Origin of the sequence: Limnohabitans sp. WS1 (genome assembly GCF_003063265.1) — a bacterium.
Taxonomy (GTDB): domain Bacteria; phylum Pseudomonadota; class Gammaproteobacteria; order Burkholderiales; family Burkholderiaceae_C; genus Limnohabitans_A.
Genome location: NZ_NERU01000005.1, coordinates 113,518 through 228,860, shown reverse-complemented (window position 1 = coordinate 228,860; position 115,343 = coordinate 113,518). Strand labels below are relative to the sequence as shown.

Below are 115,343 nucleotides of genomic sequence, written 5' to 3'. Positions count from 1 at the left end.
CTGCTTTGCGCCAAAACACGCGCTCTGGCGGCCAGCATGGCTTGGGCCACATCGCTGGGCGCAGCTGCCGCGCTGGCATTGAGCTGCTGCCGCGCTTGCATGTCAGCCAAGCGCTCCGTCGTCAACGGGTGGCTGCGCAAATAAGGAAAGGCACCGCTGTCGTTCAAACCGGAGGCTTGTTGCAACTTGGCAAACATGCCAACAAAGCCTTTGGGGTCATAGCCTGCATCCACCAAAATGCCATAGCCCACCCGGTCGGCTTCGCGCTCCATGTCGCGTGAGTAGCTCAGCTGAGACTGCGCGGCTGCGGCCTGTCCCCCCACAATCAAGGCTTGAGCGCCTTGGGCACTTTTGCTGGCGGCCAGAGCCCCCAAAATCATGGAGCCAATGACCCAAGGGGTCATTTTGGCTTGGTCGTCCATGCTCCGCGCAATGTGGCGCTGGGTCACATGGCTCAACTCATGCGCCAAGACCGAGGCCAGTTCGTCATGCGAACTGACCACGGCAATCAAACCCAAGTGGACACCCAAATACCCGCCCGGCAGAGCAAAGGCGTTCACGGTTCTGTCGCGGCCCAGCAAAATGCGCCAGGCAAACCGTTCTTGCAATTCGGGTGACAAGTCGCCTCGGGCCGCTGCCGATTTGATCAAAGGCGCCCACAATTGCTGGATGTACTCGTCCAGGACGGCATCTTCCAGAAAATCGGGGTCCCGGTACAACTCACGGGCGATCCGGTCACCCAACTGCCTCTCGGCGCTCAAGGAGATGCTTTCCCCGTCACCCAGGGCAGGCAGGCCCAGTGTTTGTGCCCGGACAGGCGCAAAAGTCACGGCACAAGCCAGTGAAGCCAGCAACAAATGGAGACGCAATTTGTTTTTCAAGGTCGGTCGTGTCTTGTTCAATCCCCGTATGATGCGCCATTGTTGTGAACCACTTGTAAACGGGTGTTACCCCTATGGCCATGAGCGAGAATTCCGGTGTTCTGACCCATTTTGATGCCCAAGGGCAAGCCCACATGGTCGATGTGGGCAGCAAAGCCCTGACCCGACGGGTGGCGGTGGCCACTGGCCGCATCGACATGCTGCCCAGCACCTTGGCCTTGGTCACGTCCGGCACCGCCAAAAAGGGCGATGTCCTGGGCATTGCCCGCATTGCCGGCATCCAAGGGGCCAAGAAAACCAGCGACTTGATTCCGCTGTGCCACCCGATTGGGTTGACCCGCGTGGCTGTTGAGTTCGAGATCCCCCCCGACGCGGCTTGTGTGGTCTGCACCGCGACAGCCGAAGTCACCGGGCAAACCGGCGTGGAGATGGAAGCCTTGACGGCTGTTCAGGTCGCCTTGCTCACCATTTACGACATGTGCAAGGCCGTGGACCGGGGCATGACCATCAACGGCGTCAAGCTGCTTGAAAAACACGGTGGCAAGTCCGGCAGTTTTGTAGCCCCGCAGTGAGCCTGCCGCCCGCTCTTGAACATCCAAACTGATGGTGTTGCAACTGCCCACAGCGCTGCTTCTGGCAGGAGGGGCATGCATGGCGCTGTCGGGTGTGGTGAAGTACTTGCTGAAATCCACAAGGTCCCGTGCCACCGCCTTGTGGTGCAGCGGCACCACGGCATTGGGCGCGGGGCTGTGCATGGCGGGCTTGTGGTGGAACAGCGTTCACGGCTGGCTGAATTTGGGGATCGCTGGCATGTGCCTGTGGGGGGTGTGGACCCAAGCGCTGGCCTTGCGCCACGTCTTGAACCGCCCGCTCAAAATGGCACAAGCCTGGCTCGCTTGCGCGGTGTTGAGCAGCCTTGCCGCCGCACTCGCACAGGGTTTGCCCAACCAGGCATTGGGGCCATCGGGGCTGTTGATCGCCATGGCTGGCAGCTGCCTTTGGGCAGGGCTGTTGGCCCGTGACATTCGGCGACGCCAAGACAGTGCAGCAGCAACTTGCATGGCCTTGGCGTTCTTGACGGCGGCCTTGGCGCTGGTCCTTGTGTCGGTGTTGCTGGCCTCCGGGCACTCGCCTTGGCCAAACGGGCACGCCCCCCACACCTGGCTGTGGGTCGCTGCGGTGGTGCTTGTGACGATGTTGGCGCATCTGGGGTTTTTGGGCTTGAAGCTCGAAGACTTGAACCGCCAAATTCATGCACTGCGAACCGACCAAGCACATCAAACGCGGGTGATCCGTCTGAATGAGCAAATGGCACACATCGACCGCCACCATGGCTTGGGCGGCATGGCTGCATCACTGGCCCACGAACTGAGCCAACCCCTGACCAACCTGTACCTGATCACCGATCGGCTGGAGATGGAAGTTCAGGACAAAGGCCCCGACACCCTGACCCCCTACATTCAGGATCTGCAGCGCAACGCCCAAAAGGCGGGCGACTTGGTGGGCCGCATTCGGACTTTTGTCAGCTCAGAAAACGGCCCTCACCCCCGTGTCCAAATCCAGCAAGTGATGCTGGACGCACAACAACTGGCCAGCAGCTGGACATGGGCCGAGGGGGTGCAAATGCACGTCAGCTGGCCTGAAGACACGTTGTTCGTGCACGCTGATGCCGCCCAATTGGTGCAAATTCTGGCCCATGTGCTGCGCAATGCCCTGCAAGCAACCTTGCCGCAAAGCACGCGCCGTGTCGAGTTTCGAGCCTGGCGATCGGGCGCAACGGTGCACTTGGCCATCACCGACAACGGCCCCGGCATGACGGCCGAGGTTTATCGGCAAGTGAGCTCGGCATTTTTCAGCGCCCCATCGCAAGGCGTCGGCCTGGGCCTGTCGCTGGCGCAATCCTTGGCCAAACGCAACGGCGGGCGCTTGGTCTTGGCTGAGCATGCCGGCAGCGGTGCCTGCATCGAGCTGCAATTGCCTGCAGCCGATTGACGCAGGACCGGGTCCTGTACACAGTGGCCCTTGCAGCCATTTGACCCAGAAATGGCCAGGTCAAATTTTTGCAAGATTCAGCGTTTGGCTTGTCGACCCTGATCAGCGGGGAAACAAATTTCCATGGCCGAATCCACGACTCGCTCACAAATGCAGTCTTCCAGTTTTTGGGGCGTGCACGCCTGAGCTGGCTGGGTGCGAATGCTGTAGTTGACTTGTCCCATGGCCGCACCCACACCACCCAAGCCCCCAAAACCTTGAAAGTAAAGTCGGCTGAATGTCGGCTTGGCGGCCTGGCTGTCCATCACCACCAAGTTCGACACGGTGGGTGCCGTGATGTTGGCTTTGAGCACCACCGGTGACCAGTCGTAATTGCTGGCACGACCTCCGTGATCGCCATTGCTCAGGCCGTAAACCACTTCAACCGCTTTGTCTGTGCCTGGCGCAGCATCGGCAAAACGGCCTGTCACTGCGCTGATGTTGAGCGACTCCGCCCCCATCAAACCGGTGATGCGCCCCGCCTTGACCTGCGCGACGGTGTTGCCATCGGCCAACTTGTCAGACACCGTGGTGCCCACAAAACCCAGCATCGCTTTTTGAATGCGCAAATCAGCTTGCTGCAAACGGACCGTGTAATTTTTGACATCGGCTCCGCTGACCGACAAATTGGAGGCATAGCTGCCCGCGTCACGCCCCTGTGCCGCACCCGTCACCACAACGTCATCACCGGCTATGAAGCCCTCTTGACGTGGGGCGCTTTGCATTTGTGTGCTGCCGTTGTAAATGACGCTTTGAGCCTGCGCCGAGACCCAGGCATCTTTGGGCGTGATCGTCAATTTTCCATGGCCATAGGTGATGTCGTAGTTGCCCGCATCGGCGCCGGAAACCATCAGGGCTGAGGTGTATTGACCCACTTGACGCGCACTGGGCAAACCGCCAAAGATCAAATCGTCACCCACGACAAAACCGCTGCCCTGAGTGCCCACCAGACTCTGCGTCTGACCGTTGTAAACCACACTTTGGTCCAGTGAGGACAAACTCGCGGCTTTTTTGCCAATCTGCAGGGCCGCATTGTTGAAGGTGATGGTGTAGTTGCCCACATCGCGCCCTGTGGCTGTCAGCGCAGAGGCATAACTGCCCACCTGACGACCACTGGCCAAACCACCGGCTTGCACGTCATCGCCCGACACAAAACCGCTGAGCACCGCTGCACTTTGAGATTGGGTTTGGCCGTTGTAGGTCACCGACATGGCGGAGGCACTGATGCTGGCTTGCGCCCGGTCAATCACCCCCTCCACACTGTCGATGTACTCGATGCTGTAGTTGCCCGTGACATCGGCCAAGGTGCCGTCGATCAGGCGAACGCCCTTGACGGTCACGGTTTTGCCTGTGCCCGCATTTTTATCCGTGAAGCTCAAAACGCCCGCTTGATCGATTTTGTCGCCTGCCTCAGCTCCGGCCAACACGCCCACCAACACGCCCGTGCCATTGGCCAAAGGGGTGCCATCGTAGGTTTTGCGAACGGCGGTGGCCTTGATTTTCAAGGGTGCCGGGGTGATGTTGGCCGTCGTCAGGGACTGCGAAGTGATGTTGTAGTTGCCAACATCCTGGCCATCCAAAGTCGTGCTGATGACGACCGGTTTGGACTGGCCCACATGGCGCGTATCAAAACTGCCCGTGGCAGAAAGGGTCACCACATCATCCTGAACCAAACCGTCAAAGATGGCTGCGCCGGTGACCACTTTGGCTTGGGTGTTGCCGTCATAGACCTTGTTGGCCGCCGTCAGGCCGCTGATGTGGAGGTCTTTCTTGGAGATGTTGGCGGTGGTGGTGGATTGATCGGTGATGGTGTAGTTGCCCAGATCGGCACCCGTTAAGGTGTTGCTGAGCGTGACTGTTTTGCTTTCGCCAACATTCTTGTCGCTGAACGTGCCGATGGAGGCGACAGACAAATCGTCACCAACAACCATGTCCTTGAAAACAGCACCAACGACAGAAACAACCGCAACGTTGTTGCCGTCGTAAGTCTTGTTGGCCGCAGTGATGCCGCTCAGTGTGATGGCTTTCTTGCTGATGTCGGCCGTGGTGTTGGCTTGATCGGCGATGCTGTAGTTGCCCAGATCGGCACCGCCCAAGGTATTCACCAGGGTCACCGTTTTGCCCGTGGCCACATTCTTGTCGTCGAACTTGCCAGTGGAGGCCACTGTCAGTTCATCACCTGCGACCATGTCCTTGAACACGGCCCCATTCACCGAAACAGAAGCGACCTTGTTGCCGTCATACGTCTTATTGGCCGCAGTGATGCCACTCAGTGTGATGGCTTTCTTGCTGATGTCAGCCGTGGTCGTAGCCTGGTCTGTGATCGCGTAGTTGCCCAGATCAGCACCGCCCAAGGTATTCACCAAGGTCACCGTTTTGCCGGTGGCCGCATTCTTGTCGCTGAACGTGCCAGTCGAGGTCACTTTCAGCTCATCACCCACAACCATGTTGTTGAACACGGCATCAAAAACTGAAACAGTCGCAGCTTTGCTGCCGTCATAGGTCTTGCTTGCTGCGGTGATGCCGCTCAGTGTGATCGCCCTCTTGTTGATGTCGGCCGTGGTACTGACTTGATCGGTGATAGCGTAGTTGCCCAGATCGACACCGCCTAAGGTATTCACCAAAGTGACCGTTTTACCTGTGGCCACATTTTTGTCGCTGAATGTGCCCGTCGAGGTCACTTTCAGATCATCACCTGCGACCATATCCTTGAACACGGCCTCATCCACCGAAACAGACGCGATGTTGTTGCCGTCATACGTCTTGCTGGCCGCAGTGATGCCATTCAAGCTGATCGCCTTTTTGTTGATGTCGGCCGTGGTCGTGGCCTGATCAGTGATGGCGTAGTTGCCCAGATCAGCACCTCCCAAGGTATTCACCAAAGTGACCGTTTTACCTGTAGCCGCATTCTTGTCGCTGAACGTGCCCGTGGAAGCAACGGACAAATCATCGCCACTGACCTTACCTCCGAAGTTGGCGCTGGTGACAGAAGCAGTAGCAACGTTGCTGCCGTCATACGTCTTGTTAGAGGCGGTGATACCACTCAGTGTGATGGCCTTCTTGCTGATGTCGGCCGTGGTCGTGGCCTGGTCGGTGATGGTGTAGTTGCCCAGATCGCCACCACTTAAGGTGTTGGCCAAAGTGACCGTTTTACCTGTGGCCGCATTCTTGTCGCTGAACGTGCCTGTGGAGGCAACGGACAAATCGTCACCACTGACCTTACCCCCGAAGTTGGCGCTGGTGACAGAAACAGTAGCAACGTTGTTGCCGTCGTACGTCTTGTTAGAGGCAGTGATGCCACTCAGTGTGATGGACTTCTTGCTGATGTCGGCCGTTGTAGTGACTTGATCGGTGATGGTGTAGTTGCCCAGGTCGGCACCGCCCAAGGTATTCACCAAGGTCACCGTTTTGCCAGTAGCCGCATTCTTGTCGCTGAATGTGCCAGTCGAGGTCACAGACAACTCATCGCTGCTGATCTGGCCATTGAAGTGAGCTCCAGACACCGAAACAGTCGCAGCATTGCTGGCGTCGTACACCTTGCTGGCAGCAGTGATGCCACTCAAGCTGATGGATTTTTTATCAACCACGTAGTTGTTGTCAGCGGTCGTGATGCCACCAAAGCTGTAGTTGGCAGCATCGTCACCGTTGATGGCGGTGGCTGTTTGTTGATAGCTGCCTGCTTTAAGGTTGCCACTGGTGCTGTTGGAACCACCCACGATGGAAGCAGATGCCGTCACTTGGTCGGCACCTTTGACGTTGGTAAAGCTCACGGCGCCTGTGTTGGCCGCTGTGGCGTAGGTGGTGCTCACGCCTGCGATGGCCGCGCCAGTCAAGGCCAATTTGTTGACCACGTAGTTGTTGTCCGTGGTGGTGAGGCCTCCAAAGCTGTAATTGGCAGCATCTTCACCGCTGACCGAAGTGGCTGTTTGCTGGTAGCTACCAGCTTTGAGGTTTCCACTGGTGCTGTTGGAGCCACCCACAATGGAAGCCGAAGCCGTCACTTGGTCGGCACCTTTGACGTTGCCAAAACTCACTGCGCCCGCATCGGCCGCCGTCGCGTAAGTGGTGGTCACACCTGCAATGGCCGCGCCGGTCAAGGCCAGCTTGTTGACCACGTAGTTGTTGTCAGCGGTCGTGATGCCACCAAAGCTGTAGTTGGCCGCATCGTCACCGTTGATGGCGGTGGCTGTTTGTTGATAGCTGCCTGCTTTGAGGTGGCCGCTGGTGCTGTTGGAGCCACCCACGATGGAAGCCGAAGCCGTGACTTTGTCAGTACCCTGGACGTTGGTAAAGCTCACAGCACCCGCATCGGCCGCCGTGGCGTAAGTCGTGGTTACACCTGCAATGGCCGCGCCTGACAAGGCCAGCTTGTTGACCACGTAGTTGTTGTCAGTGGTGGTGACGCCAGCAAAGCTGTAGTTGGCCGAATCGTCACCGCTGATCGCAGTGGCGGTCTGGTTGTAGCTGCCTGCTTTGAGGTGGCCACTGGTGCTGTTGGATCCGCTCACAATGGAAGCCGAAGCCGTGACTTTGTCAGTACCCTGGACGTTGGTAAAGCTCACAGCACCCGCATCGGCCGCCGTGGCGTAAGTCGTGGTTACACCTGCAATGGCTGCGCCAGTCAGAGCCAGCTTGTTAACCACATAGTTGTTGTCAGTGGTCGTGATGCCAGCAAAGCTGTAGTTGGTCGCGTCATCGCCGCTGATCGAAGTGGCTGTTTGCTGGTAGCTACCCGCTTTGAGGTTTCCACTGGTGCTGTTGGAGCCACCCACAATGGAAGCCGAAGCCGTCACTTGGTCGGCACCTTTCACGTTGCCAAAACTCACTGCGCCCGCATCGGCCGCCGTCGCGTAAGTGGTGGTCACACCTGCAATGGCCGCGTCGGTCAAGGCCAGCTTGTTGACCACGTAGTTGTTCTCAGCGGTCGTGATGCCACCAAAGCTGTAGTTGGCCGCATCGTCACCGCTGATCGCAGTGGCGGTCTGCTTGTAGCTGCCTGCTTTGAGGTGGCCACTGGTGCTGGTGGCGGTATCAACAATCGAAGCCGAAGCAGTGACTTTGTCAGTACCTTGGACGTTGGTAAAGCTCACGGCGCCTGTGTTGGCCGCTGTGGCGTAGGTGGTTGTCACACCTGCAATGGCTGCGCCGTACAAGGCCAGCTTGTTGACCACGTAGTTGTTGTCAGTGGTGGTGACGCCAGCAAAGCTGTAGTTGGCTGAATCGTCACCGGTGATCGCAGTGGCTGTTTGCTTGTAACTGCCTGCTTTGAGTTTGCCACTGGTGCTGGTAACGGCGTCGACGATCGAAGCCGAAGCATTGACATTGTCAGTACCCTGGACGTTGGTAAAGCTCACAGCACCTGCGTTGGCCGCCGTAGCGTAGGTCGTGGTCACACCTGCAATGGCTGCGCCAGACAAGGCCAGCTTGTTGACCGCATAGTTGTTGTCAGTCGTGGTGACTCCACCAAAGCTGTAGTTGGCCGCATCGTCACCGTTGATGGCGGTGGCTGTTTGTTGATAGCTGCCTGCTTTGAGGTGGCCACTGGTGCTGTTGGAGCCGCCCACGATGGAAGCAGATGCCGTCACTTTGTCGGCACCCTGGACGTTGGTAAAGCTCACGGCGCCTGTGTTGGCCGCTGTGGCGTAGGTGGTGCTCACGCCTGCAATGGCTGCGCCAGTCAGAGCCAGCTTGTTGACCACGTAGTTGTTGTCAGTGGTCGTGACGCCAGCAAAGCTGTAGTTGGCCGCATCGTCACCGCTGATGGCGGTGGCGGTTTGTTGGTAGCTGCCTGCTTTGAGGTGGCCACTGGTGCTGGTGGCGGTTTCAACAATCGAAGCGGAAGCAGTGACTTTGTCAGTACCCTGGATGTTGGTAAAGCTCACGGTGCCTGCGTTGGCCGCCGTAGCGTAAGTGGTGGTCACGCCTGCAATGGCTGCGCCGGTCAAGGCCAGCTTGTTGACGACATAGTTGTTGTCAGTGGTGGTGAAGCCTGCAAAGCTGTAGTTGGCTGAATCGTCACCACCGATGGTGGTGGCGGTTTGCTGGTAGCTGCCTGCTTGGAGATGGCCGCTTGAACTGTTTTCACCGCCAACGATCGAAGCCGAAGCAGTGACTTTGTCACCACCTTGGACGTTGGCAAAGCTCACGGCACCTGTATTGGCCGCGGTGGCGTAAGTGGTGCTCACGCCTGCAATGGCCGCGCCGGTCAAGACCAGTTTGTTGACCACGTAGTTGTTTTCAGTGGTCGTGAAACTTTCAAAACTGTAGTTGCCCGCATCGTCACCGCTGATGGCGGTGACGGTTTGCTTGTAGCTGCTTGCTTTGAGGTGGCCGCTGGTGCTGTTGGTGCCGCCCACGATGGAAGCAGATGCGGTGACTTTGTCAGCACCTTGCTTGTTGCCAAAGCTCACAACACCTGCATCAGCTGCCGTGGCGTAAGTCGTCGACACGTCTGCGATGGAAGCGACGGTCAAGGCCAGCTTGTTGACTTTGTAATCGCCTTTGATGCCGGCAAAGGTGTAGTTGTCCGTATCCGCACCCGTGAGGCCCGTGAGGGTCTGGATGCCTGTGTGCACGCCCGCCTTGAGGTGGCCGCTGGTGCTTGTCTTGTCTGTGGTGGCGATGCTCACGCCACTGGCGTCCACCACGTCGGTGCCGACTTTGTTGCTCAGCGTCACCGTGCCGGCCACCAAAGCGTCGCCGTAAGTGGTCAAGCCTTGTGCAATCGAACCCGTCAAGGCCAGTTTGTTGACGGTGTAATCGCCTTTGACATCAGCGAAGGTGTAGTTGTCCATGTCGGCACCCGTGAGGCCCGTGAGGGTCTGGATGCCCGTGTGTTCACCGGCCTTGAGCTTGCCGCTGGTGCTGGTCTTGCCTCTGGTGTCGACGATCACGCCACTGGCGTCCACCATGTCGGTGCCGACTTTGTTGGTCAAATTGACGGCACCGGTCAGCAAGTTGGCACCGTAAACAGTCTCACCCTTGGCGATGGTGCCAGACAAGGCCAGCTTATTGACGGTGTAATCGCCTTTAACGTCGGCGAAGGTGTAGTTGTCCATGTCAACACCCGTGAGGCCTGTGAGGGTCTGGATGCCCGTGTGTTCACCGGCCTTGAGCTTGCCACTGGTGCTGGTCTTGCCTGTCGTGTCGATGGTCACGCCACTGGCATTCACCATGTCGGTGCCGACCTTGTTGCTCAGCGTCACCGTGCCGGCCACCAAGGCGTCGCCGTAAGTGGTCAAGCCTTGTGCAATCGAACCCGTCAAGGCCAGTTTGTTGACTTTGTAATCGCCTTTGATATCGGCAAAGGTGTAGTTGTCCATGTCAGCGCCCGTGATGCCCGTGAGGGTCTGAACGCCGGTGTGCATGCCTGCTTTGAGCTTGCCGCTGGTGCTGGTCTTGTCTGTGGTGTCGACGATCACGCCACTGGCATCCACCACGTCGGTGCCGACCTTGTTGGTCAGCGTCACCGCACCTGTTTGCAAGGTCGATCCGTAAATGCTCTCGCCCTGAGCAATGCCGCCAGTCAAGGCCAGTTTGTTGACTTTGTAGTCGCCTTTGACATCGGCGAATGTGTAGTTGTCTTTGTCAGTGCCCGTCAAACCGCTGAGGGTCTGGATGCCCGTGTGTTCTCCGGCCTTGAGCTTGCCACTGGTGCTGGTCTTGCCTGTGGTGTCAATGCTCACGCCACTGGCGTCCACCATGTCGGTGCCGACTTTGTTGGTCAAATTGACGGCACCGGTCAGCAAGCTGGCACCGTAAACGGTCTCACCCTTGGCGATGGTGCCAGTCAAGGCGAGCTGGTTGACTTTGTAATCACCTTTGATATCGGCAAAACTGTAGTTGTCCTTGTCAGCACCCGTCAGGCCCGTGAGTGTTTGAATGCCCGTGTGCACACCGGCTTTGAGGTGGCCGCTGGTGCTGGTCTTGCCGGTGGTGTCGATGTTCACACCGCTGGCCAAAACATCGTCACCGCTCACGGTGTTGGTCAGGCTCACAGCACCGGCCACCAGCGTGTTGCTGTAAGTGCTCAAGCCTTGTGCAATCGCGCCGGTCAAGGCCAACTTGTTGACCACGTAGTTGGCCGTGGGGGTCGTGGAACCTGCAAAGCTGTAGTTGCCCGCATCGGCGCCGGTCAAGCCAGCGCTGACCGTTTGCACATAGCTGCCTGCACGGATTTGACCGCTGGTGCTGGTGTCGGCGCTCACCAGGGTTGCTGCGCTGGATGCCAACACGTCGTCTGTGCCCACTTTTCCGCTCAGGCTGACAGCACCGGTGGCTGTGGCCGTGCCGTACGTGGTGGTGACATCGGCAATGGCACCGGTCAAGGCTTTGGCAGTCAAAACAACCGAGTTGTTGACGCTTGCGGACAAGGCAGGCAATTTGTAGTTGCTGGCCAGACCACCGTTGCTGCCGTTGCTCAAGCTCACGGCATCCACAAAGTTGCTGCTGTTGTCACCCACGTTTTTGCTGTGGATCGTGGCCAAGGTGTAGCCCAGCGTTTCACTGCCCACGCCCGTGGTGATGCTCAGCTGTGTACCGGTCAGTGTTTTGCTGCCGTCATAGGTTTTGGCGGCAGCCAGGCTGACTTCTTTTTGGTCAATGAACAGCGTACCGTTGACTTTGGTGATGGCGTAGTTGCCGTTGGTGTAAGCACTGTCGTTGACTGTGCTGGTGTGTGTGCCAGCGTGGGTGGCTTGGGCACCTGCCGTGATGCTGGCCAGGTCCACCGCCAAGCTGTCTGTTCCCTGCAGGCTGCCACTGGTGATGGCAAAGCCGCTCACACTTTGTTCACTGCCGTTGTAGACCTTGCTGGTGTCGCTGTTGGCCGTCAGGGTCAGCGCGGCCTGGGTGATGGTGCTGGTGATGTTGCTGACCGTGGTGGGCAGGTTGTAATTGCCCAGATCTGCTGTGCCTGCGGTGAACTGACCCGCTGCCAAATGGGCGGTCACGGTGTTGGCGCTGGCGACATTCTTGCTGTTGTAGCTGCCCACAGTTTGGGTGACGGTGGCTGTTTCGGTCACGCCGCCCACCGTCACGCCTGTGGCCGTGATGGCACCGGCGGCCAAGGTGGCGTTGGCGTTGCCGTCGTACACCTTGGTCTGGTTGGCCAGGGTCACGGCAAGATTGGCTTTGGTGATGGTGCTGCTGGTGTTGCTGACCGAAGCGGGCAAGTTGTAGTTGCTCACATCGGCCGTGCCCGAGCTGAAATCGGCACCGGACAAGGTGGCGATGACCGTGTGGGCCGAGGCCACGTTTTTGTCGTTGTAAGTGCCCGTTGTTGACTTGATCGTGGCGCTTTCGGTGACACCGCCGACCGTCACGCCTGTGACCGTGAAGGCACTGGAGGCCAAGGTCACGGTGGTGGTGCCGTCGTACACCTTGGTCTGATCGGCCAAGCTCACCACCAGATCGGCCTTGTGAATGGTGCTGCTGGTGTTGTCGATGTAGCTGATGTCGTAGTTGCTGGTGACATCGGCGTTGGCACTGTCTTTGATGGTCACGCCCGATGCCCGAACGTATTTGTTGGCCTGGCCTGCGTTCTTGCTCAAGAAAGCTTGCGAGCCTGCCGCGTTGACGCTTTCTCCAGCGGCTTGTCCTGCCAATGTGCCCACGGTGCCCGAGCCCGTGGCCGTGGTGGTGCCGTCGTAGGTTTTTTCAAGCTGCGTGGCCGTGACGGTCAAGTTGGCTTTTTGGATGGTGCCCGAGGCCGTGTTTTGGCTGACCACGTAGTTGTTGCCGTTGTTGCCATCCTCGATGGTGAAGCTGCCCACTTTCAAAACAGAGTTGTTTGCACCCAAAGCATGCTTGCTGGCAAACACCTGGTTGGCAGAAATGGTGTCACCGGTTTGCGCCCCGGTGATGAGCACCGCAGCCGAGGAGCTGGTGGTGCCATCGTAGGTTTTGCTGTCGGTGGCTGCTGCCAGGATCAAGGTCCGGGCCGAAATATTGGCCGTGGTGGTGAGTGCGCCTGTGGTGGTCAGGTTGTAGTTGGCCCAACTGCCTGTGCCATCGGTCTTGGACAATGTCGCCACATCGGACACGGTGACCGTCTTGCCACTGGCGACATGCTTGTCTGCAAACGTGCCCAAGCCACTGACGCTCAAAGTCTCGGAACCCACGCCTGTGCTGATGGCCCCCGAGGTGATGCTGGCTTGGTCGCTGCCGTCGTAGGTTTTGTGGTCTGCGCTGATGCTGTCCAGGGTGACGTTCTTCTTGTCGATGGTGCCTGCGGCGGTGGTCGTGCTGATGTTGTAGTTGCCGCTCATGTCGGCACCACCCGTGTCTTTGACCGTGTAACCCGACTTCACCTGCAATGTGCTGCCGCTGGTGCCCAAAGCGTTTTTGCTCGCAAATTCCTGCGAAGCCGTCACCACGTCGGTGCTGCCACTGGCGTTGTTCACTTCAAGCACTTTGCCCGACACAACCGTGCCATCATAGGTCTTGGTGTCGGTGACTGCTTGGATCGCCAAGTCGGCTTTGTGGATGGTGCTGGTCGTGTTGTTGACATATTCGACGATGTAGTTGCCGCCGCCGTTGCCATCGTTGAGGGTGACGCCAGACACTTGCACCACTTTGTTGCCGGTGCCTGCATTTTTGTCGGTGAAAGCAAACGTGCCACCGCTGACCGTGTCCGAGCCAAACAGTTGCGTGCTTTGTGTGGCCACCGCTGAGCCCATGGCACTGGTGGTGCCGTCGTAGGTTTTGCTCACGTTGCTGGTGGTCAGCTTCAACGTAGCCGGGGTGATGATGCCGTCTGTGCCCGAAAGGCTGGAGGTGTTGCCGCTCAGGTAGTAATTGGCAGCATCGGCACCACTCAAGGCCATGTTGGCAATCGTGTAACCCAGGCCCGTGCCCGCGTTTTTGTTGGTGAACGACCCTGTGCCACTGATGGTCAGGCCATCACCTGTCACTTGCCCCGTCAAGCCCAACACCACGTTGTTCATGGCCGTGGTGCCGTCGTAGACTTTGCTCACGCCAGTGGCATTGGGCGTGACGGCCTTGGCCAGCACATTCAACTGACCCGCAAACACGGGGGCCCCCACAAAGTTGCCACCCACCACCGTGGGGCTGATGTCTTTGATGCTGTAGTTGCCAACCACCGTGTGGCCAGAGCTGCTCAGCCCCGCCAGGTTGGTGCCCGCATAAGCCTTGAGCGTGGCGTTGACCGATGTGCCCAGGCCATCGCTGAACGTGAAGTTGTTGCCTGTTCCAGTGCGACTCAGGGTGATGATGGCGTCGTTGTTGCCGTCCAGGTACTGGGCTGTGGGGTCATACGTCCAGCTGCTGCCGTAGGTGGCATCGATGTTTGCGTTGCGAATCAGCAATTGATTGGCAGGTACGATGGTGTAAGTGCCCGTGGCAAAAGCAATGTTGTAGTTGCCCGATGTCAAACCCGATGGCGACAAAACACCTGTGTAAACACCGGCAGTGCCCGTCGAGTCGTTGCTGCGTGTGATGGCCAAGGTGCCCCCCAGCACGCTGCTGGTTTCGCCATTGACCAATCCGGTGTAGTGCACACCCGCAAAACCGGCGGCATCGGTGCGGCCCACAAAACGTGCATCGTCGTTCGCCGTGACCGTCAGGTTGGCCTTGTTGATCAGGCTGCTGGTGTTGTCGGTGTAGGTGATGTTGTAGTTGCCGGTCATGTCGGCATTGGCCGCATCTTTGATCGTCACACCAGAGGCACGCACGGTTTTGTTGGACCCTGCATTGGCATCCAAAAAGGCTTGCTTGCCCGCGTTGTTGACCACATCGCCGCCTGCCACACCCGCCAGGGCCGCAACGGTGCCTGTGCCCGTGGCGTTGACGGTGCCGTCATAGGTTTTGGTGACCGGGTTGGCGGTGATCGTGAGGTTGGCCTTGTTGATGGTCAAGCTGCCGGCGTTGTACGTCAGCCCATAGCCCAACGCATTTTTGCCACCCGTGTCGGTGACAGAAATTGAATAAGGCGTGGTCGATGCATTTTTGCTGCCTTGCGAAGTCCCGCCGAACGAGGCGTTGGCGGTCAGCGCTGAGAAGGTGTCGCCATTGCGCAATGCGCCAGACGTCAAGGTGGTGTTGAGCGTGCCTCCAGAGAAAACGAGGCCGTCATAGGTTTTGGTGACACTGTTGACTTGCACCGAGACCAAGGGTTTTTCGCGGTAAATGGCATAAGCGCCAGAGCCCAGGGCGGCGGTGTAGTTGGTGGTGGTCTCATCGCTGTTGTAGCGGTTGTTGCCGGCCAAGACGCCCATGCCGGTGCTGCCTGCAATGGAGCCTGTCATGTAGGTGGCGCGTCCACCGCTGCCCACGGTGACCGCACCGCTGCCCGAAATCTGAATGTCGCCGCCTGTGGCTGTGCCCGCTGCCGTGGATTTGCCGGATTCGAGAAACACGGCTGACGCCGTGGCGTTTGTCGTGCTGATGGCTTGCTTCACCAACAGGTTGCCATCCGTGACCAAGTTCGCCTTACCGCCCGTCAGGTTGATGCTGCTGTTGACCGTCAGGTCACTGGTTGCACCCGTGATGTTGGCCGACACGTTGCCTGCGCCAGAAATGGTGTTGGCGATGGTGGTGCTGGCGGAGCGCACATAGCTCAAAGTGGCGTTGTTGCTGAGCGTGACATCGCCTGCGCCCAAGGTGCCTGTGCTGCCACCGTTGCCCACATGCAAGGTGCCACCACTGACGGTGGTGGTGCCTGCATACGTGTTGTCTGCCGCCAAGGTGCTTGTGCCCGAACCCATTTGGGTCAACGTGCCTGTACCGCTGATGGCGCCGCTCACCAGCAAGGCGTTGGAACGGTTGAACACCAGATGGGTGTTGTTCACCACTGCGCCGGTGCCCAAGGTGCCAGAGGTGCCACCGTTGCCCACTTGCAAAATGCCTGTGCTGAGGGTGGTGGTGCCCGAATAAGTGTTCGTGCCTGTCAGGATGGTGGTGCCTGTCCCGGATTGCGTCAGCGTGCCCGTGCCGCTGATGGCGTTGCCCACGGTCAGCGCATTGCTGCGGTTAAAGACCAAAGCGGCGTTGTCGATGACCGCGCCTGTGCCCAAATTGCCGGTGGTGCCACCATTGCCGACCTGCAAGACACCCGCACTGATGGTGGTGGTGCCGGTGTAGGTGTTGTTGCCCGTCAGGATCTGTGTGCCTGTGCCTAGTTTGGTCAGTTTGGCTGCTTGTCCGTTGGCATCCTGGATGGCCCCTGAAAATGTGCCTGAGCCACCGTTGACACCAACGGTGAAGCCATACGCAAGTCCGCCCCATCCAGAGCTGACCGCTCCACCGCCGGTCAAGGCATCCACGATGATGTTGCCTTCCACGCCCTGAAACGTGGCGCCGGTTGCAACATTCAGTGAAGCTTTGTTGTTGGTCCAAATCTCATTGTTACCGCTCGCTCCAGTAAATATACCGGCTTGCACATCGATCAAACCGCCGGTCATGCCAAAAACAGCAGAAGCACTGCTCCAAGTTAAACCACCTGCACCCGTTTTTTGCAGCGTGCCTGTTCCTGTGAACGTATTACTTGATAAATAGTTGGCCGTCGTTCCCGTCTTGACGTTGAAATTCAGGGTAGCACCCGAAGCGATGTTGGTCGTACCAGATCCAATCTGTCCGTTGTTGGTTCCATCACCAATTTGCAGCATGCTCGACACCACATCGGTGCCGCCTGTGTAGGTGTTGACACCGGTCAAGGTGGTGACGCCTGTCCCTGACTGCGTCAATTTTCCTGATCCACTGATGATCTGGTTGATCGTGACCGCATCGGAATGTTTGATCACCAGTTTGCCGTTGTTCACAATGTTGCCGGTGCCCAAATGGCCCGAGGTGCCACCATCGCCCACTTGCAAAGTGCCAGCACTGATGGTGGTCACACCGCTGTAGTTGTTGGCACCGTTGAGGCTGGCCGAGTCCATCAATGTCAGCGTGCCAGTGCCAGCCTTGGTCAACCCACCCGTGCCGGTGATTTGCTGGTCCACCGTGATGTTGTCGCTGCGATTGAACGCCAGTGTGCCGTTGTTGTTGACGGTGGGCGATGTTCCGAGTGTGCCTGTGGTGCCGCCATTGCCAATTTGCAAAGTGCCTGCGCTGATGGTGGTAGAGCCGCTCCAGTCGTTGTTGGCTGTGAGCGTGGTGGTGCCTGTGCCCGCCTGGGTCACAGTGCCCGTGCCAGAAATTTTGGCACTGACCACCAAAGCGTTATCGCTGCGGTTAAAAACCAGGGCACCGTTGTCGGTGATGGCACCTGTACCAATGGTGCCCGACGTACCACCGTTGCCAATTTGCAAGGTGCCTGCATTGATGGTGGTGGTGCCGGCGTAATTGTTGTTGCCCGCCAGAACTTGTGTGCCCGTGCCGTTTTTGACCAAGTTCAAGGGTGATGAAGTCCCGACGATGGTGCCGGTGTACGTTGCACTGCTGTTGTTGTTGCCCACGCTGAAGGTGGTCAGCAAGCCGCCTGAAGTGCTTGTGGTTTCGACTTTGCCCGAACCCGAAAGCCCATCGATCGATTGGTGTTTGCCATCCAGCATGCGCAGTGTGCCGTTGTTGATCACATTCGTCGTGGTGGGCAGGTTGTACTTGGCGCTGGCTTGAAGCACCGTACCCGAGGAAATGGTGACATTGCCCACAAAATCATTGGCCGAAATTCCTGTCCCGCTGACGGCACCCATCGTGATGCGGGAGCCGGTCAAGCTGATGTTGCCCGTGCCTGTGATTTGACCGTCCAGTGTCAATCGGTCGTTGGTGGCATCGTTCATGACCACATCGCGATTCAACGTGATTTTGCTGTTGACCGTCGACCAGCCTCGCCCCGTCTCTCCCGCAGGTCCATAGGTGGTGCCCAAGGTGGCTGTGCCTGTGCCATTGTTGGTGAAAGTGATGTCTCTGGTCAGGTAACCCCATTCATTGCCAGGCGTGCCTTTTTCGACCAGCAAACTCACGTTGTTGTTGCCGGTATTGAGATCGCCCACAACGATCGCGCCGGTGCCTGCCGTTTTGTTGTAGTTGCCACCACCATGCCCGATCACCAGTGCGCCTTGACTGATGGTGGTGCCCCCCGAAAATGTGTTGGTCTCGTAGTTCGCTGTGGTGGCGTTATAGGCTGACAAGGTCAGTTGACCTGCGCCTGATTTCAGCAATGAGCCGGTGCCGCTGATCGTGCCCGAAATGGAGCCCGCCGCAGGGTTGGTGACTGTGAGTTGGGTGCCGACAGAGATGTTGCCAGCAGCCACCAAAGAAGTGCCGGAGCCCACCCCGCCAGAAGTCAATGTGGTGGCTTGTGTGGATGTCAACCTGGCAGCCCCATTGCTGATGTTGATGGCCGCGCCAGATGCGCCGGTGTTTTCGCCGTTGATGGTGATGTTCGCGGCCGTCAAAGCGGCGGAACTTCTGATTTCAACACCGCTGCCCAGAGTGCTTGCCTTCTTGCCGCTCAAAACGATCTGCCCCCCGTCAGTCGCAGTGATGGTGCGCAGCATTGGGTTGCTGGCCAGATTCGGGTCGTTGACTCGCACGCTGTCAGCGATTTGAACGCCTGAGCGGCCAGCGGCTGTGGACACACCACTGCCTGCCGTGAAAACGCCCCCAGCGAACGTGCCGCCCGTGTTGTCGATGATCACGTTCTTGCCGGTGATGGCCGTTGAGGTCACCGAGTTGGGTACCCCGTCTTGAATCAAGATCGAACCTTGATTGCTCTTGAGGGTGGTGTTGCCACCTGTCGAGACAAATGAAGATGCGCCGCCTATATAGCCTGGAGCAGGGACACCTGAAAAGTAAGCGGACGAATTGATGAAAATCGCGTCTGTGGCGGCGTTGTTGGTGGTGGCACTGACGGTCAGGTCCCCGCCGGCCCTGGCCTGAACACCCACCATGCTGATGGTGGGACTGGTGTTGGCCGCAGAGGCGTTGGTGCCGGTGATGCTGAGGGTGCCACCCGCTGTGTAAGCGTTGACCAGGTTTTGCCAGCTGGTCGTGCCGTGATCAATGGCTTTGCCGGAGCCTTCGCCATTCACGATGCCGGTGATCGACAGATTCTCGGCTGCTGTAACGATGTTGCCCGCGAATGCACCGATGTAGCTGAGAAAGCCCGATGAACCCGTACCCGATGTGCTGCCATGGATGGAGACATTTTTGCCCAGCAACTTCATGTTGTAGGCGTTGCTGTATGTCAAATTGTTGAAAACGCCGTGATTGCCTGTGGACGTCCCCGTGATCGAAATGTCACCTGTGGTGCCTGCATCGATGAGCGTGTTGTTCAAGACAACACCGTAGCCTGTTCCCGAAGTCGATGTGCCCGTGACCGTGACAGCGCCTGGGGTGGTGATGCTGGCACCGGAACCGAATTGGACGCCAGCCCCTGCACCCGTATTTTTGTTAGTGCCCGTCAAGGTGACCGCGCCATTGGTGTTGATGGTGCTGCTCAGCACAATGCCTTGGCTGCTGGCGTGTTCGGCTGTGTTGCCCTGGTAGTTGCCGTTGGCCGTCAAGTTGACGTTGACCCGTTGGGCGCTTGCGGCGTTGGTGGTGATCGATGCGCCCGCGTTTTGCGTGATGCCGTTGTCGGCCACCAGGTTCAAGCTGGCGTCTGTGGCCCCTTGGTTGTTGAAGACCAAGGCGTTGGCGAGGGTGATGTTGCCAGCGCCCGTGGTGTTGCTGTCATTGGTGGTTTTGATGGTGACGCTGGTGCCCGCGTTGATGGCCGTTTGAATGGTGTTGACGCTGACCACACTGCTGGTGCCCGTCGCCCCGTTGGGCGTGGTGTCGGCAGGGCTGGTGCCCGTCACATTGCTGTCGGCGGCGCTCGATATGGTGATGTCGGACGGGTCCAGCAACCACTCTGCTGCTTTGACAGAGACCTCGCGTGTGACCAGGTGGTCGCCCGAAGTCTCGACAAAGCCGCGCTGGCTTTCCAACTTGGCACCGCTCACGTCGGTGGCCTTGGCCAACACACCCGTGTCTTCGTCGCGCCCGATGACGATGTCGCCGCCTTTGCGGGTGTGGCCCTGGTCATCTTGCCCCGAGCTGTTGGCCGTGATGCGCCCGTCCACCTTGATCTGGCCGCCGTCGGCCAACAAATGCACCGCACCGGCTTGTCCACCGCTGGTGTCGATGCTGCCAGAGTTCAGCACGCTGGCCACGGCTTGACCCAGTGCAGCGGCCTGCAGGTAAACCTGACCGCCTTCGGCCACAATCACGCCGTCTTTTTGGTTGGCCACTGCAGCGTTGATGCTGGCGGGGCTCAGCGCCAATTTGATCTTGCCGGTGCGTCCCAGCGGCACCGTCACGGTGTCGGCGGCACCCAAAGCCACGCCGCCTTGGGGCGCGATGATCTGGCCTTCGTTGCTGACACCGGCGCCCAACAAGGCCACATAGCCGCCGGGGGCCACTTCGATGCGGCCTTTGTTGATGACTTGGCCCGTGCTGCCGTCGCGGGTGTATCGCATGTTGCCGGCCATGAAGTCGGCGTCGCTGATGTTGAGGGTGGAGGCCGTGAAGGCGCTGGCACTCACACTGCCATCGCTGCCCACCACGATGCCTTTGGGGTTGACCAGGACCACCTGACCGTTGGCTTGCAACTGGCCCAGAATTTGGGTGGGGTTGTCTGACAGCACGCGGTTGAGCAGCACCGACTGGCTGCTGGGCTGCAGCACGTTGACCTTGGCGTTTTGGCCGATATCGAAGCTTTGCCAATTGACCACCGCTTTGGGCGTGCTTTGGGTGATGGCCATTTGGTGACCCGACTGGCTGACACTGACCACCCCTTGCACCACTTGCGCCCCTTGGGGCAGGGTTTGACTCCAGCCCAGACTCACCGAAGCAAAGCCCAGCGCCAGCGTGCCCACAAAGCGTGCATCGAAGAAACCCGCTGCCCCCGAGGCTGCGCTGGCACCTTGTCCTTTGGACTGGCTGCAAGCATGTTCACCCACGGCCACCAAGGTGCCCAAGCGCTTAGAGAAGATGGTTTTGTAGCAAAGATGGTTCACGGCAGGAATTCGTCAAGTGACGCACCCACACGCGAAAAGCCAAAAACGCTTCTCTATCAGTTATGAGTGCTTATTTGTCAATTTTCGATTTCCTTGGAACTTCTATCATTGTCCAATTGGGGTATTCAGGCAGTTTTAACGAAACTTTTTTGCTTTTATTGCCGAAATTATTAAATACATAGATTTATATTTAAATTCACCAAAAGCTTGACTTCTTGTTCAAAACGCATAGCTCACAGACAGATTGACGCGTTGGTTGTTGGGCTCAGACTCGATGTTGCTGGGCACCCAGCCCTTGTAGCCACGGTGCCCTTTGGCCCAAGTCAGGGCGTAATGCACCTGAAAATAACGCCCTTGCACTTGCAAGCCCGAGCCCTGCAGCGCATAACGCTGCACAGTGGCACTGGCCAAAGGATGGACTTGGGGCACGACTTGACCCACGTCATAAAAGACCGACACCGTTGTATTGAAGGGCAAGGACTGGCTCAGCTCCAAGGTGCCCAGCACACCCCGGTCACCTGTGCCGTCGGCGCTGGTGTAGGCCCGCACGCCGTTGACACCCCCCAAAGTGATTTGGTTGTAACCGTCCAGGTTGCGGTTGGCCCATTGGCCCCGCACACGGGCATTCAGGCGCAAAGAGCCACTGGCATTGATGTGTGTCTGGCTTTTGAGCGCAAGGTCCACGCGGGCATAGCTGCCAGCGGGCACGGCCAAGCTGACCGCATCGGGGTACTGGCCCAGGGTCAAGCCCATCTCGGCCCGCACAGGTTGATTGGACAAGCGCTCGTTGTCCGCACTCAAGCGCCAGCGCCATTGATGGTCTTTGGTGTTGGAGATGGGCGCGTCTGTGGCCTGTAAGCGGCTCTCGCTTTGGCGCGTGACAACGTCCATCTGACCTTTGAACACGACATCACGAGACCCCCCGAGAATGCGTGTCAGCCCCAAGCCCAGCTCGGTGGACTGGCCCTTCGTGCTGGCCGATCCGCCCAACACCGAGCGGCTGCGCGAATAAGAACCAAACACCTGGCCACGGCCACCGACAGCAGGCAGCAAAAATTCGACATCCGCCCGCCCATAGGCAATGCCCTCAGAGGCTTGGGCCAACAAAGACAGCTGTGATTTGATGCCGGGCATGCCCACGGTGCTGGCAGCCATCAGCTGAGCGCGACCATATTGCCGAAGACCGTGGTTGTTGAGCTGCGCCACACCCGACAACCAGTGTCCAGGCTGGGCCTGCGCCGGGGCCACCGTGATCACCAAGTCCAGCAACTCGGGGCCCACCGCTCGCAAGGTGGCCTCGAGCTCGACCGGCAGGTCAAAGCTGGCCGAATCGAGCAACTGGTCCAGCGCCAAGGTGTCCAGCGCCACACCCGCTTGAAACTTGTCGGCAAAACGCGCTTGAATCCGCTTCAAATGGGCCGCATCGGGCTGGCCATTGAGGGACAGCACGCGCACCACATTGATCTTGGGCTGCATCACCTGAACTTGCAACTGCTCGCCCGCAGGGGTCATGACCACCTCGGTCTTGGCATAAGCCATGAAGCCCTCGCGGGCCGCTTTGTCGTAAAACCAAGCATGAAATGCCTGGATTTGCTCAATCGACACGGGCTGGCCGATGCGCGGCTGCCAATAGCGCTCAATGGCCTGCGCCAAGATGGCACTTTGCACCTTGAGTGATGCCAAGCGCGTCATCGGGGTGCTGGCCTCCAAGCCCAGGGTGTCCACATGCACCAAAGGCTTGGGTTGTGAGCGCTCGCGCAGCTGTTGGCCCAGCTGTTCAATGTTTCTTTGGGCGGCGGCAGGATCGGCCTGCGCCAACGTGGCGCTGGGGCTCAAAGCCCAGCTCAACAACAACAGGGTGGCCAGGGTGGACTCACGCAGGGATGGGGACGGTGTGTGCATAAGACGTGGGTCACATTCATCGGCAAATGACCAACTGCAGCGACATATTTAGAAAATACGAAGCATAACGGTTTATACACAATTAACAATTAGAACCTTTGTGAATGCTGTATTCGCTGGTTTTATGGTTCAGGCCACCACCCATGGCCCCCATGGCTGGGTCTCGTTCAAAACGTGTCAGCGCAGGCTCAGTGCAGCGAAGACAAAAACTGCTGCAGTTCAGGCGTCTTCGGCCGGGCAAACACATCGGCGGGGGCACCTTGCTCATGCACCAAGCCCTGGTGCATGAAGATCACGCGGTCACTCACCTTGCGGGCAAAGTTCATCTCGTGTGTGACCATCAAAAGCGTCATGCCTTCTTGCGCGAGCGACTCCACCACGGCCAGCACTTCGCCCACCAGCTCGGGGTCGAGCGCCGAGGTGATTTCGTCGCACAGCAAGATGCCCGGCGACATGGCCAGGGCGCGGGCAATGGCCACGCGCTGCTGTTGCCCGCCCGACAACTGGTCTGGGAAAGCGTCAAACTTTTCGGCCAAACCCACACGGGCCAGCAGGCGGCGTGCTGTGACTTCGGTCTCGGCAGCGGGCAGCTGCTTGACCAAGCCCGGGGCCAGCTGGATGTTTTTGCCCACCGTGAGGTGCGGGAACAGGTTGAAGGACTGGAAGATCATGCCCACTTGCTGACGCAAGCTGCGCATGGCGGCGGGGTCGGTGTAGACCAAGGGCTGGCCTTGCACGGTCAAGCTGCCGTGCTGAAAGGTTTCCAACCCGTTGATGCAACGCAGCAGCGTGCTTTTGCCCGAGCCGCTTTTGCCGATGATGGCGATCACTTCGCCCAGCTGCACCTGCAGGTCAATGCCCTTGAGGACTTCGTTGTTGCCGTAGGACTTGCGCAGGCCTGCAATGGCAACGGCAGCAGAGGGGTTAGCGTTGGACATGGAATTTGCCTTCGAGAGAGCGTGCATACAGGCTGATCGGGTAGCAGATCAAGAAATACAACACAGCGACACAGCTGTAGACCACAAAGGGTTTGAAAGTGGCATTGGTGATCATGGTGCCGGCCTTGGTCAGCTCGACAAAACCAATGACCGACGCCAGTGCGGTGCCCTTGACCACTTGCACCAAAAAGCCCACGGTGGGCGCGACGGCAATGCGTGCCGCTTGCGGAAATATCACGTAGCGCAACTGTTCGCCAAAATTGAGCGCCAGGCTTTGCGCCGCTTCCCACTGGCCTTTGCCAATCGACTTGACGCAGCCGTGCCAAATTTCGGCAAGAAAGGCGCTGCTGTACAGCGTCAAGGCCACGGCTGCAGCCGTCCAGGCCGAGGTTTCTACGCCCAGCATGGCCATGCCAAAGTACGCCAGGAACAGCTGCATCAGCAAAGGCGTACCCTGAAACACCTGCACATACACGGCCACCGCTTGTTGCAAGCTGCGGTTGGGTGTGGTGCGGGCCACCAGCAGGGCCAGGCCCACCAAGCCGCCGCCCACAAAAGCGATCAGTGACAAAACGATGGTCCAGCGTGCGGCCAGCAACAAGTTGCTGACGATGTCCCAAAGAGAAAATTCAACCACCGCGGCCTCCGAACAAGAAGCGTTGGCCGAACCAGTTCAGCGTGGCGCGGGTGGCGATCGACAACAGCAGGTAAATGGCGGTGGCGACGATGAAGGCTTCAAAGGCGCGGAAGTTGCGGCTCTGGATCAGGTTGGCGGCAAAGCTCAGTTCCTCGGTCGAGATTTGTCCACACACCGCCGAGCCCAGCATCACGATGATGATTTGGCTGACCAGCGCAGGCCAAACCCGTTGCAAGGCCGGTGGCAGCACCACATGGATGAAGGTTTGCATGCGCGAGAGCGCCAGGCTCATGGCCGCTTCGATTTGCCCTGCCGGCGTGGTCTGGATGCCGGCCCGCACGATCTCGGCCGAATAGGCCCCCAGGTTGATCACCATGGCGATCACCGAAGACCACTCGGGGCTCAGGCGCACGCCCATGGCGGGCAGGCCAAAGAAGATGAAAAAGAGCTGGACGATGAAGGGCGTGTTGCGGATCAGCTCCACATAAGCGGCCACGCCGGGTCGGCTCCAGCTCGGCCCCTGGGTGCGCACCCAGGCGCAGCCAATGCCCAACAGCACGCCCAGCACAGCCGACACGGCCGTGAGGCCGAGCGTCCACGCCACGCCCTTGACCAGCAAGGGCCACTCGGTCAAAACCGCCGCAAAGTCCAGCTCAATGGCCATGGTGTCAGCCCTTCAAGGGTTTATTCAGGCAACTGGCCAGCAGGGCGGCCCAGCCACTTTTGCGCCATCTTGTCGATGTCGCCGGACTTTTTGCCTTCGGCAATGATGGCGTTGACCTTGGTGCGCAATGCGTCTTCACCCTTGCCCACGCCAATGAAGTTGGGGCTGTCTTTGAGCAGCAACTTGTATTCGGTGTTGAGCTGGGGGTTCTTTTGCATCATCACGCCCGCGACCGACACGCCCGTGGCCAGCAGTTGGGTTTGGCCTGCAACGAAAGCCGAGACGGTGGCGTTGTTGTCTTCAAAGCGTTTGATCTCGGTGCCTGCAGGGGCCACCTTGGTCAATTCCTGGTCTTCCAAAGCGCCACGGGTGGCTGCCACGGTTTTGCCGGCCAGATCGGCCATCGATTTGATGCTGATGGTTTTGGGGCCATAAATGCCTTGGAAGAAAGGCGAGTAAGCCGAGGTGAAGTCGATCACTTTTTCGCGCTCGGCGTTCTTGCCCAAGGTGGAGATGACCAGGTCGGCCTTTTTGGTTTGCAGGTAGGCGATGCGGTTGGCGCTGGTCACGGGCATCAGCTCGATCTTCACGCCCATCTTGGCGGCAATGAAATTGGCCATGTCAATGTCCAGACCCTGGGGTTTGAGGTCAATGCCCACAAAGCCGTAGGGTGGAAAGTCGGTGGGGATGGCGATCTTGATCAGCTTGGCTTTCTGGATGTTGTCCAAGGCGGCCTGGGCGTGGCTGGTACCGGCCAGAGTCAACAGGCTGGCGGCCACGGCAGCGGACAAGGCAAGGCGTTTCGAGAGTTTCATAACAAGGCTCCTAGGTAAGTGGAAGGTGAGTTGGAAGACGAGGCGTCAAGTGAAGCTGTACGTGGTGACCGCGAGCGGGTTTTCTTGACCGCCATCGGCGTGCTCATGGGGGCCAGAGCCAGCCGCAATTCGGCCAGCGGGTCTGCGGGGGAGGCGTTGATTTGCAGCGCCGATTGCACCTGACCAATGTGTTCGGCCATGAGCCGCTCGGCGCTTTCCTTGTCGCCGCGCTCCAGCGCCTGCACGATCTCAATGTGTTCCTGGCAGGACTTCACCGCGTCGTGGCTGGACTGGTAAAGCATGGCGATCAGGGTGGTGCGGGCCGTGAAGTCGCGCAGCGTGTCGGCCAGCAATTGGTTGCCCAGACACTCGGCCAGGCACACATGAAAATCGCCCAACAAAAAGCTGCGACGGCCCACATCGTCTTGTTGGAGCGCGGTTTTTTCTTGCTGGATGTGTTGCTTCAGGCGCTTGAGCGTGGTCTTGTCCATCGCGCCTGCGCTGCGGATCAGACCGGTTTCGATCACCCTGCGGGCTTCAAAGGCCTCGCGGGCTTCGCTTTTGGACGGTTGCACCACAAACCAGCCCCGGCGCGAGCTGACCTGCACAATGCCACGCGCGGCCAGTTGCATCAACGCTTCGCGCACCAAGGTGCGGCTGCAGTCAAACAGCATGGACAAAGCCTGCTCGCCCAGGCGTGTGCCGGGCATCAGCTTTTGGGCCAGGATCGCTTGCACGATCCGGTCGGCAATGTCTTTGGAGTTCACAGGTGGGGGATTCCTTTGACTGAATCTCTAGCGAATACCGTGCCACTTGTTTTGACATCTTGTATGCAAGATTTGTGCATCATAGGTGTGCACAAATCACTTGTGGCTCATGGATTTCCCTTGCTTGGTGCGTCGGTGCGCACCAATTTGAGGGGTGCGGAGGTCCTGCGCCCATGCAAAAGGGCCTGACGGGAACGTCCCGTCAGGCCCTTGTTTAAAGCTTTGAACTTTTAGCCTGCCAAGCCGACAAACACGTTTTGCACGTCGTCGTTGTTGTCGATCGCGCCCAAAAAGGCTTCGACTTCTTCCAGTTGCTCGGCGCTCAGGTTGGCGGGGTCCACCGGGTTTTTGGGCTTGTAACCCAGCTTGGCCGACACCACGGTGAAGCCGTGTTCGGGCAGGGCGCGGCTGACCAGGTCCAGGTCGGTGGCTTCGGTGATGAACACCGTCACGCCGTCTTCGTCGGCCGGCTCAAAGTCTTGTGCACCGGCTTCAATGGCGGCCAGTTCAGCATCGGCACCGGCTTGGGCAGGTTCGGCTTCGATGAAACCGACATGGTCAAAGTCCCACGAGACAGAGCCCGAGGTGCCTTGTTGGCCCTTGCGGAACAGCACGCGCATTTCTGACGCGCTGCGGTTCACGTTGTCGGTCAGCACCTCGATCATGACGGGCACCTGGTGTGGGGCAAAACCTTCGTAAATCACGCGGTCAAAGCTCACGGCATCGCCCAGCAGGCCTGCGCCCTTTTTGATGGCGCGTTCCAGCGTTTCCTTGGGCATGGAGACTTTGCGGGCTTGCTCCACCACCAGGCGCAGGCGCGAGTTGGCCGCCGGGTCGGCGCCGTTGCGGGCCGCAATCATGATGTCCTTGGCCAAACGGCCAAACAATTTGCCTCTGGCATCAGCTGCCTGTGCCTTGCCTTTTGCTTTCCACTGCGCGCCCATAGGGTCTTCCTTGTCTTGGGATGAAAGCGGGGAGTTTAAGCGCTGGCCTGCCTGATTCACTGACCGGCGGCGGGTCTCGCAGGTCACAGGCACTGGCGCGCTGCGGCCCAATAATGGCCAGTCTGACACTCCGCTGGTCGAGCGCGCCATTCGGCAGGGCTTCAGCATGGCGGTGTCCGAAGCCCCGATTTGCCCATGAACCACCCTGCCTTGCCTTTGTTTCCCGGTTTTGCCCACCACCTGCTGGAGGTCAGCCCCGGCATCTCGATTTCGGCCATGGTGGGCGGACAAGGTCCCGGCTTGTTGCTTTTGCACGGCCACCCCCAAACCCTGGCCATCTGGCACAAAGTCGCCCCCACGCTGGCCCAGCATTTCACGGTGGTGGCCGCCGACTTGCGCGGCTATGGCGATTCGTCCAAGCCCAAAGGCGGGCCGGACCACGCGGCTTACGCCAAACGCAGCATGGCGCAAGACCAAGTGCGCTTGATGCAGCAGCTGGGTTTTGCGCGCTTTGTGGTGCTGGCCCACGACCGGGGGGCTCGCGTGGCGCACCGCCTGGCCATGGACCATGGGGATGCAGTCAGCCGCATGGCCCTGCTCGACATCGCCCCCACCCTGGCCATGTACGCGCAAACCACCGAGGCCTTTGCCCGTGCCTATTGGCACTGGTTCTTTTTGATCCAGCCACAACCCCTGCCCGAACGCCTGATCCAGGCCAACCCGGCCGCCTATGTGACCGATGTCATGGGCAACCGCAGCGCCGGACTGGCCCCGTTTGACCCTCGGGCGCTGGCCGAATACCAGCGCTGCCTGGCTCTGCCGGGCGCAGCGCATGGCCTGTGTGAAGACTACCGGGCCTCGGCAGGCATTGACCTAGAGCACGACCGGGAGGACATCGCCCAAGGCAGGAAGCTGGAGATGCCGTTGCAAGTGCTGTGGGGCGCTCAAGGCGTGGTGCAGCGCTGTTTTGAGCCGCTCAAGGAATGGCAAAAAGTGGCCACCCAGGTCACGGGCCAGGCGCTGCCCTGCGGTCATTACATCGCCGAAGAAGCGCCTGACGCCCTGCTGGCCCAAGCTTTGCCATTTTTGCAAGGGTTGCCAGCATGAGCCAACACAACCGCCGTGGCATCGTCACCATGACCGGGGCGATGGTGTTTTTTGTGGTCAACGACGCCTTGGTCAAATGGGTCAGCGCCGACCTGTCCACGCCGCAGCTGATTTTTGTACGCGGCGTGATGACCACGGCACTGCTGCTGGCACTGGCAGGTGGGATGGGTCAGCTGCGGCAGTGGCGCACAGTGCTCACGCGCTCGGTGCCTGCCCGCGCCGTGCTCGACAGCCTGGCGTCCTTCACTTACCTTACGGCGGTGTTTCACTTGCCGCTGGGCAACGCCACCGCGATCAACCTGGCAGGCCCCTTGTTCCTGACCCTGATGGCGGTGTTCTTTTTGCATGAACGGGTGAGCCTGGGCCGCTGGGGCTTGATCGTGCTGGGTTTTGCCGGTGTGTTGTTGGTGGTGCAGCCACGCGTGGGCGACTTCAATGCCTATGCCTTGTTGTGCCTGTTTGCGGCGGTGCTGCATGCGGGGCGAGATTTCATGACGCGTTTGGTGCCTGCCCAAGTGCCTTCGCTGCTGATCACCTTGTCTACCTCCACCATGGTGATGCTGCTGTCGGGCATGTGGAGCCTGTTTGAGCCCTGGAAACCCATGGCCACGCAGCACCTGTGGCTGCTGTTCGGCGCGTCGCTGTGCCTGGCGGCGGGTTACCACCTGCTCACACTCAGCATGCGGCTGGGCGACATGAGCGTGATCGGGCCTTTCCGCTACAGCGGCTTGCTGATGGCCTTGGTGCTGGGATATTGGATGTGGGGCGATGTGCCCAACCCGCTGGCCTGGTGCGGCATTGCGCTGGTGGTGGCCGCTGGCTTGGGGCTGCTGCAGGCCGAGCGCAGGCGCAAACAAGCCTTGCTGGCGCGTTGATGACCGCCCCCATCAGGCCTTTGCTGGCCGATATCCCCGTAGGTCGGGCCTTTATGGTCCGACAGCTATTTTTTCGCGAAGCGACATTGCAAACGGCAACGGTGCACCACGCGTCATGTCGGACCTGAAGGTGCCGACCTACAAGAAGACTCCTGTGTTTTCATCGGCTGGCCTTGTCCAGCGCCTGGTCGATGTCCCACAGGATGTCGTCCAGATTTTCCAGGCCCACCGAGATGCGCACCATGTCGGGCGGCACGCCCGCGGCCAGTTGCTGGGCGTCGTCGAGCTGGCGGTGCGTGGTGCTGGCCGGGTGGCTGATCAGGGTGCGGGTGTCACCGATATTCACCAGGTGGCTCATGAATTGGGCCGACTCGATGAAGGTCACGCCCTGGGCCAGGCCGCCTTTCACGCCAAAAGACAGCAAGCCTGACGCGCCACGCATCTGGCGCTGCATCAGGGCGTGTTGCGGGTGGTCGGGCAGGCCGGGATAGTTGACCCAAGCCACACGCGCATCGGCCTGCAAAAACTTCGCCACACCCAGCGCGTTGTCACAGTGCTTTTGCATGCGCAACGGCAGGGTTTCGACGCCTTGCAGAATTTGCCAGGCGCTCGTGGGGCTGAGCGATGCGCCAAACACGCGCAGGCTTTCCATGCGGCAGCGCATGGAAAAGCCAAAGTCGCCAAAGGTCTCGTAAAACTTCACGCCGTGGTAGCCCTGGGACGGCTCGGTCATGCCGGGGAACTTGCCGTTGTCCCAAGGAAATTTGCCGCCCTCCACCACCACGCCACCCAAGGTGGTGCCGTGCCCCGCCAGGTATTTGGTGGCCGAATGCACCACGATGTCGGCCCCCAGCGCCAGCGGGTTGCACAGCAGCGGGCTGGGCACGGTGTTGTCGATGATGAGCGGCACGCCGTGCGCATGGGCCACCTCGGCCACGGCGGCGATGTCAAGCACCACCATGCTCGGGTTGCCCAAGCTTTCGGCATACACCGCCCGGGTGTTGGGGCGCATGGCAGCGGCAAAAGCCTCAGGCTTTGTCGCATCGACAAAAGTGGTCTCGATACCGAACTTGGCCAGACTCACGGCCAGCAGCGTGACCGAGCCGCCATACAAAGCCCCGGCCGCCACCACATGGTCGCCCGACTGCAAGATGGTCATGAGCGCCATGGTTTCGGCCGCCATGCCCGAGGCACTGGCCACGGCAGCACGCCCGCCTTCGAGCGCGGCCACACGCTCTTCGAGGACCGCCACCGTGGGGTTGCTCAGGCGCGAATACACATTGCCAAAGGTCTGCAAGTTAAAGAGCGAGGCCGCATGTTCGGCGCTGTCAAACACAAAGCTGCTGGTTTGGTAGATGGGCAAGGCGCGTGCGCCGGTGGCTGCATCGGGGATTTGCCCGGCGTGGATGGCCAGGGTTTCGGGGTGAAATTGGCGGTCGGTCATGGTGTTCGGGTGGAAAAAGAGGGTTCAAAAATGGCAAGAGCAGAACTATTGATCCGGCCCTGTCAAGAGTTCAATGGTCAATGATTTTGTAGGTCGGCGGCTTTAGCCCCGACAAGTGCCCGCGACCAACCAGCACTGTCGGAGCTAAAGCTACCGACCTACGGGGTCGCGGTGCAAAAGATGCAAACATCTGGCCTGATCAATGAGAAGCCCTCACACCAGCCGCCGCGCCGAAATGATGCCGGTGTTCACGCCCACCCAGTTCAGGCCGCCGAACAGCCGGGCGTGTTCGATCTTCACGCAGCGGTTGCTCACCGAATCCAAACCCGCCTGCCGGGCCAGGGCATCGGCCTCAGGGTTGGCCACGCCCAGCTGCTGCCACAGGCAGCGTGCGCCGATCTGCACCGCCTGCTCGGCAATCGGCAGCACGTCTTCGGCGCGGCGAAACACATCGACCATGTCCACTTGAAAAGGGATGTCGTTCAGGCTGGCGTAACAGGTTTCACCGAGGATCTCGCCGCCCGCATAGCGCGGGTTGACCGGCACGATCTTGAAGCCGTGCGACTGCATGTACTTGGCCGCGAAATAGCTGGGCCGGTGCCATTCAGCCGACAAGCCCACCACGGCGATGGTGGGATAACTTTTAAGGATGCGCCGCAGCGCGTGCAAATCGTTGTGCATGGGGCCCTTGTTTTCTTCAGCGTTTTTCTGTTGAAGCCTCAAGCTTAAGTGTTGCAGGGTGTTTTTTATGGATCAAACCCTGTGAAGTTTGAAGTGAAGGGTGATCTGCGAAGCTTTTCGCGATGGGGTGGTGTGCGAGGGTGATCGCGACGAGGGCGTCGCTCCTACAGGGGGATGCCCTGCATTTTGTGGGAGCCCCGCCCTCGGGGCGATTGTTGGGGGTCTGCACGGCTTTTCGCGACGAGGGCGTCGCTCCTACAGGGGGATGCCCTGCATTTTGTGGGAGCCCCGCCCTCGGGGCGCATCTGCTTCATAGGGCTCACACCGTCAATACTGCGCCCGCCCGCTGAGCTTCATTTGCCGCGAGGCCCAAGTGGCGCTCAGAGACAGCACGCCGCACACCGCCATCACGCCCAGATAATGCCCGCTGTGGTCAAACACCGCCCCGGCCAGCACCGGGCCCAGCAAGTTGCCCAAGGCCGCGCCGCTGTAGAGCGTGCCCACGACACTGGCCACCGACCGACCCCCAAAATAATCCATGCAAATGGCGGGCAAGAGCGACACGATGGAGCCATAACTCAGGCCGAACCACAGCGCAAACAGCACCAGCATGGCCTGCCCACCCGCCGCGCCCCACAGCACATACGACGCACCCATGGACAGTTGCATCAACACCAGCGTCTGCGCCCGGCCCAGCCGGTCGGCCAGGAGGCCAATGGCAAAGCGCCCGACCAGACTGCCCACGCCAATCAGGCCCACCAGTCCCACGGCAAAGGCTTCGCCCAAACCCAGGTCACGCGCCGAGGCCGACACATGGGCAAAGGGAATGAACATCACCGGCGAGGCCAGCACCGTGGCCAAATACAACCAGCGAAAAGTGGGGCTGCGCAAGGTCTCGCGCAAAGTCAGCCCGGAGGCCGAGCCCCCCGCACGGGACACACCGGGGGCCGTCTGTGCGGCAGGAGCGCGGCGCAGCAAACCCGCCGCCAACAAACCCAGCACCAAGACCGCCAAGGCCAGCAGCTGCATGGCCTCGCGCCAGGGCATAGGGCCAATGGCCATGGCCACCAGCACCGGCACCAGCAAAGTGCCCGCGCCCACCCCCGAACTGGCAATGCCCCCGGCCAAGCCGCGCCGGGTGGTGAACCAGGGCTGCACGCTGGCAATGGACGGGGTGTAAACCAAGGCGATGCCCAGGCCCACCAACAAGCCGTAGCTCACATACACCGCCAACAAGGACGTGGCCCAGCTGGTGGCCAGCAAGCCCAGCGCAATGAGGGCCATGCCCGCCGAGCACACGATGCGCGGTCCAAAGCGGTCGGCCAGCATGCCGCCGCCCGCGCCCAGCACAAAGTAAACAAAGCCCGAGAGGCCAAAGATCCAGGACACATCGGCGCGCTGCGCCGAGAACTCGGCCGCAAACGACTCAAAAAACGCCGCAAACGAATACGACACCCCGAAAATCAGCGCCAGGCAAGCAAATGTGGCCCAAACCACCACCCAGGCATAGGGGGTCTCTTTCATGGTGTCTCCGCTTCATTTTTTCAGTTGATGGTCATTGTGCCTTTGAAGCTGCGCACCGGATAATCCGGCCCGATGATGTTTGCATGAACAGTTTTTGTAGGATTGGCACCCTCGCCGCGATGAAGCCTCGCAGACCACCACCCATCGCCCCGAGGGCGGGGCTCCCACAGAAATTGTAGGAGCGGCGCCCTCGCCGCGATGAAGCCTTGCGGACCACCACCCATCGCCCCGGGGGCGGGGCCCACAACGCCTGTCAGGAGAGTCATTTTCAATCTGCGGCTTTGAGCCCAGCGCTCAACTCACTGGCCGTGTGTTTGCCCATAATGAGCCCTTCATTGCCTGAAAGGTTCCCTGATGAACGCCGCAGAACGTGACCAGTTGCAGCAGTTTTTGAGCGCTTTGCGCCAGACCCGTGCCGACCCCAAAGACCCCACGGCCGACGGCCTGATCCGCGAAGCGATCGCTGCACAAGCGGACGCCCCTTATTTGCTGGTGCAGCGGGCCATGGGTTTGGGCATGGCGTTGGATGCGGCACAGACCCGCATGGCGCAATTGGAAGCGCAATGCGCCCAGCAGTTGAACGAGTTGACCCAGCTGCAAAAAAACCAGGCAACAGCCGCTACTGCCAGCTCGAATGGGTCGTGGATGTCGAGCGCCCAAGCTTGGGGGCGTGGACCAGAAACACCGGTGCAGCCCTTCCCAGCCAACGCCGCCACGTCCCGTTTTGCCACCCACGCACCCACGGCGGTACGCCCAGCGGCCATGCCCGCTCCGGCCTCCACCAGCGCCTGGGGCGGCGGCATGATGGCCCAAGTGGCCACCACCGCAGCGGGCGTGGTGGCGGGTGGCTTGTTGTTTCAAGGGGTGCAAAGCCTCATGGGGCACCAAAAGCCCTCGCCCGAGTCCAACACCGCATCACCACTGAGCAACGCCCAAGAGGAATCTTTGCCGGGCTTGGTGTCGCCACAGGCTTCGGCAGACGATGCATTGGATGCAGGTGATGCCTCTTGGGACGCGGGCGAAGACTGGGCTTGAAGCCCATTGGGTCGCCCACTTCGAAAGCGCTCAACGGCTGTAGGCCAAGCCCAGCGCCACACCGCCAAACAAATCACCTTCGACCAGCGGCACGCCCACAAATTCGCGCTGCAAGGCTTGCTGAAATGAGCTCAAGGCCGAAGAGCCGCCCGTGAGGTAAATCGCGTCCAACGAAGCATCGGTCAAACCCGCACGCTGCACACACTCTCGGGCACAAGCCACGGTGCGGGCCAGCAAATCGTGCAAACGGGCTTGCATGTCTGCCACCCCCAGGCGGGCATGCAGGTCTCGCTCCATCACTGACAGGTCAATGTCCGTGTCGGCCCGCTTGACCGAGCACCGGATTTTGGCCTGTTCGACCTCGTGCGCCATGAGGTGGCCATGGCGTTCGGTCAGCACGCGCATCAGGCGTTCGTGCAGGCGAGGGTCACTGTAGTTGCTGCGCAGCGTTTTGGCATGGGCCATGGCCTTGGGCTGGTATTGCCAATGGATCAGGTGCCAGGTGGCCAAGTCAAAAAACACGCCGCTGGGCACCTCGCGGTGTTCCGGGCCCATGTGTTTGTAGCCCAACAGTGGCATGACCTGCGCCAAGTTGAGCTGTCGGTCGTAGTCGGTGCCACCCACATGCACACCCGTGGTGGCCAAAATGTCGCGGCTTCGGTCGGTGCGTGCCATGCGGTCTGGCCCCAGGCGCACCACGGTAAAGTCCGAGGTGCCGCCCCCCAAGTCGACCACCAGCACGGTGCTTTCTTGGGTCAAGCGCTGCTCATAGTCCAGCGCAGCGGCAATGGGCTCGAGCTGAAACGACACCTCTTCAAAGCCCAAGGCCTCGACGGCCTGGCGCAACGAGGCTTCGGCTTGGCCATCGCGCTCAGGGTCATCGTCGACAAAGTGCACCGGGCGGCCCATCACCACACGGCGGGGGGCGCTGCCCAGGCTTTGGGTGGCACGCTCGCGCAGCTTCGCCAAAAAGGTGCCGATGATGTCCTGAAAACTGATTTGCTGGTGGCCAATCTGCGTTGTCTCCAACAGGAGTGGGCTGCCCAGCAGGCTTTTGAGCGAGCGCATCAAGCGGCCCTCGGTGCCCTCCAGGTAATGCCCGATGGCGTCGCGCCCAAAGTGGGTGCTGCCGTCTTCGGCGTTGTAGAACACGGCCGTGGGCATGGCCAGGGCCTCCCCTTCGAGTGGGATCAGGCGTGCGCGGCCCTCTGGGCCGAGCCAGGCCATGGCTGAATTGGAAGTGCCAAAGTCAATGCCGAGCGTGCCGGCGGAGGAAGACATCATGAATGGGGAGGGATTGCAGACAGGGGTCGAGGATGGCGGTCTGGTGATTGGGGACACGCCGAGAAGACCGGGCATTCTGCCACCAAGCTTGGCGTTTGACTGGCCACAAGAACTTTCTCAGTATTGCGGTGCCTCAAAGGGTCTTGTAGACACCCGCCCAAATCGAAAAAGTCATAATTTTGGTGAATTTAACGAATCAATGTCACTGCATATGAGATCATAAAAGGCCAAACAAAAAGACTCGGCCCCCTTCAAAGGAATCGTCAAGTGAAAAAAAATCGAGTCTTTCTGACTCTGACAGCCACTGGTTTGATCTCTTGCCCAGCGGCGGCCATCGACTTCAGCGATGGTCAGGGTCTGGAAGGCAAATTCAATGGCACCTTCACCTGGGGTACCCAAATCCGCAGCGAATCAGCCAACCCGCTGGTTTATTCGGACTGGCCATCTCGTGCTGTGCCAGGAACGACCCGAGGCCTTTTACAGGGCCAATCGGGTGGGTCAAATTTGAATTTTGCCAAAGGCGAGCCGATTTCGACGGTGCTCAAGGCGGTGCTGGACCTTGACGTCAAAAAAGACGGTGTGGGCCTGTTCTTGCGTGGCAGGGCTTGGCAAGACTTTGTTTTGGGTGAAAAAAGTGTGCCCTATGGGCATTACCCCAATGGCTTTCAGCCTGACCAACCCTTGGACGACCGAGGCTTCTCGCCCAGCGCTCAATTCAGCCGGATGGCGTTTCACGAGGCCTTCTTGTATGGTCAATTTTCTGGCGGGCAAGGCAAAACACTGGACCTTCGTTGGGGGCGTCAGGTATTGCAGTGGGGTGCTTCGGCCTTGCACGCGGGTGGCATCCAGGCGGGGATTCATCCGAACGATGCGGCATCCGCTCAGCGCCCCGGGGCATTGCCCGCCGAGAGCAAACTGCCCTTGGGCATGTTGAGTGGGAAGTGGGCCGCCGGAAATCGGTGGAGTCTGGAGGCATTCGCTGCCTATGAGGCTCGCAGCCATGTTTTTCCCGGCTGTGGCACTTATTTCGATATCGCCTCCTTGGCGCCCAAGGGTTGCGATTTTGCGCCTCTGGCGGGCGCGTCAGAACAAGCTTTGCTCTCGAGCGGCGATTACGTGCACCGCAACGCCAATGTCATGCCCAGGAATTCGGGCCAATATGGCGTGTCTTTCGGCTACAAACTCGAGCCTTGGAATGCCGATGTCAAAGTGTTCGCCATGAACACGCACAGCAATATGCCCAGCCTGCGCATGACGGTCAACGCCAAGACACCCGGTGCTCGTTCGGTCAATTACGCCATGGTTTATCCGGAAGATGTGGCGTTGACGGGTTTGAGTTTGCACAAACAACTGACACCCACGGTGCGTTTGTTGGGTGAAGTGGCTTATCGCCGGCATCAGCCGGTTTCCTTGAATGCCTACGACGTTCTTTACGGATTTGTGTCGCGCCAGCCCACGGCGGTGCTGGCCCTGAACAAGGGCATTGGCGCAATCCCTGTCGGTGGCACCTTTGATGCGTATGACCGTTTTGATGTGGGCACGGGCAGCTTGGGGGTGGACTCGATTTTTCCCAAAGCCTTGGGCGCAGACCGGGTGGTGCTGCTGGCCGAGTTGGGCATCAACCAGATCAAGGGATTGCCCGACACCTCGGTCTTGCGTTATGGACGGCCGCAGCCCTACAACGCAGCGGCCTACACCGGTGGTCCCGCTTGTGTGGACGCCGTGCCCGGAAAAACATGCACCAGCGATGGCTATGTCACAGCCCGCGCTTGGGGTCTGAAAATGTTGGCATCGGCCACTTACGCCAACGCAGCAGGTGGCATCACTTGGACCCCTTCGGTGCTGGTGTCCAAGGACGTCAAGGGCTATTCCCATGATGGTGCTTATTCACAAGGGCGCATGCTGTTTCGGCCTGCCCTTCGCGCCCAAATGGGGCAAAACTATTTCGCCGAGCTCCAGTACCACCGCTACAGCGGTGGTCAATACAACCTGATGCTGGACAGAGATTTTGTGAGTGTGGTGGCTGGGGCCAGTTTTTGAATCCGATGTGAACCCTGCATCACCGCTTTTTTAAACCCTCGCAGACCACCACCCAATCGCCCCGGGGGCGGGGCTCCCACAAAATGCAGGCATTCCCTTGTAGGAGCGACGCCCCCGTCGCGATCAAGCCCCGCAGACCACCTCGCATCGCCCCGAGGGCGGGGCTCCTACAAAATGCAGGCATCCCCTTGTAGGAGCGACGCCCCCGTCGCGATCAAGCCCCGCAGACCACCACACATCGCCCCGAGGGCGGGGCTCCCACAAAATGCAAGCATTCCCTTGCAGGAGCGACGCCCCCGTCGAGATCAAGCCTCGCAGACCACCCCATCGCCCCGAGGGCGGGGCTCCTACAAAATGCAGGCATCCCCTTGTAGGAGCGACGCCCCCGTCGCGATCAAGCCCCGCAGACCACCACGCATCGCCCCGAGGGCGGGGCTCCTACAAAATGCAGGCATTCCCTTGTAGGAGCGACGCCCCCGTCGCGATCAAGCCTCGCAGACCACCCCCCATCGCCCCGAGGGCGGGGCTCCCACAAAATGCAAGCATTCCCTTGTAGGAGCGACGCCCCCGTCGCGATCAAGCCTCGCAGACCACACCCCCATCGCCCCGAGGGCGGGGCTCCTACAAAATGCAGGCATCCCCTTGTAGGAGCGACGCCCCCGTCGCGATCAAGCCCCGCAGACCACCCCCATCGCCCCGAGGGCGGGGCTCCTACAAAATGCAGGCATTCCCACGAGGGCGGGGCTGTCACACGGACCACCGTGCTGATCGGTGTGCCCAATACAGGCCTTTTACTTCAAACTTCACAGCACCGGATCAATAATGCCCACCATCCCCACTGAGTCTTGAGGTGCCCCATGCAAACCAATGAAACCTTTGAAACCATTTTGCCGCTGCGCGCAGATTTGGCTCTGGCCTTGCGGGCGGCCGCCACTCAGGGACTGAGTGAGGGCGTGTGCAACCACTTCAGCGTGGCGGTGCCCGGACGGGATGACTGGTTTTTGCTCAACCCGCGTGGCCTGCATTGGAGTGAGGTGCAAGCTGCGGACATCGTGATGTGCAACTCGGCGGGCGAGCAACTGGCGGGACGGCATCCGGTGGAGCCCACAGCCATGTTTATCCATGCTGCGGTGCACCGCATTGCCCGCAAATCGGTCGTGCTGCACACCCACATGCCTTACGCCACAGCGCTGACCCTGACGGCGGCGCGTGCTTTGGACACCACCCTGTCGCAGACGGCCATGCGCTTTCATGGCCGGGTGGCGGTGGACGCGCACTACAACGGCCTGGCCTTGGACATGAGCGAGGGTGAACGCATTGCCCATGCCATGCAAGGCGCCGATGTGGTGTTCTTGGGCAACCACGGTGTGATCGTCTGCGGTGAACGCGTGGACTACGCTTACGACGACCTGTACTACCTGGAGCGTGCTTGCCAAGCGCAGGTGCTGGCGGCTTCAACAGGCGTGCCGCTGACGCCCGTGGACTCAGCACTGGCAGCGCGTGTGGCGGAACAGAGCAACGGTGAACGGCTTCAGTCAGAGCTCTTTTTCGCGAGCCTGCGGCGGATGCTCGGTTGAGCTTGGGTTTTGGTATAGATTCGGTGGCTTTCCAACCTGTTCAATCCCATGACCGACATCTCCACTGACACATCGTCTCGCCCCGCACTGCCCGACCGCCTCTCGATCGATGCCCGAAGCCCGCACCATGTGCGTGCCGTGTTCGAGCACGACATTGGCATTCGTTTCAATGGCAAAGACCGTACCGATGTCGAGGAGTACTGCATCAGCGAAGGCTGGGTCCGAGTGCCCGCAGGCAAAACGCTGGACCGCAAAGGCCAGCCCTTGCTCATCAAACTCAAGGGCCAGGTCGAAGCGTTTTACCGCTGAGCCCTTCAGCGGGTGTGGCCTGCCCGCTTTCACCCTTGTGCACGCGCCGCTGCAAGCGCTCAAACGACAGCAACTCTCCAGCCAAGGCGCTGGCCATCACGGTCAGTGGGCTGGCCAGCCAGACCTGACCGGGGCCTGAGCGGCCTGGAAAGTTGCGGTTGATGGCGCTCACCGTGACCTGCGATGGATCGGTAGATGCGCCCGGTCCGCAGTTGGCACAAGCCCCGCAAGACGGTTGCAAAATGCGCACCCCCATGGACGCAAAAGTTTTGTCATAACCGCGTGCTGTGCAGTAATCGCGCACAGCCGTGGTGCCGTACTGCAAAAACACCTGCACCCCTTCGGGCACCTTCAGGCCGTGTTTTTGGCCCCAAGCCAGCACCGCGTGGTAGTGGTCAAAGTCTTCACGTTTGCCAGCGGTGCATGAGCCGCCATAGGCGATGTCGATGCGCACGCGCTCTTGCATGTCCGCCAAAACCAAGCCTTGACCCGGATCACCCGGTTTGGCCACCATGGGACTCAAGCTTGAGAGTTCGATGTCGATCTGATGCTCAAAGTGGGCATCGGGGTCGCTGTGCATCCAGTCTTCCATCAAAAAGTCCACACCCCGGCGTTCTTTCAAAAAGCGCACAGTCTCCCAGTCCGGGGCCACGATGCCCGTAAGCCCACCCAGCTCGGCGCACATATTGGTCAGCGTGGCACGTTCGTCCGTGCTCAGTTGGGCGATGCCATCGCCCGCGAATTCGAACACCTTGCCCACACCGTGCCCTTGGCGAATCCAAGGGGTGGCCAGCAGGTGCAGCATCAGGTCTTTGGCGGTCACGCCTGTGGGCAGTTGGCCCTGCAACTGGACCTTGACAGATTCGGGCCAGATCATGCGCACCGCGCCAGTCACAAAGGCATTGGCCATGTCGCTGGAGCCCACACCAAAGGCCACACAGCCCAAAGCGCCAATGTGCGGCGTGTGCGAGTCGGTGCCCACCACCACCTGGCCGGGCAGTGCGTCATGCTCGGTCATCATGGCGTGCGAGATGCCCGCCACATGGCTGCCGTCGTCTTGCAGCACTTGGGCATCGGTCAGGGTGCGGTGCATGCGCAGACCGTGACGCGACACAAAATCGCGCTGCGCCTGGCACATGGCGTGCATGTTGGCGATCAAACCGGCCTGCACATGGGCTGGACTTTCTTCGACGTACGAGGTGTGGTCTTCAAACACGACGATCTGCTCTGGGCGTTGCAACTTGAAGTGTTCGCCCAGTGCACCACGCATCAAGGTGTCGGCCATGCCGGTGTAGTACTCGTGAATGAAGCGCCAGTCGGCCCGCACGAAGAGACCATCGCCCGCTTGCGGCTGTTCTGGCGTGTGGGGTGCAGACAGACGGTGACGGTGCAGGATTTTTTGGAACAGGGTTTGCGGGGCGACATTCGCCAGCGGTGGCTCGCGCCTTTCCCTGTTGGTACCCACCCCCGTGGGCGATGGAGGGTTGGATAAAAACCGCTGCCCCCAATGCAACAAGCCCCCTGCACCCAGAATCGAAGCCGCCAGGGCCTCGCGCCCCTGCACCAGATCGGCCAGCGTGATGTGTTCGCCCCGTTCGATGCGCTCCAGCAAACCGAAATCGGTCGAGGTGAACAGGCCGATGTTGTCGGCGTTTTGGCGGTAAATGCGCTCAAAACTTTCAGCAAACACCAGCTTCACACCGGCCAGTTTTTCGGCAGCAGGGCTGTGTTCACGCGATGAACCTTTGCCATAGCGACGGCCCGCCACCAGCACCGCAAAGCCAGCCTTGCGCAGCACCCCCCGCCCAATGGGGTTGAGCCCTTCGCAGCGCAGCCCGGTGTGGGCAAAGTCGCCCAGCGTGTCGTCGTAATGGCTCAAGATGTGCACGGGGGTGATTTCATCGGTCGAGACATCGTCGCGCAACGACCCGGCCTGCTCGCGGCTCAGGGTTTCACCGGCCAGTTGGCGGCGGATCCGCATCGGGGCCTGCGTGAGGTAAAGAATCTTCCAGTCGGTGGTGTTCATGGTGTGTGGGCGGCTGACAAAAATTCGAGCAACTTCAAGGCCGCAGGCGTGAGGGCATCCGATCCTCGGTGACACAGGACAAAGCGACGGCGCGACCAGCGCTCATGCAGCGGCAGCACCGCCAGCCCGTAGGCGTCGGCATACAGGCGGGTGACTTCGCGTGGCACCAGCGCAATGGCCAAACCCGCCCGCACCACGCGCAGCGCGGCTTCAAAGTTGGTGACGATCACGCGGTGATGCAGCCGCTTGCCCAGCAGACCCGCTTCTCGTTGCAACATCACCTCAACCGCCGAATTGATGGGCATGATCACCTGCTCAAAATCCAGCGTGTCGGCATAACGCAGCTCTGGCAGATCGCACAGCGGGTGGCCTCGGGGCACCACCACGCTCAGGTGGTCATGCCGGTAGGTGCGGGTGTGCAGCAGGCCGGTTTCGGCCGCGTCCCAGCAAATGCCGATGGACGCCACACCTTCGCGGATGCCGCGCACCACCTCGGGGCTGATGCGTTCTTCCAGATCGATTTGGATGTTCTGGTGTTCGGCTTTTTTCAAGAACTCGGCGATCTCGTCGACCAGCGACTCGGCCATGACCGAGGCGGTGGCCAGCACATTCACTCGGCCCTGAATACCCGCCGCGTGGCTGGCCATGTCGCGCTCGATGCGGCCAGCGCTCAGCAACATGCTGCGGGCGTGTTCGAGCAAGGTCTCGCCTGCGGCGGTCGGCACCACACCTTGCTTGCGGCGCACCAGCAGGCTGGTGCCCACGGTGGTTTCGAGCTGGGCCAGCCGTTTGCTCACGGCCGAGGCGACCATATGGGCCTGTTCGGCGGCGCGGCTCATGTTGCCCGTGTCGCAAACGGTCACAAACAGTCGCAGCGTTGTCAGGTCGAGGTCGCGCATTTGAATATTCCCATTGGGAACAAATAGTCTTCCAAAATTGAATTGTATGATCGATTGGAAACATTAAACTCGCAGCACACGCACCCCAAGGACATTCCTCATGCATCCATTTCATTGGCCCCAGCGCGTGACGATCCGCGAAGTCGGTCTGCGCGACGGCTTGCAAAGCATCGCCCGCACGCTGCCCACTGCGCACAAACTGCAATGGATTCAAGCCGCTTACGAGGCGGGCATCCGCGAGATCGAAGTCGGCTCTTTCGTGCCCCCCAAACTGCTGCCCCAGCTGGCCGACACGGCCGAGCTGGTGGCCTTTGCCAAAACCCTGCCGGACCTGGTGGTGTCGGTGCTGGTGCCCAACCTCAAAGGGGCCGAACGTGCCATGGACAGCGGTGCCGACTGGATGCTGTTGCCGCTGTCGGCCAGCCACGCGCACAGCCTGGCCAACCTGCGCAAAACGCCCGACGAGGTGCTGGCCGAGATCGCCGCCATGGTGGAAGCGCGCCGCGCACGCGGATCGAACATCCACATCGAAGTGGGCATGAGCACCGCGTTCGGTTGCACGCTTCAGGGCCGGGTCGAGGTCGCTGAAGTGCTGCGCCTTTTGAAGGTCGTGCTGGCCTTGGGGGTGGACCGCGTGGGCCTGGCCGACACGGTGGGCTATGCCGACCCACGCCAGGTGGGCGAGCTGTTTGCCCAAGCCCGCGAAGTGGCGGGTGACACACTGGCCTGTGGGCATTTTCACGACACGCGGGGTTTGGGTGTGGCCAATGTGATGGCTGCACTGCAAGCAGGCGAGACCCGTTTTGACGCCTGCATGGCCGGCATCGGTGGCTGCCCACATGCCCCCGGGGCCAGCGGCAATGTGGCGACCGAAGACCTGGCCTATCTGATGGCGAGCATGGGCATCGACACCGGCATCGACTTCGGTAAGCTCATGGCTTTGCGCGCCCAAGTGGCGCAGTGGCTCGCGGGCGAATGCCTGCATGGTTCGATCGCGCAGGCGGGTTTGCCCAAGACCCTGCGCACCCCCGAAGTGATGGCATGAACAACTCCGACAAAAAACTCCCCCTCGAAGGCCTGCGCGTCGTCGAGTTCACCCACATGGTCATGGGGCCGACTTGCGGCATGGTGCTGGCCGACATGGGTGCCGAGGTCATCAAGGTCGAGCCCATCGAGGGCGACCGCACCCGGCATTTGTTGGGCTCGGGCGCGGGCTTTTTCCCCATGTTCAACCGCAACAAAAAGAGCATCCAGATCAATCTGCAAAGCCCCGAAGGAGCCGAGGTGGCGCGACGCCTGTGTGCCACAGCCGATGTGGTGGCCGAGAACTTCAAGCCCGGCTCCATGGCCAAGTACGGCCTGGACTACGCCAGCCTGTCGGCCGCTAACCCCAAGATCATTTACGCCAGCCTCAAGGGCTTTTTGCCCGGCCCTTATGACCACCGCACCGCGCTCGACGAGGTGGTGCAAATGATGGGCGGCCTGGCCTACATGACGGGCCGCCCGGGCGACCCACTGCGGGCAGGCACCAGCGTGAACGACATCATGGGCGGCATGTTCGGCGCGATTGGTGTGTTGGGTGCGCTGATCCAGCGCGGCATCACCGGGCGCGGGCAAGAAATTCAGTCCGCTCTGTTTGAGAACAACGTGTTTTTGGTGGGCCAGCACATGCTGCAGTACGCCATCACCGGCAAAGCGGCCGAGCCCATGCCCAACCGCATCTCGGCCTGGGCGGTGTACGACGTGTTCACCGTCAAAAACGGCGAGCAAATCTTTTTGGCAGCGGTGAGCGATGCGCAGTGGGCCACCTTTTGCGATGTGCTGGGCTTTGCCGACCTCAAGGCCGACCCCCGTTACAGCAACAACAACGCCCGCGTGTCATTGCGCGATGTGATGATGCCCGAGCTGCGCCGCCGTCTGGAGGCCTACACCGCCGCCGAGCTCACCGCGATTTTTGAAAAAGCAGGCCTGCCCTTTGCGCCCATCGTCAAACCCGAAGAGCTGTTCGACGATCCGCACCTTCAGGCGACCGGTGGCTTGGCCGATGTACGCCTGACCGACGGCCCCAAAGCCGGTCAGACTGCCCGCGCCGCGTTGCTGCCCTTCACCATGGACGGACAGCGCCTGGGTGTGCGCCAGCAGCCGCCGCAACAAGGTGAAAATACCGATGCCCTGCTGCAAAGCTTGGGGCTGAGTGACGCCGAAATAGACCAGTTGCGCCAACGCCAAGCCGTGGCCTGACCCCATGACGGACAGCGCTCAACCCATGCCCAATTCACTCATTGACACATCGATCCATTGATTCAACCGAAGAAAGAGACACCATGACACAACTCACCCTCAACCGCCGCACCGTTTTGGCGGCTTTGGCTTCCTCTGCAGTGGCGTGGCCAGGCTTGTCACTGGCGCAAGCCGATCGCCCGGTCAAGTTCATCTTGCCCAACGCCACCGGCTCTGGGGTCGACGCCATCACACGCGCTGCCGCACCGGCCTTGGGCAAGGCCCTGGGCACCAGCGTCGTGGTCGAAAACCAAGCCGGTGCCAGCGGCGTGATCGGCTTGCAGGCCCTGGCCAAGAACCCGCCCGATGGTTACACCCTGTCGGTGGTGTCCAACAACGTGGTCATTTTTCCGAGCGTCATCAAGAACCTGCCCTTTGACATGCCCGGTGATTTCACACCCATTGCCGTCTTGGGTGCTACGCCCTTGGTCTTGGTGGCCAACCCACAGCGCGTGCCCTCTGGCAACGCGCGTGATTTCATCGCAGCACTGAAGGCCAAGCCTGACGGCTTCAATTTTGGCTCGGGTGGCACCGGCACCATCTTGCATTTGGCCGCAGAAATGTTCGTGGACGAGGCGGGTGTCAAAGCCCGTCACATCCCCTACAAAGGCGTGGGCCCCATGGTCACCGATTTGCTGGGCGGACAGATTGACTTTGCCGTTTTGGCCTTGCCCAGCGTTCAACAGCACATCAAGAGTGGCGCACTCAAGGCGGTGGGCATGTGTGGCGACAAGCGCAATGCCGCTGCAGCGGACATTCCGACATTTGTCGAACAAGGTTTGCCAGGGTATGTGATCGATGCCTGGTTTGGTGTTTTGGGACCAAAAGGCATGAGCCCTGCAGCGGTCAAAAAGGTGCATGACGCCTTGCAGGCAGCCTTCAACGATCCGGCCGTCAAGGAAACCATGGCCAAACAAGGCAACACCATCGCCATCAGCTCTGTCGAGCAGGCGCAAAAATCTTTCCGCAGTGAAAAAGAGCGCTTTGCGACATTGGTCAAGAAAGTGGGCATCGAGCCGCAATAAGGCACACGGGTTCGTCGCTTGACATTTGATGCGCAGGCGACGACCATCGGTTCATGTCCATCCAGGTTTTGATTTTCGGCATCCACCTCGCGCGCAGCACGCGGGGCAAGCCTTGCGCACCGCCGCAGGCTTGAACCTCTGCTTGTAGGTCGGCGGCTTCAGCCCCGACATGAATTTTTGGTCAACAACCGTCCTGTCGGGGCTGAAGCCACCGACCTACAAATCCCCCCTTGTTTCGTTTGCCGATTTCAATTCGGGTCGCGCTCAACCAGCAGCGCGGCCCTGCTTTTCACTGGAGATTTTCATGGCCGATCTGTTTGACAACCCCATGGGCCTGTGTGGCTTCGAGTTCGTCGAGTTTGCCTCCCCTGTTGCCGACACCCTGGAGCCCTTGTTTGAAAAAATGGGCTTTTCCCTGGTGGCCAAGCACCGGTCCAAAGATGTGGTGCTGTACCGCCAAGGCGACATCAACTTCATCGTCAACCGCGAACCCAAAAGTCTGGCCGGGTATTTCGCATCCGAGCACGGACCTTGCGCTTGTGCGCTGGCGTTTCGGGTGAAGGATTCGCACAAGGCTTACGCGCGAGCGCTGGAACTCGGTGCCCAACCCGTGGATGTGCCCACCGGCCCCATGGAGTTGCGCCTCCCCGCCATCAAGGGCATTGGCGGTGCGCCGCTGTACCTGATTGACCGCTTTGAAGACGGCAAGAGCATTTACGACATCGACTTTGAATTCATCGACGGCGTGGACCGCCACCCGCCTGGCCATGGCCTCAAGCTCATCGACCACATGACACACAACGTCTACAAAGGGCGCATGGCGTACTGGAGTGGTTTTTACGAAAAGCTGTTCAACTTCCAGGAAATCCGTTATTTCGACATCAAGGGCGAGTACACGGGCCTGACCAGCCAGGCCATGATGGCCCCCGACGGCATGATCCGCATCCCGCTGAACGAAGAGTCGGGCAAGACGGGCGGCCAGATCGAAGAGTTTCTGATGCAGTTCAACGGTGAAGGCATCCAGCACATCGCGCTGTTGACCGACGATATTTTGAAAAGCGTGGACGCCCTGCAGATGGCGGGCATTCCGCTGATGAGCGCACCCAATGACATCTATTACGAGATGCTCGAAGAGCGCCTGCCCGGCCACGGCGAACCCGTGCCCGAGCTGCAGTCGCGCGGCATTTTGATGGATGGATCGACTGCCAACGGCGAAAAGCGCTTGCTGCTGCAAATCTTCAGCCAAACCCTGCTCGGCCCGGTGTTCTTTGAGTTCATTCAGCGCAAGGCTGACGAAGGCTTTGGCGAAGGCAACTTCAAGGCCTTGTTTGAAAGTCTGGAGCGCGACCAGATCCGGCGTGGGGCGATTACGGTGGAGTGAGTGGGCCTTTTTCTGCACCGTAGAGCCGCAGCATAGGCAAGGGCCCCCCAATACATTGCCATTTCTGGATCGTCAAAGTGCTCTATGGGCGCTGAGGCTGTTGACGCCCAGCCCGCTGATGCTTTGCAGTTGCGCCAGGCCTTGCCTAAGGCCTTTGATTAGGGTTTGTACGGGGATTATTTGCACTTCGTATGTTGTCCGGGAGAATCGCGCGCCATGCAACATCAACCAGGAGAGTGAAGTGCCAAGAGCTGCCAAGACGTGGGCCGAAAAAAAGCGTGCGAAGCCCCCGCACACCGTGTCGCTGGATAAGGATTTTGCGGGTGTACCGGCCGGATCGCGACTGCTCATTTCGTGTCCGATGGAACTTGAGGATTACTTGAAAACACATGTTCCTTACGGCACTACGAAAGAAATCCAGCAGGTACGACGTGAACTTGCTTTGCTTCATGGTGCGGACGCCACTTGCCCGGTTTCCACTGCAATCTTTTTGCGAACAGTGGCTGAGGCTGCTTGGGACGAGATTTGCGGTGGCAAGGCCACGACCGACGTGGCACCGTTTTGGCGGGTGATTGATCCGAAGTCACCGCTGGCAAAGAAGCTTCGTGCTGACGTTCAGTGGATTGAGCAGCAACGGCTTGCGGAGCAGGCGTAGTTTGGCGGGTATCTGCGTGTGGGAGAGCCTGTCAGAAATTTGGTGTGTAAGGCATGGCATGTCGATAAGGAGCATGAATGCCGCGCAAGACACAGAGTACCGCTGCGGCGCCCACCTGACGGCCGTGCGCTTTTTTAACCGCCCTTGATTTTAGTAACACCTTGTGTGATACTTGGATAAAAAAAAGGGCGGCACAAATGGATATCTTTAAAAGTGCGTGGTTCACGCGGTTTGATCGATGCCGATTTAGGCGCAGGTGTGATCAAGCAACGAATTGCTCGCCCAGGTGAGGGGCGTTCAAAGGGTTATCGAACGATTCTGTTGTTTCGTCAGCAGCATCGGTGTTTCTTTGTTTATGGCTTTGCCAAGAGCGAATTGGAAAACATCAGCGCGATTGAAGAGGCCCAATTCAAGAAGATGGCTCGTCACGTATTGGATTTAACAGATGCCCAACTCATGGCGTTGGTGACTCAAGGACATTTTGAAAAGGTGGTGCAAGATGCCTAAAAAATACCGCAGTGATGCATTGGCTGCTATTCACGAAACGATGGAGGCTTTGCATGAAGTGGGCGCTGTGGATCGCCAGACCATGCGGGAGTTTGACGAGACTTGCCTCACGCCCATTGAGGTGATGCTGCCCGAACAAATCAAGGCACTCAGGATTCGCGAGCACATTTCGCAGCCGGTGTTTGCGCGATACCTGAATGTGTCAAAGAACCTTGTTTCTGATTGGGAGCGCGGTGTCAAAAAGCCCGGCGGCCCAGCGCTCAGATTGCTCACGGTGATTCAACACAAGGGCTTGATGTCGATCGCTTGACTCAATGCAGCTGTCACCAACAATTCACTGGTCACCCCGGATATGACGCAAATGGGTTTGAGCTTGCCGAAAAAAATGGCACAGGAGTCGGCAAATGCGCTGGCCGACATGAAAGCCACGGGCACAGGCCATGTGTTGGACGATGTTCGGGGTTTTTTCTCAACTGGAAAAGCATCGCCAAGGGCAATGTGAGCGGCCAGCAATCCTGCAACCGAAAACAATGCGCTGAGCCAACGGTCATGGTGGCCCGCATTCGCCACCAGCGCGAAGTCGGGTATGAATACGGAGGGAGAGGTTTGAAGCAGCGCCACTGGCTTTCAGACGTACGCGAAGCAAAAGTCTCGGATGTGACTTGCTGACGCCTGTTTTGCAAGTTTTGAGTTCTTTCACCGTTGCACAACGGGCGTCTTCTTGCCACAGTTCAAAGCTGTTGCTGCGCACACAAGGAGTCCCCCGTCATGAAACTGAACGTCAACGGTAAAAACCACAGCCTCGATGTCGAGCCGGAAATGCCCCTGTTGTGGGCCTTGCGCGATGAGCTGGACATCAAAGGTCCCAAGTTCGGTTGCGGCATCGCCCAGTGTGGGTCGTGCACGGTGCTGCTCAATGGTGAACCGGTGCGCTCTTGTACATACCCCGTATCGGGCGCTTCGGGGCAAAAGGTCGTCACCATCGAAGGCTTGGCCGACAAGGGCCGCTTGCACGCCGTGCAGCAAGCCTGGATTGACCACCAAGTGCCTCAGTGCGGTTACTGCCAGGGCGGCCAGATGCTCGCGGCCGTGGCCTTGCTCAAGAAAAAGCCCAAACCCACCGATGAAGACATCGACGCCGCCATGACCAACATTTGCCGTTGCGGCACCTACGCCCGCATGCGCACCGCCATCCACGCCGCTGCCAAGAAAGGGACCCGCGCATGAGCACCCCAGAGATGACCATCGGCATGGACCGTCGCCACTTTTTGAAGATTTCCAGCACTGCCGCCGCAGGTTTGTCGGTGGGATTTTTTGTGCCGCAATCGGCGCAGGCCGCCAACACGCCACAGCTGAACGTGTGGGTCGAAATCGAGCCCAACGACACGATTGTCATCCGCTACGCCCGTGCAGAAATGGGCCAGGGCAGCATGACTTCTGCGCCCATGATGATTGCCGAAGAGTTGGAGGCCGACTGGAAAAAAGTGCGCGTCGAGTACGCCACAGCCCATGAAAACCTGCGCACCAAACGCGCCTATGGCGACATGGCTTCGGTGGGCAGTCGCACCATCCGCAATTCGCAGGAATACCTGCGCAAAGCGGGTGCCACCGGGCGCGAGATGCTGATTGCCGCCGCTGCCCAGCAGTGGGGCGTGCCAGCCAGCGAGTGCAAAGCGGCCCTCAGCAAAGTCACCCACATGCCCAGCAAGCGGACGCTCAGCTACGGCAAACTGGCCGCAGCGGCTGCCAAGTTGGAAGCCCCCAAAGACGTCAAACTCAAAGACCCCAAAGACTGGACATTGATCGGCAAGTCCATCCCGCGTGTGGACATTCCCGACATCGTGACCGGTCGTGTGAAGTACGGCATCGACGCCCAAGTGCCTGGCATGCTGCACGCGGCCATTGCGGCTTGCCCGGTGTTCAACGGCACCGTCAAAAGCATGGATGCCTCCAAGGTGGAAAACCGCAGGGGCATCGTGAAGGTGCTGAATCTGGGCACCTTTGTGGCCGTGGTGGCCGACAACTGGTGGCGTGCCAAAGAAGCGCTGCGCGACGTGGCCGTGGACTGGGATGTGGGCGAGCACGGCACCTTGAGCAGCGCCGCGATCATGGCCCACTTCAAAGCCGGTATGGATCAGCCAGAACTGGCGGTGGCCCGAAACGATGGCAACACGGTAGACGCCCTGAGCAAGTCGGCCAAGGTCATCGAGGCCGAGTACTTCACGCCCTATTTGGCGCACGCCACCATGGAGCCCATGGTGTGTACCGCGTGGTTGCAGGGCGACCAACTCGATGTGTGGTGCTCAACGCAAAACCCGGAATCGACTTTGGCGGTGGCGGCGGCGACTGCGGGTGTGCCACAGGCCAATGTGAAAGTGCACCCGATGCAATTGGGTGGGGGTCTCGGGCGAAAAAGCCCGCAAGACTTCACGCGCCAAGCCGTCAGCATTGCCAAGGCCATGCCCGGCAAGCCCATCAAAATGTTGTGGTCTCGCGAAGAGGAAATCCAGCACGGCTTGTACCGTCCGGCCAGCCTGATGCGTTTCAAGGCGGGCTTGAGCGCCACGGGCAAAGCCGAGGCGCTGCACATCCGTGTCAGCGCCCCTTCCATCTTGGCGACCTTGCTGAAACTGCCCTTGCCCAAAGGGGTGGATGGCCAGGCTGTGGCCTCTTTCAACGACCACCCCTACGACATTCCCAACACCTTGGTGGACTATGCCCAGCGCAACACCAATGTGCCCGTGGGTTTTTGGCGCACGGTGGGGCATTCACAAAACCCGTTTGGGCGAGAGTGTTTCATCGACGAGATGGCTCAGGCGGCATCCAAAGACCCGGTGGAATACCGCTTGGCCATGCTGCCCAACAACGAAAAGGCCAACCGCGACCGTGCCATTTTGCTGGCTGTGACAAAAGCAGCCGGTTGGGACAAAAAACCTGCGCCGGGTGTGTTCCGGGGCGTGGCCGCCACCGACGGTTATGGCAGCTGGACGGCTTGTATGTGCGATGTCTCCATCAACGCCAAAAACGAGGTCAAGATCCACCGCATCGTGATTGGCATTGACCCCGGTTATGCCGTCAACCCCGACAACATCGTGGCCCAGTTCCAGGGCAGCGTGGTGCACGGTTTGACCGCCATTTTCTGGGGTGAAAACACCATCAAGGACGGGCGAGTGGAGCAATCCAACTTCCACGATTACCGCATGATGCGATTGAACGAAATGCCCAAGGTGGACGTGGTGATTGCCCCCACAGGCGGGTTTTGGGGCGGGGTGGGCGAGCCGGCCCAAGCGCCTTTGGCACCCGCTGTGGCCAACGCCATCTCGGCCGCTTTGGGCAAACGCATCCGCAGCTTGCCCTTGAAGAACCACGGTTTGACTTTGGCTCGCGCATGACAGTGCTGGGCTTGGCGCGGGTGGGGGCCTTGGTGTTCAGCACTGGCTGGGGCTGGACCGCTGCGCAAACGCCTGATGCCCTTCAAGCCGGCTCGCCAGAACGTGGCAAAGCCTTGCTCTTGCAAAGACAAGACAGCGGCTGTGTACTGTGCCACCAAGTGCAGGGTTTGCCTGCGGGTGGCGCACTCGGCCCGTCTTTGGTTGGTTTGGCTGAGCGCAGCACAAAGGCCCAAGCCCGAGAGCGCATCGCCGATCCCCGTCGTTTTAACCCGCAAACCATCATGCCCGCCTATTTCAGCACCGATGGTTTGAACAAAGTGGCCAGTCCTTATCAGGGGCAAACCATTTTGACGGCGCAAGGGCTTGAAGACATCTTGAGTTTCTTGTTCTTGCCCAGCAAGGCCACGCCATGAAGTTGCCTACCTTGACCCGTCGCGAAGGCTTGCGGCACGTGCTGCGGGCCGGAATTTATGGGGCTGCTGTTCAGCTGTGGCCCAGCCAGGCCCAAGACATGGCATCGGGCCAGTTGTTGAGCGTGGCGAAAATGATCGAACCCCTGACCCAAGGCGCTCGTGTGTTGGAGCAAGACGTGAAATGGGTGGCCCCCGTGTTGGCCGACAACGGCACTTTGGTGCCTGTCACGGTGCAAGTGCAAAGCCCCATGACGCCCCAAGACCATGTGACGCATGTGTACCTGTTGTCTCAACGCAATCCGGTGACCCGCATGGCGGTTTTTCACTTGGGCCCGTGGAACGGCCGGGCCGAAGTCAGCACGCGCCTGCGCTTGGCGGGCACCCAGCAAGTGGTCGCCTTGGCGCGTTTGTCCAATGGCGAGTTTCGTTATGGCCAGATGGAAATCATCGTCACCGAGTCGGCTTGCGTCGACGCTTCCTGAACATGGCATTTGCACGCATCCAATGGCCTGAACGCGTCCTTGCGGGGGATGTGGTCAAAGTTCGTCTGCTGGTGCAACACCCCATGGACACGGGTTATCTGCAAGACCTGTTGGGCAAGTTGGTGCCGCGCAACGTGATCCAGTCACTGACCTGCACCTGGGGCCAGCAAGAGGTGTTCCGTGTGGAGCCTTCTTCAGGGATCTCGGCCAATCCCTTGTTTGAATTTTTTGTGCGTGCGGACCAAACGGCTGAAATGGTCGTCGAATGGACTGATGACCGGGGCGTCAAAGGCAGCTTGCGGCAGACATTGCAGGTCTTGCCCAAGAGCAGCACCTGAGCGCATGAGCAGCAGAGCGTTCGCGTCGATGCCCGTGGCGTGGTGTGTGCGCACCGTGATCAAGGTGTGTTGGCTGGTTTTTAAGCTGCTCGCGTTGTGGTTTTTGAGTGGGTACGCGGCTGCGCAAACGGCAGCGTCACCCGCACGCAGCTTGCCTTTGTCGCAGCTCAAATCGGGTCTGCATTATTCGGGCAAGGATGTGCAAGCCTTGCAAGCCGACGAATTTGCCAACCCCGCCCAGCTGTGGCTAAGCCAAGGGGCTCAAGCCTGGGGCCAACCCAATGCCGCTAATGGCAAATCGTGCGTGAGTTGTCACGGTGCAGTGGCCACCAGCATGAAAGGCGTTGCCACGCGTTACCCCGCCATCGATGCCGCCAGTGGGCAACTGTTCAACCTGGAAGACCGCATCAACCAATGCACCACGCGCCATCAGCAAGCGGCGGCCATGGCCCCTGAATCTGATGCCCTGCTGGGCTTGAGTTTGCTGGTGACGCAGGCATCCAAAGGCATGCCCTTGCGGGTGGACATTGGCGGTGCGGCGCGCGGCCACTGGCAAGCAGGGGCCCACTTATATACACAACGCCAAGGCCAAATGAATTTGTCGTGCGCCCAGTGCCATGACCAGAATTTTGGACAACGCCTGTACACCGACCCGCTGAGTCAAGGTCAGCCCAATGGCTACCCGGTGTACCGTCTGGAATGGCAAAAGCCGGGATCACTGGAGCGGCGTTTACGCAGTTGCTATGCCGGTGTTCGTGCCGAGATACCCCCTTGGGGTGCAGTAGAAATGCGGCAGTTGGCTTTGTATTTGATGTGGCGCGGTGAAGGGCTGCCCATCGAGGTTCCCGCTGTGCGCAAGTGATCAAGCCGCGCCGTTGCAAACTTTCAGCACCTGCTGCCCATAAGCTTCGAGCTTTTTCACGCCCAGCCCACTGATGCCTTGCAGGTCAGACAGACTTTGCGGCGCAGCTTGGGCAATGGCGGCCAGCGTGGCGTCGTGAAAAATCACATACGCGGGCAGGTTGTGCTCTTTGGCCACCTCGGCCCGCCAGGCCTTGAGGTGGATGTAGCGCACCATGGCGTCTTGCCCCAGATTGGCGGCTGCCGGCGCGGGGGCGTTGCGCGTGCGGGGGCGTTTGTCACCGCGCTGGCTCGTGCTTTCGCGCAGCTGCACCGGCACATCGCCTTTGAGCACGGCACGCGAGGCTTCGGTCAGGTGCAGGGTGCTGAAACCGTCTTCGGTGTGCACATGCAAAGCGCCAATGGCGATCAGCTGGCGCATCACGGCGCGCAGTTGCTGTTCGCTGTAATCGGCACCCAGGCCAAAGGTGCTGATGCTTTCGTGCCCGCGCTGCGCCACTTTTTCGGTTTTTTTGCCGCGCACGATGTCCATGGTGTGACCCGCACCAAAGCTGTGACCGCTGCTTTGCTGCGTGCGGTAGACGGTGGACAGCAGCTTGCGCGCCGCATCGGTGCCGTCCCACACCTGCGGCGGGTGCAGGCAGTTGTCGCAGTTGCCGCAGGGCGTGCTGGGCTCGCCAAAGTAGCCCAAAAGCCGCACGCGTCGGCAATCGGTCGCTTCGGCCAGGGCCAGCAAGGCGTCGAGCTTGCCGCGCATGACTTGCTTGAACTCTTCACCTGCCGGGCTCTCGTCGATCATGCGGCGCTGGTTCACCACGTCTTGCAGGCCATAGGCCATCCAAGCGTCAGACGCCAGGCCGTCGCGCCCGGCGCGGCCGGTCTCCTGGTAGTAGCCTTCGATGTTTTTGGGCATGTCCAGGTGCGCCACAAAACGCACATCGGGCTTGTCGATGCCCATGCCAAAGGCCACCGTGGCCACCATCACCACACCCTCTTCGCGCAAAAACTCGTTTTGGTGGCGCTGGCGCACGGCGGTGTCCAGCCCCGCGTGGTACGGCAGCGCGTGAATACCCGCTTCGCACAACATGACCGCGATTTCTTCGACCCGCTTGCGCGACTGGCAATAGACCACGCCCGCTTCTTCGGGGTGTTCCCGCTCGATGAAGCGCAGCAGCTGGGTGCTGGCGTCTTTTTTCTCGACGATGGTGTAGCGGATGTTGGGCCGGTCAAAGCTGCTGATGAACAGCTCGGCGCTTTCCAGTTGCAGGCGTTCGACGATGTCGGCACGCGTGAGCGCATCGGCCGTGGCGGTGAGCGCCACACGCGGCACGCTGGGGTAGCGCTCGTGCAGCACCGACAGGCCCCGGTATTCGGGCCGGAAGTCGTGGCCCCATTGGCTCACGCAATGCGCTTCGTCGATCGCAAACAGGCTGAGCAGCCCTCGCTCTTGCAGCGAGTCCATCTGTGCCAGAAAGCGGGCGTTGGTGACGCGCTCGGGCGCGGCATACAGCAGGGTGATCTCACCGCGCAGCAAACGCCGTTCGATGTCGCTGGCTTCTTCGCTGGTGAGGGTGGAGTTGAGGAAGGCGGCGCTGACGCCTGCTTCGTGCAGGGCACCCACTTGGTCGTGCATCAGCGCGATCAGGGGTGAAACAACGACCGTGATGCCGTGGCCTGCACGTTGGCGCGCAATGGCCGGAATTTGGTAGCACAGCGATTTACCCCCGCCCGTGGGCATGAGCACCAGCGCATCGCCCCCAGCGGCCACATGGTCAATGATGGCTTGCTGTGGGCCGCGAAAGGCGTCGTAGCCAAAAACTTCGCGCAGGATGGGGAGGTGGGGGGACACTGGGGTTTGGTGGCTTTTAGAAGGCTTGATTGTCCTCTATCGATGGCTTGGGTTTTGCGTGTGCCACTTGAGTTTTTGCGGGTGTGGTGTGGGTGGGTGTCGTCTTGGTTTAGCGGGTGTGGTGTGGGTGGGTGAGGGCGGGCACAGGGTTCCTCATGCGGCGGGGGTACGCCAAAATCGTCACCCTCTGCCCGCCCTCACCCACCCACGCAAGACCATGGGCTGCGCGACCAGCAACCCCCAAGGCCAGCATTTATTGATTCGGCCCTGTGAAGTTTGAAGTCAACGGCTTTTCTTGGGCACAGCGATCAGTGTGGGAGCCCCGCCCTCGGGGCGATGGGTGGTGGTCTGCGAGGCTCTATCGCGGCGAGGGCGCCGCTCCCACAAAAATGCGTTTTTGCAAACTTCATCGGGCCGGATCTATATCGCCAGTAGGGACATCTGTCACCGCCAGCAAAACTGACGACCACCACCAGCGTTTGGAAGGGGCCGGCGGCGGGCGACGATTTTGGCGTACCCCCGCCTCATGAGGAGCCCGCCGCCGGCCCCTTCCAAACGCGCTCCGCCGCAACCAGACTCTGACAACACTCTGCCAATCCATAGCGTTACCATCCCAGCCCATGCACACCTCCGCCCTTGTCCTGTTTTCTGGTGGTCAGGACTCCACCACCTGCCTGGCCCATGCTTTGAGCCGTTACGAACGCGTCGAAACCTTGGCGTTTGACTACGGACAGCGCCACAAAGTCGAGCTGGACGCCCGGCTGAACGTGCTGGCCGCCATCAAGGCGGAATTCCCGCAATGGACCTCCAAAATGGGCGAAGACCACCTGCTGGACGCGGGCATCCTGGGCCAGATCAGCGAAACCTCTTTGACCCGCGACACGGCCATTGAAATGGAAAGCTCCGGCCTGCCCAACACCTTTGTGCCCGGACGCAACTTGCTGTTCCTCACGCTCGCCGCCGCTTTGGCCTATCGCCGAGGTTTGCAAGTCATCGTCACAGGCGTGTGTGAGACCGATTTTTCGGGCTACCCCGACTGCCGCGACGACACCATGAAGGCCATGCAGGTGGCCCTGTCGCTGGGCATGGACCGCAAGCTGTTGATCGAAACGCCACTGATGTGGATCGACAAGGCGCAGACTTGGCAATTGGCACACGACCTGGGACAACAGGCTCAGCCCCAAGGGGGCGGCCAAGCGCTGGTGGACTTGATCGTGGAACACACCCACACCTGTTACCTGGGCGAGCGCACGCAACACCACGACTGGGGCTATGGCTGCGGCCAATGCCCGGCATGTCAGCTCAGGGCAGCAGGATTTTCTCGCTGGGCATCCACCACCGCTTGAAGTCGTCCAGTGCTTCCCAAGTGTTCCTGTTGATGCAGGAACACCCTCATCCACGGTGACCATGTGTCGCTGCCTGAAACGGCATCACCCCACAGTACAAGGTCACAAATTTTGGCAACAGCCTTCGGAGGCTTCTGCCGCTTGGCGCTGCGGTTTTACAGATTCGGTGCCAGCAAACGCTGCAGGGCTTTGACCTCCACGCCGCTGCGCTGGGCCAAGTCTTGCACCTGGTCGTCACCCACTTTGCCCACGCTGAAGTACTGCGCCTCGGGGTGGGCGATGTAGAAGCCGCTCACGCTGGCCGCAGGCGTCATGGCCAGGCTCTCGGTCAGGCCCATGCCAATGTCCTGACATTGCAGCACGTCGAACATGGCTTGTTTAGCGCTGTGGTCGGGGCAGGCGGGGTAGCCGGGTGCGGGGCGGATGCCTTGGTATTTTTCAGCGATCAGGTCTTCGTTGCTCAGCGCCTCGTCAGCGGCATAACCCCACAGGTCGGTGCGCACTTTTTTGTGCAGGCACTCGGCCAGTGCTTCGGCCAGGCGGTCGGCCAGTGACTTGAGCATGATGGCGCTGTAGTCGTCGTGTGCGGCTTCAAAAGCGGCAGCACGTTTGTCGGCCCCGATGCCTGCGGTGACGGCGAACACGCCGACATGGTCTGGCGCTGTGCCTTGCGGGGCGACGAAGTCTGCGAGGCAACGGCTGGGGCGCATGACGCCTTCAATGCGTTGCTTTTCTGTTTGTTGACGCAGGCCGCGCCAGGTCATGGCGACTTGGCTGCGCGATGCATCGGTGTAAAGCGCGATGTCGTCATCGTTCACCGTATTGGCGGGGTACAGGCCCAGCACGGCGTTGGCCGTGACCCAGCGGCCGTCGATGATTTTTTGCAACATGGCTTGGCCATCTGCATACACCTTGCGCGCCTGCTCGCCCACGACTTCGTCATCCAGGATGGCGGGGAATGGTCCGGCCAAGTCCCAAGTCTGGAAGAACGGGCCCCAGTCGATGTATTGCGCGATCTCGGCCAGGTCGTAGTTTTTGAACACCCGTCGACCGATGAACTTGGGCGCGGCGGGCACACCTTGTGACCAGTCGACGGGCGTCTTGTTGGCGCGGGCCTGCGCCAGCGTCCACATGGGGGTTTGTTTTTTGTTGGCGTGTTGCTCGCGCACCTTGTCGTAGTCGGTGTTCAAGTCGGCAATGAACTTGGCCGCTTGCTCGGACAACAAGCCCTGGGCCACGCCCACGCTGCGCGATGCATCGGGCACATAGACCACGGGGCCTGAGTAGTTGGGCGCGATTTTCACAGCCGTGTGCACGCGGCTGCAGGTGGCGCCGCCAATGAGCAAAGGCATCTGGCGCTCGCGGAAGTACGGGTCTTTTTCCATCTCAGATGCCACGTACTGCATCTCTTCGAGGCTGGGCGTGATCAGGCCCGACAGGCCGATGATGTCGGCGTTTTCTTCTTTGGCCTTGGCCAGGATCTCGTGGCAGGGCACCATCACGCCCATGTTGACCACTTCAAAGTTGTTGCACTGCAAGACCACCGTGACGATGTTTTTGCCGATGTCGTGCACATCACCTTTGACGGTGGCGATCACGATCTTTCCCTTGGCTTTCACGTCTTCGCCTGCGGCTTCTTGTGCGAGTTTTTCGGCTTCGATGTAGGGCAGCAAATGCGCCACGGCCTGCTTCATCACGCGGGCGCTTTTCACCACCTGTGGCAAGAACATCTTGCCCTGGCCGAAGAGGTCACCGACCACGTTCATGCCATCCATCAACGGGCCTTCGATGACATGCAAGGGGCGACCGCCCTTGGCCAGAATCTCTTGGTAGGCCTCTTCGGTGTCGTCGCTGATGAAGTCGGTGATGCCATGCACCAGCGAATGGCTCAAGCGCTGCGCCACGTTCACGGGCGCATCGGGCGTGCCGCGCCAGGCCAGCTTGGTGGTCTCATCTTTGGCCGCGCCTTTGGCGCTGTCGGCCACCTCCACCAAACGCTCGCCTGCGTCCGGGCGGCGGTTCAGCACCACATCTTCCACCCGCTCGCGCAGCGTGGGCTCCAGGTCGTCGTACACGCCGACCATGCCCGCGTTGACGATGCCCATGTCCATGCCCGCCTGGATGGCGTGGTACAGGAACACGGTGTGAATCGCCTCGCGCACCGGGTCGTTGCCCCGGAATGAAAAGCTCACGTTGGACACGCCACCCGACACCTTGGCGCCCGGCAGGTTTTGCTTGATCCAGCGCGTGGCTTCGATGAAGTCCACCGCGTAGTTGTTGTGCTCTTCGATGCCGGTGGCAATCGCAAAAATGTTGGGATCAAAAATGATGTCTTCGGGCGGAAAGCCCACCTCGTCCACCAGCACGCGGTAAGCGCGTTCGCAAATCTCGATCTTGCGTTCGTAGGTGTCGGCCTGGCCTTTTTCATCAAACGCCATCACCACGGCTGCAGCACCGTAGCGCTTGACCAGCTTGGCCTGGCGCTTGAACTCGTCGAGGCCTTCTTTCATGCTGATCGAATTGACGATGCCTTTGCCCTGGATGCAGCGCAAACCGGCTTCGATCACCGTCCATTTGCTCGAATCCACCATCACCGGCACGCGGGCGATGTCGGGCTCTCCGGCCATCAGGTTCAAAAACCGCACCATGGCCGCTTGGCTGTCGAGCATGGCTTCGTCCATGTTCACGTCGATGACCTGCGCACCGTTTTCGACCTGTTGGCGCGCCACGGCCAAAGCCTGCTCGTACTCCCCGTTCAAGATCATGCGGGCAAAGGCCTTGGAGCCGGTCACGTTGGTGCGCTCACCCACGTTGACAAACAGCGAACCGGTGCCGATGGAGACAGGCTCCAGACCGGACAACTTCATGGGAGGAACAGACAGGATTTCAGACGCGACAACAGACACAGGCTCACCTTAGGCATTCAGGTGAGCGTCGTTGTGCAAGATCATTCAGACATTGAACGGCCCCAAGCCTGACCTGCTGCGCCTTGACGGCGGCGGGCTGCAACGCTCCTTGGGAAGCTGGGATTTTAAGGCTTGTTGATTCTTAAGCCCTTGATGAATAGAGCAATCCGTCAGGATGCGGGATTGAATATCGTTGACGTCAAGACACACCTGGCAGCGCCGAGAGCCTTAATCCTTGTCTAAATACATCCATATTCGGACATCTAGACATCAATTAAATCAACAACTTAGTCTCGAAAAACGAATTTTCTTAGCTAAAGGCTAATCTAATTTTTCAACTTTTAGACAAGAACCAGACCGCCGCAGATCGAGGGCCTTCACAATCAATGATCTGGGCTCGCTTCATGGCTTGGAGTAAATTTTTCACCTTGTTGGCTTTTTGCTCCGGGGTCAACACAGCCGCCAATTTGTTCGTCAACAGTTCGTCAAAATCAGTCCGTTTGGCCTGTTTATATTTGCGCAAGTACCCAACCACCAACTGCTGGTAATGCTGGTCGTCAAGCCCACGGTTGTGGATGTAACGTGCTTTTTGACCCGCAGCATCGGCCACCTTGGCAGAAATAAACAACTTCGGCGCACGGCCTTCGACCAAGCCCAATTCGCGCAACAGCTTGATTTCTCTGGTCGCCAAGGCATGTCCCTTTTGGACTTTGTCCAGCAACAACACATGCTGCAAGCTCAAATCGGTTCGTGCCATCAAGGCTCGCGCAAACTTGGCATCCATCATGCGCCCAGCCAGCGTCAACTCTACACGGGGATGACCTTGGGGGCTGGTGTCAAACGCGTAATCCGGCAGGGGGAAAAACCGCTCACGTTGGGTCACGAACATGCGGCGAATGCCACTGCCAGCTTGTTCGATCATGCGCAAGCGGATCATGCCGTCAATCAACCATTGGTTGCGGTAATGCTCTGGCGGTGACTGATGCTCCAGCATCCATTCCACACTCTGTGGAATGAACTACCCCAAATTAGTCAGCACCAAACGGTCCGCGTGTTCCACGACATTGATCTTGCCACCCAACAAATAGTCTTGATGGGCCACGCAGTTATGAAGCGCTTCCCGGACCACCCACGCATCGTATTGCTGCACGGGTGTGGGAAAAAGTGTTCCGTCCGGCAGGTGATCCACAGTTTCATTGCGAATACGCCCAAAGACCCGGTCCGTCGCCAGCAAAAATGGAATCCCAAAAGGGTAAGACGGTGACGAAGTGCTGTTGGCATCACGCGAGATCCAGTGAATCTTCGCATCCACCGGCGACAGAAAATGCGCAGCCTCGTCTTTGCCCAACAGCAACAAAGCCGACCGCGTGATCCGCCCCTGCTTGGTGATGCGCGCTTTGTTCAGCAGGGTCACATCACTCAAGCCAGCCACCTCGGCGCGGATGGCCTCGTTCCTGCGTGCATCGGGCTCACCACGAATACAAAATTCTGTGTAACGCTGACGGGCGGCGATCACCGCCTCAGGGTCCAGATCACTCCAGGTAGCCCCCGGCACCACCTCGCCAGTCCAATCCTCTTTCAAGCCCAGTTGAGCCCACAACCTGGCCTCTTTGTCAGGCTGCTCTGCCAACTTGACCTTGTGGCTGTCGATGCGGATGTACCGGACATTCTTGAATGCAACAGGCGCACTGCGGGCGGGGTGAATCTCCAGCAAAACGACACGACCATTGGGGTGTGATAGTTCGTGGAAATGGAAGTCGGCACGGGGTTGCGTCAAATACTGCAGCCACATGACCAAGGCCTGATTGCCACTGCCTTTGTCCGATCTGACTTTCTGACTGAAGGGATCAAATGTGGTGCCCTTCACCTCACGGGTGGTGTCATCAACGCCCCAAATCAGCCAGGCACGCTCATGCCCCTCCAAGGCTGCCGCGTTGGCAAGGGCAGAGATGTATTCACCAATGACCTCCGCATGATCCCAGTTGGACTTGAATTCAAGGGTCGCCCGCTCACGCGATTGGGTGAGTAAGTTCTGAAGCACAACAAGCATGGTGGTGTCACGCATGTCGCTCTCGGTGAGTTGTTTTTTGTCCAAGCTGGGGCTCGTGGTGGGGAGTTGGTGGCTTTTATGGCGAAAAGCTATTTTTAATCAATTTGTGTGCTTTTTGGCCTCACCTGTTCAATTGCCAGATCGAAAGAAGCAAAAAAGCCGTGGTGAAACGGGTTCACCACGGCTTTTATTGGCGCCCTTGACGGGCACGCCCGATCAGTACTGCTTGTAAGGCAAGAACTTGCCCGACAGCACCACGTTCACGCGGTCGCCCTTGGGGTCGGGCTGGCGCACGATGTCCATGCTGAAGTCGATGGCGCTCATGATGCCGTCGCCAAACTCTTCGTGGATCAGTTCCTTGATGGTGGTGCCGTAGACGCTGACGATTTCGTACCAGCGGTAGATCAGCGGGTCGGTAGGCACCTGGCTGGGCAGTGAGCCTTTGTAGGGCACGACTTGCAGCCACTTGATCTCGTCGGCCGTCAGACCAAAGATCTTGCCGATGATTTTGGCTTGCTTGGCGTCAAAGGTCATTTGGCCCAGGCACCCGGCGGTGACCCACTCCTTGGACAAGCCGACTTTTTCGGCGACGTCGCTCCACTTGATGCCTTTGGCCACTTTGGTGGAGATGATTTTTTCGGTGACTTCTAAACGGTTCATGAAAGACCTCTTGAGGGGGGGGTTGATGAAAATTTGGGGGGAACAATTCAATGGGCTTTGGCGCGTGACACCAAAAAGTCGACGATGTGGTTGCGCATGTCGTAGTAGCCCGGCAGGTGGTGCAGCTGGGCGCGGGTCCGTTCGCGTGGCAGCGGGTTGACCACCACTTCGGCGAGGCCACCGGGCACATAACTGCCACCCGACTCGTTGCCGTTGCTCATGAGCAAGATGCGGTCCGACAGCAAAATCGCTTCGTCCACGTCGTGTGTGATCATGAACACCGTCTGTTGCGTCTGGCGCACGATGGTCATCAGTTCGTCTTGAATCGTGCCGCGCGTCAATGCGTCCAGCGCGCCAAAGGGCTCGTCGAGCAGCAGCATCTTGGGCTGAATGGCAAAGGCTCTGGCAATGCCCACGCGCTGCTTCATACCGCCCGACAGTTGGCTGGGTTTTTTGTCGATGGCGTGCAGCAGGCCCACCATGCCCACATGCTTTTCCACATGCACATTGACCTGAGGTGTTTTCCATTCAGGCCACTTGGACTTGACGGCGAACGCGATGTTTTGCCGCACGGTGAGCCAAGGCATGAGGGCGTGGCTTTGGAACACCACGCCGCGCTCCAGGCTGGGGCCCGCGATCTCGCGGCCGTCCATGAAGGCATGGCCTTCAGTGGCCGTGTCCAGGCCTGCCAACACGTTCAAGATGGTGGTCTTGCCGCAGCCCGAGTGGCCGATGATGCAAACGAACTCGCCTTTGTCGATGGTGAAGGACACGTCCGAAAACACCGGCTTGTCACTTTGGTAGGCCTTGCCCAGTTTTTCAATTTTGAGGAAAGCGTTCATGGCTTTGGCCTTGGGTTGGGGTGCAAAAATTTCTGTGGGCAAAGGCGCGATCAGCTCGCGGTCGCTGGTGTCACTCCACATAGGTCACCGCCTTTTGCACCTGGGCAAAGGCCAGGTCCAACAACATGCCCACCACCCCAATCACCAGCACCGCAAAGATCACATTCACCAGCGACAGGTTGTTCCACTCGTTCCACACAAAGTAGCCCACGCCTGTGCCGCCCACCAGCATCTCGGCGGCCACGATCACCAGCCAGGCAATGCCCATGCTGATGCGCATGCCGGTGACGATGGTGGGCGCTGCGGCAGGCAAGATGACCAAGAAGGCTTTGCGCAGGGGCTGCACTTCCAACGTGCTGGCCACGTTGAGCCATTCGCGCTTGACCGCAGCCACACCAAAAGCGGTGTTGATGAGCATGGGCCAGACCGAGCAGATGAAGATCACGAAGATGCCGCTGACTTCCGAGTCTTTGAGCGTGTACAGCGCCAGCGGCATCCACGCCAGCGGGCTGATGGGTTTGAGCACCTGGATGAAAGGGTCAAACGCCTTGCGCATGAGGGGCGACATGCCGATCATGAAGCCCACCGGCAGCGCCACCAACACGGCCAAGAAAAAGCCCAGCGCCACACGACCCAGCGAATGCGCCAACTGAATGCCGATGCCTTTGTCGTTGGGGCCTTTGTCGTAAAACGGATCGGCCAGGTGCCCCAGCATGGCTTTGCCTACTTCCAGGGGTGGCGGAAAGCCGGTGGTTTTGACCGCCCCCGGGTCTTTGCCCATCATCTTTTGGTATTCGATCTCGTCGGCTGTCATGCCCGCCTTGGCAGCGCCAGCCACCGTGGGCGCGGTGGCCGACAGCTGCCATGCGCCCAAAAAAACCAGGAACATGAGCAGCGAGACCATGGCCGCGCGCAAATTGAGGTGCGTGGTTTTCATGTGCCTCAGCCCATCTTGTTGATCGCAAAGCTCTTGATGTAGTCCTCGGGCTTGGCCGGGTCAAACTCTTTGCCCATGATCTTGTACTTGGGGTAAGGCGTGGTGGCGGCAAACTCGTGGCCGAGCTCTTTCATGTGTTTGCGTGCATCGGTGATGAGGAACACTTTTTCTGCGATTTGTTTGTAGTTCACATCGCCTTTCACATAACCCCAACGCTTCATTTGGGTGAGCATCCACACCGCCATGCTTTGCCATGGCATGGGGTCAAAGTCGGCACGATCGGGCACGTTTTGCACCTTGCCCAAACCATCGGCAAATTTACCGGTGAGCACTTGGGCAATCACCGCCTCGGGCTGGTTCAGGTACTGGGCGGGTGAGATGACTTTGGCAATCAGCTCACGGTTGCCCGGCTGGCGTGCCATGGCGGCGGCCGTGAGCACGGCGCGGTAAAGCGCGGCAAAGGTGTTGGGGTTCTTCTGAATGAATTCGGTGCTGGTTCCAAAGGCGCAGCAGGGGTGGCCATTCCACAGGTCTTTGGTCAGCATGTGGATGAAGCCGACTTCGTCGAACACCGCGCGCTGGTTGAAAGGATCGGGGCCGAGGAAACCGTCGATGTTGCCCGAGCGCAGGTTGGCCACCATCTCCGGTGGCGGCACCACGCGGATTTGCACATCGGTGTCGGGGTTGATGCCGTTCTCGGCCAGGTAGTAGCGCAGCAAGAAATTGTGCATCGAATAATCGAAGGGCACAGCAAACTTGAAGCCCTTCCAATTTTTCGGGTCGCGGTTGTTTTTGTGCTTCATGGCCAGCGTGATGGCTTGGCCGTTGATGTTTTGGATGGTGGCCACGTTCATGGGCGTGGCGTTCGCGCCCAGCCCCATGCTGATGGCCAGTGGCATGGGCGAGAGGAAGTGCGTCGCGTCGTATTCCTTGTTGATCATCTTGTCGCGAATCAGGGCCCAGCCTGCGGTCTTGGTCACTTCGACATTCAGGCCCTGCTTTTTATAAAAGCCCAATGGATCAGCCATGATCAGTGGCGTGGCGCAGGTGATCGGGATGAAACCGATCTTGAGGTTGGTTTTTTCCAGCGGGCCTTTGCTTTGCGCCAAAGCCTGCAAGCTGGCCACAGGCAACACGCTGGCAATGGCGGCCATGGCGGTTTTTTTGCCCACGGCACGCAAGAACATGCGGCGTTCCTGGTCCTGCGGGAACAAGGCCTTGACCAAGGTGGCTTCGATGAATTCTTGGCTGTAGGCCTCGAACTCTGCGGTCTCGGAACGGGCACGCAACTGAGCCGCGGCGGCATCGGCGGCCACCTCGGCGTGGTGGTCGGCGGGTGAATGATCACGTCCGCAGCTGCACTTGAGCATCAGGGGGCGGTCGGCGTTGTAGGGGTCAAAGAATTCAGACATGGCGGCCTCGCTTTGTTGAAGATGCTCAGGTCCATGCAAGCTGTGGGCCAGAAATCGTTGAAAGCGTGCCGTCGGCGGCACGCGGCTTCATTTCGTGAGCGGCTTGTCGACGCGGTGTAGGGCAACCCCTACAGGGGGAATGCCTGCATTTTGTAGAAGCCCCGCCCTTGGGGCGATTCTTGGTGGTTTGCGTGGGTGATCGCGACGGGGGCGTCGCTCCTACAAGGGGAAAGCCTGCATTTTGTGGGAGCCCCGCCCTCGGGGCGATGGGTCGTGGTTTGCGTGGGTGATCGCGACGTAGGCGTCGCTCCTACAAGGGGAAAGCCTGCATTTTGTGGGTGCCTCGCACTTGGGGCGATTCTTGGTGGTCTGCGAGGCTTTATCGCGACGGGGGCGTCGCTCCTACAAGGGGAAAGCCTGCATTTTGTGGGAGCCCCGCCCTCGGGGTGATTCTTGGTGGTTTGCGTGGGTGATCGCGACGGGGGCGTCGCTCCTACAAGGGGAAAGCCTGCATTTTGTGGGAGCCCCGCCCTCGGGGCGATTCTTGGTGGTTTGCGTGGGTGATCGCGACGGGGGCGTCGCTCCTACAAGGGGAATGCCTGCATTTTGTGGGTGCCTCGCACTTGGGGCGATTATTGGTGGTCTGCGAGGCTTTATCGCGACGGGGGCGTCGCTCCTACAAGGGGAAAGCCTGCATTTTGTGGGTGCCTCGCACTCGGGGCGATTCTTGGTGGTTTGCGTGGGTGATCGCGACGGGGGCGTCGCTCCTACGACAAGAAGCGTTGGTGCAAACATCATCGGGCCGGCTCAATCCATGGCCCGCTCAACGCCCCCCATTCAGGCTTTGTGCGTACAAAGCCAGCTCCACATCGTTCTTGGTGCCGGTCTTTTCCAGGATGCGTGCACGGTAAGTGCTCACCGTGTTGGGAGCCAAGCTCAGCTGCGCACCAATTTCGGTCACGGTGTGGCCTTGGGTCAACAAAAGGTAGACCTGATGCTCGCGGTGCGAGAGCAGTTCGATCCCGCTTTTGGTGCGGCCCTGGCTCACCAGGCTGGCCAGCGCTTCGGCCGTGGCAGGTGTGACGTGCATGCCGCCTGCGGCCACGCGACGCAGCGCCGCCATCAAAGCGTCAGTGTCGGTGCTTTTGTTCAGGTAACCCGATGCGCCCAGCTGAATGCAGCGCACCGCGTATTGTTTTTCAGGGTAGGTGCTGAGCATCAGCACCGGCAAGCCGGGCCAGTCGCGCCGCAAAGCCTGCAAGACATCCAACCCGTCCATGCCGGGCAGGGCGATGTCCAGCAAGACCACATCAATGCCCTGGGGTCCTTGCAGTTTATAAACGGCGTCCAGCACCCCGGGGCCGGTCTCGGCTTCGGCCACCACCTGCAGCAAGGGGTCATCGGCCAAGACCATCTTCAGGCCTTCACGCACGATCTTGTGGTCGTCGCCCAGCAGCACGCGCACCGTGGCGTTCATGTGAGCACCTCACCGTCCGGCAAAGGCATGGACAAGCGCATGCGTGTCCCCCGACCAGGTGCACTGTCAATGTCGATGACGCCGCCAAAGTGCCGCGCCCGCTCGCGCATGCCCATGATGCCGTAGGCCTGCGCCGACTCAAACGCTTGGGGCAAGGCACCGCATCCATCGTCTTCCACAGACAGGTGCAGCCAACCTTCACGCTCCACCATGTCCACATCCACCGTGCGTGCGCGAGCGTGGCGGCCCACGTTGCTGAGCATTTCCTGAAAGATCCTGAACACGGCCATGGCCATGGGCTCGGGCAACACGCGTTGCTCGTTCACTTCCATGCACCACTTGAGTTCTTGTTCAGCCGACTGCACAAACTCCTGCGCCTGCCACTCCAGCGCACCCCACAGGCCCTGGTGGTCCAGGATGCTGGGGCGCAGGTCGGTGATGATGCGCCCCACGTTGACCACCGCATTCTCGATCAGGCGGCTCATGTTTTGGCACTTGCCCCGCATCTTCTCGCGCATGGTTTGCGCTTCTTCGGCGGCCCTCTGCTCTTGCTCGGACAGGCGCTTGTCCAGCCAACCCACATCCATCTTGAGCGCCACCAGCAAACTGCCCAGTTCGTCGTGCACCTCGCGGGCGATGCGGGTGCGCTCTTCTTCGCGCACAGCGTCGGACCAGGCGGCCAGTTCGCGCAGCTGCTGCAAAGCGGTTTCCAGCGCATGGGTGCGTTCGGCCACGCGCACTTCAAGCTCGTCCTTGGCCCGGTGCAAGGCCTCTTGGGCCCGTTTGCGCTCGGTGATGTCCACAAAGGTGACCACCGCGCCGCGCACCTGGCCTTGGTCAAACACCGGGTAACTGGCGTACTCCACAGCAAAGCTGCTGCCGTCTTGCCGCCAGAAGACCTCGCTGTCGATGCGGCAAGGCTCGCCTCGGCGAAAGGCGTTGTAAATGGGGCAGTCGTCCATGGGGTAATGCGCCCCGTCACCATGCGAGTGGTGCGTCAGGATGTGCATGTTCTGGCCCAGCACCTGCTCGGGCTCAAAGCCGATCATTCGCGCACCGGCCGGGTTGATGAAAACACACAGCCCCTCCAGATCCACCCCAAACACGCCCTCACCGGTCGAAGCCAGCATGAGGCCCAAGGGGTCACGCCAGGCATCCGGGTTGTCCTGCCCCACTGTTCTGAAGTTCTGAAAATCGAATTGCATGCTGGCGAACATGCAAGGCCTGTGCCATGCCCACTTTGAATGGATTGGGGGTTTCATGCACAAAGCTCAACAAAACTCGGGGCTTGAGGCCTCCCATCTTTCTTTCAAAATGCATTATTTGGTATTCATTAAAATCACCGTTTTGTTGTTCATTCGACATCCAATGCGCTTGCCCTTGGCAGCCTCAAACCGCAAACGCCCCCTTTTTGGCCCCATATGGGTTGACCATGAAAAAATTACTCCTGTGCCTTGCCTATGGTTTAAATCTGGTCGCTTGCACCAGCGTCTCCTTGAGCGACGCCCAACAAGACCAGCAGGTCAAATCCTTTCAAGCCCCCGCCCATCAGGCCGGCATTTACATCTATCGCCACGAAATTTTGGCAAGCACGGTGAAGATGGCGGTGTCGCTTGACGGCCAAACCATCGGGCACACAGCCGCCAAAACATTTTTGTACAAAGAAGTTGCACCCGGCAAACACACACTGACCTCGGTGTCAGAAAACACCTCCACCCTGGACCTGCACGTCAAAGCAGGCAAGCTCTATTACGTCTGGCAAGAGGTCAAAATGGGCATCCATTCTGAAAGAAGCAAATTGCACCTGGTGAGCGAAACGCTGGGTCAACGCAGCGTTCTCGAGACCCAGATGGTGCAAACCCGCTGACTTGCACGCGCTTTGGGGTATGCAAGTGACAGACAAGTTCGTCCTGATCGTCACAATGGCAACTTCCCAACCCCTTTAGTGAAGATGCCATGCCCGCCCCTCTGACCGACACCATTCGATTGCAAGGTGCCTCCAATTTCCGAGATGTCGGCGGCTACCGGACTCACGATCTGCGACGCGTTAAAACCGGCCAAGTGTTTCGATCCGACCATCTGGCGGGTTTGAGCTTGGACGATCTGTCGCAACTCAAACGTCTGGGCATTGGCCACAGCCTGGATTTTCGCGGCGCAAACGAGTGCACGGCCACGCCTTACGACATTGCGGGCGTACAGCGGGTCGCGCTGACGATTGAGCCCACCGTGATCGCACGCATGCAAGCCTTGGTGGCCCAGGGCATCGTTCCCAGCACCGAAGAAACAGTCAACTTGATGCGCGAGACCTACCGAGATTTTGTCAACCACAACGCCCACACCTTTGGTCGGTTTTTAAAGCACTTGCTGGAACACCCCACACCGCAAGTTTTTCACTGTACGGCAGGCAAAGACCGGACCGGGTTTGCTGCTGCGTTGCTGCTGTCGGCCTTGGGCGTGGACCGCGCCACCATCGAGCACGACTATCTGCTGACCAACCAGCTGTACAAGCGTGACACACGACTGGAAGGCCAAGGCCACCCCCATGTCATGAAAGTGCTGTGGCAAGTGCAGCCCGAGTTTTTGCATGCAGCGTTTGAAGCCGTCGAAACGCAGCACGGGGGCATGCGCGACTACCTGCACGGGGCCATTGGCCTGAGCCCGCAAGAGCTGCTGGAACTGCAGCGGATGCTGCTGGAGGATGAAGGCCACACGCCATAAGGGCTGTTTTGGCGTCATCTGGCACCTGCATGTCCCCCTTAAAAACGATAAAGTGTTTGTTTTTGATGCCCTTAGGAGTTTGGAATGAATGCACCTTTGCACCGCGAAATGCCCTCTGGGCACCTGGACAGCGCTTTGGCACTGAAAGAAGTGACACAAGCTTGGGACGGCTCGATTTTGTCCGAGCTCAAAAAATACATCGAGATTCCAGCCAAATCACCCGCCTTCGATGCCGATTGGGCCGCCAACGGCCACATTGAAACCGTTTTGCGCCATGCCGCCGATTGGGTGTTGGCGCAAAAAGTCGAAGGCTTGAAGCTCGAAATCATCCGCTTGCCTGGCCGCACACCCGTGATGTTCTTTGAAGTGGACGCCACCCGCAGTGCTGACCAAGGCTCTGGCCAAACCATCTTGATGTATGGCCACATGGACAAGCAGCCCGAATTCAACGGCTGGCGCAATGACCTTGGCCCATGGACCCCGGTTTATGAAGACGGCAAGCTGTATGGGCGTGGCGGCGCTGACGATGGTTATGCCGTGTACGCCAGCATCGCGGCGGTGCAAGCCCTCAAGAGCCAAAAAACACCACACCCGCGCATTGTTGGCGTGATCGAAACCTGCGAAGAATCAGGCTCCTACGATCTGCTGCCCTATGTGGACGCGTTGCGCACCCGCTTGGGTGATGTGGGCTTGGTCATTTGCCTGGACAGTGGGGCAGGCAACTACGACCAACTGTGGTTGACCACCAGCTTGCGCGGCATGGCCAGCGGCACCCTGAAGGTGCAAATCCTGACCGAGGGCATCCACTCGGGCGACGCCTCGGGCTTGGTGCCCTCGAGCTTTCGCATCATGCGCCAAGTGCTTGACCGACTCGAAGACAGTGCCACCGGGCGCTTGCTGCCCGCCAGTTTCCATTGCGAAGTGCCCACCGAGCGGCTGGCGCAAGCCCAAGCCACGGCCGCCATTTTGGGCGATGAGGTCTACAAACGATTTCCCTGGGCGCACTATGACTGTGGCGGCTCCACCAGTTTTGCCCTGCCCACCACCACCGACCCCACCCAAGCCCTGCTCAACAGAACGTGGACACCCACGCTCAGCGTGACCGGTGCCGATGGCTTTCCGGCCTTGAAAGATGCGGGCAATGTGCTGCGGCCCTACACCGCTTTCAAACTCAGCTTGCGCCTGCCCCCCTTGGTGGACGCGGCGCAGGCCGTGGCCGAAATGAAAGCCTTGCTGGAGGACAACGCACCCTACCAAGCGCGGGTGACATTTGAATCCAATGGTGGCGCCACAGGCTGGAACGCCCCCGACACCTTGCCCTGGTTCGAGCAAGCGCTCAACAGCGCCAGCCAAGCGCACTTTGGCGCACGGGTGGGCTACATTGGCCAAGGCGGCACCATCCCGCTCATGAACATGTTGAGTGCCGGTTTCCCCCAAGCTCAAATGATGGTCTGTGGTGTGCTCGGACCCAAAAGCAACGCGCATGGGCCGAACGAGTTTTTGCATGTGCCCTATGCGCAGAAACTCACCGCATCGGTGGCCGAAGTCATGGCCCGCATGCCCTGAAGCTCGGCTGCGCCTCTCAAGCACCCGGTCCAATCAACAGGGCAGCCATTGGCCTGCCATGGATCACAGGGGGTCATGAGCCGCGCTGGCGGCTTGAACAATGGCTGCTTCCAAGGCGCGGGTGTGGGCCACCACATCCCATGCCTTGTTCTTCTTTAAGCGCTGGCGCAAACCTTTTTTGAGCTTGACCAAAGCTTGGCGATCTTTGGCCATTTTTTGGGCAATGGCCACGTAATCTTCATCGTCTTGGGCCACCCACTCGGACAAACCGGCGGCCGTCATGAAGCTCGCGCCCATGCGAGACACAAAATGTGCGCCCATTTGCGTCACCACGGGCACCCCCATCCACATGGCTTGCAAGCTGGTCGTGCCACCGTTGTAGGGCACGGGGTCCAGGGCGATGTCCACGTCGGCGTACTCGGCCATCATGTCGCTCAGGCCCACAGGGCCCCGAAACTCCACCCGGGCCATGTCCACACCCAAGGCCTGCAAGCGTTCGGTAAAAATCTGCTGAGCCGCCTCGTCGCTGAAGCTGGGGGCCTTGAGCAGCAAACGCGAATCAGGCACCGCTGCCAACACTTTGGCCCACAAGGCCAGCGTGCGCGGCGTCAACTTGGGCACATTGTTGAACGAGCCAAAAGTCAATGGCCTTTGCGCCGTGGCCGATTCATGGGCCGGGTAGGGGTAATCGTCCTCGGGTGCATAGCAAAACACGGTGCCGGGCAAACGCAAGACCTGTTCGGTGTACAGACGCTCGCAGCCTTCGGGCGTGACCACGGCATCGCCCAAAATAAAGTCCATGTTGGGCACCCCGGTCGAGCCGGGGTAACCCAAATACGTCATCTGCACCGGTGCTGCGCGTTGCGCAAACAACTGCATGCGGTGCTGGCTGGTGTGACCGGCCATGTCCAGCAACACGTCAATGCCATCGGCATCGATGCGTTTGGCCAGTTGTGTGGTGTTCAACGCCCCCACCTCGACCCAGTGTTCGGTGCGCGTGCGGGCCAAGGCGGTTTGTTCGTCATGAGAATCACCCACAAAGTACATGGTCAATTCAAACTTCGACCGGTCCAACTCGCGCAACACCGGTTGCATGAAAATATTGACCGGGTGTTGATGGTGAAAATCGGCCGACACAATGGCCAGTTTCAGGCGTCGTCCTGACAAAGGCGCACGCACAAACGAGGCACGACTGCGTGCGCCATCGCCCCAATGTGCAAACAAATCGCGGTGCAAATCGGCCACCTGCTGTGCTGTTGGGGTGTCGCTGTACAAAGAGCTCATGGCCGCACTGGACGCGTACCCCGAGTCCTTGTCCTCGGATTTGGCCAGGGCCATGTACAAAGCCAGGGCTTGATCGGCATCGCCCACTTTGCCGGCCACAGCGGCACGCAATGAACGAGCCCCCGGCATGGGGGCGAGGGCTTCGGCTTGCTGCAACACCAACTCGGCCTCGTGCATCTGCCAGCATTCGGCCAGCAGATGGGCCAAGTTCCAGTGCGCCCAAGGACTTTGGGGGTAGAGCGCAACACAGCGGCGAGAAATTTCAATCGCTTCTTGCCAGAAATTGTTGCGAAAACTCAGTGCCGCCAAGCGCGACAAGGTCGACTCCTGGGTGGCAACCGAAGCCAAGGTCAACAAACGCATGGCTTTGTCGCGCTGGCCCAGCCGCAGCCAGGCTTTGGCCGCATCCATTTGGATTTCAGCGGCCAGGTTGGCCAACTCTTCGGGTTTGTCGGCGCGGGTCGCTTTGAGGGCTTCGTTGAAGCAGTTGAGTGACTCTTGGGCATGGCCCAGCTCGAGCACGTATTGCCCCATGAACCAGTGGACCTGACGCACGGCATCTTGATCCTTGGCGGCGGCTTTTTGCACCGCCTCGTTGTAGGCCCGATTGGCCAGTTCGGTGTGCCCTTGCTGGGCCATCACGCGTGCCATGGCCAGATACGCTTCGAAGCGCTGTGGCGACACATCCATGGCACGCTGGTAGGCCGCCGAGGCCTGCGCCAACTCACCCATTTGTTTGCACAAATGCCCAGCTTCCAGCCAAACGCTGAATTGGCCCGCATCGAGGCGCAAAGTTTGCGCAAACGCTTCTCGTGCGGCCATCGCCTGACCCAATTTCACCAGGCATCGGGCTTTCATGAAGTGCGCCGGGACCAAGCCCGCATGGGCTGCCAATGCGTTTTCGGCACACAAGAGGGCCTGCTGCCAGTCACCTGTTTTGTAGGCGGCATTGGCCTCGTTGAACGCCAGGGCGGCGGTCGTTTCGTTTGTTGCTGCATTCATGATGGACACTTTCACCTTGTTTTTGCGACATTTTCACTTAATCTCAAGGATCATTGATGTTCTTTTGAACTGAAAAAATTTCTCATCGCATGTCCAAGACACAGATTTGTGCACCCTGCAAGGTGACGCCAACCTTGCCGACAAACCACCATGGGTGTGCCATCGATCCCTTGAAAAAAGTGCCTGGCCTGCCCTGGGTCGTCCACAGCACCCAACGCTCTCGCACCTGTTGATCTGCCCATTTTTTGTGCTTCGGCGACAATGGCGCACTTGTCTTTTGTCACATTCCACCCCGCATGACCCCCTTGAACTACACCCGCGCCCAGGCGCTGCCCGAGATCCTGAAAAACCGCATCGCCATCCTCGATGGGGCCATGGGCACCATGATCCAGCGCTTTAAATTGTCCGAGGCCGATTACCGGGGTGAGCGTTTCAAGGACTTCCCCAAAGACGTCAAGGGCAACAACGAACTGCTGAGCCTGACCCGACCCGACGTGATCCGTGACATCCACGAAGGCTATTTGGCCGCCGGGGCCGACCTGATCGAGACCAACACCTTTGGCGCAACCACAATCGCTCAGGCCGACTACGACATGCAGCACCTGGCCCGAGAGATGAACCTGCAGTCTGCCAAGTTAGCCCGCGCGGCCTGCGACAAATTCTCCACCCCCGACAAGCCGCGCTTTGTGGTCGGCGCCTTGGGCCCCACGCCGAAAACAGCCAGCATCAGCCCCGACGTGAACGACGCCGGTGCACGCAACGTGACTTTTGAAGAATTGCGTGCGGCCTATTACGAGCAGGTCCAAGCCTTGGTGCAAGGCGGCTCCGACGTGCTGTTGGTTGAGACGATTTTTGACACCCTGAATGCCAAGGCCGCGTTGTTTGCGATTGAAGAGTACTTTGAAGCCAGCGGTGAGCGACTGCCGCTGATCATCAGCGGCACGGTGACCGATGCTTCGGGCCGCATTTTGAGCGGCCAGACCGTGACGGCTTTTTGGCACAGCGTGCGCCACGCCCAGCCCCTGGCCATTGGCCTGAACTGCGCTTTGGGCGCGACGCTCATGCGCCCCTACATCCAGGAATTGAACAAGGTGGCGGGCGACACCTTCATCAGTTGCTACCCCAACGCCGGCCTGCCCAACCCCATGAGCGACACCGGCTTTGACGAAACGCCCGAAGTCACCAGCCGTTTGCTGCACGAATTTGCCGCCGAAGGCTTGGTCAACATCGTGGGCGGCTGTTGCGGCACCACCCCTGAGCACATTGGCGCGATTGGCCGTGCCGTGGCCCCCCTGGCACCACGCAACGTGCACAGCGGGTTTTTCTACAAAGAAGCGGCCTGAAATCCCCGTTGTCCATCCCCCTGTTGGGCACTTGTTGGCCACAGCCATCAACAGGGTCTGTCCTGTTAAAAAAGTGCTCACCTCGTGGCTCCAATTGACCCAAGTCAAAACCTGTTTCTGTAAGACCTATAGAGTTGGACTTTGTTTAACCGATACAGGAGACCCTGATGAAAATCTTATTGGCCGTGGATGGCAGCGAATACACCAAAAAAATGCTGGCCTACCTGACCACGCACGACGATCTCTTCAGTGCCAACAACAGCTACACCTTGCTGACCGTGAACCCCCAGTTGCCTCCCCGCGCTCGTGCTGCAGTGGGCAAGGACATTGTTGAAGCCTATCACCGCGAAGAGGCCGAAAAAGTGCTGGGCCCTGTCACCAAGTTTTTGGCCCGCCACGAAATCGATGCCAAAACCATGTCCAAAGTGGGGCACGCTGGCGAAACCATTTCCAAAACAGCCGTGAGCGGCAAATTCGATCTGGTGATCATGGGCTCCCATGGCCATGGCGTCTTGGGCAATTTGGTCATGGGTTCAGTGGCCACCCAAGTCCTGGCACACTGCAAAGTGCCCGTCTTGTTGGTGCGCTGATACCCATTCAGCCCTTGGATGCCCACCTTGTGCAAGATGGGCATCCCCTCCCATGGGGTACTCAGGCCCCATGAAGCCATAACCTGTGGTGATACCTCAACCCACACAATTTCAATTCCCACAGCCATCATCCGCTTTTATAGTCCGTCCGCTGGGCAGTTTTCACCCGGCAACAAGGAGTGATGGCTGATGGTGCTGGAGATGGATCGCTTTGAACAAAGCACAGAGGTCGGTCTTTTTGACATGGGCTGCATGGGTGATGTGGGGCCCCGGGCCCATTGAGCATGTCACCACAGGCCATTGATCTGCATGCGCATTGGTTGCCGCCGGTGATGGCACAGGCCTTGCGTCAGCGCCATGACCAAGTGCCGCGCATTGATCCCTTGGCAGACGGCTCAGAGCATATGGTCATGCCCTCTGGCACATTGAATTTCAATACGGACTTCACATCGGCCTCTCAGCGGTTGGCGCACATGTCACAGCTGGGGGTGGGCAAGCAAATGCTGTCCCTGCCGGGCTTGTTTGGCATCGACTGCTTGCCTTTTGACCAATCGGCTCCTTTGGTGCGCATTTTCAATGACGCTTGTGCGGGCCTGTGCCAAGCCCATCCCGAACGCTTTTGCGGACTTGCCGCACTGCCATGGGTCAATCTGCATGCGGCCGTGGCCGAACTGCGACGGGCGCGATTGGAGTTGGGCCTGTTGGGTGCCATTTTGCCGGTGGAGGCCTTTCGCAGCGAGGCCAGTGCCGCCCAATTGCTGCCCTTGTTTGAAGCGGCCGAAGACCTGGGCGCACACTTTTTGGTGCACCCAGGACTCATGCCAGACAGCGCAGCCTTGCCATTGGTCCCACCTGACCACCACTGGGCTCGGCAGGCCTTGGCGGTTCAGCACGATGTAGGGCAGGCCATGGTGACCTTGCTGTTGTCGGACTTTTTGCGCCCTTGGCGCAACATCACCGTCCAAGTGGCCCATCTGGGCGGGAGCTTTGGCGCAGTGGTTGAGCGCATGGACTTGATGCAGTCTTTGCCTCATCCCACACGCGCTTTGCCATCGCGCCGGACACGGGCTGTGTGGGTAGACTGCGCATCCATGGGTCCGCAGGCCCTGGAACAAGCGGTGGCGGTGTTCGGTGCAGACCGTGTGGTGCTGGGCACCGATGGCCCCATCTTTGATCCGGCCAAAACTTTATCGGCCATTCGTCATTCGCGCCTTTCGGCTGCCGACCAAGCCCTGATCCTGCACGGCAATGCAGCGGCTTTGTTGGCACGCTTGTCTTGACAACCGGAGCACTGGGCTTGGGCAAGATCCATTCACCTGTTTGTCGGTGAAAGGCTGCAGCTGTCGGCCACAGCCTGATTTTTGGGCCGGTTATGCTTGAGCCATGCCTTTGAACGACCGACTCAAAATGCGTCACCTTCGAACCTTGTTGGCCATTGCCGAACAGGGCTCCTTGGTGCGAGCGGCCAAAGCCTTGAACATTTCGCAACCTGCGGTGACTAAAACCCTGACCGAGCTCGAAGACATCACCGCTCAGTTGCTTTTTGAACGCTCACCCAAGGGGGTGACCTTGACCGCAGCAGGCCGGATTTTGGTGCGCCATGCGGGGGCGGGCCTTCGGACGATCCACGATGGCTTGTCCAGCCTGTCGAGTCATGAAGAGGGCGATGCCCCCACGCTGGTGATCGGCGCATTGCCCAATGTGGGTGCCACCGTGGTGGCCCCGGCCCTGGTTCGGTTTGCCGCTGTCTGGCCCCAGGCCCGTTTAACGGTGCGTGCAGGCTACAACGCGCCCTTGATTTCGGCCCTGAAGCAAGGCGCTCTGGACATGGTGGTGGGCCGCTTGGCAGAACCGTCTGCCATGCAAGGGCTGAGTTTTGAGTACCTCTACACCGAGCCTTTGCTGCTGGTTGTGCGCCCAGGGCACGAGTTGGCCCGGCTTTCCTCCATTCATCCAGACTTGTTGTACCGCTACCGCTTGGTGCTGCCAGATGCCAGCACAAGTGTGCGTGAAGCTGCCAACCGTTTTTTCATGACCTTGGGGGGTGGTTTGCCCAGACACACCATCGACACCATCGACTTGTCCTTTGGACGAAGTTATGTCTTGCAAAGTGATGCGGTCTGGTGCATTCCGCTGGGTGCCATTGAAAATGACTTGCAACAAGGCACTGTGGTGCGCCTGCCCATCGACACGCGCGGCACCGAAGGGCCGGTGGGCGTGACGCTGCGCGTGGAACACACGCCTTCCGAAGCTTTGTTGCAGGTTCTGGATGAAATTCGCATCAGTGCGGCGGCACGCATAGGGTCCATGGCCAGGCTCAACACCTTGCGCTGAGCACTTCAGCGTGCTTTGAGGCCCTCAAAGCAAGAACTCATCACCATGTCCAAAATCTGCTCTTCGGTGTGCTGTTCACCCATTTTGAGAAACTCCAGCACCGGGTCACAAGCCCGTGCAAACAAGGTGTAGAGCACCGCCACAGCGGGCAATGCCGGATTGATCTGGCCCTTGGCTTGGGCCTCTTCGATCCAGCCACCCAAAGCGTCGCTGACTTCCATCAAGCCATCCATGTACTCTTTGCTGGCCATCAAGGTGGTGCGCAAACTGGAGTTTTGGCTGGGCAAAGAGGGCATTTGGCCTTGCAGTTTGAGTGTCATGGTCCAGCGTGTCGCAGCCTTGAGCTTGTCCATGGGCAGCCCGTCAGGGGGCAGTTGCTGGATGAATTCCTGTGCCCTTTGCATGGCGGTGACCATGGCGGCGCAGGCCAGCTCTTCCTTGCTGGTGAAATGTTTGTACAGACTGGCTTTGGCAATGCCCACTTCAGCGGCCACTTCGTCCACCGTCATCGCATCAAAACCTTTTTCGGCCAACAAACGGTTGACCGACTGGATGATGGCCGCCTCGCGGGCCGCCAGCATCTGGACTTTGAAAGACTTTTTGGGCGGTTTGGCGATTTCAATATTCATATTTTTTATTTTAGCCCCGTGGCCCAAAAAATGACCCCTGTGTTAACGCTTCATCCCTGTGGTTCACGGGGTGGTTACAGGGCCCACAACTCAGACCAAGGGTTTTCCATGAGCCCAACTTCAGAGTTTGTGCAAGCCAGCCACCCCCTGCACGATTTCAAAACGGGCCTGCACGCCAAACTGGGCATCGGCTTTGACGGGATTGGCGGTGGTGCGCATTTCAGCAACCGTGCGCTCGGGTTTCACATCCAGCACGGTATACCCCCTCTCGTCAGATCGGGCGTGCACGATGTCGGGGTTGGACGCCCGGATTTGGGCCAACAGGTTTTCACCCAAGCCGCGCGAAGTGATGGAGGTGGCCACCAGTTCGGCTGCCACGATGGGGGACTTGTCGTTGTTGGGCTGCACACGCAGTTGCGAGGCCACGTTCATGTGCACATCCCCGCCCAATAGAACCACGTTTTGCAAACGGGCCTCGGCGATGGTGCTCAACAAGCGCTCGCGGGCTTTGGGGTAACCGTCCCAACCATCGGTGAAAGCGCTGCGGCCCAGCGGTGTGTCAACGCCGCTGGAACTCATTTGGGTGGACTGTGCCAACAATTTCCAGCGCCGCTGGCTTTGCGTCAAGCCCTCGTTCAACCATTGTTCCTGCGCAGCGCCCAACATGCTGCGGCCCGGGTTGGCCAAAGCGTCGCAGCCCACCACCACGCGGCCACCGCCCCGGTTCGGGTCCGGGCAGGCATGGTGGTCACGGTATTGGCGGCAGTCCAGCGTCCACACATCGGCCAGACGCCCCCAGGCCATTCGGTCATGGATGCGCATCTGGCTGGGCTGGCTGGGGTCTGGCCCCAAGCGGACGGGCATGTGTTCAAAATACGCTTGGTAGGCGGCCGCACGGCGGCGCAAAAACACCTGCGCATCGGTGAATTTTTGGTCCAGGTCGTTGGCGTAATCGTTCACCACTTCGTGGTCATCCCAGGTCATGACCCACGGGTGCGCTGCATGGCAGGCACGCAAATCAGCATCCGATTTGTACTGGGCATGGCGCTCGCGGTACTCGTCCAACAGCACCGGTATCCCGCCTTCATGCTTGCGCACAATGAAGCGGGGATTAGAGCTCTCGTAAATGTAATCGCCCACAAACAAGACCAAATCCAGATCGCGTTCGGCCATGTCCCGGTGCGCAGCAAAGTAACCCTGCTCAAAGTGCTGGCACGAGGCCAAGGCCATGCGCAGGCGTGGCACCGCTTCGTTCAGTGCCGGGCTGGTGCGGGTCCGGCCCACCGGGCTGATCGCCTGGCCGCAGACAAAACGGTACCAATAATGCCGCCCGGGCTGCAAACCACTGGCCAGCACATGCACGCTGTGCGCTCGGCTGGCGTCGGTTTGTACCAGCCACTGCCTGACGGGCTGGCGCAAAGCCTCGTCGGCAAACACCTCACACACCACCGATTGCGCACGCCCGCGTTGCGCCTCGTCAACAGGTGCCATGCGCAAGCGGGTCCACAACACCACACTGTCAGGTTGGGGTTGACCACTGGCAACGCCCAAACTGAAGGGGTCGCTTTGCCAGCGCGGTCCCCCTGCAGAAGCGGCGCTTTGCACCGACTGCGCCTGGGCACAGGCCCCCAACCACGGCGTCAATGCCAGCGCCAAGGCCTGGCGGTTCAGTTGGCGACGATTTACTGAATATCTGTTCATGTCAAAACGCTCTTGCAGAGCCACAAAAAGGAGAAGTTCAAAACATGTTACCCGGCCCTCTGAGGGCTGGGCATCACGGGTGACAGGCCCCCACCGTGGTGCACGGCACAATCGAGGCCATGAATGCGCCGCACCCCCATCGCAAAGACCATCTGGACGCCCTGGCCGTGGGGATCTTGCTGGTTTGTTGCATGTTTTGGGGGTTTCAGCAGGTGTTGGTCAAAACCACGGTCACGCTCATCCCGCCGGTGTTCATGTCGGCGGTGCGTGGTGTGGGGGCCAGTTTGTTGCTGCTGCTGTGGTGCCAATGGCGCGGCATCCGGCTGTTCGAGCGCGATGGCAGTTTGTGGGGTGGTTTGCTGGTGGGCAGTTTGTTTGCCGCCGAATTTGCGTTCATTTACATCGGCTTGCAACACACCTCGGCTTCGCGGCTGACGGTGTTTTTGTACACCTCGCCTTTTTGGGTGGCGGCATTGGTGCCCTTGTTCATTCGCAGCGAACGCTTGCGCCCGGCACAGTGGGCCGGCATGGCGTGCGCTTTTGCCGCCGTGGTGTTTGCACTGCGCGATGGCTTGAGCGAGGGTGCAGCCACTGGCGACTGGATGGGCTTGGCCGCAGGCGCGTTGTGGGGCCTGACCACGGTGACCATCCGGGCCAAAAACCTCACCCGCATCCCTGCTGAAAAACTGTTGTTCTACCAAATTGCCCTGAGTGCAGGGCTCTTGCTGGTCTTGTCCTACCTGATGGGCGAGTCTTGGTCGGGTCATTGGAGCCCCTTTGCTCTGGGCTCGGTGGCCATACAGGCGGTGTTGGGGGCGTTTGCCAGTTACCTGGCTTGGATGTGGATGTTGGGCCGGTATCCGGCCACGCAAATTTCTGCTTTTGTGTTCATGACCCCACTGTTTGCATTGCTGTTTGGCATGCTGTGGCTGGGCGAAACGGTGACCTTGACTTTGCTGCTGTCGCTGGTGCTGGTGGCTGTTGGCATTGTGCTGGTCAACCGCAAATGAGCCCCTGACACCCATCGAAGCTGGCCCCGTGTGGCTCAAAAATACCGTGTTATTTCCATTTTCAGAAAGAAGGCCATGACTTACCAAGCCCTGCAAATCAACAAAGACGACGCCGGTTACCGCTGCACCTTGCAAACGCTCGACGACAGCGCCTTGCCCGAAGGGGACGTGACGGTGCAGGTGGACTATTCCACGCTCAATTACAAAGACGGCCTGGCCATCACCGGCAAATCGCCCGTGGTGCGCAAGTTCCCGCTCACGCCGGGCATTGACCTGTCGGGCACGGTGACCGACAGCCAGCACCCGCTGTTCAAAGCAGGTGACTCCGTCGTTTTGAACGGTTGGGGTGTGGGCGAAAGCCACAGCGGCGGTTTGGCACAAAAGGCTCGGCTCAAAGGCGACTGGTTGGTGAAACTGCCTGCCGCCTTCACCCCGCGCCAAGCCATGGCCATTGGCACCGCAGGCTACACCGCCATGCTGTGCGTGATGGCGCTTCAAAAGCACGGTGTCACGCCCGGCAGTGGCGACATTTTGGTCACGGGTGCGGGCGGCGGCGTGGGCAGCGTGGCCATTGCACTGCTGGCCAAGCTGGGCTATCGCGTGGTGGCCAGCACCGGCCGCTTGCAAGAGGCCGACTACCTGCGCCAGCTGGGCGCGGCCGACGTGATGGACCGGGCCGAACTGTCTGCCCCCGGCAAACCGCTGGCCAAAGAGCGCTGGGCCGGCGTGGTCGACACCGTGGGCAGCCACACCTTGGCCAATGCCTGCGCCAGCACGAAATATGGCGGCGTGGTCACGGCTTGCGGCCTGGCCCAGGGCATGGACTTTCCTGGCTCGGTCGCACCCTTCATCTTGCGTGGTGTGACGCTGGCGGGCATCGACAGCGTGATGGCCCCGCGTGCTGTGCGCGAAGCGGCCTGGGCACGTTTGGCCCAAGACCTGGACCCACTGCAACTGGAGCGCATCACCCGCGAAGTGGGTCTGGCCGATGCCGTAGCACTGGGCAGCGAGATCTTGGCCGGGCAGGTGCGCGGGCGGGTGGTGGTGAATGTGAACCGCTGAGCGGACGCAGATCACCCGCGCTTTGAACCATCACCCTGACCCGAGGCCTTAGGCCTGAACGGGCGGGGTGGTCTTGCTGGCCGGCAAAAAGGGGCTCAAATCAACCCCTTTGCACAAATTGATCAATTCGGCACCGCTGTTGACGTTCAACTTTTGATAAATGGTGGCCCGGTGCTTTTTGGCCGTGCCGGGCTGAATGCCCGTCACCTCGGCGATGCCTTTGTTCGTCAAGCCCTGAACGATGAGCATGAAGATTTCTTTTTCTCGGTTGGACAGCACATTGAAGACGCGGCGCACCGTGTCTGTGCTGACAAACTCCTGGTGGCGACGACGGTCAATGTCCATGGCCTTTTCAAGGATCAGGCAAAGCTTGTCGCGGCTGAAAGGCTTGAGCACAAAGTCAATGGCACCATGACGAAATGCCTCGATGATTTCGGTCTTCTCACTCTCACCGCTGATGAACACAATGGGCGTTCTGCGTCCAATGCTGAGCAACTTGTTTTGCAGCTCTAGCCCGGTCAAACCCGGCATGCGCATGTCGAGCAACACCACCGCAGGTGAAATGTCCAAGGCGTTATTGAGAAATGCCTGTGCGTTGTCAAAGGTGTCAACGGTGTAACCCAGGCGGACCAGCATGTCTGCCAGGTAAAACCGCACGTCATGGTTGTCGTCGACCAAAAATACGTGACCCAGTCGATTGTTCATGGTTGCTGATATTGCTTAATAATTGTCAACAATTTAACAAAAATGTCAGCATTGGGAATTACCCAATTGGGTATTTTTACAACATCATAACTACATATTGACCGACCAAAAGGAACTTAACGCTTGCTTTTTTGAGTTTTGGCTTGCCGATCCACCCAGCGAGCGTGATCTTCGGGGTAGACCTGTTGCAATCGGGCCAGATGAAAGGCCCGTACATCGTCTTCATCCAGCAATTGAGCGGCTTCGATCAGTTGCAAGACCACCCGAGGGTCGGGCGTGCTCAGCAGCAGCTCTTGGCTCGCCTCCAGCACCCAGCGAGCGTTGTCTGGGGTGACGCGGGTGGTGGTGAGCTCGGCAAAAAGAGCCGCTGTTTCAAAAAACCAGCTTCGCTGAGCCACCTCAAGGGGCTTGTCTCGCCAAACTGCCCAGCGCTGTGCAGGTGGCAGATAAATTTGGCGCACCTGCTGGTAGTCATAGGCCAGGCATGCCAGGGCAGACAAAACAAGCAAGGCAGCGCTTTTCAGGCTGTTGGATGCCCGCATGCTCCACCAGATTTGCCCCCCCATGACCCACAGGCACAAAACAAGGGCGATCTGAAAGGGTCCGTACCACAGCGGGTATTCAAGAGCGCTGTGCACAGCGATCACGCCCAAAACACCCCACCCCATGCAGCGATCAGCCCCCTGCGCTTGCCAAGGTCTGGCCATCCAGACAGCCGCCATGAGGGCCAGCATCAGCGCTGCAGCAGCAGGTATTCCCCAGACAACGGCCAAGTGCAGCGGCAAATTGTGGGCATTGCCCATGACAGCGCAAAAGCGGGTGTCACCATAATCGGTGATGTAGTGGGCATGGCGCAGCGCATCCCAGCCCCAACCACTCAGTGGTTTTTGGGCCAGCAAATGCAACACATTGGACCAAAGCACTTTGCGACTGCCGCACCCGTCATCCGTGGTCATGCGGACCATGGCGTTGAATGTGGCTTGCCCCGTCATGTGTTGCAGGCTCCATGGCAACACCCAAGCGGCCAGTGTGTAGACGCCCAACGCAAAAACGCACAAGCGCAGCAGCTGGCGCATGCGGGCTTGTCGCCATTGCAGGGCCATCCAAAGGGTGATGCCCACCAATTGCAGCAAACCCGTGCGCGAGGACGTGGCGGCCAGTGCGGTGCACAGCACGGCCGTCATGATCCAAGCTTGCACGGATGTCAAGCCATGAAGACGCCACCACAAAACGGCCAGCAAGCCCATGCTGAGCAACGTGGCCAGCTGGTTGCGCTGGCGCAGGTTGCCAACAGCATCGCCCAAATAATCTGGCACATGCACCAGCGGCCAAAACGCCTCGGCTTTGCCAAAATACTGGATCAAACCGATGACGCTGCTGATCAAGGCCGCGATGGCCCAGCTGTGAAACACCGCAGAAACGGTGACCTGTCGCCAGCCGAACGCGGCCAAAGCCAGACACGCCCAACTGATCAGCCAAGGCATGACATTGGAGACAGGGCCTGGCGCATAAGGCTGCACCCAAGGCAAAACCAAGACAAGCAGTACGCCCCAGTGCGGGGGCGTGTTGTGCAGTGGGTGATGGGGCTCAGCCAATGACATGGGCTGACGCATGAGACGACGCCCGGCAAGGCTCGGGCGCTGTCATCGTGAATTCAGGATTCAAGAGGCCTTGCACGAGGCGGGCAGGTACTTGACCGGCAAGCCGTTGCTGCTTGCAGGACCACAACGCCAGCTGGCGATGGGTTTGCCACCGTCGGTGCTGCCATTGATGGCGGTGTCACCGGTTTGCAAAGGGGTCAAGCTGATGCTGTTGGCCGATGCGCTGGTGTTGCCCCGCAAGGCCTCGTGGTTGCCCACCACCGTGATCACACCATTGGCATCGGCCGCGATGCTGGTGACGTATTTGCTGGTCTGGGTTTCGCAAACTTTGGGCAGACTGGCCGCCACATTGGCCTCAGAGGCCGAGCTGATCGCTTCGCTGACCGAGGTCTTGCAGCCATTGGCCGCCAGCAGCATTTCAGAAACCTTGGCCCGAATGGTGTAGTCCTGATAGGCCGGCAGGGCCAAGGCCCCCAAGATACCAATGATCGCAATCACGATCATCAGCTCGATCAATGTCAAACCCTGTTGCCTTTTTTGCATGGCATTTGCTCCCTGGTGAATGAACAACCATGGTAAATCATCCCCCCCTCAAACTCCAGTGTGGGTGATGGGTATTTTGAAGTCACCAACGAACAACAGCCCCAAGTCGCCAAACGACTTGGGGCTGCACAGGCGCATCAGGTTTAAGCCGCGTTGTTCGGGGCTGCGCGGCGGGCCATGATGAATTTGCCCAAAGCCAACACCAGCAAAGCGCCAGCAATGCCCAAGCCGTAACCCCAGGATTTGTCTTGCGGCAGGTAAGCCACCAGGCCGGGATCGGTCTGGATCATGGTGCCGGCAATCCAGCCCAGCAGCATACCGCCAGCGGTGATGATGATCGGGAAACGGTCCATCAACTTGAGCACCAACTGGCTGCCCCAGACAATGATCGGGATGCTGACCAGCAAGCCAAAGATGACCAAAGGCATCTGGTGGTCGGCGTTGCCCGAAGTCTGAGCGGCACCGGCGATGGCGATCACGTTGTCCACGCTCATGACCAAGTCGGCAATGATCACGGTTTTGACCGCGCCCCAGAGCTTGTCGCTGCCCTGGATGTTGCTGTGGTCGTCTTCTTCATCGGGGGTGAGCAGTTTCACACCAATCCAGATGAGCAAGAGTGCCCCCACAAACTTGAGGAAAGGAATGGCCAGCAAGGTGAGCGCAAAAAAGATCAGGATCACGCGCAGCACGATGGCACCGGCTGTACCCCACATGATGCCTTTGGTGCGCTGGTGATCTGGCAATTGGCGGCAAGCCAGCGCGATCACCACAGCGTTGTCGCCACCCAGCAGAATGTCGATCATGATGATCTGCCCGACGGCAAACCAAAAGGTAGGGGTCAGAAATTCTTCCACAGTGTTCCTTTCACCCGGCAAGGCGGGCACTAATATTCGATTTGCAAAAAGAAAGCCGGATTTTCCCTCGGAAAACCCGGCTATTCTATTGTGGCAAACCACAGCCCCTTGAGGAGCTGGGTCTTGTCGCCTGCGCGAATGCGCTGATTACTTCAGCTGAGCTTTGAGCAGTTTGCCCAGTTCAGACGGGTTGCGTGTGACGATGAAGCCACACTCTTCCATGATGGCCAGCTTGGCATCGGCCGTATCGGCACCGCCAGAGATCAGAGCACCAGCGTGGCCCATGCGCTTGCCGGGAGGGGCAGTCACACCGGCGATGAAGCCGACCACGGGCTTTTTCATGTTGGCCTTGCACCACTGAGCGGCTTCGGCTTCGTCTGGACCGCCGATTTCACCGATCATGATGACGGCGTCGGTGTCGGGATCGTCGTTGAAAGCCTTCATCACGTCGATGTGCTTCAAACCGTTGATCGGGTCGCCACCGATACCGACGGCGCTGGACTGGCCCAGGCCCACTTCGGTCAACATCGCCACGGCTTCATAGGTCAAAGTGCCCGAACGGGACACCACGCCAATGCGGCCTTTGCGGTGGATGTGACCGGGCATGATGCCGATCTTGATTTCGTCAGGGGTGATGAGACCGGGGCAGTTGGGGCCGAGCAGCAGGGTGCGCTTGCCACCAGCGGCTTCCTTGGCCTTCATCTTGTTACGCACTTCGAGCATGTCGCGGACGGGAATGCCTTCGGTGATACAGATGGCCAAGTCCAAGTCGGCTTCAACGGCTTCCCAAATGGCAGCGGCTGCACCGGCTGGGGGCACGTAGATCACGGACACGGTCGCGCCCGTGTTTTGAGCAGCTTCTTTGACCGAGGCGTAAATTGGGATGTTGAAGATGGACTCGCCGGCCTTCTTGGGGTTCACGCCCGCGACGAAGCAGTTTTTGCCGTTCGCGTATTCCTGGCACTTCTCAGTGTGGAACTGACCGGTCTTGCCGGTGATGCCTTGGGTGATGACTTTGGTGTCTTTGTTGATGTAGATGGACATGTTTTTTCCTAATCAGTTGCGGACGGCGCTGATCGAACCGTCCTGCAAAGTCATTACTTAACGGCTGCGACGATGGCTGTCGCGGCTTCGGCCATGGTGTCGGCAGAGATGATGGGCAGACCGGATTCGGCCAGCATCTTCTTGCCCAGCTCGTCGTTGGTGCCCTTCATGCGCACGACCAATGGCACGGACAGGTTCACGGCCTTGCAAGCGGTGATCACGCCAGTGGCGATGGTGTCGCACTTCATGATGCCGCCGAAGATGTTGACCAAAATGCCTTTGACATTCTTGTTGGCCAGCATGATCTTGAAGGCTTCAGTGACTTTCTCGGCTGTCGCGCCGCCGCCCACGTCCAAGAAGTTGGCAGGCTCGCCGCCGAACAACTTGATGGTGTCCATGGTGGCCATGGCCAGGCCAGCGCCGTTGACCAAGCAACCGATGTTGCCGTCCAGGCTGATGTAAGCCAGGTCGAACTTGGAAGCTTCCACTTCGGCAGGATCTTCTTCGTCCAGATCGCGGAAAGCCACGATCTCGGGGTGACGGAAGAGGGCGTTGGCGTCGAAGTTGAACTTCGCGTCCAAAGCCATCACGTTGCCCTTGCTGTCGCGGTTCAGGGGGTTGATTTCCACCAACGAAGCGTCGGTTTCCATGTAGCACTGGTACAGCTTCTTGAAGATGTCCACAGCTTGGGCAGTGGAGTCGGCTGGCATGCCGATGGCGTCAGAGATCTTCTTGGCTTGCTCGTCGCCCAGACCGGTCAGAGGATCGATGAACTCGGTGATGATCTTTTCGGGGGTGGAGTGGGCCACTTCCTCGATGTCCATGCCGCCTTCGCTGGATGCGATGAAAGCGATCTTTTGGGTGGCGCGGTCGGTGACCACAGACACATAATATTCTTTGTTGATGTCAGCGCCGTCTTCGATGTAGAGGCGTCGGACTTTTTGGCCTTCGGGGCCAGTTTGATGCGTCTTGAGCTGCATGCCCAGGATCTCGCCAGAGATGCGTTTCACGTCGTCAATGGTCTTGGCCACTTTGACGCCGCCGCCCTTGCCACGGCCACCAGCGTGGATCTGGGCCTTGACCACCCACACGGGGCCGCCGAGTTTTTGAGCGGCTTCGACCGCTTCTTGAACGGTGAATGCTGGAATGCCGCGGGGTACTGGCACACCGAATTGACGCAAGATTTCCTTGCCTTGGTACTCGTGAATCTTCATGAGGTCTTCTCTCAGAGGGGGTGGTAATTTTCGACCGGTCTGCCAGGCAGCCCGAATTTTGGCCGGGCGCGTCAGCAGGCTCTGGACACTGCAGCGTGCGACTGTATCATGCTGCAATGCACCAATCCTGAGCCTCGCGTCTTACATTGACATGACGTTGAGAGTTTGAATTTTTGTGAAAGCAAGTCCCATGGCCAAAATATTCATCGATGGCGAAGCCGGCACCACTGGTTTGCAAATCCGCGAGCATCTGGCGCTCATGCCTCAAATCGAGGTCTTGAGCATTGACCCCGCCCGCCGCAAAGATCCCGAAGCCAAGCGGGAGCTGATGGCTGCCGCCGACCTGGTGGTGCTGTGTTTGCACGACGAAGCATCAAAGGAATCGGTCGCCATGATCGATGCCTTGCCAGGACGTCAACCCAAAATTGTGGACGCCTCCACGGCCTACCGCTGCCACCCGGACTGGGTCTACGGATTTCCCGAACTGTCGGCCCAGCAAGCCAGCGCCGTGCGCGAGGCGCAACGCGTGTCCAACCCAGGTTGCTACGCCACTGGTGCCATTGCCATCTTGCGGCCTTTGGTCGATGCAGGCCTGGTGCCCCCAGACTTTGCGGTGTGTTTGCCTTCAGTGAGTGGTTACTCCGGTGGTGGCCGCACCATGATCGAAGACTTCGAAGCCGGCCGGGCCCCTTTGCATGAAGCCTACGCTTTGGGCCTCAAGCACAAGCACATTCCCGAGATCATGCGTTACACCGGCTTGACCTGCCGCCCCTTGTTTGTGCCTGCCGTGGGCAACTTCCGTCAAGGCATGTTGGTGCAGTTGCCACTGCATCTGGACGCCTTGCCCGGCCAACCGACAGGCGCTGATTTGCACGAGGCTTTGCATGCCCATTACGCCGCCAGCCAAACCACAGGCGCTTGGGTCAGCGTGCTGCCTGCCACGGAAGACGCCAAGCTCGACGCCACGGCGCTGAACAACACCAATCAGCTGGAAATTCGGGTGTTTGCCAACGAAGACGCCCGCCACGCCGTGGTGATTGCCCGCCTGGACAATCTGGGCAAAGGTGCCAGCGGCGCAGCGGTGCAAAACATCGAATTGATGCTGGGCTTGTAAACAGCTTGCGCTTTGTCCATGGCTGCCAAGGCCATGGCTGATTTGGCCCCTTCAGCGGGGCCAAGTCTTGTTCACTTCCAGCGGCTCAGCTCAATGTGCACGCTGCCCTTGTCGCTGCTGAAGGTCACGCTGCCTTCTTGCACCGTGGCCTGAAGCTGCATGCTGCGTTCGGCCAGTTGGGCCAGCTCTTGTGAACGCTCAGTGGGCACACGCCAGACTTGCAGTTTGTCCAAACGGGTGAGCTTGGTCTCGATGCCTTTCCACCAAATTTCGGCCGCGTGGTTGAAGCAATACAACAACACCTCGTCGGCCTTCTGACAGGCTTTCATGATGGGCTTGTCTTCGGGCTGGCCGACTTCGATCCACATGCGTGTTTGGCCCGTGAAGTCGCGCAGGCTGCAGTCCGGGTCATCCGGGTCGGACAGGCCTGCACCAAAGGCCAGCTTGCCATCACCATTGCACACGGCTTGCAGCTTGTAAGCGTTGATGGCCAGCGCCAGCAGGCGGATCATCATGCGCTCGTCGGTTTCGCTGGGATGCCGCGCCAGCGTGAGCTGGTGGTCTTCGTAATAGCTGTGGTCGATGTCGGCGATCGACAGGTTCGCTTTGTAGATGGTGGATTTGAGGGCCATGCAGTTTGCTGTGTGGGAGCGGCGCCCTCGCCGCGATCAATGCTGTGCAAACTGCCGTGGAAAACCTTGGCGGCGAGGGCGCCGCTCCCACAGGAATATGCCGAAAAAGTCAGACCCGGCGTGCCAACTCGGCGGCCTTGCCCACATAGCTGCCCGGTGTCATGGCCAGCAAGCGGTCCTTGTCGGCTTGCGGGATCTCCAAACCCTGAATCAAGCCGTGCAGGTCTCCGGCGCTGACCGTTTTGCCGCGCGTGACTTCCTTGAGCTTTTCATAAGCACCCTGCACGCCATAACGACGCATCACAGTCTGAATGGGTTCAGCCAGCACCTCCCAGGCCGCATCCAGGTCGGCGGCCAGCGCCTCTTCGTTCAATTCGAGTTTGTTCAGGCCCGTCATGAGCGAGGCATAGGCCAGTGCGGTGTAGCCCAGGCCCACGCCCATGTTGCGCAGCACGGTCGAATCGGTCAGGTCGCGCTGCCAGCGGCTGATCGGCAGCTTCTCGCTCAGGTGCTTGAGCACGGCGTTGGCCAGACCCAGGTTGCCTTCTGCGTTTTCAAAGTCAATCGGGTTGACCTTGTGCGGCATGGTGGAAGAACCAATTTCACCGGCCTTGAGGCGTTGCTTAAAGTAGCCCAGGCTCACATAACCCCAGATGTCGCGCGACAGGTCGATCAAGATGGTGTTGGTGCGGGCCACAGCGTCGAACAACTCGGCCATGTAGTCGTGCGGCTCGATCTGGATGCTGTAGGGCTGAAACGCCAGGCCCAGGCCCCATTGGCTGCTTTGGGTTTCGCTCAATTCGGGCGTCTCGACCACTTGGCGGGCGAAGGCTTCCCAGTCAAAGTCGGGCCAGGCCGACAGGTGCGCGTTGTAGTTGCCCACGGCACCGTTCATCTTGCCCATGAGCTGGACAGCCGCGATTTTGTCGCGGCAGCCCTTCAGGCGCATGACCACGTTGGCCATTTCCTTGCCCACGGTGGTGGGGCTGGCGGTTTGGCCATGCGTGCGGCTGAGCATGGGCACTTCGGCAAAGGTGTGCGCCATCTCACGCAGTTTGGCAATCAGGCCGTCCAGGCCAGGCAAGATCACTTGGGCGCGAGCGCCTTTGAGTTGCAGGGCGTGGCTGGTGTTGTTGATGTCTTCACTGGTGCAGGCAAAGTGCACGAATTCAGAAGATTTTTCAAGTTCCGGGCGGTCCTTGAACTTGGACTTGATCCAGTACTCGACGGCCTTCACGTCATGGTTGGTGGTCTTTTCGAATTCTTTGATGGCCACGGCGTCCGTTTCGCTGAAGTTTTTGACCAAACCCGTCAAATAACTGCGTGCACCGGGGGTCAATGGCTTGAACTCAGAAAAACCGGCATCAGACAAGGCAATGAACCAAGCAATTTCGACCTGCACCCGACGGTGCATATAGCCTTGCTCACTCATGAGTGGGCGCAAGGCATTGAGTTTGCTGGCGTAACGGCCATCCAGCGGCGACAAGGCAGAAATAGGGGTGAAATTCATCAGGTGATTGTAATTCCCAGCCATTGCGCCCCTCGATCCACCCAATTGGGGAAGGCGACATACAACGAAGCCACTCATCCCCTAGAATCCAAGTTCTGTTTTTTTGGTCCTTTATCCTTTTTGATATGAAACTCATCGGCTCTGTTACAAGTCCTTATGTTCGCAAGGTACGCATCGTCATGGCCGAGAAAAAGCTGGACTACCAACATGTGACCGAAGATGTGTGGTCGGCTCAAACCACCATCCACCAATCCAACCCCTTGGGCAAAGTGCCCTGCCTGATCATGGAGGGGGGCGAAGCCGTGTTTGATTCGCGGGTGATCGTGGAGTACCTGGACACTTTGTCACCCGTGGGCAAGTTGATCCCTTCTGCCGGACGCGAACGCGCAGAAGTCAAAACTTGGGAAGCGCTGGGCGATGGCTTGCTCGATGCGGCCTTGTTGGCCCGCATGGAAGCGGTCTGGACGGGACGCGAAGACAGCGAACGCAGCCAAGCCTGGATTGACCGGCAATTGGACAAGATCCAGCACGCCTTGCGGGCCATGAGCACCGGTTTGGGCGACAAGCCCTTTTGTTCTGGCATTCACCTGAGCTTGTCCGACATTGCCGTGGGTTGCGCCGTGGGCTATCTGGATTTTCGTTTTCCGCAAATTGACTGGCGCACGCCTTACCCCAATTTGCACAAACTCTACGACAAACTGTCACAGCGCCAAAGTTTCATCGACAGCTTGCCCCACTGAGGCCAAGCCCTGAAGCCACCGCCATGGGGCAGCGCTCATGGCGTTTCAGTAATTCAACAAGTTGCGCCGCACATGAACCAAATGTGTGGTGGCCAAGGTTTTGGCCAAGACCGGGTCGCGTGCCTTGAGCGCTTGCAGCAAGGCGCGGTGCTCTGACTGGTAAGCCAAGCGTCGTTCCGGGGTGAGGCTGCGTTTTTTCAGCATGCCCCACTCGCCTTGGGCACGGGCCTGGTTCATCAACTTGAACAGCCGGGCCACAAAGTCGTTGTGCGCAGAACGCGCGATGACCTCGTGAAACAGGCCATCCCACACCTCAAATTCCTCGACGCTGGTGGCCGCTTCGGCGCGGTCACAACATTGGGCCATTTGCTCAAAATCGGCGGGTGTGGCGTTGCCAATGACCATCTCGATGATCGCAGGCTCCAGGGCCATGCGGGCCTCCATGAGTTCTGCAGGGCTGGTTTGCCAAACAGCGTCCGGGGTGCCCACACCACTGGACTTGTGAGGAACATTGGCCCGCCCCGCTTTGTCGGTGACAAAGGTGCCGCTGCCCACTGTTTGCACAATCAAGCCTTGGTCCTTCAACTCGGCCAGCACCTTGCGCACCGTGCTTCGGCTGATCTGGTGTTGCTCGCACCACTCACGTTCGGCGGGCAAACGTTCTCCCACTTGCCAGCGGCCACTGTGCAGCTGATCCAACAAAGTGACACGAAAGAGGAAAGAAGAATCCACGGCAATCTCATGGGCCATAAAAAACCAAATCATACCAATTGACATCCCGATTGGGAACGGCGCAAAAACACCCAACTGCCCACTTGAAGTGACCTGAACCCCAGAAAAAACAACGATACGGCTTCATTTTTGGCCATGAAATGGACAAACCCCGTAAAAACCCTGATGAAGATGACCCGGTTTTTATCATGACTGACCGGTAATTTTCTTTATGATGGTCCAGATTGGTTGAACCCTTCCACCCATTTCATTGACTCCCGGCACTCAATCGTCCGGTCCCCTGGAGAATATTTTGCGCATCGCCACTTTTGCATTCAACGGAAAACGCCACGTCGGTCAGGTCTCGGCCGACGGCCTGCAAGTCACGCCTTTCGTGCTGTCTGACACCCAAGCCCATCACGGTGCGCAGGTGCTGATCGACGCCTTGGTGGCCGGTCAGCCTTTGCCCGCTTTGAGCGGTGATGCGCTGGCCGTGTCCTCGGTCAAACTCGAATCCCCCCTGCCTGTGCCGCGCCGCAACGTGTGGTGCGTGGGCCGCAACTACCATGCCCACGCCAAAGAACTGCAGGCCTCGGTCTTCAAGGACAGCAACACCGACACCAAGGCCTGGCCCATTGTGTTCACCAAAGTGCCCGAGTGCGTGGTCGGCCCGACCGACGATGTGCAACTGCCCGGCGCGGCAGTGTCTGAGCAAATCGATTACGAAGCCGAGCTGGCCGTGATCATTGGCCAAGGCGGCAAGAACATCAGCCAGGCCGATGCGATGCAGCATGTGTTTGGCTACACCGTGGTCAACGATGTGACGGCGCGTGACGTGCAGATGCGCCACCAACAGTGGGACATGGGCAAGTCCTTTGACACCTTTTGCCCCATGGGTCCGTGGATCGTCACCGCCGACGAAATCGACGGGCGCAAAACCCGCGTGCGCTGCTGGGTCAACGGCGAGTTGCGCCAGGACGGCCCGACCGAGAACATGATTTTCGACATCCCCACGCTGATCGAAACCATTTCGCGCGGCATCACGCTCTACCCTGGCGACATCATCGCCACCGGCACGCCTGCCGGTGTGGGCATGGGCCTGAACCCGCCCCGCTACATCGCCAAAGGCGATGTGATCCGCGTCGTGATCGATGGCGTCGGCCAAATCGAAAACCGCTTCGTTTAAGCCACCAAAACAGGCAGGGTGCAGCCCTGACCTGCCCCACAAGAGGAGACAAGTCATGAAAAATCGTCCGTGGATCCGGATCGTCTTGAGCGCTGCTTTGGTTTGCGCCGGCATGAGCGCTGGTGCACAAAGCTTTCCCACCAAACCCATCACGATGGTGGTGCCCTTCCCGCCGGGCGGTGTGGCCGACACGGTGGGACGCCCAGTGGCCGAAGCCATGTCGCGTCACCTCAAGCAAAGCATCGTGGTCGAAAACAAGGGCGGTGCGGGCGGGGGCATTGGCATGGCCCAAGTGGCCAAGTCCAAGGCCGATGGCTACACCGTCTTGATGTCCCTGTCATCGCTGGTCGTCTTGCCCGAGGCCGACAAGATCTTGCAGCGCCCCCCGATGTTTCAGGTCAATCAACTCAAAGCCATCGCGCGATTCACCGCCGACCCCACCGTGCTGGTGGTGCGCTCTGAAAGCCCCTGGAAAACGTATGCCGAATTCATGGCCTACGTGAAGTCCAACCCCGGAAAAATATCGTTTGGCTCGTCTGGCAACTACGGCACCATGCATGTGCCCATGGAGCAACTCAAAGCCGCCACCTCGACCTTCATGCTGCATGTGCCCTACACCGGCGCGGGACCTGCGGTCTTGTCTTTGCTCAGCGGTCAAATCGAAGCTTTGTCCACCGGCCCCGCCAGCGTGAAGCAACACATCGCTTCGGGCCGCTTGCGTGCCTTGGCGCATTGGGGTGATGGCCGCTTGGCCAGCATGCCCGAAGTGCCCAGCTTCAAAGAGCTGGGCGTGCCGATTCAGTACTCGCAATGGTCGGGCATGTTTGTGCCAGCCGACACACCGGCTGCCGTGGTCGACAGCTTGCGTCAAGCGGCCAAATTCGCCGCACAAGACCCCCGCGCGGTGGCGGCCTTAACGGCCTCAGGCACCTCGTTCATGTACCAAGACGCCCCTGACTTTGAGCGTTTTGTGCAAAACGATGCCAAAGCCATGAGCGCCCTCGTCACCCGGATCGGCAAAGTCGATTGATCCTGGGACCACCCGGCCCTGTGCCTGCCCACCGCCCCACCTTTCACCCCCTCGGAGACACAACATGCTGAACTTGAGCCGCACCCTGAAATTCACCGCTTTGACGCTGGCCTTGGCTTCGGGCCTGGCCCAAGCCCAAAGTTACCCGAACCGCCCCGTGAAAATCGTGGTGCCTTTTGCCGCAGGCGGGCCTGCCGACAACTACGCCCGTTTCATGGCGCAGCGCTTGGGCGAAGAGCTCAAGCAGTCTTTTGTCATCGACAACAAGCCGGGCGCGGGCTCCATCATCGGCACCGATCTGGTGGCCAAATCACCTGCAGACGGCTACACCTTGCTCATGATGTCGAACACGCACACCGTGAACGAGTCCTTGATTCCGACCAAACCCTTTGGCCTGATGAAAGACTTTGTGGGCATCGCACCCGTCAACTATTCCAACCTGCTGCTGGTGGTGCACCCCTCCGTGCCTGTCAAGACCGTGGGCGAACTGGTGGCGCTGGCCAAATTCAAGCCCGGCAAACTGAACTACGCCTCATCGGGCAACGGCACGCCCTACCACATGGCTGGTGAATTGTTCAAATTCATGGCCGGCATCGACATGACGCATGTGCCCTACAAAGGCAGCTCGGGCGCACGCACCGACATCGTGGGCGGGCAAGTGGACGTGATGTTTGACGCGGAAACCACCATGGCTGCCATGTCACGCGACAACAAGGTGCGTGCCTTGGCGGGCACGGGCCTGGCCCGCTCGGCCAACTTGCAAGACCTGCCCACCGTGGCCGAAACCGTGCCCAAGTTTGAAGCCACCATTTGGCTGGGCCTGATGGCACCCAAAGGCACCCCTGCCGAGGTGGTGAACAAGCTCAATGCGGAAGTGCGCAAGATCGTGAACAACCCGGATGTGAAGGCTGCCTGGGCCAAACAAGGTGCCGTGCCCATGTCGATGAACGTGCCCGAGTTTGAACAGTACCTCAACGCCGACATCGCCAAGTGGGCCAACATCGTCAAGGTCTCGGGCGCCAAGCCGGACTGAGCCATGACGCAAGTCGTGACCCAAGAAGTCACTTTTCAGCTGAACGGACACCCTGTGTCCGTGCCCAGCCAAAGCGGGCAAAGCCTGCTGGACCTTTTGCGCAACACCTTGCAGCTCAAAGCCACGCGCATGGGCTGTGGGCAAGGGCAGTGCGGTGCTTGTCGTGTCATGCTGGACGGCCATGCTGTGGCCGCTTGCGAGACGCCCGTGTGGGCCATCGAAGGCAAAAGCGTGACCACCTTGGAAGGCTTGGGGCAACGGTCTGCCCCGCACGCCCTGCAAACCGCCTTCATTGAAGAGCAGGCCATGCAATGCGGCTTTTGCACCAGCGGCATTTTGATGTCAGCCGCCGCCTTGCTGCAACGCCAGCCCCAACCCTCACGACAAGACATTGTGCAGGCCATCGACGGGCATTTGTGCCGCTGCGGTGCACACAACCGGGTGGTGCGGGCCATTGAAAAAGCCGCCGCACGGCTGGCCACGCCATGACGCCCGAGTCGCTCAAAGCCCAGCCGCTGCTGCGCCACTGGTTGGGCTTTACGCCAGAGGGGCGGGTGCAGGCGTTTTCGGGCAAGGTCGATTTGGGTCAAGGCATCTCGCACGCACTGCGCTTGATCGTGGCCGAAGAGTTGCGATGGCCCGCCGAGCAGATTGACATGGTGCCCGCCAGCACCTTGTTCAGCCCCGATGAAGCCGTGACCTCGGGCAGCTTGTCGGTGCAGCACTCGGGCAGCGCACTGCGCTGCGCAGCCGCGCATTGGCGCGAAGCCTGCAGGCAGGCCATGGCCGAGCGCCTGGCAGGCTTGGGGGTGACGCTGCAAGACGTGCGCTGCGAAGGCGGGCAGTTTCACGCACCGGCTCACCTGGCCAATGACCTTGCCAATGACCTGAGCCATGCAGCGCTGCAAGCGTCTTATGCAACGCTGTCCCATGCTGCAATGTGGGACAGCGTGATTGAGCCGGCTCACGCACAAGCCACACATGCCGCGCTGGACCGCCATCCCCGGGCAGCCGAACCCAACCCCACCGTCTTGCGCCCCGATGTGGCGGCCAAAGTGTTTGGCGAGTTTGAGTACATCCACGACCGCGTCATGCCGGGCGTGTCGCACCCCATGTGCCACGGCATGGTGTTTCGCCCCGGCACCCTGAGCGCTGAAGTGATCGAGCACGACATGCAGGCTTTGACCACGCGCCTGATGGCCATGTCCGGCGTGTTGCAGGTGGTGCGTGACGGTGTGTTGTTGGGCGTGTTGACCGAGACCGAACGGGTCTTGGGTGAAATGGCCCAGCACATCGAAGCCGGTGCCGAGCAGGGGCAGTTTTGGCGTTGCGCCGTGCAAGTGCCCGACCCGCTGGATTTGCCCCACTGGCTCAAAAAGCAGCCATTGGACACGACGGTGGTGGCCGATACCTCGGCCCCCACACAAGGCACTGTTCAGCAGCACATCAGTGCCGAATTTCAAAGGCCGTTTGTGCAGCACGCGTCGATTGGCCTGTGCTGCGCTTTGGCGCAATGGACCGGTCATCCGTCTGCCCCCCATTTGGAGGTCTGGAGCCACAGCCAAGGCATTTACAACCTGCGGCGCGACTTGGCGCTGGCCTTTGATGTGCCCGCCACGCAGGTGCAGGTCTCGCACGTTGAGGGGGCCGGTTGCTATGGGCACAACGGCGCTGACGACGTGGCCTGGGATGCCGCATGGCTGGCCCGGCAGGTGCCCGGCCGCCCTGTGCGGGTGCAATGGACGCGGCAAGCCGAATTGGGCCACGCCCCCTTGGCCCCGGCCATGGCGGTGCGCATTGACGCGGCGGTGACCCCAGAAGGGCAGTTGCTCGAATGGACCCAAACCGTGTGGGGCCAAGGCCATGGCACTCGGCCCGGCCGAGGCCAAACACCGGCCTTGCTGGGGGCCTGGCAAACCGCCCACCCCGCCCCCATCACGCTGGCGGTCAATGCCGCGATGGCGGTGGGTGGCGGGTCTGAGCGCAACGCCCAAACGCCTTACAACGTTCCCTCGCTCAAAGTCATCAACCACCGCGTGCTGAACATGCCCTTTCGCGTCTCGGCCATGCGGGCCTTGGGGGCACCGGTCAATGTGCTGGCCGCCGAGTCGGTGATGGACGAGTTGGCCCATGGCCTGTCGCAAGACCCCCTGACCTACCGTTTGGCACACCTGCAGGGCGAGCAGCACGCGCGGGCCAGGGCGGTGCTGCAACAAGTGGCCGACATGGCCGGCTGGCCCCTGCCAGGCTCCAGCGGTCTTTCCCCCCAGCCATCACCCGACCGGCCCGAAGGCTGGGGCCGAGGCTTGGCCTATGCGCGTTACAAAAACACCGGGGCGTTTTGCGCGGTGGTGGTGGAGTTGGTGGTGGCCGACAAAGTCAAACTCCACCAACTCTGGATGGCCGCCGATGTGGGGCATGTGGTGGACGCCGACGGGACCATCAACCAGCTCGAAGGCGGTGCCCTGCAAGCGGCCAGTTGGGCGCTGTGCGAGGCGGCGCAACTGAGCCCACAAGGCATCACCTCGAACGACTGGGCCAACTACCCCATCTTGAAATTCAGCGACATGCCCAAGGTGTCCGTTCACTTGATGCCCGGCGCAGACCATGCCTCCTTGGGCGCAGGCGAATGCAGCGCCGGACCCACCTGCGCGGCCATCGCCAACGCCATTTTTGATGCCATTGGCCTGCGTGTGCGCAACATGCCCTTCACCCCTGAAAACTTGATGCGTGCCATCGACTCCGATGAAGCACGCGCCCCCTTCAACCCATCCTTCAACTGAGAGAACAACATGCATGTATTGAGTGGCGGCGCGGCCGCAGCCGTGGTCCAGGGCGTACAGGCCGAGTTTGAGACCCGCACCGGCAGCCGCATCGAGGGCACCTTCAGCGCCGTGGGCATGATGCGCGACAAACTGCTCAGCGGTGCGCCCTGCGATGTGATCATCCTGACCCAACCCCTGATCGAGCAACTGATGGCCTCAGGGCATGTGGTGGCCGGCAGCGCACGCTCGCTGGGCCGGGTCAAAACCGGTGTGGCCGTGCGCAGTGGCACGCCGCATCCGCCCGTGCGCACCCGCGCTGAGCTGCATGCGGCCATGAGCGCGGCCAAGGGCATTTACTTTCCGGACCCCGACAAAGCCACGGCGGGCATCCATTTCATGAACGTGCTCAAGGCCTTGGGACTCGATGAAACCCTGCGCAGCCAATTTCGCGTGTTTCCCAATGGGGCCACGGCCATGGGCGAAATGGCCAAAAGCACAGAAAGCGGCTTGATCGGCTGCACACAAGTGACCGAAATCAACTACACCGAAGGCGTGGACCTGGTCGATGTGCTGCCGGCCGAATTTGAGTTGAGCACGGACTACACACTGGGCATTTGCACGGCCTCCAACAAGCCGGAACAAGCGCAAATGCTGGCCGATTTATTGAGCGGCAGCGCCTCTGAAGCGGTGCGCAGACAAGGCGGATTTGAGTTCTAAAACGAGCGGCCAACACCTGCGGTGCAGCGCTCAGGTGTTGGCGCGTTTTTTGAGCCAGCGCATGAAGGCCCCCACAACGGGCAACTTTTCGTACAACTCTTCGGCGGCATCCCAGTAGTCACGGTGCAGGGTCACCAGACCTTGATCGTTGAACAGCAGGTGGCTGGCCCCGCGAACGGCTTGCAACGTGGTGGTGTCAAACCGCTTGAAGCGAAAGCGAAATTCCCAAGTCAAGAAGGCCTGTGTGCCATCCACCACCTGGCCGGTCACCACAAAGTGCGGCTGGTCCAGCGCCACGTACATGTGCCTGAAAATCCGCTCGATCTCGGGCAAACCCTGCACCTCGTTGAACGGGTCTTTGAAGCGGGCTTGCGCGTCGTACAAGGTGTGCAACTGCGACACGCTTTGCGGCGACAGGGCTTCAAAAAAGGTGGCCAATTTTTCGGTGGCTTGGCGGGTGTTCATGAGGGCTTTCAATCGGGGTGTGGGCGTGCTTCACAAACCGGTGAATCGGCGCACCAGCGGAAAGTACAAGCGGTAAGGCAGCAATCTGAGCAACTTGAGCCAGAGCGTGAAACGCTTGGGAAAGTGGATGTCGAACTGCCCTTGTGCCCAGCCCTTGAGCATCTCACGGGCTGCCTCTTCGGGGCTGATCAGGGCGGGCATGGTGAACTGGTTTTGTGCCGTCAGCGGCGTGGCGACAAAGCCGGGGTTGACCACACTCACACCAATGCCCTGGTCTTGCAAGTCCATGTAGAGCGTCTCGGCCAGGTGGGTCAGGGCCGCCTTGGTCGGGCCATAGGCCAGGCCATTGGGCAGGCCACGCCAACCGGCCACGCTGCTGAGCAAGCTGATGTGCCCGCTGCGCTGGGCGAGCATGCCCGGCAGCACCGCGTTGATGACCTGCAAAGCGCCCTGGTAATTGACCTTGTCGTGCTGCAGCAGGTCGTTCAGGTCCATGGCCGTGGCGCGTTGGGCGCGGTAGTAACCCGCTGCGTACACGACCATGTCGAGCGGGCCTTCGGCCAGCAGGGCGCGGGCCGTGGCCTGTACTTGGGCCGCATCACTCACATCCAGCGCACGCCACTTCACGCCTGCATCCTGGGCGGCCCAGTCTTGCACACCCTGCGGATTGCGGGCCGACACCACCACCTGCGCCCCAGCCGAGCGCAGCGCTTGCGCACAGGCCAGGCCGATGCCGGTGGATGCACCGACCAGCCAGACGCGGCGGCCCTGCCAATCGGTGATCGGGGTGTTCAGCTGCAGCCAGCTGCGGGCGGGTGCCTGAGGGACAGGGGCGGTGGTTTGTGGTCCCACTTTGGGCGTGGCCACATCGACCGCTTCAACGGCCAGTGTGGTCGCGCTGGATGGTGCGTTGTTCATGCGCATCAACCCGGCTTCGCCGCCAAAGGCGTGCGGCGGGTGAAGGACAGGGTCACTTCGCCCAGCTTCACACCCCATTTGCTCATGGTGGCCTTGTTGAGCATGACACGGTCGTCCATCAGGTACATCCAGTCGTCAAAGTCAACGTTCCAGACCCGACCATACACGGGCAACGCCAGGGTGTAGCCCCAGCGAAAGGCGTTGCCGCTGACCTGGCCCGAAGCCTCGCCCACCACGTCGTCGGCGCGACCGATGTAGCTGCCGTTCGGTCCGGCCTTGAGCTTCCAGATGCGGCGCTGCTTCGTGCCGTCCGAGTACACAAAGGCCTCGTCCAGCACGCCTTCGTCCCCGTTCCAGCTGCAGTCCATGACCACGGTGAAGCGTTTGACCACCTGGCCACTGCGGTCGGTGAACACGCCCCAGGCATCGATGGTGCCGGTGAAGTAGGTGCGCAAATCGAGCAGCGGTTTTTCTTGCGCGTAGCTTTGCACCTGCGGCCCGGCGCAGCTGGCCACAAAAGGCGTCGCTGCGGCCATGGACAAAGCGCCCAGGCGGCTCAAGGCTGTGCGGCGGTGGATCATGGCGGGTTGTGTTTGGCGCATGAGAATCTCTCGTGTTGTCAGTTCAAAGCGGCTTCATGCCGAGGGGTGGGCCGAAAGATGGACCGCATCAGGCCCCGAGATCAAATCGGGGCGGCGCATCAGGCCCGCATACAAAGCCAGTCCGGCCAAAAGCTTGAGCACACAAGGCAGCAGGCCATAAGCGAGGCCCAGCGCCAGCACGGCATCAGCACCTTGCTGGCCCGGGGCATAACCCCACAGGCCGAGCAATGGCAGCGACAGCCCAGCGGCCAAAGCCAGATTGAGTTTGGTGGCCAGATTCCACCAGCCCATGAACGCGCCGTCTGTGCGGCCCCGCTCGCCGCAGTGGTCAATCAATTGGTTGAGCAGGGCACCAGGCACCGTCAGATCCGCGCCCAGCGCCATGCCCGACAAGGCACACACCAGCAAAAAGCCCGTCGTGTCGCCCGCGCCCAGCGTGACCACGCTGACAAAGGCCATGACCGACAAAGCCATGCCGGTGGCCCAGGTGCGCAGCAGGCCGATGCGGTCGATCACCTTGAGCCACAGCGGAAACGACAGCGCCCCGGCTGCAAAGTACAGGCCCAGAAACAGCGGCTCCATGGCCTTGGGCGCTTGCAGCAGGTCTTGCACAAAAAACAGCACCAGCGTGGCGGGCACGGCGCTGGCCAGGCCGTTGAGCATGAAGACCATCAACAAGCGGCGAAAGCCAGCGTGCTGCCACGGCTGCCAAAGGCTGCCCACCGCATGACCTGAAACCACCTCAGGCGTGGATGCCAAGGCGCTGCGTGCCACCCGCCGCCAAGCCAACAAGCCCAGCGCCAGCATGATCACCAGCAAGGCCGTGGTCGGCCCCCAACCCCACAGCGCGGGCAGGGCCGACGCCAGCAACACCCCCACCAGCGCAAAGCCCTCGCGCCAAGCGACCCAGCGGCTTTGCGCCATGCCACCACCGCCTTGCCGCGCGGCCCAGGCCTGGTGCAAGATGCCCAGCCCGCTGTAGGCCAGGTGGCTGAGCGTGAGTGCAGCCCCCACCCACACCAACAAGCCCGTGGGCGACAAAGCCGCAGCGGGCGGAAAAAACAAAGCCGCAAAACCCAGCGCCACGGCCAAGGCCAACACCACCGCCGCCAGCCACACGGCCTGCCACGAGTGGCGGTACAGCCGGTCGCCCCAACGCCCAAGCCACGGGTCCACCACCGCATCCACGCTGCGGCTGAGCAAGAGCACCGCGCCCAAAGCCGCCAGTGTCACGCCGTATTGCTGGGCGTACACATTGGGCAAATGCACATACACCGGCAAGGCCACAAAGGCCAAGGGCAAGCCCAGCAAACCATAAGCGGCCGAGGCCTGGCGCGGCCCGGCCGACGGTGCCAAAGTCAAGGGAGCGCTCATGGCGACAAACCTTGCAGCAACTGGTTGCGCATCTTCGGCTCGGACGTGCGCTCATCCAGCCATATGCCAAAAAACAAACGCGCAAAAGCCGGGTCTTTCACCAGGCCCACGCGTTGGCCATTGACCCAAAACTCGGCCCCTTCACCCGGCAAATTCACACCCGTGATGCGTTCACCCGCTGAAACGTTGGGAAACAGTTCGCGCATGGCCGCGAGCCAGGTTTGCGCTTGTGCATCGCTGAAGCTCCCGATGCGGCGCATCTCGTCAATCGAACGGCTGGCAATGGCTGCGCCTTCGAGCTTGCGCAGGTATTGCAACTCCAGCGCAAACGGAAACTGCAGAGCTTGTCCGTGTCGGAACCCGGCTGGTGTCCACAACCGCGCGTCGTACACCTCGAACCCCCACACCCGCAAACGCACCGGTGCTGTGGGCACCACCCCTTTGAGGGCGGCCACTTCAGGGCGGCTGTAAGCGGCGTTGGGGCTGGACACACCGCTGACCTGCGATTGCGCAGTGCCCCACCACACACCGGGCAGCAACAGACACAAACAGCCCTGCAAAGTGCGACGGCGCAAGCGGAGGCCTTGTGTTGTTTGGGGTGGGTTGAGCATGGGTTTCAGCCGGGTTTGGCCAAAGTGAATTGCACGACGTCGATGTTGGCCTCATCGAACGCGGCCTCGCAATAGGCCAGATAAAAGGACCACAGGCGAATGAATCGGTCGTCAAATTTCAGCGTCCGGACAACGTCAAGCTGCGCCATGAAGCTTTCGCGCCAACGGCGCAAGGTCTCGGCGTAGTCGGGGCCGAAGTTCAGCTCGTCGACCACCTGCAGGCCGGCCGCTTGTGCTTGTTTGCGAAATTCGCTCGGGCTGGGCAAACAGCCACCCGGAAAAATGTACTGCTGGATGAAATCGGTCGATTGCAAGTAGCGCTCAAAAAAGCGGTCGTCGATCGTGATGCTTTGAACGCAGGCACGGCCACCAGGCTTGAGCATGCGGCTGATGGTCTGAAAGTAGGTGGGCCAGTATTCCTGGCCCACGGCCTCGATCATCTCGATGGAGCAGACCGCGTCGTAAGGGCCGTCGTTGATGTCGCGGTAGTCTTGCAGGCGCAAATCAGCGCGTGCCTGCACGCCATGCGATTGCATGCGGGCGTTGGCAAAAGCCAGCTGCTCGGTGGACAAGGTCACGCCGGTGATGTGCGAGCCAAACTCGGTCGTGGCCGCCTCGGCCAATGCGCCCCAGCCGCAGCCGATCTCCAGCACACGATCGCCCGGCTTGGCGTTGACCATGCGCAGGGCGCGGCGCACCTTGGCTTTTTGGGCCTCGGCCATGTCCTTTGTGTGGTCGCCTTCAAACCAGGCCGACGAGTAGTTCATCGTGCCGTCCAGCCACAACTCATAAAAAGCATTGCCCAAGTCGTAATGGGCGTGGATGTTTTTGCGGCTATTGCTGCGGTTGTTGCGGTTGAGCAGGTGCTTGATGCGGTAAAACAAACGCCCCAGCCAGTGGCCATAAATCGCGCTTTCGATGTGGTCGCGGTTGGCAATGGTCAAGCGCAGCAGGGCGGCCAGATCGGGCGTGGTCCAGTCGCCCGCCATATAGCCTTCGGCAAAACCAATGTCGCCCGACTTGAGCACCTCGGCGCACATGTCCCAGCGATGGATGTGCAGGGCCGCAAAAGGGGCCTCGTGTGTGCCAAAGACCTGAAGGTTGCCGTCGGGTGCATGCACCGTGAGCGTGCCGATTTTCAGGCGGGTCAAGAGGCTCAGCAAACGCGCTGCGGCTTTGGGCAAGCTGGCGTGCGCAATGGTGGTGGCGCGGCTGCCCAAGGCTTGGGCGTGGTCAGCAGTCTTCATGGAGGTCGGCATCCGGTGGGGTCCAGTGTTCATCGGGTCACAAAATCGCGGGGCGGTTCGGGCTTGCGCCAAAACGGTACTTTTTTCAGCCACAGCAAGAGCGCATGCCAGTGGATGCGGGCCACCACGCCAAACGTCAGCAGCGGAAAGCGCCACATCACGCGGCGCAGCGCGGCTGCCGTCGCGGGCTCGAGCGCGCCGCTCCAGCTGGTGTCGATCAAGGGGCCGTCGGCGTCGCCATGGTCCACACGCGCCACGATGCGGTCTTGCCCGTTGTGTTGCGTGCGCATGAATCGAAAGCGGTACTCGCCTTGCACATCACAAAAGGGCGAGACGTGGAACACCTTGTGGGCCAGCAGGGTTTGGCCGTATTGCGGCTCGGGCAGCAGGTAGCAGTGGCGCTCGCCAAAGGTGTTGTTCACCTCGGCCACGATGGCGGCCAGGCTGCCATCGGCGCGGTGCGCATACCAAAAGCTCACGGGCTTGAAGGCATGGCCCAGCACGCGGGGGAAAGCCTGCAGCCAGACCTCGCCCTTGGCGTCCTCTATGCCTTCGCGCTGCAGCAAAGCATCGAGCCAAGCCAGGGCACCGCCCGTCTCGGCCGGGCGACCATCGCCGTGGTCGGCATCGTGAAAGGCAAACCAGGCGCTGCGGTTGATGGCCAGATCGGTGCGGCACACCCCTGCTTGCACGCTGCGCATGGGCAGCATCAAAAACGCGGTGGGGTAGGCGAAGGCGTGGTGCGCTGGGCGGTGGCGCGTGTGGCGCACCTGGCCCCAGCCGATGAGCGCGGTGTGGGCAATGACCGGGGTGGGTGTCATGCGGCCAGTCGGTCCTGAACAGGGCTGGCCTGTTCGTGGATGAGTTTGAGCAGGGCGCGGCCCACTTGCAGGCCCGATTTCAGGCCGTCTTCGTGGAAGCCATAACATGTCCAGGCTCCGGCATACCAGGTGTGTTGCTGGCCTTGCAGCAAGGGCAAACGCTTTTGCGCCTCGATGGCGGCCAGGTCAAACACCGGGTGGGCGTAGTCGTATTCGCCCACGATGGTGGCCGGGTCGATGTCGTGCAAGGGGTTGAGCGACACGACCACAGGCTGCGCAAACGGGATGCGTTGCAAGCGGTTGAGCAGGTAATGCAGGCACACGCGCGAGGACTCGCGCTCGCTGCTGGCGGCGCGTTCGTAGTTCCACGCGGCCCAGGTCTTGGGGTTGGCGGGCAGCACACTGGCGTCGGTGTGCAGCACGGCGCGGTTGTCCTGGTAGCGTATGGCCCCCAGCAAGCTGCGCTCATACGTGTTGGGCTCGCGCAGCATGCCCAGCGCCTGGTCGGTGTGGGTGGCGATGACGACTTGGTCAAAGCGCTCGGCATGGCCGTCGGTGATGATGCGCACGCCTTGTGCATCGCGCTCGATCAGGCGCACCGGGGTGTTCAGGCGTTTGTCGTGCACCCCCGCCAGAATTTTCTCGACGTAGTTTCGGGCACCGCCCACCACGCTGAACCACTGCGGGCGATTCGTCACCTGGATCAAGCCATGGTTGTGGCAAAACCGGATCATGGTCGCCACAGGGAACTGCAGCATCTGGTCGGTTGGGCAACTCCAGATGCAGCCCAGCATGGGCAGGAAATACCAGTCGCGAAACGGCTCGCTGAATTGGTGCGTGCGCAAAAAGTCGGACAGGGGCTGCTGCAGCTCTTTTTCGCGCTGCTCTTTGGCGATGCGGGTGCACAGGGCGTTGAAACGCATCACGTCCGCCAACATGCGCCAAAACCGTGGATTGACCAGGTTGCCGCGCTGCGCGAACACGCTGTTCAGGTCGGTGCCGCTCCACTCCAGGGTTTTGCCATTCAGAGCCCCCGGCACTTTGACCGAGAACGACATGTCGGACGGCGCGGTCTCCACCTGAAGCTCGGCAAACAGGTTGATCAGGTTGGGGTAGGTGCGTTCGTTGAACACCAAAAAGCCGGTGTCCACGCCGTGCGTGACCGGGCCCTGGGGTGTGGGCAGTGTGATGTCGACCGTGTGGGTGTGGCCGCCAAAGTAGTCACCCGCCTCGAACACGGTGATGTCGGCATGGTCTTTCAGGGTGTGGGCCACGGCCAAGCCGGAAATGCCCGAACCCACGATGGCCAGTTTCATGCGCGGCTTGCTTGTCATGCTCATGGCTGGGCTTTCAGGGCTTTGTCGATGGCCGACAACAGGGTCTTGCTTTCGGGTCCGGTCATGCTGCTGTACTGGTCAATGACCTTGCCGTCGCGGCCGATCAGGTATTTGTGAAAGTTCCAGCGCGGCTTTTGGCCGGTTTGTGCGGTCAGCTGTTTGAACAAGGGGGCCGCGCCATCGCCCGTGACCTGGGTTTTGGTGAACATCGGAAACTTCACGCCAAAAGTGCTTTCGCAAAAGGCGGCAATGTCTTTGTTGCTGCCTTTTTCCTGCGAAAAGTCGTTCGATGGAAAGCCGAGCACCACCAAACCCTGGTCTTTGTACTGGGTGTTCAGGGCTTCCAGGCCTTTGTACTGGGATGTGAAACCGCAAAAACTGGCGGTGTTGACCACCAGCACCACTTTGCCTGCGTATTGGCACAGCGATTGGGGCTTTTCGTCTTGCAGGCGGTCAAATGTGTGATTGAGGAGGGTGGGGCAGGCCACAGCGTTTCCAGCCTTTTGCGGGTTGGCTTGCGCAGACTCGAGTCCCAAGCCCAGCACGGCAGCCACCAAGGCCAAAAGCAGGCTGGGACCCCATTGTTTTACCCATGAGTGGTTCATTTGCACTTCAAAATTCATTTTGTGACTGATCAGTTTAAACTTGTTTGCTCTCATTGTCACGCCAGCCCTTTTTGATTGGAGACGAACATGCCCAAACCCTCGGGTTTTAAGGGGAACAAACAGGATTTGCCGCAAAAACCTTGCGCCGTTTGTGGCCGGGCCATGAGCTGGCGCAAAAGCTGGGCCAAGAACTGGGACAGCGTGTTGTACTGCAGTGACCGTTGCAGAGCCGACAAGTCTAAGGCAGCCAGTACCTGAGCTCCCCATCCTGAATGTCCCCCACCCACGAAAGACAAGGCATGACACGTCACCTGATTTTGGTTTTGGGCGACCAGCTGGGCTGGGACAACCCGGCCTTGGCAGACTTTGACCCCGCCCAAGACCGGTTGTTGATGATCGAGGCCGACAGCGAAGCGGGTGAAGTCTGGAACCACCAAGCCCGGATCGCCATTTTTTTGTCGGGCATGCGGCACTTTGCCATCGAAGCGCACCGCCGCCGCTGGCCCTTCACCTATATGAAGGTGGACGACACCGAGCTGCCCCCGGACTTTGCCAGCCGCTTGGCCCATGCCTTGCGCACCGACCCGCCCCAAGCGCTGGTGGTGATGGAAACCGGGGCCTGGCGCATGGAGCGGCTGATCGAAGACGCCGCAGCGCAGGCCCAAACCCTGTTGCGCTGGGTGGGCGACACACACTTTTTGTGCAGCCGCGCCGAGTTTGCCAAATGGGCTGGCGACAAGAAAGAGCTGCGCATGGAGTTCTTTTACCGCGAGATGCGCAAACGCCACGGCATCCTGATGGAGGGTAAAGAGCCGATTGGCGGGCAATGGAATTTTGATGCCGAGAACCGCAAAGGCTTTGGTGCCAAAGGCCCGGGCACCGTGCCCCCGCCCGCCCGCTTTGCACCTGACCGCGTGACGCAAGACGTGATCGCCTTGGTGCAAACACGCTTTGCCCAGCACCCAGGCACGCTGGACCACTTTGCTTGGCCTGTCACCCGAGAAGACGCGCTGGTGGCGCTGCAGCATTTCATCGACCAACGCCTGGAAAACTTTGGCGCCTGGCAAGACGCCATGTGGACCACGCTGCCCTTTGGCTGGCACGCGCTGGTGGGCAGCAGCCTGAACCTGCACCTGCTCAACCCGCGTGAGGTGATTGCGGCGGCCGAGCAGGCCTACCACGCACGCGGCTTGCCGCTGGCGAGTGTCGAGGGCTTCATCCGCCAGGTGCTGGGCTGGCGCGAGTTCATTCGCGGTGTGTATTGGTTGGACATGCCGCACATGGCTGAGGCCAACCACTACGGCCACACCCGCAACCTGCCCAAGTGGTACTGGACGGGTGAGACCCACATGGCCTGCATGCAAGCGACCATTGGCCAAACGCTTCAACACGGTTATGCCCACCACATCCAACGCCTCATGGTGACTGGACAGTTTGCGGTGCTGGCGGGCTTGTCACCCCAGAAGGTAAGCGCCTGGTACCGCGCCATGTACGTGGACGCGGTCGAATGGGTGGAGACGCCCAACACCTTGGGCATGGCCCTGCACGCCAACGGCGGGCGCTTCACCAGCAAACCCTATGTGGCCAGCGGCCAGTACATCAGCCGCATGAGCAACTACTGCAAAGGCTGTCGCTACCAGCCCGAAGTGCGCACCGGCCCCAGCGCCTGCCCCATGACCACCTTGTATTGGGATTTCCTGATCCGGCACGAGAGCGACTTTGCAGGCAACCCGCGCACGGCACTCATGGTCAAGCATGTGGGCAAGATGAGCTCTGAGGACAAGACACAAATCGGGCTGCAGGCTGAGGCTGTGCGAACGGGGTTGGATCAGGTGTAACTGACCCTTGCCACAGTCCTTCAACGCATGGTCTGCACGAAACCGGAGCGCACAAGAATGTGTCCCTCGCGTTTCTGGTGACAATGCAAGGCTCTTTGTGTGCGTCAGCTGACATCCCAACATGGCCCATCTGTTCAAAAAAATTGGTTTTCATGCCAATGGCAAACCCCGTGCCTGGTTGAAATCGCTGGTCTTTGATGCCCAATTGGCCCCGCGTCCCTTGTTCAAAAGCTGGGTCTGCCCACCGACGGGTGACTTTCACCCTGCCTTTCGGGCCTGGCTGCGCTTGGCTTGGCAAAACCCTGCGCCATCCGCTCAAAACGATTGGCCAGTGCGCCGCCGACATCTCATTGAACACAAGGCCTTGGGTGATGTGCGCACCCTGATCATCGTCTGCACACGCCCAACCACATTTGTGGCCCATGCCTTGCAAACCCATGCAGCGGCTTTGGGCTTGGAGGTGCGCATTCAATTCGACATGTCCGAGGACTTTGACGAAGACCTCTATCTGGTGATTTGCCCCCAAATGTTTGCCCGTTTGCCGCCGGGCGAAAAGCGCATCGTTTTTCAGATGGAGCAATCCGTTCATCCCCGCTGGTTCACCCCCGAGTATCTGAATGTGCTTTACAACTCGCTGGCCGTTTTTGACTATTCAACACGCAACATCGAGTTTTTGATCCAACAAGGTCTGCCAGCCGACCTGCTTTTTCATGTGCCCTTGTCGCCAGTCGCCCATTACCCAGGAGCCGCAGATGCAAGCACGTGGACCGGCTCTGAAGCCTCAAGCACATGCGATGTGCTGTTTTACGGCGATCTGAAAAACAAAAGAAGACAAGCCTTTCTCAAAGTGCTGGGCGAACATTTTGTGGTGCGGGCCGAGCGCAGTTTGTATGGCCAAGACCTGTGGCAGGCCATGCGCCAAGCCCGGGTGGTGGTCAATATTCACTATTACGAAAACGCCTTGCTGGAAAGTACGCGCATTTGTGAATGCCTGTCTTTGGGTGCGCGTGTCATTTCTGAAGCCGCCACCGATCAGGGCCAGCACGCCGACTGGGAAGATCTGGTGCTGTTCACCCCGATCAACGATGTCCAGGCCATGGTGCAAGCCATCCAACACCACCTGCAGCAAGCCCCCGTGCCCTTCCCCAATCTGGCCGAGCGGCCGATGAGAATGGGCCCAGCCTTGCGTGCTGCACTGGACGTCTTGAATGTGCGGTCTGTCTGATCGATGGGCATAGACCAACACCCCACGTATTTTTTGTGAGAGCGGTGCCCTCGCCGCGATCAAGCCTCGCAGAACACCACCCCATCGCCCCGAGGGCGGGGCTCCCACACTGATCGCATCGCTGATCGCCGTGCGCAAGACAAACCGTTCGCAACAAACTTCACAGGGCCAAATCCATCAGCCGTGGCCGCAGGTGCGGGGGCCAACTCATTTGCGCCGACTGATCTGCTTGAGCACATGCTGCTTGAAGGCCAGCGCCAGCGGTGAGAGTTTTTTGCCGGCAGGGTAGACGATGTGCCAGGCCGAGGGCAGGGGAAAGCCCTGCACATCGATCACGCTCACGCCGTTTTCTTTTTGGTGGCCATGCAGGGCGTGGCGCGAGACCACGCCCACTCCCAGGCCCCCGGCCACCGACTCCTTGATCGCCTCGTTGCTGCCCAGCTCCAGCCGCACATCGGGGCGGAACTTCATGGACCGGAAAAACTGGTCAGCGGCCATGCGTGTGCCCGAGCCTTTTTCGCGCAAGATGAAGCGGCGCTCAGCCAACTCGTGCAAAGGCACGGCGCTGCGTTTGGCCAGCGGGTCGGATGTCGGCGCGATCACCACGATCGGGTTAGGCATGAAGGCCTCGTCGCCCAAGTCCATGTCTTTGGGCGGCATGGACATGATGTACAGGTCATCAAGGTTGCCCTGCAGGCGCTGCACCACACCGTCGCGGTTCAGGATTTCGAGCGACACGTCAATGGCCGGGTGCCGCTTGCAAAAACTGCCGATCAGGTGTGGCATGAAGTACTTGGCCGTGCTCACCACCGCCACCCGCAGCTTGCCGCGCGACAAGCCCTTGGCGGCGTCCACGTTTTGCTCAAACGCGTCCCAGGTGTGCGCCACGGCGCGGGCGGTCTGCGCCAGCTCTTGGCCCACCTCGGTCAGGTAGAGTTTTTTGCCCACCAACTCGTACAGCGGTAAGCCCACGGATTCGCTGATGTCCTTGAGTTGCATCGAGGCCGTGGGCTGGGTGACGTGCATCACCTTGGCTGCAGCGCTCACGCTGCCGGTTTCGGCCAAGGCCAGAAACAATCGCAATTGACGGAAGCTGACGTTCATAGATTTTTATCTATATTCAAGGGTTGAAGAATCGATTTTACAAGTGTCCCGTCCGTTCCTATGATCGGCGCAAGGACTACACCCATGCAAAATCTGATCGACCCGGCCATCCTCTTTTTCATCTTCGGCGTGCTGGCCGGCACCGTCAAATCCAACCTCGAAATCCCGCCCGCCATCTCCCGCTTTTTGTCGCTCTACCTCTTGATGGCCCTGGGCCTGAAGGGTGGCTTTGCGCTGTCGCAATCGGGCCTGACGGCCGACGTGGGCATCAGCTTGGCCGCTGCGGTGTTGCTGGCCATCGTCGTCCCGCTCATCGGTTACGCCGTGCTGCGGCGCTTTGTCTCGGGTTTTGACGCAGCGGCCGTGGCCGCCACGTACGGCTCGGTGAGCGCGGTGACCTTTGTCACGGCGGTGCAGACGCTGGAAAACCAGGGCGTGCCCTACGGCGGGCACATGGCTGCGGCCATGGCCCTGATGGAGTCGCCCGCCATCATCTTGGCGGTGGTATTGGCCAATTCATTGCGGCAAAAGCAGGCCTCGGGCGTTGTGCTGCAAGCGGGCGGCGTGGCCGCTTTGGGGGGTCCTGCTGCTCCGGCTGGCAGCTCGGTGGGCAAAATCTTGCATGAGTCCTTCACCGATGGCGCGCAGTTGTTGCTCTTGGGGGCGATGGTGATTGGCTTGGTCACGGGCGAAGCAGGCAAAGAGGCGATGGCACCGTTTTCGGTAGACCTTTTCAAAGGCATGCTGGCCTTCTTTCTTCTCGATATGGGCTTGATGGCGGCGCGTAACTTGCCACAAGTCAAGGGCCAGTCGCCCGTGCTGATCGCTTATGCGGTGGTTGGCCCCCTGGTGCACGCGGGCCTGGCCTTGGGTCTGGCGTGGGGCCTGAATCTGGGAGCCGGTAACGGGGCCTTGCTCATGGTGCTGGCGGCCAGCGCGTCCTACATCGCCGTGCCCGCCGTGCTGCGCACCGCCTTGCCCGAGGCCAAACCCGCGCTGTATTTTGGGCTGAGCCTGGGGCTGACCTTTCCGCTCAACATTGTGCTGGGCATTCCGGTTTATTTGGCGGTAGCGCAGGCCGTTCTGACATGAGCATGGCAAAAGGTCGTTTTTATGATGGTCGCCCCGTCGCGTTTTTGACGCAACATGGCAAGCAGGATCTCGTGCGCGAACCACTCGAAGCCGCGCTGGGCTGCCAATTGGTGCACACCGATGGCTACGACACCGACCAATTGGGCACGTTCACGCGTGAACTGACCCGAGCGGGTTCCCAACTCGACGCAGCCCGCAAAAAAGCCAGCATCGGCATGGCGCTGACGGGTGCATCTGTCGGCATGGCCAGTGAAGGTTCGTTTGGCCCCGACCCTTTTGGCGCTTTCATGCCTTGGAACACAGAAGTTGTGTTGTGGGTCGATCGCTTGTACGAAATTGAAGTGACGGGCTTTGCACACGGCCCTGCCCAAAGCTTGCACAGCATGGTCAAAACCCCTCAAGAGCTCGAGCGCTTTGCCAACGAGGCCGGGTTTCCTGAACACCATCTTGTGCTGCGGCCCGAACACCCCGAGCACCCTGACATGGACAAAGGCATCCGAGATCACCAGACTCTGCTGAAAGCCTTCCATCTAGCCCAAGCCAAGTCCGCCAATGGGGCGGTGTTTGTCGAAAACGATCTGCGGGCTTTTTGCAACCCGACTCGCCAAAAAATAATCCTCAAAGCCACCGAAGAGCTCATTCAAAAATTGCTGTCGGTATGCCCAAGCTGTGACTCGCCGGGCTACTGGCTGAGCCAGCAGATTCCGGGTCTGCCCTGCCGTGCGTGTGGCAGCTTGACCCGTTTGCCCAAAGCCGAAATATGGGGCTGCAAAAAATGCGGCCACGAAGAACATCGCGCAGTCCCCACCCAGCCTTGGGCTGATCCTGCGCGGTGTGATTTCTGCAACCCTTGAAGCTGCAAGCGATGCGCCTGATCGCAGGCATTCACACCGAACGCATCAACCCCCCATCAATGCGCAAGCTCTGGCCCGTGATGTAAGCCGCTGCATCCGAGGCCAAAAAGGCGATGGTCGCGGCCACTTCTTCGCTGGTGCCGTAGCGTTGCATGGGCACACTTTGGCGGCGCTGCTCTTGGGCGGGCAGGCTGTCGATCCAGCCGGGCAAAACATTGTTCATGCGCACCTGATGCACCGCGTTCTCGTCGGCAAAGAGCTTGGTGAAAGCGGCCAAGCCCGCGCGTGCCACAGCCGATGTCGGGAACATCGCGCTGGGCTCGACCACCCAAGCGGTGGAGATGTTGACGATGGACCCCGATTTTTGCTGGACCATGATGGGTGCCACCAGACGCACGGCCCGCACCACGTTCAAGAAATACATGTCGAGCCCCAAGTGCCACTGCGCATCGGTCAACTCCAGCAACGGGCCTTTGGGGCCGTGGCCTGCGCTGTTGACCAGCACGTCGATGCGGCCCCAGCGCACCATGGTTTGGTCAACCAGCTTTTGCAGGTCTTCGCTCGATTGGTTGGAGCCTGTCAAACCAATGCCCCCCAACTCACGCCCCAGTGCCTCGCCCTTGCCAGACGAAGACAACACTGCCACCTGAAAGCCATCCTGGGCCAGCTTACGCGCCGCAGCCGCACCCATGCCACTGCCGCCGCCTACCACCATCGCCACTTTGTTGCTCATTTGCAGGTCCTTTGTCTTGTGTTGTTTATCGAATGTCCGATGGAGATTTTGCAACACGGTCACGAAATGGTTGTGCCTGTGCCTTCGCCCATGTATTGATCCGGCCCTGTGAAGTTTGAAGTGCAAGGCTTGCCTTGGGTACAGTCATCAGCGATGGGGGCATTGTGGGAGCCCCGCCCTCGGGGCGATTCTTGGTGGTCTGCGGGGCTTTATCGCGACGAGGGCGTCGCTCCCACAAAAAAAGCGTTCATGCAAACTTCACCGGGCAGGATCAATGAGCCAAGCGAATGAAAACCCGAAATCCTCAAGATCGAAAGTCGGCCACCATGTCCAAAGGCGGTGGTTTCCACTGGTACATCGGGTCGAGCACATCCTGCTGCGGGACATGCCCCAACCAATCGATGCCGAGCAAGCGCACCACGCTGTAACCCAGCCAATCGGTGCGAACCGGTTGCAAAAAAGTTGGGCTGGGCAAAGAGGCCATGGCATCAGCCCACAACAGCAAAGGAACACGGTATCCATCGGCCGTCAAGGCGCTGTGACCCACATGTTCGCCCGCGTGGCCCACCTCTTGCCCATGGTCCGAAAAATAAACCCATGCAGCCTTCTTCCCATACTTGCGTGTCAAATCCAAGGTGGCTGCCACCACACTGTCGTGGTAATGAATGGCCGAGTCGTAGTCGTTGCGCAAACTTCTGACCCGCGTTGAACGGCCCTGATCTT

At 59.9% G+C, this 115,343-nt stretch carries 93 protein-coding genes and 1 riboswitch (2 of these 94 only partly in view); of the genes, 44 read left to right on the top strand and 49 right to left on the bottom strand.

The features are described 5' to 3' along the window. Positions 1-881, bottom strand: partial view of a M48 family metalloprotease gene (locus B9Z48_RS09390; RefSeq protein WP_233261067.1) — the 5' portion only. It extends 691 nt beyond the left edge of the window; the window shows 881 of its 1,572 coding nt (coding positions 1-881); the start codon lies at positions 879-881; the stop codon falls past the left edge of the window. A gap of 80 nt (positions 882-961) precedes the next feature. On the opposite strand from B9Z48_RS09390, the gene moaC reads away from it, so the two are divergent. Both moaC and B9Z48_RS09380 read left to right on the top strand, forming a co-directional pair. Beyond that, the gene (gene moaC / locus B9Z48_RS09385) at positions 962-1,453 is read left to right on the top strand and encodes a cyclic pyranopterin monophosphate synthase MoaC (protein WP_089963629.1); all 492 of its coding nucleotides are present in this window, start codon (positions 962-964) and stop codon (positions 1,451-1,453) included. Between the two features lie 31 nt (positions 1,454-1,484). Then, positions 1,485-2,873, top strand: a complete 1,389-nt coding sequence (locus B9Z48_RS09380) for a sensor histidine kinase (protein WP_108377924.1) — start codon at positions 1,485-1,487, stop codon at positions 2,871-2,873. Positions 2,874-2,950: 77 nt separating this feature from the next. Here the strand turns inward: B9Z48_RS09380 and B9Z48_RS09375 are convergent, their stop codons facing one another. The 8 genes from B9Z48_RS09375 to B9Z48_RS09340 form a co-directional block, all read right to left on the bottom strand. After that, positions 2,951-20,875: a YDG domain-containing protein gene (locus B9Z48_RS09375; RefSeq protein ID WP_108377923.1), complete on the bottom strand. Its 17,925-nt coding sequence runs from the start codon at positions 20,873-20,875 to the stop codon at positions 2,951-2,953. A 219-nt stretch (positions 20,876-21,094) separates the two neighbouring features. Further along, complete coding sequence (locus B9Z48_RS09370) at positions 21,095-22,777, bottom strand: ShlB/FhaC/HecB family hemolysin secretion/activation protein (protein ID WP_108377922.1); 1,683 nt, start codon at positions 22,775-22,777, stop codon at positions 21,095-21,097. A gap of 188 nt (positions 22,778-22,965) precedes the next feature. Beyond that, complete coding sequence (locus B9Z48_RS09365) at positions 22,966-23,715, bottom strand: amino acid ABC transporter ATP-binding protein (protein WP_199233486.1); 750 nt, start codon at positions 23,713-23,715, stop codon at positions 22,966-22,968. Continuing rightward, positions 23,702-24,352, bottom strand: coding sequence for an amino acid ABC transporter permease (locus B9Z48_RS09360; RefSeq protein ID WP_089963620.1), 651 nt, complete (start codon positions 24,350-24,352; stop codon positions 23,702-23,704). Before B9Z48_RS09360 ends, B9Z48_RS09365 begins: the two co-directional genes overlap by 14 nt. Next, complete coding sequence (locus tag B9Z48_RS09355; protein ID WP_108377920.1) at positions 24,345-25,016, bottom strand: amino acid ABC transporter permease; 672 nt, start codon at positions 25,014-25,016, stop codon at positions 24,345-24,347. Before B9Z48_RS09355 ends, B9Z48_RS09360 begins: the two co-directional genes overlap by 8 nt. A gap of 20 nt (positions 25,017-25,036) precedes the next feature. Continuing rightward, entirely contained in the window at positions 25,037-25,831 is a 795-nt protein-coding gene (locus tag B9Z48_RS09350) for a transporter substrate-binding domain-containing protein (RefSeq protein WP_108377919.1), read from the bottom strand. Then, positions 25,828-26,598 carry a GntR family transcriptional regulator gene (locus tag B9Z48_RS09345; protein ID WP_108377918.1) on the bottom strand — a complete coding sequence of 257 codons (771 nt, stop codon included), beginning with the start codon at positions 26,596-26,598 and terminating at the stop codon, positions 25,828-25,830. The genes B9Z48_RS09350 and B9Z48_RS09345 overlap by 4 nt, the downstream gene beginning before the upstream one ends. A gap of 230 nt (positions 26,599-26,828) precedes the next feature. Next, positions 26,829-27,542 (bottom strand): YebC/PmpR family DNA-binding transcriptional regulator, encoded by a 714-nt coding sequence (locus B9Z48_RS09340; protein WP_089963613.1) that lies wholly within the window; start codon positions 27,540-27,542, stop codon positions 26,829-26,831. A gap of 195 nt (positions 27,543-27,737) precedes the next feature. On the opposite strand from B9Z48_RS09340, the gene B9Z48_RS09335 reads away from it, so the two are divergent. Together B9Z48_RS09335 and B9Z48_RS09330 are read left to right on the top strand one after the other, a co-directional pair. Continuing rightward, on the top strand, positions 27,738-28,649 hold the full coding sequence (locus tag B9Z48_RS09335; RefSeq protein WP_108377917.1) for an alpha/beta fold hydrolase: 912 nt from the start codon (positions 27,738-27,740) through the stop codon (positions 28,647-28,649). Next, positions 28,646-29,524, top strand: coding sequence for a DMT family transporter (locus B9Z48_RS09330; protein WP_108377916.1), 879 nt, complete (start codon positions 28,646-28,648; stop codon positions 29,522-29,524). The genes B9Z48_RS09335 and B9Z48_RS09330 overlap by 4 nt, the downstream gene beginning before the upstream one ends. Positions 29,525-29,684: 160 nt before the next feature. Here B9Z48_RS09330 and B9Z48_RS09325 read toward each other — a convergent pair whose 3' ends face one another. The 3 genes from B9Z48_RS09325 to B9Z48_RS09315 form a co-directional block, all read right to left on the bottom strand. After that, on the bottom strand, positions 29,685-30,968 hold the full coding sequence (locus tag B9Z48_RS09325; RefSeq protein ID WP_108377915.1) for an O-acetylhomoserine aminocarboxypropyltransferase/cysteine synthase family protein: 1,284 nt from the start codon (positions 30,966-30,968) through the stop codon (positions 29,685-29,687). Between the two features lie 213 nt (positions 30,969-31,181). Continuing rightward, a complete protein-coding gene (locus tag B9Z48_RS09320) occupies positions 31,182-31,649 on the bottom strand; it encodes a CoA-binding protein (protein WP_089963627.1) in 468 nt (155 codons plus the stop codon). A gap of 327 nt (positions 31,650-31,976) precedes the next feature. Further along, positions 31,977-33,173, bottom strand: a complete 1,197-nt coding sequence (locus B9Z48_RS09315) for an MFS transporter (protein ID WP_108377914.1) — start codon at positions 33,171-33,173, stop codon at positions 31,977-31,979. Between the two features lie 354 nt (positions 33,174-33,527). On the opposite strand from B9Z48_RS09315, the gene B9Z48_RS09305 reads away from it, so the two are divergent. Beyond that, entirely contained in the window at positions 33,528-34,208 is a 681-nt protein-coding gene (locus B9Z48_RS09305) for a DUF2076 domain-containing protein (RefSeq protein WP_108377913.1), read from the top strand. Positions 34,209-34,238: 30 nt separating this feature from the next. Here B9Z48_RS09305 and B9Z48_RS09300 read toward each other — a convergent pair whose 3' ends face one another. Then, positions 34,239-35,492, bottom strand: coding sequence for an Hsp70 family protein (locus B9Z48_RS09300; protein WP_108377912.1), 1,254 nt, complete (start codon positions 35,490-35,492; stop codon positions 34,239-34,241). A 267-nt stretch (positions 35,493-35,759) separates the two neighbouring features. On the opposite strand from B9Z48_RS09300, the gene B9Z48_RS09295 reads away from it, so the two are divergent. The 3 genes from B9Z48_RS09295 (at position 35,760) to B9Z48_RS09285 (ending at position 39,418) form a co-directional block, all read left to right on the top strand. Further along, positions 35,760-37,532: a DUF1302 domain-containing protein gene (locus B9Z48_RS09295; RefSeq protein WP_158273238.1), complete on the top strand. Its 1,773-nt coding sequence runs from the start codon at positions 35,760-35,762 to the stop codon at positions 37,530-37,532. An 857-nt stretch (positions 37,533-38,389) separates the two neighbouring features. Beyond that, positions 38,390-39,109, top strand: coding sequence for an aldolase (locus tag B9Z48_RS09290; RefSeq protein ID WP_089959531.1), 720 nt, complete (start codon positions 38,390-38,392; stop codon positions 39,107-39,109). A 48-nt stretch (positions 39,110-39,157) separates the two neighbouring features. Next, positions 39,158-39,418: a DUF3297 family protein gene (locus tag B9Z48_RS09285; RefSeq protein WP_089959527.1), complete on the top strand. Its 261-nt coding sequence runs from the start codon at positions 39,158-39,160 to the stop codon at positions 39,416-39,418. On the opposite strand, the gene B9Z48_RS09280 is transcribed toward B9Z48_RS09285, so the two are convergent. Both B9Z48_RS09280 and B9Z48_RS09275 read right to left on the bottom strand, forming a co-directional pair. Next, complete coding sequence (locus tag B9Z48_RS09280) at positions 39,387-41,444, bottom strand: aconitase family protein (RefSeq protein WP_108377910.1); 2,058 nt, start codon at positions 41,442-41,444, stop codon at positions 39,387-39,389. The two genes, B9Z48_RS09285 and B9Z48_RS09280, sit on opposite strands and share 32 nt — an antisense overlap. Next, on the bottom strand, positions 41,441-42,343 hold the full coding sequence (locus B9Z48_RS09275; RefSeq protein ID WP_089959520.1) for a LysR family transcriptional regulator: 903 nt from the start codon (positions 42,341-42,343) through the stop codon (positions 41,441-41,443). The genes B9Z48_RS09280 and B9Z48_RS09275 overlap by 4 nt, the downstream gene beginning before the upstream one ends. A 100-nt stretch (positions 42,344-42,443) precedes the next feature. Between B9Z48_RS09275 and B9Z48_RS09270 the strand changes: the two genes are divergently transcribed. From B9Z48_RS09270 to soxA, 13 genes are all read left to right on the top strand, one after another. Further along, entirely contained in the window at positions 42,444-43,388 is a 945-nt protein-coding gene (locus B9Z48_RS09270; protein WP_108377909.1) for a hydroxymethylglutaryl-CoA lyase, read from the top strand. Beyond that, entirely contained in the window at positions 43,385-44,584 is a 1,200-nt protein-coding gene (locus B9Z48_RS09265) for a CaiB/BaiF CoA-transferase family protein (RefSeq protein ID WP_089959513.1), read from the top strand. The genes B9Z48_RS09270 and B9Z48_RS09265 overlap by 4 nt, the downstream gene beginning before the upstream one ends. A gap of 83 nt (positions 44,585-44,667) precedes the next feature. Further along, a complete protein-coding gene (locus B9Z48_RS09260; protein WP_089959509.1) occupies positions 44,668-45,648 on the top strand; it encodes a tripartite tricarboxylate transporter substrate binding protein in 981 nt (326 codons plus the stop codon). A 304-nt stretch (positions 45,649-45,952) separates the two neighbouring features. Next, positions 45,953-47,029, top strand: a complete 1,077-nt coding sequence (hppD, locus tag B9Z48_RS09255) for a 4-hydroxyphenylpyruvate dioxygenase (RefSeq protein WP_089959506.1) — start codon at positions 45,953-45,955, stop codon at positions 47,027-47,029. A 241-nt stretch (positions 47,030-47,270) separates the two neighbouring features. Further along, entirely contained in the window at positions 47,271-47,684 is a 414-nt protein-coding gene (locus tag B9Z48_RS09240) for a hypothetical protein (RefSeq protein WP_146186255.1), read from the top strand. Positions 47,685-47,897: 213 nt separating this feature from the next. Further along, entirely contained in the window at positions 47,898-48,191 is a 294-nt protein-coding gene (locus tag B9Z48_RS09235) for a type II toxin-antitoxin system RelE/ParE family toxin (RefSeq protein WP_228769276.1), read from the top strand. Next, complete coding sequence (locus B9Z48_RS09230; protein ID WP_089959495.1) at positions 48,184-48,501, top strand: DNA-binding transcriptional regulator; 318 nt, start codon at positions 48,184-48,186, stop codon at positions 48,499-48,501. The genes B9Z48_RS09235 and B9Z48_RS09230 overlap by 8 nt, the downstream gene beginning before the upstream one ends. A 458-nt stretch (positions 48,502-48,959) precedes the next feature. Continuing rightward, positions 48,960-49,418 (top strand): (2Fe-2S)-binding protein, encoded by a 459-nt coding sequence (locus B9Z48_RS09220; protein WP_089959487.1) that lies wholly within the window; start codon positions 48,960-48,962, stop codon positions 49,416-49,418. Further along, entirely contained in the window at positions 49,415-51,583 is a 2,169-nt protein-coding gene (locus B9Z48_RS09215) for a xanthine dehydrogenase family protein molybdopterin-binding subunit (protein ID WP_089959481.1), read from the top strand. The genes B9Z48_RS09220 and B9Z48_RS09215 overlap by 4 nt, the downstream gene beginning before the upstream one ends. Continuing rightward, entirely contained in the window at positions 51,580-51,996 is a 417-nt protein-coding gene (gene soxX, locus B9Z48_RS09210; protein ID WP_108377907.1) for a sulfur oxidation c-type cytochrome SoxX, read from the top strand. The genes B9Z48_RS09215 and soxX overlap by 4 nt, the downstream gene beginning before the upstream one ends. Then, positions 51,993-52,478, top strand: coding sequence for a thiosulfate oxidation carrier protein SoxY (locus B9Z48_RS09205; protein ID WP_108377906.1), 486 nt, complete (start codon positions 51,993-51,995; stop codon positions 52,476-52,478). The genes soxX and B9Z48_RS09205 overlap by 4 nt, the downstream gene beginning before the upstream one ends. 2 nt (positions 52,479-52,480) lie before the next feature. Continuing rightward, positions 52,481-52,816 carry a thiosulfate oxidation carrier complex protein SoxZ gene (soxZ, locus tag B9Z48_RS09200; protein ID WP_108377905.1) on the top strand — a complete coding sequence of 112 codons (336 nt, stop codon included), beginning with the start codon at positions 52,481-52,483 and terminating at the stop codon, positions 52,814-52,816. A 4-nt stretch (positions 52,817-52,820) separates the two neighbouring features. After that, positions 52,821-53,678 carry a sulfur oxidation c-type cytochrome SoxA gene (gene soxA, locus B9Z48_RS09195; RefSeq protein ID WP_108377904.1) on the top strand — a complete coding sequence of 286 codons (858 nt, stop codon included), beginning with the start codon at positions 52,821-52,823 and terminating at the stop codon, positions 53,676-53,678. Here soxA and recQ read toward each other — a convergent pair whose 3' ends face one another. After that, the gene (recQ, locus tag B9Z48_RS09190; protein ID WP_089959461.1) at positions 53,679-55,526 is read right to left on the bottom strand and encodes a DNA helicase RecQ; all 1,848 of its coding nucleotides are present in this window, start codon (positions 55,524-55,526) and stop codon (positions 53,679-53,681) included. It abuts the gene before it with no gap. 620 nt (positions 55,527-56,146) lie between these two features. Between recQ and queC the strand changes: the two genes are divergently transcribed. Beyond that, positions 56,147-56,872, top strand: coding sequence for a 7-cyano-7-deazaguanine synthase QueC (queC, locus tag B9Z48_RS09185; protein ID WP_089959457.1), 726 nt, complete (start codon positions 56,147-56,149; stop codon positions 56,870-56,872). A gap of 155 nt (positions 56,873-57,027) precedes the next feature. On the opposite strand, the gene metH is transcribed toward queC, so the two are convergent. From metH to B9Z48_RS09145, 9 genes are all read right to left on the bottom strand, one after another. Next, positions 57,028-59,739 carry a methionine synthase gene (gene metH, locus B9Z48_RS09180; protein WP_108377903.1) on the bottom strand — a complete coding sequence of 904 codons (2,712 nt, stop codon included), beginning with the start codon at positions 59,737-59,739 and terminating at the stop codon, positions 57,028-57,030. Positions 59,740-59,794: 55 nt separating this feature from the next. Next, a riboswitch (S-adenosyl-L-homocysteine riboswitch) is annotated at positions 59,795-59,895 on the bottom strand. Positions 59,896-60,112: 217 nt separating this feature from the next. Beyond that, a complete protein-coding gene (locus B9Z48_RS21660; RefSeq protein WP_233261073.1) occupies positions 60,113-60,772 on the bottom strand; it encodes an ATP-binding protein in 660 nt (219 codons plus the stop codon). A gap of 24 nt (positions 60,773-60,796) precedes the next feature. Next, complete coding sequence (locus B9Z48_RS21655) at positions 60,797-61,873, bottom strand: helix-turn-helix domain-containing protein (protein ID WP_233261066.1); 1,077 nt, start codon at positions 61,871-61,873, stop codon at positions 60,797-60,799. A gap of 171 nt (positions 61,874-62,044) precedes the next feature. Beyond that, positions 62,045-62,488 (bottom strand): cyanase, encoded by a 444-nt coding sequence (cynS, locus tag B9Z48_RS09170; protein WP_089959451.1) that lies wholly within the window; start codon positions 62,486-62,488, stop codon positions 62,045-62,047. Between the two features lie 47 nt (positions 62,489-62,535). After that, positions 62,536-63,411, bottom strand: a complete 876-nt coding sequence (locus B9Z48_RS09165; RefSeq protein ID WP_108377902.1) for an ABC transporter ATP-binding protein — start codon at positions 63,409-63,411, stop codon at positions 62,536-62,538. Then, a complete protein-coding gene (gene ntrB / locus B9Z48_RS09160; protein WP_089959442.1) occupies positions 63,401-64,267 on the bottom strand; it encodes a nitrate ABC transporter permease in 867 nt (288 codons plus the stop codon). The genes B9Z48_RS09165 and ntrB overlap by 11 nt, the downstream gene beginning before the upstream one ends. A 5-nt stretch (positions 64,268-64,272) precedes the next feature. Beyond that, positions 64,273-65,679, bottom strand: coding sequence for a CmpA/NrtA family ABC transporter substrate-binding protein (locus B9Z48_RS09155; RefSeq protein WP_108377901.1), 1,407 nt, complete (start codon positions 65,677-65,679; stop codon positions 64,273-64,275). Positions 65,680-66,502: 823 nt separating this feature from the next. After that, on the bottom strand, positions 66,503-67,156 hold the full coding sequence (locus B9Z48_RS09150; RefSeq protein WP_108377900.1) for a response regulator transcription factor: 654 nt from the start codon (positions 67,154-67,156) through the stop codon (positions 66,503-66,505). After that, a complete protein-coding gene (locus tag B9Z48_RS09145) occupies positions 67,153-68,361 on the bottom strand; it encodes a PAS domain-containing sensor histidine kinase (protein WP_108377964.1) in 1,209 nt (402 codons plus the stop codon). The genes B9Z48_RS09150 and B9Z48_RS09145 overlap by 4 nt, the downstream gene beginning before the upstream one ends. Positions 68,362-68,588: 227 nt before the next feature. Between B9Z48_RS09145 and B9Z48_RS09140 the strand changes: the two genes are divergently transcribed. The 3 genes from B9Z48_RS09140 (at position 68,589) to B9Z48_RS09130 (ending at position 71,440) form a co-directional block, all read left to right on the top strand. Beyond that, entirely contained in the window at positions 68,589-69,023 is a 435-nt protein-coding gene (locus B9Z48_RS09140) for a DUF2846 domain-containing protein (protein ID WP_108377899.1), read from the top strand. A gap of 89 nt (positions 69,024-69,112) precedes the next feature. Beyond that, positions 69,113-69,874: a tyrosine-protein phosphatase gene (locus tag B9Z48_RS09135; protein WP_108377898.1), complete on the top strand. Its 762-nt coding sequence runs from the start codon at positions 69,113-69,115 to the stop codon at positions 69,872-69,874. 84 nt (positions 69,875-69,958) lie between these two features. Continuing rightward, positions 69,959-71,440 (top strand): M20 family metallopeptidase, encoded by a 1,482-nt coding sequence (locus B9Z48_RS09130; protein WP_108377897.1) that lies wholly within the window; start codon positions 69,959-69,961, stop codon positions 71,438-71,440. A gap of 63 nt (positions 71,441-71,503) precedes the next feature. On the opposite strand, the gene B9Z48_RS09125 is transcribed toward B9Z48_RS09130, so the two are convergent. Beyond that, complete coding sequence (locus B9Z48_RS09125) at positions 71,504-73,726, bottom strand: tetratricopeptide repeat protein (protein ID WP_146186254.1); 2,223 nt, start codon at positions 73,724-73,726, stop codon at positions 71,504-71,506. A gap of 296 nt (positions 73,727-74,022) precedes the next feature. On the opposite strand from B9Z48_RS09125, the gene B9Z48_RS09115 reads away from it, so the two are divergent. The 4 genes from B9Z48_RS09115 to pcaQ all read left to right on the top strand — a co-directional run bounded on the left by B9Z48_RS09115 (position 74,023) and on the right by pcaQ (position 77,993). Then, the gene (locus tag B9Z48_RS09115; RefSeq protein ID WP_108377894.1) at positions 74,023-75,069 is read left to right on the top strand and encodes a homocysteine S-methyltransferase family protein; all 1,047 of its coding nucleotides are present in this window, start codon (positions 74,023-74,025) and stop codon (positions 75,067-75,069) included. A gap of 167 nt (positions 75,070-75,236) precedes the next feature. Next, entirely contained in the window at positions 75,237-75,659 is a 423-nt protein-coding gene (locus B9Z48_RS09110) for a universal stress protein (RefSeq protein ID WP_089959406.1), read from the top strand. A gap of 284 nt (positions 75,660-75,943) precedes the next feature. Beyond that, on the top strand, positions 75,944-76,939 hold the full coding sequence (locus B9Z48_RS09105; protein ID WP_108377893.1) for an amidohydrolase family protein: 996 nt from the start codon (positions 75,944-75,946) through the stop codon (positions 76,937-76,939). 127 nt (positions 76,940-77,066) lie between these two features. Further along, complete coding sequence (pcaQ, locus tag B9Z48_RS09100; RefSeq protein ID WP_158273237.1) at positions 77,067-77,993, top strand: pca operon transcription factor PcaQ; 927 nt, start codon at positions 77,067-77,069, stop codon at positions 77,991-77,993. 5 nt (positions 77,994-77,998) lie between these two features. Here pcaQ and B9Z48_RS09095 read toward each other — a convergent pair whose 3' ends face one another. Next, positions 77,999-78,622 (bottom strand): TetR/AcrR family transcriptional regulator, encoded by a 624-nt coding sequence (locus tag B9Z48_RS09095; RefSeq protein WP_089959394.1) that lies wholly within the window; start codon positions 78,620-78,622, stop codon positions 77,999-78,001. Between the two features lie 120 nt (positions 78,623-78,742). Beyond that, positions 78,743-80,323: an alkaline phosphatase gene (locus B9Z48_RS09090; protein ID WP_108377962.1), complete on the bottom strand. Its 1,581-nt coding sequence runs from the start codon at positions 80,321-80,323 to the stop codon at positions 78,743-78,745. Between the two features lie 119 nt (positions 80,324-80,442). Between B9Z48_RS09090 and B9Z48_RS09085 the strand changes: the two genes are divergently transcribed. Both B9Z48_RS09085 and B9Z48_RS09080 read left to right on the top strand, forming a co-directional pair. Continuing rightward, complete coding sequence (locus tag B9Z48_RS09085) at positions 80,443-81,333, top strand: DMT family transporter (protein ID WP_108377960.1); 891 nt, start codon at positions 80,443-80,445, stop codon at positions 81,331-81,333. 75 nt (positions 81,334-81,408) lie between these two features. Beyond that, a complete protein-coding gene (locus B9Z48_RS09080; protein WP_108377892.1) occupies positions 81,409-82,395 on the top strand; it encodes an MDR family oxidoreductase in 987 nt (328 codons plus the stop codon). A gap of 48 nt (positions 82,396-82,443) precedes the next feature. On the opposite strand, the gene B9Z48_RS09075 is transcribed toward B9Z48_RS09080, so the two are convergent. The 6 genes from B9Z48_RS09075 to sucC form a co-directional block, all read right to left on the bottom strand. After that, complete coding sequence (locus tag B9Z48_RS09075; protein WP_089959382.1) at positions 82,444-83,100, bottom strand: response regulator transcription factor; 657 nt, start codon at positions 83,098-83,100, stop codon at positions 82,444-82,446. Between the two features lie 116 nt (positions 83,101-83,216). After that, positions 83,217-84,713, bottom strand: coding sequence for a PglL family O-oligosaccharyltransferase (locus B9Z48_RS09070; protein WP_108377891.1), 1,497 nt, complete (start codon positions 84,711-84,713; stop codon positions 83,217-83,219). A gap of 48 nt (positions 84,714-84,761) precedes the next feature. After that, a complete protein-coding gene (locus tag B9Z48_RS09065; RefSeq protein WP_089959375.1) occupies positions 84,762-85,244 on the bottom strand; it encodes a pilin in 483 nt (160 codons plus the stop codon). Between the two features lie 143 nt (positions 85,245-85,387). Continuing rightward, positions 85,388-86,098: a TerC family protein gene (locus B9Z48_RS09060; protein ID WP_089959573.1), complete on the bottom strand. Its 711-nt coding sequence runs from the start codon at positions 86,096-86,098 to the stop codon at positions 85,388-85,390. 147 nt (positions 86,099-86,245) lie between these two features. Continuing rightward, positions 86,246-87,142, bottom strand: a complete 897-nt coding sequence (sucD, locus tag B9Z48_RS09055; RefSeq protein WP_089959371.1) for a succinate--CoA ligase subunit alpha — start codon at positions 87,140-87,142, stop codon at positions 86,246-86,248. A 53-nt stretch (positions 87,143-87,195) separates the two neighbouring features. Beyond that, complete coding sequence (sucC, locus tag B9Z48_RS09050; protein WP_108377890.1) at positions 87,196-88,356, bottom strand: ADP-forming succinate--CoA ligase subunit beta; 1,161 nt, start codon at positions 88,354-88,356, stop codon at positions 87,196-87,198. Between the two features lie 190 nt (positions 88,357-88,546). Between sucC and argC the strand changes: the two genes are divergently transcribed. Beyond that, on the top strand, positions 88,547-89,470 hold the full coding sequence (gene argC / locus B9Z48_RS09045; protein ID WP_108377889.1) for an N-acetyl-gamma-glutamyl-phosphate reductase: 924 nt from the start codon (positions 88,547-88,549) through the stop codon (positions 89,468-89,470). 71 nt (positions 89,471-89,541) lie between these two features. Here the strand turns inward: argC and B9Z48_RS09040 are convergent, their stop codons facing one another. Next, the gene (locus B9Z48_RS09040; protein WP_089959358.1) at positions 89,542-90,102 is read right to left on the bottom strand and encodes a YaeQ family protein; all 561 of its coding nucleotides are present in this window, start codon (positions 90,100-90,102) and stop codon (positions 89,542-89,544) included. A 109-nt stretch (positions 90,103-90,211) separates the two neighbouring features. After that, a complete protein-coding gene (gene purB, locus B9Z48_RS09035) occupies positions 90,212-91,612 on the bottom strand; it encodes an adenylosuccinate lyase (RefSeq protein ID WP_108377958.1) in 1,401 nt (466 codons plus the stop codon). 125 nt (positions 91,613-91,737) lie between these two features. Here purB and B9Z48_RS09030 point away from each other — a divergent pair, with 125 nt between their 5' ends. Further along, complete coding sequence (locus B9Z48_RS09030; protein ID WP_089959352.1) at positions 91,738-92,352, top strand: glutathione S-transferase family protein; 615 nt, start codon at positions 91,738-91,740, stop codon at positions 92,350-92,352. Positions 92,353-92,397: 45 nt separating this feature from the next. On the opposite strand, the gene B9Z48_RS09025 is transcribed toward B9Z48_RS09030, so the two are convergent. Beyond that, entirely contained in the window at positions 92,398-93,084 is a 687-nt protein-coding gene (locus B9Z48_RS09025; RefSeq protein ID WP_228769275.1) for a FadR/GntR family transcriptional regulator, read from the bottom strand. Between the two features lie 292 nt (positions 93,085-93,376). Here B9Z48_RS09025 and B9Z48_RS09020 point away from each other — a divergent pair, with 292 nt between their 5' ends. The 6 genes from B9Z48_RS09020 to B9Z48_RS08995 all read left to right on the top strand — a co-directional run bounded on the left by B9Z48_RS09020 (position 93,377) and on the right by B9Z48_RS08995 (position 99,794). After that, positions 93,377-94,249, top strand: a complete 873-nt coding sequence (locus tag B9Z48_RS09020; protein WP_108377888.1) for a fumarylacetoacetate hydrolase family protein — start codon at positions 93,377-93,379, stop codon at positions 94,247-94,249. Positions 94,250-94,304: 55 nt separating this feature from the next. Next, positions 94,305-95,279, top strand: coding sequence for a tripartite tricarboxylate transporter substrate binding protein (locus B9Z48_RS09015; protein WP_108377887.1), 975 nt, complete (start codon positions 94,305-94,307; stop codon positions 95,277-95,279). A 64-nt stretch (positions 95,280-95,343) separates the two neighbouring features. Then, positions 95,344-96,312, top strand: a complete 969-nt coding sequence (locus B9Z48_RS09010; protein WP_108377886.1) for a tripartite tricarboxylate transporter substrate binding protein — start codon at positions 95,344-95,346, stop codon at positions 96,310-96,312. Between the two features lie 3 nt (positions 96,313-96,315). Further along, on the top strand, positions 96,316-96,801 hold the full coding sequence (locus B9Z48_RS09005; protein ID WP_108377885.1) for a (2Fe-2S)-binding protein: 486 nt from the start codon (positions 96,316-96,318) through the stop codon (positions 96,799-96,801). After that, a complete protein-coding gene (locus tag B9Z48_RS09000) occupies positions 96,798-99,095 on the top strand; it encodes a xanthine dehydrogenase family protein molybdopterin-binding subunit (RefSeq protein ID WP_108377884.1) in 2,298 nt (765 codons plus the stop codon). Before B9Z48_RS09005 ends, B9Z48_RS09000 begins: the two co-directional genes overlap by 4 nt. A 9-nt stretch (positions 99,096-99,104) precedes the next feature. Continuing rightward, positions 99,105-99,794: a substrate-binding domain-containing protein gene (locus B9Z48_RS08995; RefSeq protein WP_108377883.1), complete on the top strand. Its 690-nt coding sequence runs from the start codon at positions 99,105-99,107 to the stop codon at positions 99,792-99,794. A 30-nt stretch (positions 99,795-99,824) separates the two neighbouring features. On the opposite strand, the gene B9Z48_RS08990 is transcribed toward B9Z48_RS08995, so the two are convergent. The 9 genes from B9Z48_RS08990 to B9Z48_RS08950 form a co-directional block, all read right to left on the bottom strand. Next, on the bottom strand, positions 99,825-100,259 hold the full coding sequence (locus tag B9Z48_RS08990; RefSeq protein WP_108377882.1) for a nuclear transport factor 2 family protein: 435 nt from the start codon (positions 100,257-100,259) through the stop codon (positions 99,825-99,827). 30 nt (positions 100,260-100,289) lie between these two features. Further along, positions 100,290-101,060, bottom strand: a complete 771-nt coding sequence (locus B9Z48_RS08985) for an SDR family oxidoreductase (RefSeq protein ID WP_108377956.1) — start codon at positions 101,058-101,060, stop codon at positions 100,290-100,292. A 122-nt stretch (positions 101,061-101,182) separates the two neighbouring features. Further along, positions 101,183-101,713 (bottom strand): DUF3833 domain-containing protein, encoded by a 531-nt coding sequence (locus B9Z48_RS08980; RefSeq protein ID WP_233261072.1) that lies wholly within the window; start codon positions 101,711-101,713, stop codon positions 101,183-101,185. A 99-nt stretch (positions 101,714-101,812) separates the two neighbouring features. Then, positions 101,813-103,153: an MFS transporter gene (locus B9Z48_RS08975; RefSeq protein WP_108377880.1), complete on the bottom strand. Its 1,341-nt coding sequence runs from the start codon at positions 103,151-103,153 to the stop codon at positions 101,813-101,815. Further along, positions 103,150-103,764: a chalcone isomerase family protein gene (locus tag B9Z48_RS08970; protein WP_108377879.1), complete on the bottom strand. Its 615-nt coding sequence runs from the start codon at positions 103,762-103,764 to the stop codon at positions 103,150-103,152. Before B9Z48_RS08970 ends, B9Z48_RS08975 begins: the two co-directional genes overlap by 4 nt. A 5-nt stretch (positions 103,765-103,769) precedes the next feature. Next, positions 103,770-105,011, bottom strand: a complete 1,242-nt coding sequence (locus B9Z48_RS08965) for a cyclopropane-fatty-acyl-phospholipid synthase family protein (RefSeq protein ID WP_228769272.1) — start codon at positions 105,009-105,011, stop codon at positions 103,770-103,772. Between the two features lie 29 nt (positions 105,012-105,040). Further along, a complete protein-coding gene (locus B9Z48_RS08960; RefSeq protein ID WP_108377878.1) occupies positions 105,041-105,832 on the bottom strand; it encodes a DUF1365 domain-containing protein in 792 nt (263 codons plus the stop codon). Continuing rightward, entirely contained in the window at positions 105,829-107,148 is a 1,320-nt protein-coding gene (locus B9Z48_RS08955) for an NAD(P)/FAD-dependent oxidoreductase (protein ID WP_108377954.1), read from the bottom strand. Before B9Z48_RS08955 ends, B9Z48_RS08960 begins: the two co-directional genes overlap by 4 nt. A 20-nt stretch (positions 107,149-107,168) precedes the next feature. Beyond that, on the bottom strand, positions 107,169-107,774 hold the full coding sequence (locus tag B9Z48_RS08950; protein ID WP_146186253.1) for a glutathione peroxidase: 606 nt from the start codon (positions 107,772-107,774) through the stop codon (positions 107,169-107,171). Positions 107,775-107,861: 87 nt separating this feature from the next. Between B9Z48_RS08950 and B9Z48_RS08945 the strand changes: the two genes are divergently transcribed. The 3 genes from B9Z48_RS08945 (at position 107,862) to B9Z48_RS08935 (ending at position 110,837) form a co-directional block, all read left to right on the top strand. After that, the gene (locus B9Z48_RS08945) at positions 107,862-108,032 is read left to right on the top strand and encodes a DUF2256 domain-containing protein (RefSeq protein ID WP_089959303.1); all 171 of its coding nucleotides are present in this window, start codon (positions 107,862-107,864) and stop codon (positions 108,030-108,032) included. Between the two features lie 41 nt (positions 108,033-108,073). Next, complete coding sequence (locus B9Z48_RS08940) at positions 108,074-109,612, top strand: cryptochrome/photolyase family protein (protein WP_108377952.1); 1,539 nt, start codon at positions 108,074-108,076, stop codon at positions 109,610-109,612. 121 nt (positions 109,613-109,733) lie between these two features. Continuing rightward, a complete protein-coding gene (locus tag B9Z48_RS08935; protein ID WP_108377877.1) occupies positions 109,734-110,837 on the top strand; it encodes a hypothetical protein in 1,104 nt (367 codons plus the stop codon). 207 nt (positions 110,838-111,044) lie between these two features. Here B9Z48_RS08935 and B9Z48_RS08930 read toward each other — a convergent pair whose 3' ends face one another. Beyond that, positions 111,045-111,941, bottom strand: a complete 897-nt coding sequence (locus tag B9Z48_RS08930; protein ID WP_089959292.1) for a LysR family transcriptional regulator — start codon at positions 111,939-111,941, stop codon at positions 111,045-111,047. An 84-nt stretch (positions 111,942-112,025) separates the two neighbouring features. Between B9Z48_RS08930 and B9Z48_RS08925 the strand changes: the two genes are divergently transcribed. Continuing rightward, positions 112,026-113,033 (top strand): sodium-dependent bicarbonate transport family permease, encoded by a 1,008-nt coding sequence (locus B9Z48_RS08925; protein WP_089959289.1) that lies wholly within the window; start codon positions 112,026-112,028, stop codon positions 113,031-113,033. Between the two features lie 71 nt (positions 113,034-113,104). Then, positions 113,105-113,887 (top strand): DUF6671 family protein, encoded by a 783-nt coding sequence (locus B9Z48_RS08920; protein ID WP_228769271.1) that lies wholly within the window; start codon positions 113,105-113,107, stop codon positions 113,885-113,887. A 31-nt stretch (positions 113,888-113,918) separates the two neighbouring features. On the opposite strand, the gene B9Z48_RS08915 is transcribed toward B9Z48_RS08920, so the two are convergent. Both B9Z48_RS08915 and B9Z48_RS08910 read right to left on the bottom strand, forming a co-directional pair. Continuing rightward, positions 113,919-114,620 carry an SDR family oxidoreductase gene (locus B9Z48_RS08915; RefSeq protein ID WP_108377876.1) on the bottom strand — a complete coding sequence of 234 codons (702 nt, stop codon included), beginning with the start codon at positions 114,618-114,620 and terminating at the stop codon, positions 113,919-113,921. Positions 114,621-114,924: 304 nt separating this feature from the next. Further along, positions 114,925-115,343 carry the 3' end of a phosphoethanolamine transferase gene (locus B9Z48_RS08910; RefSeq protein WP_108377875.1) on the bottom strand. Its footprint extends 1,180 nt past the window's final position, so 419 of the gene's 1,599 nt are visible here — the last part of the coding sequence; its start codon lies beyond the right edge, outside the window — the gene reads right to left on this strand; it ends in the stop codon at positions 114,925-114,927.

Bases quoted from the DNA above. Each gene is read 5' to 3' on its own strand.
- B9Z48_RS09205 (WP_108377906.1), top strand. From the start codon at position 51,993: ATGAAGTTGCCTACCTTGACCCGTCGCGAAGGCTTGCGGCACGTGCTG.
- B9Z48_RS09105 (WP_108377893.1), top strand. From the start codon at position 75,944: ATGTCACCACAGGCCATTGATCTGCATGCGCATTGGTTGCCGCCGGTG.
- B9Z48_RS09135 (WP_108377898.1), top strand. From the start codon at position 69,113: ATGCCCGCCCCTCTGACCGACACCATTCGATTGCAAGGTGCCTCCAAT.
- B9Z48_RS09005 (WP_108377885.1), top strand. From the start codon at position 96,316: ATGACGCAAGTCGTGACCCAAGAAGTCACTTTTCAGCTGAACGGACAC.
- B9Z48_RS09130 (WP_108377897.1), top strand. From the start codon at position 69,959: ATGAATGCACCTTTGCACCGCGAAATGCCCTCTGGGCACCTGGACAGC.
- B9Z48_RS08935 (WP_108377877.1), top strand. From the start codon at position 109,734: ATGGCCCATCTGTTCAAAAAAATTGGTTTTCATGCCAATGGCAAACCC.
- queC (WP_089959457.1), top strand. From the start codon at position 56,147: ATGCACACCTCCGCCCTTGTCCTGTTTTCTGGTGGTCAGGACTCCACC.
- B9Z48_RS09070 (WP_108377891.1), bottom strand. From the start codon at position 84,713: ATGCGTCAGCCCATGTCATTGGCTGAGCCCCATCACCCACTGCACAAC.
- B9Z48_RS09150 (WP_108377900.1), bottom strand. From the start codon at position 67,156: ATGAACGCCACGGTGCGCGTGCTGCTGGGCGACGACCACAAGATCGTG.
- B9Z48_RS09330 (WP_108377916.1), top strand. From the start codon at position 28,646: ATGAGCCAACACAACCGCCGTGGCATCGTCACCATGACCGGGGCGATG.
- B9Z48_RS09015 (WP_108377887.1), top strand. From the start codon at position 94,305: ATGAAAAATCGTCCGTGGATCCGGATCGTCTTGAGCGCTGCTTTGGTT.
- B9Z48_RS09285 (WP_089959527.1), top strand. From the start codon at position 39,158: ATGACCGACATCTCCACTGACACATCGTCTCGCCCCGCACTGCCCGAC.
- B9Z48_RS09260 (WP_089959509.1), top strand. From the start codon at position 44,668: ATGACACAACTCACCCTCAACCGCCGCACCGTTTTGGCGGCTTTGGCT.
- B9Z48_RS09280 (WP_108377910.1), bottom strand. From the start codon at position 41,444: ATGAACACCACCGACTGGAAGATTCTTTACCTCACGCAGGCCCCGATG.
- pcaQ (WP_158273237.1), top strand. From the start codon at position 77,067: ATGCGTCACCTTCGAACCTTGTTGGCCATTGCCGAACAGGGCTCCTTG.
- B9Z48_RS08915 (WP_108377876.1), bottom strand. From the start codon at position 114,620: ATGAGCAACAAAGTGGCGATGGTGGTAGGCGGCGGCAGTGGCATGGGT.
- B9Z48_RS09115 (WP_108377894.1), top strand. From the start codon at position 74,023: ATGACCCCCTTGAACTACACCCGCGCCCAGGCGCTGCCCGAGATCCTG.
- B9Z48_RS08980 (WP_233261072.1), bottom strand. From the start codon at position 101,713: ATGGCCGCAGCGACGCCTTTTGTGGCCAGCTGCGCCGGGCCGCAGGTG.
- B9Z48_RS09000 (WP_108377884.1), top strand. From the start codon at position 96,798: ATGACGCCCGAGTCGCTCAAAGCCCAGCCGCTGCTGCGCCACTGGTTG.
- B9Z48_RS08930 (WP_089959292.1), bottom strand. From the start codon at position 111,941: ATGAACGTCAGCTTCCGTCAATTGCGATTGTTTCTGGCCTTGGCCGAA.
- B9Z48_RS08955 (WP_108377954.1), bottom strand. From the start codon at position 107,148: ATGAAACTGGCCATCGTGGGTTCGGGCATTTCCGGCTTGGCCGTGGCC.
- B9Z48_RS09140 (WP_108377899.1), top strand. From the start codon at position 68,589: ATGAAAAAATTACTCCTGTGCCTTGCCTATGGTTTAAATCTGGTCGCT.
- B9Z48_RS21660 (WP_233261073.1), bottom strand. From the start codon at position 60,772: ATGCTGGAGCATCAGTCACCGCCAGAGCATTACCGCAACCAATGGTTG.
- B9Z48_RS09380 (WP_108377924.1), top strand. From the start codon at position 1,485: ATGGTGTTGCAACTGCCCACAGCGCTGCTTCTGGCAGGAGGGGCATGC.
- B9Z48_RS09145 (WP_108377964.1), bottom strand. From the start codon at position 68,361: ATGCAATTCGATTTTCAGAACTTCAGAACAGTGGGGCAGGACAACCCG.
- B9Z48_RS08950 (WP_146186253.1), bottom strand. From the start codon at position 107,774: ATGAACCACTCATGGGTAAAACAATGGGGTCCCAGCCTGCTTTTGGCC.
- hppD (WP_089959506.1), top strand. From the start codon at position 45,953: ATGGCCGATCTGTTTGACAACCCCATGGGCCTGTGTGGCTTCGAGTTC.
- B9Z48_RS09370 (WP_108377922.1), bottom strand. From the start codon at position 22,777: ATGCACACACCGTCCCCATCCCTGCGTGAGTCCACCCTGGCCACCCTG.
- B9Z48_RS09350 (WP_108377919.1), bottom strand. From the start codon at position 25,831: ATGAAACTCTCGAAACGCCTTGCCTTGTCCGCTGCCGTGGCCGCCAGC.
- moaC (WP_089963629.1), top strand. From the start codon at position 962: ATGAGCGAGAATTCCGGTGTTCTGACCCATTTTGATGCCCAAGGGCAA.
- soxZ (WP_108377905.1), top strand. From the start codon at position 52,481: ATGGCATTTGCACGCATCCAATGGCCTGAACGCGTCCTTGCGGGGGAT.
- sucD (WP_089959371.1), bottom strand. From the start codon at position 87,142: ATGTCCATCTACATCAACAAAGACACCAAAGTCATCACCCAAGGCATC.
- cynS (WP_089959451.1), bottom strand. From the start codon at position 62,488: ATGAACCGTTTAGAAGTCACCGAAAAAATCATCTCCACCAAAGTGGCC.
- B9Z48_RS09030 (WP_089959352.1), top strand. From the start codon at position 91,738: ATGAAACTCATCGGCTCTGTTACAAGTCCTTATGTTCGCAAGGTACGC.
- B9Z48_RS09075 (WP_089959382.1), bottom strand. From the start codon at position 83,100: ATGAACAATCGACTGGGTCACGTATTTTTGGTCGACGACAACCATGAC.
- B9Z48_RS08965 (WP_228769272.1), bottom strand. From the start codon at position 105,011: ATGAAGACTGCTGACCACGCCCAAGCCTTGGGCAGCCGCGCCACCACC.
- B9Z48_RS09265 (WP_089959513.1), top strand. From the start codon at position 43,385: ATGAACAACTCCGACAAAAAACTCCCCCTCGAAGGCCTGCGCGTCGTC.
- argC (WP_108377889.1), top strand. From the start codon at position 88,547: ATGGCCAAAATATTCATCGATGGCGAAGCCGGCACCACTGGTTTGCAA.
- B9Z48_RS08960 (WP_108377878.1), bottom strand. From the start codon at position 105,832: ATGACACCCACCCCGGTCATTGCCCACACCGCGCTCATCGGCTGGGGC.
- B9Z48_RS09065 (WP_089959375.1), bottom strand. From the start codon at position 85,244: ATGCAAAAAAGGCAACAGGGTTTGACATTGATCGAGCTGATGATCGTG.
- B9Z48_RS08970 (WP_108377879.1), bottom strand. From the start codon at position 103,764: ATGCTCAACCCACCCCAAACAACACAAGGCCTCCGCTTGCGCCGTCGC.
- B9Z48_RS09325 (WP_108377915.1), bottom strand. From the start codon at position 30,968: ATGACCGACCGCCAATTTCACCCCGAAACCCTGGCCATCCACGCCGGG.
- B9Z48_RS09125 (WP_146186254.1), bottom strand. From the start codon at position 73,726: ATGAATGCAGCAACAAACGAAACGACCGCCGCCCTGGCGTTCAACGAG.
- B9Z48_RS09220 (WP_089959487.1), top strand. From the start codon at position 48,960: ATGAAACTGAACGTCAACGGTAAAAACCACAGCCTCGATGTCGAGCCG.
- B9Z48_RS08990 (WP_108377882.1), bottom strand. From the start codon at position 100,259: ATGAACACCCGCCAAGCCACCGAAAAATTGGCCACCTTTTTTGAAGCC.
- soxA (WP_108377904.1), top strand. From the start codon at position 52,821: ATGAGCAGCAGAGCGTTCGCGTCGATGCCCGTGGCGTGGTGTGTGCGC.
- ntrB (WP_089959442.1), bottom strand. From the start codon at position 64,267: ATGAAAACCACGCACCTCAATTTGCGCGCGGCCATGGTCTCGCTGCTC.
- B9Z48_RS09340 (WP_089963613.1), bottom strand. From the start codon at position 27,542: ATGGGCGCGCAGTGGAAAGCAAAAGGCAAGGCACAGGCAGCTGATGCC.
- B9Z48_RS09355 (WP_108377920.1), bottom strand. From the start codon at position 25,016: ATGGCCATTGAGCTGGACTTTGCGGCGGTTTTGACCGAGTGGCCCTTG.
- metH (WP_108377903.1), bottom strand. From the start codon at position 59,739: ATGAAGTTGTCCGGTCTGGAGCCTGTCTCCATCGGCACCGGTTCGCTG.
- B9Z48_RS09165 (WP_108377902.1), bottom strand. From the start codon at position 63,411: ATGTGGAGTGACACCAGCGACCGCGAGCTGATCGCGCCTTTGCCCACA.
- B9Z48_RS09110 (WP_089959406.1), top strand. From the start codon at position 75,237: ATGAAAATCTTATTGGCCGTGGATGGCAGCGAATACACCAAAAAAATG.
- B9Z48_RS09090 (WP_108377962.1), bottom strand. From the start codon at position 80,323: ATGAACAGATATTCAGTAAATCGTCGCCAACTGAACCGCCAGGCCTTG.
- B9Z48_RS09365 (WP_199233486.1), bottom strand. From the start codon at position 23,715: ATGTCCAACGCTAACCCCTCTGCTGCCGTTGCCATTGCAGGCCTGCGC.
- B9Z48_RS09155 (WP_108377901.1), bottom strand. From the start codon at position 65,679: ATGTCTGAATTCTTTGACCCCTACAACGCCGACCGCCCCCTGATGCTC.
- B9Z48_RS09305 (WP_108377913.1), top strand. From the start codon at position 33,528: ATGAACGCCGCAGAACGTGACCAGTTGCAGCAGTTTTTGAGCGCTTTG.
- B9Z48_RS09080 (WP_108377892.1), top strand. From the start codon at position 81,409: ATGACTTACCAAGCCCTGCAAATCAACAAAGACGACGCCGGTTACCGC.
- B9Z48_RS09010 (WP_108377886.1), top strand. From the start codon at position 95,344: ATGCTGAACTTGAGCCGCACCCTGAAATTCACCGCTTTGACGCTGGCC.
- purB (WP_108377958.1), bottom strand. From the start codon at position 91,612: ATGAATTTCACCCCTATTTCTGCCTTGTCGCCGCTGGATGGCCGTTAC.
- B9Z48_RS09335 (WP_108377917.1), top strand. From the start codon at position 27,738: ATGAACCACCCTGCCTTGCCTTTGTTTCCCGGTTTTGCCCACCACCTG.
- B9Z48_RS08995 (WP_108377883.1), top strand. From the start codon at position 99,105: ATGCATGTATTGAGTGGCGGCGCGGCCGCAGCCGTGGTCCAGGGCGTA.
- B9Z48_RS09215 (WP_089959481.1), top strand. From the start codon at position 49,415: ATGAGCACCCCAGAGATGACCATCGGCATGGACCGTCGCCACTTTTTG.
- B9Z48_RS09040 (WP_089959358.1), bottom strand. From the start codon at position 90,102: ATGGCCCTCAAATCCACCATCTACAAAGCGAACCTGTCGATCGCCGAC.
- soxX (WP_108377907.1), top strand. From the start codon at position 51,580: ATGACAGTGCTGGGCTTGGCGCGGGTGGGGGCCTTGGTGTTCAGCACT.
- B9Z48_RS08945 (WP_089959303.1), top strand. From the start codon at position 107,862: ATGCCCAAACCCTCGGGTTTTAAGGGGAACAAACAGGATTTGCCGCAA.
- B9Z48_RS09320 (WP_089963627.1), bottom strand. From the start codon at position 31,649: ATGCACAACGATTTGCACGCGCTGCGGCGCATCCTTAAAAGTTATCCC.
- B9Z48_RS09095 (WP_089959394.1), bottom strand. From the start codon at position 78,622: ATGAATATTGAAATCGCCAAACCGCCCAAAAAGTCTTTCAAAGTCCAG.
- B9Z48_RS09085 (WP_108377960.1), top strand. From the start codon at position 80,443: ATGAATGCGCCGCACCCCCATCGCAAAGACCATCTGGACGCCCTGGCC.
- B9Z48_RS09315 (WP_108377914.1), bottom strand. From the start codon at position 33,173: ATGAAAGAGACCCCCTATGCCTGGGTGGTGGTTTGGGCCACATTTGCT.
- B9Z48_RS08975 (WP_108377880.1), bottom strand. From the start codon at position 103,153: ATGAGCGCTCCCTTGACTTTGGCACCGTCGGCCGGGCCGCGCCAGGCC.
- B9Z48_RS09275 (WP_089959520.1), bottom strand. From the start codon at position 42,343: ATGCGCGACCTCGACCTGACAACGCTGCGACTGTTTGTGACCGTTTGC.
- B9Z48_RS09270 (WP_108377909.1), top strand. From the start codon at position 42,444: ATGCATCCATTTCATTGGCCCCAGCGCGTGACGATCCGCGAAGTCGGT.
- B9Z48_RS08940 (WP_108377952.1), top strand. From the start codon at position 108,074: ATGACACGTCACCTGATTTTGGTTTTGGGCGACCAGCTGGGCTGGGAC.
- B9Z48_RS09230 (WP_089959495.1), top strand. From the start codon at position 48,184: ATGCCTAAAAAATACCGCAGTGATGCATTGGCTGCTATTCACGAAACG.
- sucC (WP_108377890.1), bottom strand. From the start codon at position 88,356: ATGAAGATTCACGAGTACCAAGGCAAGGAAATCTTGCGTCAATTCGGT.
- B9Z48_RS08925 (WP_089959289.1), top strand. From the start codon at position 112,026: ATGCAAAATCTGATCGACCCGGCCATCCTCTTTTTCATCTTCGGCGTG.
- B9Z48_RS09300 (WP_108377912.1), bottom strand. From the start codon at position 35,492: ATGATGTCTTCCTCCGCCGGCACGCTCGGCATTGACTTTGGCACTTCC.
- B9Z48_RS09290 (WP_089959531.1), top strand. From the start codon at position 38,390: ATGCAAACCAATGAAACCTTTGAAACCATTTTGCCGCTGCGCGCAGAT.